This window comes from Lysinibacillus sp. NPDC097214 (genome assembly GCF_050277945.1).
GTDB lineage: Bacteria > Bacillota > Bacilli > Bacillales_A > Planococcaceae > Lysinibacillus > Lysinibacillus xylanilyticus_B.
This window is the reverse complement of record NZ_JBNNSS010000005.1, coordinates 1-115343: the sequence shown is the minus strand read 5'-3', so window position 1 is coordinate 115343 and position 115343 is coordinate 1. Positions and strand designations below refer to the sequence as shown.

101 protein-coding genes, 4 pseudogenes and 2 riboswitches (1 of these 107 running past the window's edge) are annotated in these 115343 nt (G+C 36.8%); of the genes and pseudogenes, 26 read left to right on the top strand and 79 right to left on the bottom strand.

All coding sequences use genetic code 11. From position 1 onward, the window contains the following. The 6 genes from gcvPB to ACQKMI_RS13065 all read right to left on the bottom strand — a co-directional run. Nucleotides 1-306, bottom strand: the 5' end (the start) of a protein-coding gene (gcvPB, locus tag ACQKMI_RS13090) for an aminomethyl-transferring glycine dehydrogenase subunit GcvPB (protein ID WP_427489522.1). The gene continues 1272 nt to the left of window position 1, outside the view; only the first 306 of its 1578 coding nucleotides appear in the window; the start codon lies at nt 304-306; its stop codon lies off the left edge, out of view. Between the two features lie 23 nt (nt 307-329). Next, nucleotides 330-1718: an aminomethyl-transferring glycine dehydrogenase subunit GcvPA gene (gene gcvPA, locus ACQKMI_RS13085; protein WP_427489520.1), complete on the bottom strand. Its 1389-nt coding sequence runs from the start codon at nt 1716-1718 to the stop codon at nt 330-332. 23 nt (nt 1719-1741) lie between these two features. Then, nucleotides 1742-2515 carry an SDR family NAD(P)-dependent oxidoreductase gene (locus ACQKMI_RS13080; RefSeq protein ID WP_427489518.1) on the bottom strand — a complete coding sequence of 258 codons (774 nt, stop codon included), beginning with the start codon at nt 2513-2515 and terminating at the stop codon, nt 1742-1744. A gap of 451 nt (nt 2516-2966) precedes the next feature. Beyond that, entirely contained in the window at nt 2967-4352 is a 1386-nt protein-coding gene (locus ACQKMI_RS13075) for a sigma-54 interaction domain-containing protein (protein WP_427489516.1), read from the bottom strand. A gap of 525 nt (nt 4353-4877) precedes the next feature. Then, nucleotides 4878-5108 carry an acyl-phosphate glycerol 3-phosphate acyltransferase gene (locus ACQKMI_RS13070; protein ID WP_349661459.1) on the bottom strand — a complete coding sequence of 77 codons (231 nt, stop codon included), beginning with the start codon at nt 5106-5108 and terminating at the stop codon, nt 4878-4880. 243 nt (nt 5109-5351) lie between these two features. Then, the gene (locus ACQKMI_RS13065) at nt 5352-6782 is read right to left on the bottom strand and encodes a DHA2 family efflux MFS transporter permease subunit (protein ID WP_427489514.1); all 1431 of its coding nucleotides are present in this window, start codon (nt 6780-6782) and stop codon (nt 5352-5354) included. 169 nt (nt 6783-6951) lie between these two features. On the opposite strand from ACQKMI_RS13065, the gene ACQKMI_RS13060 reads away from it, so the two are divergent. Next, entirely contained in the window at nt 6952-7485 is a 534-nt protein-coding gene (locus ACQKMI_RS13060; RefSeq protein WP_427489512.1) for a TetR/AcrR family transcriptional regulator, read from the top strand. 696 nt (nt 7486-8181) lie between these two features. Here the strand turns inward: ACQKMI_RS13060 and rnz are convergent. From rnz to ACQKMI_RS12970, 18 genes are all read right to left on the bottom strand, one after another. After that, nucleotides 8182-9114 carry a ribonuclease Z gene (gene rnz / locus ACQKMI_RS13055; protein ID WP_427489510.1) on the bottom strand — a complete coding sequence of 311 codons (933 nt, stop codon included), beginning with the start codon at nt 9112-9114 and terminating at the stop codon, nt 8182-8184. Nucleotides 9115-9211: 97 nt separating this feature from the next. Then, nucleotides 9212-10048: a class I SAM-dependent methyltransferase gene (locus ACQKMI_RS13050; protein WP_427489508.1), complete on the bottom strand. Its 837-nt coding sequence runs from the start codon at nt 10046-10048 to the stop codon at nt 9212-9214. Then, the gene (locus tag ACQKMI_RS13045) at nt 10045-11544 is read right to left on the bottom strand and encodes a cobyric acid synthase (protein WP_427489506.1); all 1500 of its coding nucleotides are present in this window, start codon (nt 11542-11544) and stop codon (nt 10045-10047) included. Before ACQKMI_RS13045 ends, ACQKMI_RS13050 begins: the two co-directional genes overlap by 4 nt. Nucleotides 11545-11992: 448 nt before the next feature. Further along, entirely contained in the window at nt 11993-12529 is a 537-nt protein-coding gene (locus tag ACQKMI_RS13040; RefSeq protein WP_427489504.1) for a cob(I)yrinic acid a,c-diamide adenosyltransferase, read from the bottom strand. Between the two features lie 14 nt (nt 12530-12543). After that, nucleotides 12544-13104, bottom strand: a complete 561-nt coding sequence (locus ACQKMI_RS13035) for a nitroreductase family protein (RefSeq protein WP_427489502.1) — start codon at nt 13102-13104, stop codon at nt 12544-12546. A gap of 39 nt (nt 13105-13143) precedes the next feature. Beyond that, nucleotides 13144-13911, bottom strand: coding sequence for a uroporphyrinogen-III C-methyltransferase (gene cobA / locus ACQKMI_RS13030; RefSeq protein ID WP_427489500.1), 768 nt, complete (start codon nt 13909-13911; stop codon nt 13144-13146). After that, nucleotides 13908-14546 carry a precorrin-2 dehydrogenase/sirohydrochlorin ferrochelatase family protein gene (locus ACQKMI_RS13025; RefSeq protein WP_427416891.1) on the bottom strand — a complete coding sequence of 213 codons (639 nt, stop codon included), beginning with the start codon at nt 14544-14546 and terminating at the stop codon, nt 13908-13910. The genes cobA and ACQKMI_RS13025 overlap by 4 nt, the downstream gene beginning before the upstream one ends. Beyond that, nucleotides 14539-15906, bottom strand: a complete 1368-nt coding sequence (locus ACQKMI_RS13020) for a cobyrinate a,c-diamide synthase (protein WP_427489498.1) — start codon at nt 15904-15906, stop codon at nt 14539-14541. Before ACQKMI_RS13020 ends, ACQKMI_RS13025 begins: the two co-directional genes overlap by 8 nt. Before the next feature lie 11 nt (nt 15907-15917). After that, complete coding sequence (locus ACQKMI_RS13015) at nt 15918-17039, bottom strand: cobalt-precorrin 5A hydrolase (protein WP_427489496.1); 1122 nt, start codon at nt 17037-17039, stop codon at nt 15918-15920. Then, nucleotides 17032-17817 (bottom strand): precorrin-4 C(11)-methyltransferase, encoded by a 786-nt coding sequence (gene cobM, locus ACQKMI_RS13010; protein ID WP_249073757.1) that lies wholly within the window; start codon nt 17815-17817, stop codon nt 17032-17034. Before cobM ends, ACQKMI_RS13015 begins: the two co-directional genes overlap by 8 nt. Next, nucleotides 17817-18524, bottom strand: coding sequence for a precorrin-2 C(20)-methyltransferase (gene cobI, locus ACQKMI_RS13005; protein WP_323646877.1), 708 nt, complete (start codon nt 18522-18524; stop codon nt 17817-17819). Before cobI ends, cobM begins: the two co-directional genes overlap by 1 nt. Next, the gene (cbiE, locus tag ACQKMI_RS13000) at nt 18517-19737 is read right to left on the bottom strand and encodes a precorrin-6y C5,15-methyltransferase (decarboxylating) subunit CbiE (protein WP_427489494.1); all 1221 of its coding nucleotides are present in this window, start codon (nt 19735-19737) and stop codon (nt 18517-18519) included. The genes cobI and cbiE overlap by 8 nt, the downstream gene beginning before the upstream one ends. Continuing rightward, nucleotides 19694-20827, bottom strand: coding sequence for a cobalt-precorrin-5B (C(1))-methyltransferase (locus ACQKMI_RS12995; protein WP_427489492.1), 1134 nt, complete (start codon nt 20825-20827; stop codon nt 19694-19696). Before ACQKMI_RS12995 ends, cbiE begins: the two co-directional genes overlap by 44 nt. After that, on the bottom strand, nt 20827-21486 hold the full coding sequence (locus ACQKMI_RS12990) for a precorrin-8X methylmutase (protein WP_427489490.1): 660 nt from the start codon (nt 21484-21486) through the stop codon (nt 20827-20829). Before ACQKMI_RS12990 ends, ACQKMI_RS12995 begins: the two co-directional genes overlap by 1 nt. 12 nt (nt 21487-21498) lie before the next feature. After that, nucleotides 21499-22260, bottom strand: coding sequence for a precorrin-6A reductase (gene cobK / locus ACQKMI_RS12985; protein WP_427489488.1), 762 nt, complete (start codon nt 22258-22260; stop codon nt 21499-21501). Further along, nucleotides 22257-23159 carry a sirohydrochlorin chelatase gene (locus ACQKMI_RS12980; RefSeq protein WP_427489486.1) on the bottom strand — a complete coding sequence of 301 codons (903 nt, stop codon included), beginning with the start codon at nt 23157-23159 and terminating at the stop codon, nt 22257-22259. The genes cobK and ACQKMI_RS12980 overlap by 4 nt, the downstream gene beginning before the upstream one ends. 14 nt (nt 23160-23173) lie before the next feature. Then, nucleotides 23174-24844, bottom strand: a complete 1671-nt coding sequence (gene cobJ / locus ACQKMI_RS12975; protein WP_427489484.1) for a precorrin-3B C(17)-methyltransferase — start codon at nt 24842-24844, stop codon at nt 23174-23176. A gap of 4 nt (nt 24845-24848) precedes the next feature. Further along, complete coding sequence (locus tag ACQKMI_RS12970; protein ID WP_323646886.1) at nt 24849-25220, bottom strand: (2Fe-2S) ferredoxin domain-containing protein; 372 nt, start codon at nt 25218-25220, stop codon at nt 24849-24851. A gap of 136 nt (nt 25221-25356) precedes the next feature. Then, a riboswitch (cobalamin riboswitch) is annotated at nt 25357-25540 on the bottom strand. 422 nt (nt 25541-25962) lie between these two features. Next, a riboswitch (cobalamin riboswitch) is annotated at nt 25963-26147 on the top strand. A gap of 321 nt (nt 26148-26468) precedes the next feature. Here ACQKMI_RS12970 and ACQKMI_RS12965 point away from each other — a divergent pair. From ACQKMI_RS12965 to ACQKMI_RS12940, 6 genes are all read left to right on the top strand, one after another. Next, nucleotides 26469-27215, top strand: coding sequence for an energy-coupling factor ABC transporter permease (locus ACQKMI_RS12965; RefSeq protein ID WP_427489482.1), 747 nt, complete (start codon nt 26469-26471; stop codon nt 27213-27215). Nucleotide 27216: 1 nt separating this feature from the next. Further along, nucleotides 27217-27489: an energy-coupling factor ABC transporter substrate-binding protein gene (locus tag ACQKMI_RS12960; RefSeq protein ID WP_427489480.1), complete on the top strand. Its 273-nt coding sequence runs from the start codon at nt 27217-27219 to the stop codon at nt 27487-27489. 3 nt (nt 27490-27492) lie between these two features. Beyond that, on the top strand, nt 27493-28263 hold the full coding sequence (gene cbiQ, locus ACQKMI_RS12955) for a cobalt ECF transporter T component CbiQ (RefSeq protein WP_427489478.1): 771 nt from the start codon (nt 27493-27495) through the stop codon (nt 28261-28263). Next, on the top strand, nt 28263-29099 hold the full coding sequence (locus tag ACQKMI_RS12950; RefSeq protein WP_427489476.1) for an energy-coupling factor ABC transporter ATP-binding protein: 837 nt from the start codon (nt 28263-28265) through the stop codon (nt 29097-29099). Before cbiQ ends, ACQKMI_RS12950 begins: the two co-directional genes overlap by 1 nt. A gap of 231 nt (nt 29100-29330) precedes the next feature. Continuing rightward, the gene (locus ACQKMI_RS12945) at nt 29331-32816 is read left to right on the top strand and encodes a S8 family peptidase (RefSeq protein ID WP_427489474.1); all 3486 of its coding nucleotides are present in this window, start codon (nt 29331-29333) and stop codon (nt 32814-32816) included. 447 nt (nt 32817-33263) lie between these two features. Then, nucleotides 33264-33854: a histidine phosphatase family protein gene (locus ACQKMI_RS12940; protein ID WP_427489472.1), complete on the top strand. Its 591-nt coding sequence runs from the start codon at nt 33264-33266 to the stop codon at nt 33852-33854. Between the two features lie 425 nt (nt 33855-34279). Here the strand turns inward: ACQKMI_RS12940 and ACQKMI_RS12935 are convergent, their stop codons facing one another. From ACQKMI_RS12935 to ACQKMI_RS12915, 5 genes are all read right to left on the bottom strand, one after another. Further along, entirely contained in the window at nt 34280-34726 is a 447-nt protein-coding gene (locus ACQKMI_RS12935; protein WP_427489470.1) for a YfmQ family protein, read from the bottom strand. Nucleotides 34727-34952: 226 nt separating this feature from the next. Further along, nucleotides 34953-36383, bottom strand: a complete 1431-nt coding sequence (locus tag ACQKMI_RS12930; protein WP_427489468.1) for a PLP-dependent aminotransferase family protein — start codon at nt 36381-36383, stop codon at nt 34953-34955. Nucleotides 36384-36608: 225 nt separating this feature from the next. After that, nucleotides 36609-37067 carry a HAMP domain-containing protein gene (locus ACQKMI_RS12925; RefSeq protein WP_427489466.1) on the bottom strand — a complete coding sequence of 153 codons (459 nt, stop codon included), beginning with the start codon at nt 37065-37067 and terminating at the stop codon, nt 36609-36611. 86 nt (nt 37068-37153) lie between these two features. Further along, nucleotides 37154-37453, bottom strand: coding sequence for a hypothetical protein (locus ACQKMI_RS12920; RefSeq protein WP_427489464.1), 300 nt, complete (start codon nt 37451-37453; stop codon nt 37154-37156). A gap of 401 nt (nt 37454-37854) precedes the next feature. After that, complete coding sequence (locus ACQKMI_RS12915) at nt 37855-38019, bottom strand: hypothetical protein (protein ID WP_323646905.1); 165 nt, start codon at nt 38017-38019, stop codon at nt 37855-37857. Between the two features lie 152 nt (nt 38020-38171). Between ACQKMI_RS12915 and ACQKMI_RS12910 the strand changes: the two genes are divergently transcribed. Then, entirely contained in the window at nt 38172-38516 is a 345-nt protein-coding gene (locus ACQKMI_RS12910) for a helix-turn-helix transcriptional regulator (protein ID WP_323646907.1), read from the top strand. Nucleotides 38517-39214: 698 nt separating this feature from the next. Here ACQKMI_RS12910 and ACQKMI_RS12905 read toward each other — a convergent pair. The 5 genes from ACQKMI_RS12905 to ACQKMI_RS12885 form a co-directional block, all read right to left on the bottom strand. Then, nucleotides 39215-41611, bottom strand: coding sequence for an EAL domain-containing protein (locus tag ACQKMI_RS12905; protein ID WP_427489462.1), 2397 nt, complete (start codon nt 41609-41611; stop codon nt 39215-39217). 12 nt (nt 41612-41623) lie between these two features. After that, the gene (locus ACQKMI_RS12900) at nt 41624-42802 is read right to left on the bottom strand and encodes a beta-ketoacyl synthase N-terminal-like domain-containing protein (protein ID WP_427489460.1); all 1179 of its coding nucleotides are present in this window, start codon (nt 42800-42802) and stop codon (nt 41624-41626) included. Nucleotides 42803-43354: 552 nt separating this feature from the next. After that, the gene (locus ACQKMI_RS12895) at nt 43355-44146 is read right to left on the bottom strand and encodes a putative hydro-lyase (RefSeq protein ID WP_427489458.1); all 792 of its coding nucleotides are present in this window, start codon (nt 44144-44146) and stop codon (nt 43355-43357) included. Between the two features lie 316 nt (nt 44147-44462). Continuing rightward, the gene (locus ACQKMI_RS12890; RefSeq protein ID WP_427490101.1) at nt 44463-45680 is read right to left on the bottom strand and encodes an NRAMP family divalent metal transporter; all 1218 of its coding nucleotides are present in this window, start codon (nt 45678-45680) and stop codon (nt 44463-44465) included. Nucleotides 45681-45720: 40 nt separating this feature from the next. Beyond that, nucleotides 45721-46485, bottom strand: coding sequence for a LamB/YcsF family protein (locus ACQKMI_RS12885; protein ID WP_427489456.1), 765 nt, complete (start codon nt 46483-46485; stop codon nt 45721-45723). Nucleotides 46486-46761: 276 nt separating this feature from the next. Between ACQKMI_RS12885 and pxpB the strand changes: the two genes are divergently transcribed. Both pxpB and ACQKMI_RS12875 read left to right on the top strand, forming a co-directional pair. Continuing rightward, the gene (gene pxpB, locus ACQKMI_RS12880) at nt 46762-47502 is read left to right on the top strand and encodes a 5-oxoprolinase subunit PxpB (RefSeq protein WP_427489454.1); all 741 of its coding nucleotides are present in this window, start codon (nt 46762-46764) and stop codon (nt 47500-47502) included. Further along, complete coding sequence (locus ACQKMI_RS12875; protein ID WP_427489452.1) at nt 47493-48482, top strand: biotin-dependent carboxyltransferase family protein; 990 nt, start codon at nt 47493-47495, stop codon at nt 48480-48482. Before pxpB ends, ACQKMI_RS12875 begins: the two co-directional genes overlap by 10 nt. Nucleotides 48483-48989: 507 nt before the next feature. Here the strand turns inward: ACQKMI_RS12875 and ACQKMI_RS12870 are convergent. From ACQKMI_RS12870 to ACQKMI_RS12845, 6 genes are all read right to left on the bottom strand, one after another. Continuing rightward, nucleotides 48990-49748 carry an IclR family transcriptional regulator gene (locus tag ACQKMI_RS12870; RefSeq protein ID WP_427489450.1) on the bottom strand — a complete coding sequence of 253 codons (759 nt, stop codon included), beginning with the start codon at nt 49746-49748 and terminating at the stop codon, nt 48990-48992. Nucleotides 49749-50060: 312 nt separating this feature from the next. Next, nucleotides 50061-51332, bottom strand: a complete 1272-nt coding sequence (locus ACQKMI_RS12865; RefSeq protein WP_427489448.1) for an MFS transporter — start codon at nt 51330-51332, stop codon at nt 50061-50063. A gap of 291 nt (nt 51333-51623) precedes the next feature. Further along, nucleotides 51624-52259: a hypothetical protein gene (locus tag ACQKMI_RS12860; RefSeq protein WP_427489446.1), complete on the bottom strand. Its 636-nt coding sequence runs from the start codon at nt 52257-52259 to the stop codon at nt 51624-51626. A 75-nt stretch (nt 52260-52334) separates the two neighbouring features. After that, on the bottom strand, nt 52335-52841 hold the full coding sequence (locus ACQKMI_RS12855) for a PadR family transcriptional regulator (RefSeq protein ID WP_427489444.1): 507 nt from the start codon (nt 52839-52841) through the stop codon (nt 52335-52337). A 6-nt stretch (nt 52842-52847) separates the two neighbouring features. Then, entirely contained in the window at nt 52848-55310 is a 2463-nt protein-coding gene (locus tag ACQKMI_RS12850; RefSeq protein ID WP_427489442.1) for an ABC transporter permease, read from the bottom strand. Further along, nucleotides 55279-55998: an ABC transporter ATP-binding protein gene (locus tag ACQKMI_RS12845; RefSeq protein ID WP_427489440.1), complete on the bottom strand. Its 720-nt coding sequence runs from the start codon at nt 55996-55998 to the stop codon at nt 55279-55281. Before ACQKMI_RS12845 ends, ACQKMI_RS12850 begins: the two co-directional genes overlap by 32 nt. A 555-nt stretch (nt 55999-56553) precedes the next feature. Between ACQKMI_RS12845 and ACQKMI_RS12840 the strand changes: the two are divergent. Then, nucleotides 56554-56724: pseudogene (locus ACQKMI_RS12840) on the top strand (tyrosine-type recombinase/integrase); the annotation flags it as partial. Between the two features lie 646 nt (nt 56725-57370). On the opposite strand, the gene ACQKMI_RS12835 reads toward ACQKMI_RS12840, so the two are convergent. Beyond that, entirely contained in the window at nt 57371-57733 is a 363-nt protein-coding gene (locus ACQKMI_RS12835) for a cyclic-phosphate processing receiver domain-containing protein (protein WP_427489438.1), read from the bottom strand. Between the two features lie 758 nt (nt 57734-58491). Beyond that, nucleotides 58492-59361, bottom strand: a complete 870-nt coding sequence (locus ACQKMI_RS12830) for a LysR family transcriptional regulator (protein WP_427489436.1) — start codon at nt 59359-59361, stop codon at nt 58492-58494. Nucleotides 59362-59452: 91 nt separating this feature from the next. Between ACQKMI_RS12830 and ACQKMI_RS12825 the strand changes: the two genes are divergently transcribed. Then, nucleotides 59453-60640 carry an MFS transporter gene (locus ACQKMI_RS12825; protein ID WP_427489434.1) on the top strand — a complete coding sequence of 396 codons (1188 nt, stop codon included), beginning with the start codon at nt 59453-59455 and terminating at the stop codon, nt 60638-60640. Between the two features lie 1190 nt (nt 60641-61830). Here the strand turns inward: ACQKMI_RS12825 and ACQKMI_RS12820 are convergent. Then, on the bottom strand, nt 61831-61980 hold the full coding sequence (locus ACQKMI_RS12820) for a hypothetical protein (protein ID WP_427489432.1): 150 nt from the start codon (nt 61978-61980) through the stop codon (nt 61831-61833). Between the two features lie 420 nt (nt 61981-62400). Between ACQKMI_RS12820 and ACQKMI_RS12815 the strand changes: the two are divergent. Continuing rightward, nucleotides 62401-63017: pseudogene (locus tag ACQKMI_RS12815) on the top strand (IS3 family transposase); the annotation flags it as partial. 78 nt (nt 63018-63095) lie between these two features. On the opposite strand, the gene ald reads toward ACQKMI_RS12815, so the two are convergent. The 3 genes from ald to ACQKMI_RS12800 are packed head-to-tail and all read right to left on the bottom strand — an operon-like array spanning nt 63096 to nt 67022. Further along, nucleotides 63096-64241 carry an alanine dehydrogenase gene (gene ald / locus ACQKMI_RS12810; protein ID WP_427489430.1) on the bottom strand — a complete coding sequence of 382 codons (1146 nt, stop codon included), beginning with the start codon at nt 64239-64241 and terminating at the stop codon, nt 63096-63098. A gap of 23 nt (nt 64242-64264) precedes the next feature. Continuing rightward, on the bottom strand, nt 64265-65689 hold the full coding sequence (locus ACQKMI_RS12805) for an aldehyde dehydrogenase family protein (protein ID WP_427489428.1): 1425 nt from the start codon (nt 65687-65689) through the stop codon (nt 64265-64267). A gap of 22 nt (nt 65690-65711) precedes the next feature. Next, on the bottom strand, nt 65712-67022 hold the full coding sequence (locus tag ACQKMI_RS12800) for an aspartate aminotransferase family protein (protein ID WP_370081327.1): 1311 nt from the start codon (nt 67020-67022) through the stop codon (nt 65712-65714). 141 nt (nt 67023-67163) lie between these two features. On the opposite strand from ACQKMI_RS12800, the gene ACQKMI_RS12795 reads away from it, so the two are divergent. Then, nucleotides 67164-67319 (top strand): hypothetical protein, encoded by a 156-nt coding sequence (locus ACQKMI_RS12795; protein WP_427489426.1) that lies wholly within the window; start codon nt 67164-67166, stop codon nt 67317-67319. Between the two features lie 450 nt (nt 67320-67769). Here ACQKMI_RS12795 and ACQKMI_RS12790 read toward each other — a convergent pair whose 3' ends face one another. From ACQKMI_RS12790 to ACQKMI_RS12760, 7 genes are all read right to left on the bottom strand, one after another. Further along, the gene (locus tag ACQKMI_RS12790; protein ID WP_427489424.1) at nt 67770-69023 is read right to left on the bottom strand and encodes an ArgE/DapE family deacylase; all 1254 of its coding nucleotides are present in this window, start codon (nt 69021-69023) and stop codon (nt 67770-67772) included. Between the two features lie 76 nt (nt 69024-69099). After that, on the bottom strand, nt 69100-70488 hold the full coding sequence (locus tag ACQKMI_RS12785) for an APC family permease (protein WP_427489422.1): 1389 nt from the start codon (nt 70486-70488) through the stop codon (nt 69100-69102). A 12-nt stretch (nt 70489-70500) separates the two neighbouring features. Next, on the bottom strand, nt 70501-71871 hold the full coding sequence (locus ACQKMI_RS12780) for an APC family permease (protein WP_427489420.1): 1371 nt from the start codon (nt 71869-71871) through the stop codon (nt 70501-70503). A gap of 47 nt (nt 71872-71918) precedes the next feature. Beyond that, nucleotides 71919-73553, bottom strand: a complete 1635-nt coding sequence (locus tag ACQKMI_RS12775) for an amidohydrolase (protein ID WP_427489418.1) — start codon at nt 73551-73553, stop codon at nt 71919-71921. A 157-nt stretch (nt 73554-73710) separates the two neighbouring features. Next, on the bottom strand, nt 73711-74367 hold the full coding sequence (locus tag ACQKMI_RS12770; protein ID WP_427489416.1) for a GNAT family N-acetyltransferase: 657 nt from the start codon (nt 74365-74367) through the stop codon (nt 73711-73713). A 167-nt stretch (nt 74368-74534) separates the two neighbouring features. After that, a complete protein-coding gene (locus ACQKMI_RS12765) occupies nt 74535-75956 on the bottom strand; it encodes an NAD-dependent succinate-semialdehyde dehydrogenase (RefSeq protein ID WP_285395968.1) in 1422 nt (473 codons plus the stop codon). A gap of 61 nt (nt 75957-76017) precedes the next feature. Beyond that, on the bottom strand, nt 76018-77394 hold the full coding sequence (locus tag ACQKMI_RS12760; protein ID WP_427489413.1) for an aspartate aminotransferase family protein: 1377 nt from the start codon (nt 77392-77394) through the stop codon (nt 76018-76020). A 210-nt stretch (nt 77395-77604) separates the two neighbouring features. On the opposite strand from ACQKMI_RS12760, the gene ACQKMI_RS12755 reads away from it, so the two are divergent. Further along, nucleotides 77605-78516 carry a LysR family transcriptional regulator gene (locus ACQKMI_RS12755; protein WP_427489411.1) on the top strand — a complete coding sequence of 304 codons (912 nt, stop codon included), beginning with the start codon at nt 77605-77607 and terminating at the stop codon, nt 78514-78516. A gap of 618 nt (nt 78517-79134) precedes the next feature. Here the strand turns inward: ACQKMI_RS12755 and ACQKMI_RS12750 are convergent. The 6 genes from ACQKMI_RS12750 to ACQKMI_RS12725 form a co-directional block, all read right to left on the bottom strand. Beyond that, complete coding sequence (locus ACQKMI_RS12750; protein ID WP_427490099.1) at nt 79135-79953, bottom strand: YwqG family protein; 819 nt, start codon at nt 79951-79953, stop codon at nt 79135-79137. 83 nt (nt 79954-80036) lie between these two features. Continuing rightward, a complete protein-coding gene (locus ACQKMI_RS12745; protein WP_427489409.1) occupies nt 80037-80603 on the bottom strand; it encodes a hypothetical protein in 567 nt (188 codons plus the stop codon). 61 nt (nt 80604-80664) lie between these two features. Beyond that, nucleotides 80665-81954 (bottom strand): DUF1963 domain-containing protein, encoded by a 1290-nt coding sequence (locus ACQKMI_RS12740; RefSeq protein WP_427489407.1) that lies wholly within the window; start codon nt 81952-81954, stop codon nt 80665-80667. Between the two features lie 114 nt (nt 81955-82068). Then, a complete protein-coding gene (locus tag ACQKMI_RS12735; protein ID WP_427489405.1) occupies nt 82069-83124 on the bottom strand; it encodes an ankyrin repeat domain-containing protein in 1056 nt (351 codons plus the stop codon). A gap of 178 nt (nt 83125-83302) precedes the next feature. Then, a complete protein-coding gene (locus tag ACQKMI_RS12730; RefSeq protein WP_427489403.1) occupies nt 83303-83425 on the bottom strand; it encodes a hypothetical protein in 123 nt (40 codons plus the stop codon). Between the two features lie 49 nt (nt 83426-83474). Next, nucleotides 83475-84254: an alpha/beta fold hydrolase gene (locus ACQKMI_RS12725; protein ID WP_427489401.1), complete on the bottom strand. Its 780-nt coding sequence runs from the start codon at nt 84252-84254 to the stop codon at nt 83475-83477. A 219-nt stretch (nt 84255-84473) separates the two neighbouring features. Here ACQKMI_RS12725 and ACQKMI_RS12720 point away from each other — a divergent pair, with 219 nt between their 5' ends. Beyond that, entirely contained in the window at nt 84474-86567 is a 2094-nt protein-coding gene (locus ACQKMI_RS12720) for a hypothetical protein (RefSeq protein ID WP_427489399.1), read from the top strand. A 138-nt stretch (nt 86568-86705) separates the two neighbouring features. On the opposite strand, the gene ACQKMI_RS12715 is transcribed toward ACQKMI_RS12720, so the two are convergent. Continuing rightward, nucleotides 86706-87941 carry a DNA polymerase IV gene (locus ACQKMI_RS12715; protein WP_427489397.1) on the bottom strand — a complete coding sequence of 412 codons (1236 nt, stop codon included), beginning with the start codon at nt 87939-87941 and terminating at the stop codon, nt 86706-86708. 149 nt (nt 87942-88090) lie between these two features. After that, nucleotides 88091-89488: a PLP-dependent aminotransferase family protein gene (locus tag ACQKMI_RS12710; protein WP_427489395.1), complete on the bottom strand. Its 1398-nt coding sequence runs from the start codon at nt 89486-89488 to the stop codon at nt 88091-88093. Between the two features lie 133 nt (nt 89489-89621). On the opposite strand from ACQKMI_RS12710, the gene ACQKMI_RS12705 reads away from it, so the two are divergent. After that, entirely contained in the window at nt 89622-90788 is a 1167-nt protein-coding gene (locus ACQKMI_RS12705; RefSeq protein WP_427489393.1) for a PLP-dependent aminotransferase family protein, read from the top strand. A 520-nt stretch (nt 90789-91308) separates the two neighbouring features. On the opposite strand, the gene ACQKMI_RS12700 is transcribed toward ACQKMI_RS12705, so the two are convergent. From ACQKMI_RS12700 to ACQKMI_RS12690, 3 genes are all read right to left on the bottom strand, one after another. Continuing rightward, nucleotides 91309-92172 carry an NAD(P)-dependent oxidoreductase gene (locus tag ACQKMI_RS12700; protein ID WP_370043139.1) on the bottom strand — a complete coding sequence of 288 codons (864 nt, stop codon included), beginning with the start codon at nt 92170-92172 and terminating at the stop codon, nt 91309-91311. A 51-nt stretch (nt 92173-92223) separates the two neighbouring features. Further along, nucleotides 92224-93321, bottom strand: coding sequence for a DNA alkylation repair protein (locus ACQKMI_RS12695; RefSeq protein ID WP_427489391.1), 1098 nt, complete (start codon nt 93319-93321; stop codon nt 92224-92226). A gap of 74 nt (nt 93322-93395) precedes the next feature. Continuing rightward, nucleotides 93396-93719 carry a hypothetical protein gene (locus ACQKMI_RS12690; RefSeq protein WP_427489389.1) on the bottom strand — a complete coding sequence of 108 codons (324 nt, stop codon included), beginning with the start codon at nt 93717-93719 and terminating at the stop codon, nt 93396-93398. A 158-nt stretch (nt 93720-93877) separates the two neighbouring features. Here ACQKMI_RS12690 and ACQKMI_RS12685 point away from each other — a divergent pair, with 158 nt between their 5' ends. From ACQKMI_RS12685 to ACQKMI_RS12670, 4 genes and pseudogenes are all read left to right on the top strand, one after another. Then, nucleotides 93878-94819, top strand: a complete 942-nt coding sequence (locus tag ACQKMI_RS12685; RefSeq protein ID WP_427489387.1) for a helix-turn-helix transcriptional regulator — start codon at nt 93878-93880, stop codon at nt 94817-94819. A gap of 378 nt (nt 94820-95197) precedes the next feature. Continuing rightward, nucleotides 95198-96393, top strand: a pseudogene (locus ACQKMI_RS12680) (IS3 family transposase). A 90-nt stretch (nt 96394-96483) separates the two neighbouring features. Then, nucleotides 96484-96721, top strand: a pseudogene (locus tag ACQKMI_RS12675) (IS1595 family transposase); the annotation flags it as partial. Nucleotides 96722-97000: 279 nt separating this feature from the next. After that, on the top strand, nt 97001-97624 hold the full coding sequence (locus ACQKMI_RS12670) for a YitT family protein (RefSeq protein WP_427489385.1): 624 nt from the start codon (nt 97001-97003) through the stop codon (nt 97622-97624). 673 nt (nt 97625-98297) lie between these two features. Here ACQKMI_RS12670 and ACQKMI_RS12665 read toward each other — a convergent pair. Further along, nucleotides 98298-98852, bottom strand: coding sequence for a helix-turn-helix domain-containing protein (locus ACQKMI_RS12665; RefSeq protein ID WP_427489383.1), 555 nt, complete (start codon nt 98850-98852; stop codon nt 98298-98300). A gap of 115 nt (nt 98853-98967) precedes the next feature. On the opposite strand from ACQKMI_RS12665, the gene ACQKMI_RS12660 reads away from it, so the two are divergent. Further along, a complete protein-coding gene (locus ACQKMI_RS12660) occupies nt 98968-99555 on the top strand; it encodes a LysE family transporter (RefSeq protein WP_323646946.1) in 588 nt (195 codons plus the stop codon). An 80-nt stretch (nt 99556-99635) separates the two neighbouring features. Here ACQKMI_RS12660 and ACQKMI_RS12655 read toward each other — a convergent pair whose 3' ends face one another. From ACQKMI_RS12655 to bioD, 5 genes are all read right to left on the bottom strand, one after another. After that, nucleotides 99636-99758: a hypothetical protein gene (locus ACQKMI_RS12655; protein WP_255350007.1), complete on the bottom strand. Its 123-nt coding sequence runs from the start codon at nt 99756-99758 to the stop codon at nt 99636-99638. Between the two features lie 359 nt (nt 99759-100117). Beyond that, nucleotides 100118-101113 (bottom strand): biotin synthase BioB, encoded by a 996-nt coding sequence (gene bioB / locus ACQKMI_RS12650; protein WP_427489381.1) that lies wholly within the window; start codon nt 101111-101113, stop codon nt 100118-100120. Next, on the bottom strand, nt 101114-101704 hold the full coding sequence (locus tag ACQKMI_RS12645) for a biotin transporter BioY (RefSeq protein WP_427489379.1): 591 nt from the start codon (nt 101702-101704) through the stop codon (nt 101114-101116). Then, nucleotides 101671-103074 (bottom strand): adenosylmethionine--8-amino-7-oxononanoate transaminase, encoded by a 1404-nt coding sequence (gene bioA / locus ACQKMI_RS12640; protein ID WP_427489377.1) that lies wholly within the window; start codon nt 103072-103074, stop codon nt 101671-101673. The genes ACQKMI_RS12645 and bioA overlap by 34 nt, the downstream gene beginning before the upstream one ends. After that, nucleotides 103055-103759, bottom strand: coding sequence for a dethiobiotin synthase (gene bioD / locus ACQKMI_RS12635; protein ID WP_427489375.1), 705 nt, complete (start codon nt 103757-103759; stop codon nt 103055-103057). Before bioD ends, bioA begins: the two co-directional genes overlap by 20 nt. 458 nt (nt 103760-104217) lie before the next feature. On the opposite strand from bioD, the gene ACQKMI_RS12630 reads away from it, so the two are divergent. From ACQKMI_RS12630 to ACQKMI_RS12620, 3 genes are all read left to right on the top strand, one after another. Further along, a complete protein-coding gene (locus ACQKMI_RS12630; RefSeq protein WP_427489373.1) occupies nt 104218-104682 on the top strand; it encodes a hypothetical protein in 465 nt (154 codons plus the stop codon). A gap of 120 nt (nt 104683-104802) precedes the next feature. Next, the gene (locus ACQKMI_RS12625) at nt 104803-105501 is read left to right on the top strand and encodes an ABC transporter ATP-binding protein (RefSeq protein ID WP_427489371.1); all 699 of its coding nucleotides are present in this window, start codon (nt 104803-104805) and stop codon (nt 105499-105501) included. Beyond that, nucleotides 105494-106606: an ABC transporter permease gene (locus ACQKMI_RS12620; protein WP_427489369.1), complete on the top strand. Its 1113-nt coding sequence runs from the start codon at nt 105494-105496 to the stop codon at nt 106604-106606. Before ACQKMI_RS12625 ends, ACQKMI_RS12620 begins: the two co-directional genes overlap by 8 nt. Before the next feature lie 245 nt (nt 106607-106851). Here ACQKMI_RS12620 and ACQKMI_RS12615 read toward each other — a convergent pair whose 3' ends face one another. The 4 genes from ACQKMI_RS12615 to ACQKMI_RS12600 all read right to left on the bottom strand — a co-directional run bounded on the left by ACQKMI_RS12615 (nt 106852) and on the right by ACQKMI_RS12600 (nt 110040). After that, nucleotides 106852-107889 (bottom strand): beta-carotene 15,15'-monooxygenase, encoded by a 1038-nt coding sequence (locus tag ACQKMI_RS12615; protein WP_427489367.1) that lies wholly within the window; start codon nt 107887-107889, stop codon nt 106852-106854. 1 nt (nt 107890) lies between these two features. Then, entirely contained in the window at nt 107891-108373 is a 483-nt protein-coding gene (locus ACQKMI_RS12610; protein WP_427489365.1) for a MarR family winged helix-turn-helix transcriptional regulator, read from the bottom strand. Between the two features lie 252 nt (nt 108374-108625). Further along, on the bottom strand, nt 108626-109024 hold the full coding sequence (locus ACQKMI_RS12605; protein ID WP_427489363.1) for a hypothetical protein: 399 nt from the start codon (nt 109022-109024) through the stop codon (nt 108626-108628). A gap of 128 nt (nt 109025-109152) precedes the next feature. Then, on the bottom strand, nt 109153-110040 hold the full coding sequence (locus tag ACQKMI_RS12600) for an AraC family transcriptional regulator (RefSeq protein ID WP_427489361.1): 888 nt from the start codon (nt 110038-110040) through the stop codon (nt 109153-109155). A 110-nt stretch (nt 110041-110150) separates the two neighbouring features. Between ACQKMI_RS12600 and ACQKMI_RS12595 the strand changes: the two genes are divergently transcribed. Beyond that, nucleotides 110151-111068, top strand: coding sequence for an EamA family transporter (locus ACQKMI_RS12595; protein ID WP_427489359.1), 918 nt, complete (start codon nt 110151-110153; stop codon nt 111066-111068). A gap of 378 nt (nt 111069-111446) precedes the next feature. Here the strand turns inward: ACQKMI_RS12595 and ACQKMI_RS12590 are convergent, their stop codons facing one another. From ACQKMI_RS12590 to ACQKMI_RS12570, 5 genes are all read right to left on the bottom strand, one after another. Then, the gene (locus ACQKMI_RS12590; protein ID WP_427489357.1) at nt 111447-112205 is read right to left on the bottom strand and encodes an alpha/beta fold hydrolase; all 759 of its coding nucleotides are present in this window, start codon (nt 112203-112205) and stop codon (nt 111447-111449) included. Between the two features lie 28 nt (nt 112206-112233). Next, nucleotides 112234-112386 (bottom strand): hypothetical protein, encoded by a 153-nt coding sequence (locus ACQKMI_RS12585; RefSeq protein WP_427490135.1) that lies wholly within the window; start codon nt 112384-112386, stop codon nt 112234-112236. A 236-nt stretch (nt 112387-112622) separates the two neighbouring features. Then, on the bottom strand, nt 112623-113042 hold the full coding sequence (locus ACQKMI_RS12580; protein ID WP_427489355.1) for an N-acetyltransferase family protein: 420 nt from the start codon (nt 113040-113042) through the stop codon (nt 112623-112625). Between the two features lie 22 nt (nt 113043-113064). Beyond that, complete coding sequence (locus ACQKMI_RS12575) at nt 113065-114102, bottom strand: serine hydrolase domain-containing protein (protein WP_427489353.1); 1038 nt, start codon at nt 114100-114102, stop codon at nt 113065-113067. Nucleotides 114103-114834: 732 nt separating this feature from the next. Then, nucleotides 114835-115101 carry a hypothetical protein gene (locus tag ACQKMI_RS12570; RefSeq protein WP_427489351.1) on the bottom strand — a complete coding sequence of 89 codons (267 nt, stop codon included), beginning with the start codon at nt 115099-115101 and terminating at the stop codon, nt 114835-114837. Nucleotides 115102-115343: the final 242 nt, after the last annotated feature.

Genomic DNA, 115343 nt, shown 5'->3' with positions numbered 1-115343 from the left:
CTTCATCGTACAAGTGCCTTGCCCAATTTCCACATTAAAATCCGAACCTAATGTTTCTTGTGACAGACGAACATAATGTCGTAATACACGTGCTTGGCCGATTTCTGGTAAGTTCGGCTTACTTGCTCGCTTTATATTTTGCGGTAGTACTGAAACACCATCTCCCACTACATCTACAATTTCCTCGGAAGCTTTTGGTACTTCAACTCCAACTTCACCTGGCTGATGTAGTTCGAAAATAATAGGCTCATTCCACTTGGCTTGATGAAAATCTATATTTACAGACTGTCTTTGAATTTTTATCATGTTTGATACTCCTTTCTATCTCACTATTTCGTCACAACTTTTGATAAAACACTTACTAGTTTGTCGATATCTTCTTTCGTATGCACTTCAGTTACGCAATAAAGCGCCGACTGACCATATTGAGGAAACTCTTTCGATAGATCCTTCCCTCCGAAAATCTTGTGTTCTAATAAATGTGTATTGATTTCTTCTACAGTTAACCCTGTACCATTAAAGTCGATCATAAATTCTTTGAAAAATGGAGATGTGATTCTTGAACCTCTAATGTTCTTAATTTTATTAAGTTGCATCACTGCATACTGACTATTTTGCATAATTGCTTGACCTAAATCGTACATACCGTTTGGTCCCATTAGCGATAAATAAACACCTGCTGTAATGCCCCATAGAGCTGTTTGCGTACCAACTGATTCTTTACCGTTTTCTCTATCTGCGAAAGATGTACGGTCATACGCAATGTCACCAAAACCATACTCGCCTTCTTTTACAGTCGGAATAATACCAAATAATCGAGATGGGTATTCATTGATGAATGTTGGATCATTATGTGTCGCAATGAATCCAGATTGCCCTCCGCTAAAATTCATATGCATACCTAGTGGTTGAAGGTCTCCACATACAATATCAGCACCATATTGACTTGGGGGTGCAAGTATTCCGAGAGAAATTGGATCTACTCCTACTACCATTATGGCACCGTATTTTTTTGCAAGATTTGAAATTTCTTGGCCTTGTGATTCAATAAATCCTAGGTATGATGGATTTTCAAAATAAATCGCTGCAACATCATTCGATAATTTTTCTTCTAAATCGGCTAAATCCATTAACCCTGTGTTAAGATTAAAATTCACTTCTTCAAATGTTAATTGAGGTGTACCATAGTTTGTAATTATCTTTTTTCTCTCAGGGGACACTGTATTAGCAAGTAAGACACTGGAACGTTTAGTAATACGACTAGCCATACGAATCGATGTAGCTGCAGCCTGTGCCCAATCAAATGTTGGGACATTAACTACTTCCATGTCCACAAGTTCTGCCATTAGACTTTGGTATTCAAATAAAGCTTGGAAACGACCATGATCTTCGTAAGGTTCCCCTGCATAAGCGGTTAAAAATTCTGCTCTTTGATTCACCTCATCACATACTGCTGGTATAAAATGTTGCCAACAACCCGCTCCTAAAAAGTTAAGATATTCATTAGTACTTACATTTTTATTTAATAGCCCTTCAATATGTCGTCGTAACTCTAATTCATTCAAAGCTTTCGGGATATTCATTGTACCTTTATACTGTAATTTCTCTGGAATACAAGAATAGAGTTCTTTAATTGAATGCACACCAATTTCATCTAACATCTTTTGTTTTACTTCAGGCACCATATTTGGAATGTATGGATGAACTTTTTTACTCATATAAAATACCTCCTCTATATTTTTTATGCTAAACCGCCACCATCAACGGTTAATGTAGTTCCCGTAACCCAAGCAGATAAATCACTTGCAAGGAATAATACCCCCTTGGCAATATCTTCAGGTGTTCCCAACCTTGCCAATGGTCTATCAACTGCCGAACTACGTAAAAAACTTGTTTCCTCTATATCTAGTTGTTTTGCCTCACTACGAAGTAACGGCGTATCTGTATCTCCAGGGCAAATACAATTTACACGAATATTCGCTGATCCATGATCAATAGCCATAGCTTTTGTTAAATTTACAACCCCTGCTTTCGCAGCACAGTAAGATGCTGCTTTGTCTCCACCTTTTAATCCCCAACCAGAACCGGTATTGATAATACTGCCACCACCATTGTTTTGCATAAGTGGAATTAAATATTTAGAAAGTAGATAAACCCCTTTTAAAGAGACATTAATTACGGCATCCCAATCAGATTCATCTAAGTCCACCACTGTTTTTCTACGAATAATGCCTGCATTGTTAAAGAGCACATCGACTTTTCCATGCTTTTCTTCTATTAACTTCGCCACACTTTGGCAATCTTGTGAGTTCGTCACATCACACTTTACAAACTCAATATCTAAGCCAGCTGCTCGAAGTGTTTCTTCTGTGTCCTTTCCCTTTTGCTGATCGATATCGAGAATGATGGTTTTAGTCCCCACCTCACTCAGTAATCTAGCGGTTGCAAGACCTATTCCCGAAGCACCTCCTGTTACAACAGCAATCTTCCCACCTAATTGAAAGTAATCTAGCAAATAAATATACCCCCTTTTTCTTTCTCACTATATATAAAGCAAATATCATGCCAAGTTTAAAAAAGTGGACTTTGCGAGATTCATAAATAATAAATCCTTCATTTTTTGTCACATATGTCAATTCAAATTCCATCTTTGACAAAAACGAGAATTTTTATTTTTTTGTTATTTAAAGTTGCTATTGTAACGACATGCGGAAAAATATGTATTTCGAAGTTTTGTTACGAGAGATAACGATGGAGAATAATGGGGTTATAAAATTTAGTAAAATCTCTGTTCAAAAGCAGGAAAAGCGTTTAATTGTAAAGTGAGTTGAAACTTAATAATTGATAAATACAAATTGCTACAACGGTATCAGCTATCTATGAAAGATAAATCTGCGGTAGAAGAATAAGAGTAAACAATAAAAGGGATACTTCCGTATCCCTTTTCCCAGTTAGCGTGACTTTTTTTAATTACTTTTTAATTTTCTATAAAGAGTCCTTGTACTGATACCTAGCTCTTCTGCAACACGTTCCTTGCCCGCAGCATCATTTCCGTACTCAGATAGTTTTTGGTTTATTATTTCCATTTCCATATTTCTCAACAACTGAGGCGTTACGTGAGAATTTTGCATTCTATTATGTTCGATAATATAACTTGGTAGACTTTCTTTAGTTAATTGCAAGGAATCTTCCATTACCATACTGTACTCTAAAACATTTTCTAATTCCCGGATGTTACCAGGCCAATGATAAGCTTTCAATTCTTCTAAAAATTCATCTGAAAAATCCTTTATAAACTTACCTGTTTTATGCTGTACCTTTTCCAGTAATGTAGAAATTAAGTAATCCATTTCACCTTTTCTTTCTTTTAAAGGTGGCAAAGTTAAAGGAATAACATTTAATCGATAGTATAAATCCGCCCGAAACTCTCCCTTTTTCACCATTTCTTCTAAAGGTCTATTTGTTGCAGCAATAATTCTTACATTTACCTTTCTAGGCTCAATTGCTCCCACTCGATAAATAAGACCATTCTGTAAAACAGTTAGTAGTTTAGCTTGAAGATGCAATGGTAATTCTGTAATTTCATCAAGAAATAAGGTACCTTTATCTGCAACCTCAAAATATCCCTGTTTCCCTTTTCTCCTAGCGCCAGTAAATGCTCCTTCCTCATAGCCGAATAATTCACTTTCAAATAAAGCTTCTGGAATACTAGCACAGTTTAACTCTACAAACTTACCTTTATGTGAAATACTGTTTGAATGAATATACTTAGCTAACAAACTTTTTCCAGTCCCCGTTTCTCCAGTGATGACAATTGAAGATGAACTATTTGCAATACTATTTAGTTTGCTTTTAATAAATTGAAAATGAGGCGCATCGCCCAATGCATATTTTGTGTCAAATCCCTTTTTTGTTTCAAATAATAAATAAGATCCTTCACTATTTAGAACATTGATAACAATTTCACCTAAACGAGCTAACCAGTATTGATATTTTTTTTGTTCAGTAGATAATTTTTTTTCACCCTCATCTGTAAAACTGACAAACGTTAAATAGCCAAAATGCCGATCGTCTTTGACTAAGTTCATAAGTATTTCTACTTTGGAAGGACAATTGTTTTGAAACCTACACCCAGAACATGTTTTCATTTTTCCAGGTCTCTGCACGTATTGAATTGGCTCAGAGTAGTACTTTTGAAAAAATGGTAAATGTACTTGCACTCCTTTTCGTTTTCTATATTCATCAGTGGCTATAAAAATTTCACCTTCTGAAGTAAAATAAGCTACTTCAACTTGTAACAAGTCTCCAAATATATTAATGATAGATTGTACTAACTTTTCACCATTTAACATAACATCGTCCTCTCAGACCATTTTCTTAATAATATAAATTTAATCTAAAAAGCTTTAGTATTTATTCTTTTTTAAGAAAATTAAAATCCCAGAATTCACATGTATATCATTGAGACATTGGAATTTTATATTGATATATCCTTAACGGCATTTGCTAATGGTATCCCTAAATGAAAAGATTTATTGTATAGAATTCGCCACTTTCTATTATTTTGAGCATACAAATTTTTTAAGCCAAGCAAGATAGACGTAGCTCCACGAAACTATTCTCCATTAAATGTTAGTTATACCCAATTAATGTATGAGTTATAACGACTATATCAGACATAGCATTCACCTCTACTATATAAATTTCGCAAAAAAAAGGTTTCGTACCTTTAAAAATCGTTCAACAAATACAGACATTATAAGTTGAATATTGTCTAAATATAAAATCAAAAAAAGCATACAAAAGTTAAGTGGATGATTAATCACAAATAAAGTGTATCCATTAGCTTATCTAACGGATACACTTTTTGATTTAGCTTACATTTGTCCAGCACGAATTTTCTTAATAATGCTAAATGTCGTGTAGGCAGCGGCCGGCGCAAGCACAAAAATAAAAATAAGCCAAACCGTTAAGTTGTCCGTAGCTTTTAACGTGTCATAATTAGAGATAACAAAAAAGATAAGGCCAAATAGTAATAAATAGCTCAGCACATTTGGAAAAATAACAATTAAACGCAATAGTGCTGGTGGCATTTTTTGTTGATTCATATTAAACCACTCCCCTTTAGTCAATTATACGAAAATCTACTATTAACTGCATTGTTTTTCTCTAATATTCTAAATCTTCGTATTATATCTTTTCCTACATTGTACTTGGCCTTTTCTCACTTGATAAATCGAGACAATGTAAGTTAATTATAAAAATAAGAGCCTTGCTACATAATTGTAGTAAGGCTCTTAAAGTTGTTTAACCATTATTCAACTAAACTCAATTTATTGAAATCTATGCGTTCACAAACTATTGTTTAATCTTTTTTTAGATGGAACAAATAGAGTCAAAACAAATGCGAGTATCGCTAAGATTGTCATGAAATAATAGGCATCACTTGAGCCTAAAATGGAAGCTAGTGTACGTATACCTTGAGCCGTAGCATTTGGTGTTTCTACTAGCAGTGTTTTCGCATGGTTTGTCGTTTGTGCTGTAAAAATTGTAATGACGACAGCAGATCCAATTGCACCTGCCATTTGGCGTAATGTATTATTCACTGCTGTACCATGTGTGACAAGCGTCTTAGGTAAGGCATTCAAACCAGCTGTGTTCAATGGCATTGTGATAAAACTCAACCCTATACGTAGAAAAATGGTACGTATCATTAAAAAGCTATAGGTTGTTGTTTCTGTTAAATCAGTTACAACCCACATGGAAGGAATGACGAAAATCAAACCGATAATAAATAAAGGCTTTGCACCAAAGCGGTCATACATTTTTCCTGTCACTGGAGACATAAAGGCATTTACAAGAGCACCCGGTAATAATAATAAACCAGCGTCTAATGCCGTAAAGCCTCTTCCATTTTGTAAATATATCGGTAATAAAATCATATCCGCATACATCATCATTGTGACAATAATGTTGATGATGGACGTTAGCGTAAATACTTTATTTTTAAAAACAGATAAGTTAAGAAGAGGATCAGAAGATTTCATTTGTCGAAGACAGAATATTGCCGTAGTCATTATCCCCACTAGTATAGTAACGATAACAACTGTATCATCCCAGCCATGGCTTCCTGCATTACTAAAACCATATAAAATAAGACCAAAGCCAATTGTTGATAAAATAACACTCACTACATCTAACTTCGTGTTTGCTGTTTCCGAAACATTAATTAAATATTTCATTGCCATGAATATAACGATCACGACAAATGGGATTATCCCGATAAATAACCAACGCCATGAATAATAATCTATAACGAAACCTGCTAAAGTTGGTGCAATGGCTGGGGCGAAAATCATAGCAAGCCCAATTAACCCCATCATACTGCCTCTTTTTTCAGGGGGAAAAATAAACATTACGATACTCATTAGCAACGGCATAATAATTCCTGCTCCAACCGCTTGAATCATACGACCTATTAGTAAAGTGGTGAAGTTCGGAGCTACTGCACAAAAAATAGAGCCTACTAATAAAAACAGCATTGAACTTATAAATAATTGGCGTGTTGAAAAACGTTTCATTAAGTATGCTGTAATAGGGACTAGCACCCCGTTTACTAACATAAAACCAGTAGCTAACCACTGAACGGTTGTAGCAGAAACGGAAAACACATCCATTAAATTACTTAATGCAACGTTTAACAGCGTTTGATTTAGAGTAGATAAAAAACACCCGAAAATTAAAACTGTTAATAGTACTTTTTTATTTATTGATTCCGACATTACATTCTTCCTCTTTCTACTTGTTTTATTAACACTATGTCAATAAAATAGATAATAACACGTTTATTTTTTGATTCCTATTTACAATTTTTCAAGAAGTGTCAATTAAACAACAAAATTAAAAATACTATTAATTAAATTTGTATTTAATAGATAAAGGAGAATTAAATTGACCACACACAAAAAGCAAGACCCACGAGCTATTCGCTCTAAACGGGTATTTAAAGAAGCTGTCGTAGATATATTAATCGAAAATCCAGATATTTCGAAACTTACAGTACAAAAAATAGCCCAACGTGCAGAGCTAAATCGAGCAACTTTTTATTTACATTTTATCGATATTAATGATTTATTAAAGCAAGTAGTTTACGATATGTTCGACGACTTGTTGTCGGAAATGTCTCCTACTTTACAAATTGATAATTTAAATAATCAAGAACAATTAATTACGTTTTTAGATTACTTTTATAAGCATAGAAAAATTTTAGCTGTTCTATTTGAGCACCCTGGTTTCATTAAAAAAATGCATATGACATTAAAGGACTTGATTGTCATACAACGTAAAAGTGAAGGCGCTGATAGTACTCTATCAATGGATATTCTCGCCTCTTCAATACTTGGGATCCTCATGTGGTGGCTCAGAAATGGGGTTCAATTTAGCTCCGAATATATAGCAAATCAAATTGTTGAATTATATCGATAAAAAGGGCTCTTTCAAATAAGCTTCTGGTAGTTAGTTATATAATTGGCATGCATTTTAACAATTTCAGCTCTACTTTTAATGAAGAGACAAAAAAGCTTGTTACGGTTATGACTGTAACAAGCTTTTTATTATTTGTTGTTGCTTTCGCACAGAAAACACTTTTCTGAATAAAGATAAAAGTAGCTTTTAAATGAAGTGTCATTTAAAAGCTACTTTACGTTTTTGAATCACTTATGCCTCGGCATAAGTGCGTCCGGAATCGGCTTTGTGCCTAGGCCTGCACGAGGGCCGACACGACGTCGGTCATTTCGGTAATGCCACAGGACGTGGCGTTTTTACCGATGCAGGTCAGTTAGCCGTTATCGCATGGATGCGATGGTTTTAGGCTAACATCCCCTAAGAACTCCTTCCCGATTCCGTGACATCCGCCGGAGGCTTTGGGCCAACAGATGTCTTTTGCGCGAAAGCGTAGTGCTAACGCAGCGTCAGCAGCATGATGTTGGTCACTCAGTCGTGTGTTGTTGCTGTCGCTTCGCTTTCGCACAGATAAAACCGTGTTGCTGTCGCTTCGCTTTCGCACAGATAAAACCGTGTTGCTGCCGCTTCGCTTTCGCACAGATAAATTGCCACAGGACGTGGCGTTCTTAGACTGAGTTCCTATATTTCAGCGGATGTTCGGACACCCGCTGAAATATGTTAAATTAACATATTGTTATTCCATGTAAATACTGATTGATCAGATGTAAGGAAGGTTTGTGGGAAAATCTCCTGTGCATCTGCTAAAAATTTCGGTAAATCGTGTGGTAAAAAGCGGGCACTTAAATGGTTTAGAAGTAAATAGTTTGCTCCTGCTTGTTGTGCCACCTTAGCCGCTTCGACATTTGTAGAGTGTCCGTAGCTTGCTGCTAAATCTGTCGTAGTGCCATCAAAGGTCGCTTCATGTATAACGATATCCGCTCCACTAGCTAAGGAAACAGCCTCTGGACAGTATTTTGTATCGCCTAATATCGTGAGCGTAAAGCCTTTTTTCGGCGGAGCAACAACATCTTTTGCATAAACTTTAGTGCCGTCTGCAAGCTCAATATCTTTCCCAGCTTTTAATTGTCCTAACATAGGACCTTTTGGAACACCTAGAGCCTGTGCTTTTTCTATTAGCAGTTCACCAGGTAAATCTTTTTGTTCAACACGGTAGCCAAAGCATGGAACTACATGTCGCAATTCACTTGCACTTACTGTGAATTGTTCATCCTCATAAATAATACCTTCATAGACTTCAACAAATTGTAATGGATATGTTAAGTGCGTCTTTGACAAGGCTAAGGTTTGCTCAATCCATTGCTGTAAACCTTGCGGACCAAATATCGTTAATGGTTCATCCCCGCCTTGAAATGAACGAGAGCTTAAAAAACCAGGTAAACCAAAAATATGGTCACCATGTAAATGTGTAATGAATATTTTCGTTACTTTACGTGGCTTTAACGATGTGTGCAAAATTTGATGTTGGGTCGCCTCCCCACAATCAAAAAGCCACATTTCCCCCACTTCATCTAAAAGCTTTACCATTAGGGCACTTGTATTTCGTTCCTTTGAAGGCATTCCTGCGCCTGTTCCTAAAAAATGTAGTTGCACATATGCCACCTCACTTCTATTTCTATCGCTTTATTGTACCCTATCGTTCACAATAAAAAAAACCTTTGGTCATTAGTTTTGTCCAAAGGTTTTGTAATTATTTCGGCTCCCATGATACGAGTGCAGCGTGGAAATCATGACGATAATAATAACGCCCATTCTTTTCCTCAATAAATGGCAATAGCGACTCTTCAACATGTGCTCTATTAATAGTATCATTTAATATTTTTTTACTTTGTGTCGTAACAAGCTGCTCATAGCTTTCATATTCGTACACTCGTTCTAATGGGATGATTTTGCATTCAGCATAAATATCCATTTCATAGAGCAAATTTAAAAATTCTATATAATCTCTTCGTGGAAATTTAATATCGTAGCCATACTTTTCGTACAAAATTTCATAATGAGGTTGTATCGGCCCTGTCGTCATGCCAATTATTGCACGCTTTTTAGCTAGACGATTCATATGGTAAAGTGCGGATTTGATGTCATACATACGATAAAAGCAATTGACACCGATGACGATATCGTGTGCTTCTACCTCATCTGCAGAAAGGCCTTCCCATTTTGCATGAAGATAAGAAACATGTTGCCTATCCTCCATGCAATTTTCTAAATACCTTAGGATACTTTCTGAGCTATCTACACAAGTTAGCTTTCGCACATGATCTGCTAGTGGAAATGTATAATTGCCCCAGCCTGGACCAATTTCCAAAACCGAGTGCTCAGGTTGAATACTTTTTTTAATTTCTTGAAAAATTTTTGCAGCATAAGGATCTGTTTGTCCAGCCTTTTTACGGGCGACGGACTGTGCCCAAAACTGCTCCTCTAATTGATCATTGACCATTCTTTCAGGCATTTGGCCATGCCAATCTTTCATACCTTCCTGCCATAACGCCCCATAATCAATGGCTAACGGTCCTTTTCTTGTCATACAGGTACCTCTATATTCATGATTTCGTATATTTTTTTCATATCGAGATTTGCACGCACATGCTTTGCAAGCATATTGTATGCGTCCTCTCTACGTTCTGCGTCACTTTTTACATCACTTGGTAGAGCTGCGAGGCCCTTTTTCACGCGAATATCGTTGATGAGCTGTCGTGTAAAGGTGCGGTTATGGAATAAGCCGTGGAAATATGTTCCGACCACTAGTTCATCTGCACTTACTGCCCCATCTACGCGCCCATCTGCAAGCTGTAAAAATGGTGATACTTCATCACGCAAAATTTTTGTACGTCCTAGATGAATTTCATAACCAGTAAACGTATCCTGCCCTCTTGTTCCGGTCATTTGAACTGTCTTTTTATCGCCAACAAATACTGTTTCCATTGGCAATAAGGCTAGACCTTGCGCTGAATCGCCATTTCCTTCTACAGCATCTGGGTCTAGTAACGTTTCGCCAAGCATTTGGAAGCCACCACAAATGCCGATAATTTTTGTCCCTCGTGCACGTAAATTAGCTATCGCTTGATCGAAGCCCTGTGCCTTTAACCAAGCTAAATCATCCATTGTACTTTTTGTTCCAGGTAATATAAGTAAATCGGGCGTCCCAAGCTCATTGACATTGCCGACTAAACGGACACCAACCTCTGGCTCATCGAAAAAAGGATCAACATCTGTAAAGTTTGAAATGCGCGGCAAACGAATCATAGCCACATCCACTGCAAACTCTCCAGGCTTTGGCTTTTTAAAGCGTAATGAAGATAATGCAAGCGAGTCTTCAGCCTCTATATTGACCTCTACATACGGTACAACTCCAAGGACAGGAATCCCCGTTTCACGCTCTACCCATTCAATGCCATCATCAAGTAACTCGCGCATTCCTCTGAATTTATTAATGATCAGCCCTTTTACACGTGCACGTTCTGCATCATCAAGCAATGCGAGCGTTCCAACAATCGATGCAAATACTCCACCTCGATCGATATCAGCAACTAGCACAACCGCAGCATCTGCTAGATGAGCCATGCGCATATTGGCTATATCACGGTCTTTCAAGTTGATTTCTGCTGGGCTACCCGCACCTTCTAGAACAATGACATCATATGTATTTTGTAAAGTTCGCACTGACTTTTCAACGATTGGCATCGCTTCTTGGACGAATTGATTGCGATAACTTTTGGCGTCCATATTTAAAAAATGCTTACCATGAACAATCACTTCCGAAACCATATCCTGCTTTGGTTTTAGCAATATCGGATTCATATCCGTAGTTGCGACAACACGTGCCGCCTCTGCTTGTACACCCTGTGCTCGGCCAATTTCCCCGCCATCTTGAGTAACAAACGAATTAAGGGCCATATTTTGCGATTTAAACGGTACTACCTTTAGCCCATCATCAGAGAAAATACGGCACAGCGCAGTACAAATCATACTTTTCCCTACATCAGAAGCTGTTCCTTGAATCATGATAGATTTTGCTAGCATAGTCTTTCCCTCCTTTTATTTATAGTTGAAGCGTGGGACAGATTTACTGCGCGGGTATTCTGCTTCGCTCCGCGGGTATTTCACTCCAAAGCGCGGGTATTCTACCTCGTTCCGCGGGTATTTCACCACAAAGCGCGGGTATTCTGCTTCCTTCCGCGGGTATTTCACTCCAATGCGCGGGTATTCCTCCATCGCGAGGGGGCGCTTGCTTCGCGAGTATTCTACCTCGCTCCGCAGGTATTTCCCCACTTAGCGCGGGTATTCTGCTTCCTTCCGCGGGTATTTCCCTTCAAAGCGCGGGTATTCCTCCATCGCGAGGGGGCGCTTGCTTCGCGAGTATTCTACTTCCTTCCGCGGGTATTTCCCTTCAAAGCGCGGGTATTCTGCTTCGCTCCGCGGGTATTCCACCCCAAAGCGCGGGTATTTCACCACAAAGTGCGGGTATCAATTAGAATTCTAGACCTTTAACTGCTGGTATTCCTTCGTCATAATAGTGCTTTGTTGCATCAATTGTTGATACTAAATCGGCCATTTCCACAAGTGCTGGGTTGGCGCTACGTCCGGTTACTACTAAATGCATGGTAGTTGGGCGCTGCTGAATGGCTTCAATGACTTCGGCTATTGGGAGTACATCATCGATTGGGAATTTTGTTATTGCAAGCGCATTGTTGAGCTCGTCTAATACGAGTAAATCAATGCTGTCGTCTTGCAGGGCAGCCTTTGTTTTTTCCCATGCCTTTGCTAAAGCGGCTCGATGCTCCTCGGGTGTTTTTGTCCAAGTAAAGCCGATTCCCATTTGCTCCATTTCTACGCCAAGCTTTCGAAGAGCAATTTGCTCTCCGTATGTGCGCTCGGGTGATTTTATAAATTGCATATATCGTACATTTAGGCCACGACCAACTGCGCGCAATGTGACACCAAGGGAAGCTGTTGTTTTGCCCTTCCCTTCACCTGTATATACTAAAAATAAGCCTTTTCTAGCCATTCTTTAAGCCCCCCTTAAAGCCATGTTGTTTTTTCTTCAATTGGGCTACGTTTCTTGTCTTTAAGCTCCTGCTCTTCTGGATAGCCAATAAAGATAGTTCCTACTACTTTTTGTGATTCACTTGCGCCAATAAATGCATGCATACGCGGGTCATGAACTAGCCCTACGCCGCGTGTACGCCATACAAAGCCAAGTCCTAGCTCCTCTGCGGCAAGCCACATAGACATGATGGCGCTGCATACGGCAAAGACATTATCTGCTGTTGCATCAGCATCGTCTTCTACAATATCTGCTGTAACAACAATAGCCACAGGTGTTGTTGTTACAACCTTTAGCGAGCTTTCTACTAAATTTGGCTTTGTTGGGAATCGCTCCTGTAAATAAGCATTTGCCATTTCCTCATAGCGATTCATTGCCTCATCTTGAATAACATAAAAATGCCAAGGCTCACGCATACGGTCATTTGGAGCATAAGTGGCAGCTTGTAAAATTTGCTCGATTTTCTCTTTTTCAACAGGCTGTGTCGTGTAATTGCGAATCGCTCTTCGATTTTTTAAAGCCTCGATTACTGTCATGATGTATTTCCTCCTTATGCTCAAATATGTTTTATTCCTTTATGAGATAGCAAGCCCTTGCTCCTCAAACCATTGAATTTTCTCGCGTACATTGACGACCTCTCCAACGACAATCATGGAAGGGTTATGGTAGCCTTCTCGTTCAATAATGGTAGCTATTTCATCAAGTTGGCCTGTAATGGTACGCTGTTGATCTGTTGTTCCCCACTCAATAACGGCGACTGGAGTTGTTGCCTTACGACCATTTTCGATGAGCTTTCTAGAAATATAAGCTATATTACCCACACTCATATAAAAGGCAACTGTATCGATACCTGTTGCAAGTGCAGGCCAATTTAAAAAGTCCTGTCCTTTTTCCTCACGACCATGTCCTGTTACAAGCGCAAAGCTTGTTGCAAAATCACGGTGCGTTACCGGAATACCAGCATACGCCGGAGCTGCAATTCCTGCTGTAATACCAGGTACGATTTCATAAGCAATTCCATGTTTTTTTAAGATTTCCGCTTCCTCTGCACCGCGACCAAAAACGAATGGATCGCCACCCTTTAAACGTGTGACAATCTTGCCTTCCTCCGCTTTCTCGACTAGCAATGTATGAATCTCATCTTGAATTAAGTGATGCTTACCAGGTAATTTACCACAGTACACAAGCTCAGCATCTTTTTTCGCAAACTCTAGCAATTTTGGGTTCACAAGACGGTCATAAGCAATGACATCAGCCTTTTGAATACATTCGAGCCCATACACTGTAATGAGCTTTGGATCTCCTGGTCCGGCTCCAACTAAATACACTATTCCGTCTTTCATCGCGCTACTCCCATCAGTATTTGTTGTAAAAATGCTTCACGTCTATCAATCTCTCCATTGCGTGTCCATTCTAATAAGCTTGGTTCCAGTAATGCTTGTAAAGCGGTACGTCTTTCTGGACCTTTTTCAAACTTCGCAGCAATCATTAAACGTGCCTGTTGCAAGAAGCATACATAGTCATCGTAAACCTCATCAAATTGCTCTTCGAGATCAGCTTTGATTTTCCGAGCTAGTGCTGGACTGGCACCTGACGTTGAAACAGTCAACACTAAAGGACCACGGCGCACTGTTGCAGGCGTTATAAAGTCGCTTTCAGCCTGCGCATCAGCGCGATTGATGAGCTGCCAATGCTGAGCTGCTTCTTGTACAGCCTCATTTACTGATGTATCATTTGTTGCCGCAATAATGAGTGATGCATCATCTAAGTCACGCGGTTCAAATTCTTTTTCATGCCACGTAATTTGCCCTGATTCCGCAAGTGGTATTAATGAGTCATCAAGAGTTGGGCTTACAACGACAATATTGGCTTTAGCCGGTAGCAGTGACGCTACCTTCTGCGTTGCTACGTGCCCCCCACCAACAATTACTACGGTTTTATATTCAATATTGATGTGAATAGGAAAATAATTAGTCATGATTTTTCACCTTCTTACAAGCTGTTAACCAATTGTCAACAAGCTTTGGGTTCGATACAAAATGAAAATGGGTGTAGCCAGCTACTAAATTCCCTGCTTGGTAGCCCTCATGTTTGTTACCAAAGCGTCCCTTCGTTTCATAGGCAGGCGTATTGTGTGAGCCGCTATATTTTGAATAGTGGAATTCATGTCCCTTAGCTTCCTCATCCGTACCAATTAAAAAATTATGTTGTGTGCCGAAAATTTCTCGGTAGCCGAGAGCCGCTAGCTTTGTTTGCATCGCTACTTCTCCTGGAATAACACCAACCATGTCGTAACGGTCACCATTACTATTCGTAATAGCCTCCGTCAAATACATGAAGCCTCCACACTCAGCTAATGTAGGTAGACCTTTGGCTACTGCTTCACGAATAGACTTTTTGACATCCGAATTTTCTGCTAAAATATCTGCAAATTCTTCGGGGAAGCCCCCACCGATATACAATCCGTCTGCATCAGGCGGAACAGGCTCATTCGCAAGTGGTGAGAAAAATTGCAGCTTTGCTCCTTTTGCCCGTAGCAATTCCAAATTCTCCTCATAATAGAAGTTAAACGCTGCATCTTTAGCTACGGCAATGCAAATATTTTGCGATGGTTGTTCCACAAATAGTTGCCCTGATTCTTGTAGAATAGGAGCCTTTGTTAATGCAAGCAATTGCTCTAAATCAATCGTCTCTGCCATTAAAGAGCCTAGTTTATCAAAAAATGAATCGAGTTCTCCTCGTTCAATCGCTGGCACTAATCCTAAATGACGACTAGGAATATCAATCCCTTGCTCACGCTGCAAATAGCCGATCACAGGAATACCACACTCCTGCTCAATAGCAGCCTTCGCAATTTCATAATGGCCGACACTTCCAACTTGGTTGGCAATAACGCCAACGATATTCGGTTGATCGGACAACAATTGGAAGCCCTTCACAACGGCTGCTACACTTCGTGCCATACTTGCACAATTGACAATTAAAATAACAGGACTCTCTGTTACAACGCTAATATCTGCTGCAGATCCAGCATCCGATAGCGGACTTTTGCCATCATAAAAGCCCATCACTCCTTCAACAATGGAAACATCAGCATCTTTGCTTGCGCGCGCAACAATATCACGCACTGCTTCATGTGAAAACATCCAGCTATCGATATTGCGCGATACCCTTCCTGTAACAGCAGAATGATAAGTGGGGTCAATATAATCGGGACCACATTTAAAGCCCTGCACAATTTTGCCCTTTTCTTGTAATGCTTTCATTAGTCCAATGGTAAAGGTTGTTTTACCAACTCCACTGCCAGTACCAGCAAGTACAAAGCGATTCGTTTGCATAGGCTTCCTCCTTAAAATGTTAATCTAGCAACAGAGATAGTAGCATTGCCCGATTTTTTCTTTTCTAGCACAAGCGACTCCACCTGCGCATAACGCATTGCAGCAGGCTCACTCACCCCATATGCTCCGGTATATTTAAAAACGGTTTCCGAAGGTGATGGGAACTCAATTTCATTTAATTCCACCGGTGAATATGTAACAAACTCCCAATCATATTTCTTCGTTATTTCTAGGAAGCATTGCTCGTCCTTCTTTAAATCAATCGTGCATAGCGCTTTGACACTTTTTTTCGAAAGCTTCAGTTCTGCAAGGGTTTCATCAATAACTTGCTCAATTTCTTCCACAGATGTCCCACGATTACAGCCCATGCCAAGCACGACCGATTTTGGTCGATATATAACACCATTTTCAAGAAGCACTTCCTCCTCTTGATCAATGATGCGATCAGAAATTAGCAGTGTCGCATGTGGTTTCGCTTCAATCGCTGCATATGTTGTCGGGTAAATTTTAATTTCCTCTGGCATCGGTGTATCACGCATCCACCAGTCTCGTTCCCCTGTTTCCTGAACGATGGCGACATGCTCCTCGTTCACAACAGAGGCACTTACAGGTGTCAGTTTATCGGCACTATCCCATACCCAGCCAAAACGTGCCCCAAATAAATCAACCGGAATCGTCTTTTGCACATCTGAAGCCGTCGTAATAATTGGATTTGCTCCAAGTGCTGCAGCTACTTCATGTGTCAGCTCATTGGCGCCACCTAAATGTCCCGATAAAACGCTAATCACATTTTCACCACGATCGTCAATAACAACTACGCCTGGATCTGTCTTTTTATCCTTTAAAATCGGTGCTATCATGCGAACAACTGCACCGAGTGAAATGATTAAAATTAAGCCTTTATATTGCTTAAAAAGAGTAGGAAGCAGTAAACGTACAGTACCTGTAAACATTTGAATATGCTTTTCCGCTTCATCACCCTGCTCAAATTTGCTCATGTAATATAAGTCGCTCGCAGCAAAAGTATGCTGCAAGCGACGTCCGATTTGAACACCGTGCTTTGTAATGGCGACAACTGCATAGGGATTTCGTTGATCAACCTCTGGTAAGACGCCCTCTTGTAACTCAATCACTTGTCTTCACACCTTTTCTAAAGCCATGTGTGAAAGTAGCATCATATAATTTCGAACGGTATTGATCTTTATCATGAATAGTCGGATCTAATGCCCAGCCGGCTAAAATCATCGCATGCTTACGAATACCATTCACACGCATTGCTTCATCCAGTTCAATTAATGTTGTCCGTACGATTTTCTGATCTGGCCAAGAAGCTCGTTGAATAACAGCTACTGGTGTATCATCAGCCCAGCCAGCACTCTGTAATTCTTTTACTATTTTCTTTGTTAGCGTTGCGCTCAGGAATAATGCAATCGTACAGTGATGACTCGCTAAATCGCGTAGCTTTTCGAATTCTGGTACAGGTGTACGTCCTTCGGCACGCGTTAAAATAAGTGTTTGTGTTAAGTCAGGAATTGTTAATTCTGCCCCGATTGCCGCTGCAGAAGCGAAGACAGAGCTAACACCAGGAATGACCTCATAGCCAATGCCCTCTTTTTTTAATAGGGCCACCTGCTCCATGATCGCGCCATACATAGCGGGGTCTCCTGTATGCATACGGGCCACTACTTTACCCGCGTTAACACGATCTACCATGACCGCTACCATTTCCTCTAAATGCATACCTGCTGTACGAATAACCTCTGCATCTGGTTTTGCCTTTGCAATCAGGTCCTCACTCACTAAAGAATCTGTATACATAACAACGTCTGCTGTTTGTAGCATATGTAAACCTTTGACTGTAATTAAATCTGGATCACCAGGACCAGCGCCGACAATATATATTTTCTTCATTATTTACGCACCACCATTAACGTTAAATATTCTAAATCGACACCGTCTAGCTCACGAACATCCCAAATAATTTCCTCGTCAGATGTTACCTTTGTTACGACAGATGCCTTATCTAGTAAATCTAAATCACGTAGCACCTCAAGCATTAAATCAATAACCTTCGCTACTTTTATAAACACTACTGCATCGTGACTTTCAATCGCTTCACGCATAGCCTCATAGTCATCATGAGCAGGTACAATGGCAACACGATCATCACCATCTGCCAGCGCAATTCCAAGTCGTGATGCTGAACCGTTGAACGAAGAAATACCAGGAACTGTTTGAATTTCAACGTCAGGGTGCATGTCCTGCATAAGCTTCATCATATGGATGAACGTACTATATAATAATGGATCTCCTTCTGTTACGAATGCGACGTCTTTACCTTCTTGTAATTTTTCATACACAAGTTCAACTGATTTCGTCCATTCGCGTTCTAAAACAGCCTCATCCTTTGTCATTGGAAATACTAGGCCAAGCATGTCCTTTTCTGCTGGGTTAATGTAGACATCTACGATACGATGTGCGTAGCTTTTACTGCCTTTTAGTTTTTTCGGATACGCAATAACAGGTGATTCCTGAATGACACGGAATGCCTTAACTGTAATTAACTCTGGATCGCCAGGACCTACGCCCAAGCCATATAAAATACCAAGATTACTCATGATTTTCTTCCTTTCGATGTGCAGAAATAATGTAAATCGGATTTAATGGGACAAAACGTGTCATATCTAATATTGGTTTACTGCGCGCAAGCTGTGCCTGCAATATATCAACAGCAAACCCGCAAGACTTAAACGCTTCGACAGCCTTATATAAATTTTCAATGGTTGCAGCATTCAATACAATACGGCCATTTGGCTTTAAGCGTGAACAGCATAATTGTAAAAGCTCCACCATTTCTCCTCCTGTGCCGCCGATAAAAATCGCATCCGGATCAGGGAAGTTTTCAAGTCCCGCAGGCGCTTTACTATGAATAGCTGTAATATCTACACGGAACTTTTGCTGATTTTGCAAGCAATTGTCCAAATCAGGTGCGTTTTTCTCTACTGCAAATATTTGACCTTCTGGCGCAAGCTTACCGGCCTCAATAGCCATCGAACCTGTACATGTACCAACGTCCCAAATGATGCTATCCTTTTGTAGCTGCATCGCTTGTAAACTTAAGATACGAATTTCTTTTTTGGTTATCAGACCTTTATCAGGCTTACGCTGTGAGAATTCTTCATCATCGATACCGAGTGCATAGCGTTTCAGTACTGAAGTTTGCTGTAGAATGACTACATTTAAAGGAGAAAAATCAACCTGTTCTAATTCATCAAGTGAATACCAGCCGAATTTTTCATTTGCGCCCTGTAAATTTTCTGCCACAAATGCACGGTATTCTGTCATACCAAAATGTTTTAAATAACGTGCCAACTCATTTGGATTATTCTCTGCATCAGTTAGAAGTGCCACTTTCTTTTTACCATCAATACGCTGTGCTAAGCCTTTCATGGAGCGCCCATGAATGCTTGTGACATAAGCATCCTGCCAGCTTTCTCCCATTTTTGAAAAAGCAAGCTGAACAGAACTCATATACGGATAAACGTCAATGTCTAGTTTTTTCGCTAAATACCCACCGATTCCGTAAAATAGTGGATCACCTGACGCTAAAATAACTGTATTTCTCGTTTCTGCAGACAATCTTTCAACAAGCGTTGAAAGGCCACCTTTAATCAACATTTTTTCTCCTGTAAAGTTCGGGAAAAATGCTAGAACTCGCTCTCCACCTACCAGCACCTCACAGTCTTCAATCCACTGTACATATTGCGGTAGTAAGCTTTCTTGTCCGTTATCCCCGATCCCAATCAATTTCATCGATCGATGCAATGTCATCAGCCCTTCCTAATAATTGTCCCTGCATCGAATAGATCGATGTAGAAAGCGTTAAACCGCCCTTAATATGGTGTAATGATGAATAGCAGCAAGCCTCACATAAACGGTGGAAGAAAGCATCATAGCCACTCTCCGCCATAATTTCTCCGACTTGTGAAGCAGTGTTAGCCTCTCGTACGTTCGTAACAGTTTCTTCATCTGCACCTATATCCACTGCTAATTGAGCTAAAAAGTTAAAATCAATAGGCGCACTTTTGGAGTGCACCATCATGACACCTTGTGCAACCTTCGAGAATTTCCCCATCATCCCAACAAGCGATACTTGCCTCATACCTAGTCGTTTACAATGCTTTAATGTAAAGCCTACAAAATCGCCCATCTCTATAAACGCTTCCTCTGGCAAATTAGGGTACTGTGCCATCGCATACTTTTCACTACGTCCACCTGTCGTCACAACTAAATGCTCACAACCAGCCTCTTTCGCAACACTAATCGCTTGCACAATACTGGCCATATAGGCGGAACTCGAAAAAGGCACGACGGTTCCCCTTGTGCCTAAAATGGAGATGCCTCCAATAATACCAAGGCGCCCATTTAACGTTTTTTTAGCCATTTCCTCACCCTTAGGGACGGAAATAACAACGTTAACACCCCGTTTAATTTGAAATTCATCGAGTACGGCTTGTACAGTACTATGAATCATCTTCCGTGGCACGGGATTGATGGCTGCTTCTCCGACAGGTACTGGTAAGCCGGGCTTTGTTACGCGCCCGACACCAATTCCACCGTCCAGATGAATGCCTGGCATATCCGCCCAGCTTACTGTGCCAACAATGAGTGCTTTATGGGTTGCATCTGGGTCATCACCAGCATCTTTAATCGTTTCACAGCTTACAGCATCGTTCTGAAATGTACATTTTTCTATCGTAAAGGTTGCATCTCGCCCAATCGGTAAATGAATGGTACTTGTTTCTTGCTCTTCATTTGTAATTAAAGCGAGTAATGCAGCCTTTGTTACTGCAGTTGCACAGGATCCCGTTGTATAACCGTGACGCATGTCTTTAGGATCCTTTTTAGGCTTCCGCTCCATTATTTTTTCGCCTGTTCATCCGCTAAAAGTGAGACAGCATTCAATGCGGCAACCGTCACTGTACTACCGCCTTTACGACCAACATTTGTAATATACGGAATACCTTCTAGTTTTAATAGCTCTTCCTTTGATTCAGCAGCTGATACGAAGCCAACTGGCATACCGATAATTAAATCTGGTTTCGCTAAGCCTTCTTTAATTAAACGAATTAATTCTAGCAATGCTGTCGGTGCATTACCAATTGCATAAATGCCACCTTCATGTAATTTAGCAGCCTTTTGCGTAGAGATAATTGCACGTGTTGTGTTTTGTTTTTTCGCTTCAATCGATACGTCTTCATCTGCAATATAGCAGTGTAAATCGCCGCCATGCTTTTGGAAACGTTTTTTCCCTGAACCACTTTCGATCATTTGCACATCTGCAATGACGTGGCGACCAGCAAGGATTGATTTAATACCGGCCTCAATTGCTCCTGGTGTAATAATAACGCTACGTCCTAATTCAAAGTCAGCAGAAGCATGAATGATGCGACGAACAACTTTCCACTCATCTTCCGAGAAATTATGCTCGCCCATTTCTTCTGCAATAATTGCGAAACTGTAATCGTAAATTTTATCCGGGTCTACTGTTAATGGTTTGAAATCTGTTTTAAAATCCATCTGAATTGCCTCCTAAAGTGTGTTTTGTACAGCTTGTAGTACATCTTCAAATGTAGTATATTGCTGTCCGTATTTGATATTTGGTCTTGCAATTAAAATTGTTTCGATGTCACATGCAAGGGCAGCCTCAAGCTTTTCATCCACTGAGCCAACCTTGCCGCTTTCTTTCGTAATCATCAATGTCACATCATATTGACGAAACAATGCTTCGTTTAATTCCTTTGAAAACGGTCCCTGTATGGCAACAATATCTCTTTGTGCCACACCAAGTGCTTCACATTTTTCCATATTATCGAGTCGAGGAAGCATGCGCGCGATCACTCGTGTATTTTCTAAGCCATGTAACACCTTTGTAAAGGTCGCTAGCGTTTTACTGCCCGTCGTTAGCATGATAACACCACGTTTTTCAGCTGCTAAGTGGGCAGCCTCCTCGTAATCTTTCACAACTGTAATAAGTGAATGTGCATAATGCTCGTGGGCACGTTCATAGCGAATATACGGTACATTTGCTTGCTCTGCTGCTGCCATCGCATTTTTTGAAGCTTCTTCAGCAAATGGATGAGAGGCATCTACAACTAAACGGTATCCTTGCTCCGTAATAATCGTCGCCATTTCCTCAGCCGTTAATCGACCGACTAAATGTGGTAGCCCCACTTCTGCAAGGCTTGACGCTGCTGAATCAGTAACGACCGTTGCTGTCACAGCGTAACCTGCTGACTGTAATTCAAGTGCTAAATTCCTTGCATCGCTCGTCCCAGCTAACATGAAAATCATTTCACTGGCTCCTCTTCATGGTGATGGTCGTGGTCGTGATGATGGTGGTCATTTCCATGATCGTGGTCATGGTGGTGATGATGATGCGCATGTCCATGCACTGCCGCATATGCACGATAATTTTCTAAATCTTGCATACCTGTTGATGTGCCATTCACAGCTTGCTCAATACGCTCTAAAAGCACATTTTGTAAACGCTCATGATAGCCAAAATAGTTGGCAATTTGAATATCACAATCAGGATATTTTTCGGTAAATTGCATACACATACCATTCATTCGTTCCATTAGGATACCTGTAAATAAAAAGTAAGGTAGCATAATGATTTTCTTAGCACCAAGCTTCACACAGCGCTCAATTCCTTCTTCAACACGAGGATCTGTGACACCCATAAAGGCGCTTTCCACATATTGCACAGGGAGTTTTTCCCATAAAAGGCGTGTAATTTTATAGAAATCACCATTTGCATACGGGTCACTGCCGCCTCGTGCAATTAATAAAACGGCAGTATCCGCATGTTCTTCTTCAGCATTAAAGCCGATTTCTGCTAAACGATCTTCTAAAATAGCGAATATTTCTTCATGAATACCGATTGTTTGACCATATGTGAACGTAATATTTGGATAATGCTCACGCGCATGTTCAATTTCTGCTGGAATATGCATTTTTGAATGCCCAGCATGAAGAAGGATAATCGGAATAACATGCACCTCTGTAGCACCCTTTTTCACACAGTTCGTAATACCTTCTTCAATGTTCGGCGAGGCAAACTCTAAAAAACATGTTTCTACTAAAAAACTCTCATCAACGCGAGGTTTCATTTGCTCGATAAACGTACGCACCTCTTCATTTCCTGCTTCTAAACGGCTCCCGTGGCCGACAAATAAAATTGCTTTCATCTCATTACCCCTCACTAGTCGCCGCATGGAGCTGGCTCTACTTTTATTTTTGAAGACATATCCTGATACGTAAAATGTAAGATCTTTTTCACACGCTTGAAGTATTTAAACAAACGTTCATTTGGATGTGCATTTGCTTTATATTCTTCGATAATGTCGGTAATAAGCGGTATTAGCTGTTCTGGTTCTAATCCCTCCACAACAGGCTGAGCCGCATGTGCTGTTCGACCAACCGGCTTGGCACCAATAAAAACATCAAATTTACTTTTACGATAAACAATGCCAATATCATCAAATACCGCTCGATAACACGCCATTCCACAGCCATTAAAGCCAATATTTAATGTTTTCGGTAACGACATGCCACCAAGCTTTTCTTGAATCTCTTCCGCATATGGAATCGAATCGGTTTTTTCTCCGTAGCAGAAATCACAAGCCTTTAACGACAGTACGTCACCAATTGGTGTTAGTAAAAAGCCCACTTCACGAAGCTTTGCTGTAATTACTTCAGGCTCAGACGTTGGAATTTTCAAATGAATTTGATGGTCAGGTGTATACTCCATCGTTCCTTCTTCACCAACTACCTCAGCTAATGTCATCATTTGTTGAGGAGTAAAAAACTTATTGGCTACCCCTGGACTAACAGCTAATTCAAAAATGGATTCGATTTTTTGTTGAACAAGCTTAGGTGAACTCTTCACAGCGCTCGTTCCCTTCACCATTGCCAGAGCTGCTGTTGCCAATTCAAGTGATGATTTTTTAAGCTTTGGTTCTGGTGTTATGGCTAAACTGGGTTTTATACGATTCGCGTTGGGATCTGTTGCAAAATCATTCCGCGCTACCCCTGTTTCCTGATTCATGGCCCATGGTTCATTTTCTTCCTTCAGTCGTTGATGTGGTCGTAACGGCTGTTTTTCTTCACCAAGTGTATATTTGCGCTGATAACCACGTGGTGTGATCATTTTATTGTCGTAGAAAAATGTTGTCGAATTCCCGATAATAACGGTTGTTAACATGCCGATATCATGTTCGAGCATTTCTGCTAAAGTCGTCATCGTAATTTCCTGACGATCACGATACGCGCTTTTCACAAGACCAACCGGTGTATCTGGCGAACGATATTCTAATAAAATTCGTTGTGCCTCTACGATTTGTCTCGTACGACGTCCACTTTTTGGGTTATAAAGTGCAATCACAAAATCCGCCATCGCCGCTGCTTCTACTCGCTTTGCAATTAAATTCCAAGGAGTTAAGTGGTCACTTAAACTAATGGTACAGGCGTCATGCATAATTGGAGCACCTAGTAAACTTGCACACGAATTAATAGCAGAAATACCTGGAACAATTTCTACCTCGATACCAGTGGCTTCTGTCCAGCCAAGCTCTATTAATACCTCATACACTAATCCGGCCATTCCATAAACACCGGCATCACCGCTGGAAATAACCGATACGATACTTCCAGCCTCTGCTTGACGTACCGCTTCTTGTGCACGTGAAACTTCCTCTGTCATACCAGTGCTAATAATCGACTTTGCACTAACTAAATCCTGAATAAGCTCAACATAGGTTTTATAACCAATGATCATATGACTTTGTTGGAGTGCCTCTACAGCACGAGTCGTAATATGTTTAAAGTCTCCAGGGCCAAAGCCAACTACGAAAATCTTCCCTTTTTGCGCCATTTTGTTACCCCTCTTTCACCTTTTCAATACCTTTAATGGCTGTTGTTTGTGCTGTACGCTGTAACGAACCTTCACGTAAAGTAAAGACATGTTCATTTAGTAACGATTCATGATTTAAATCTTGTACAAGTGCTCTCCCATGCTCAGTTGTCGGAACACGGTACCAATTCCCCTGAGGATAAGCAATGACAACACAAGCATCCTTACACCTGCCGTTACAGCGAGTTCTTGTCGTATGTATTTCCTTATCAAGTTCCAGTAACTGTATTTCATCACGAATTGCCTGAGTAATGTCCTCAGCATCTTTTTTCATACAGCTACTACCATTGCATATAAAAAGATGTGTTTTCATCCCCTCTAAATTCCAAGTTGTCATAAATTTTCTCCCCTCATTTGCTTTTAGGAAAAAGAAAAACCTTCACTCTAGACGAAGAGTAAAGGTTTGTAGAAGCCAAAAAAAACGAATAAAGATATGTACTCGCTTTCGCTTCAACTTCTCCCTCCGAAAAGTTTGCATGCATCATCACATAAGCAGGTTTCCTGACTTAAGCTTCCTTTTACTTTCGCGCCTTCCTAGTTTTCACTAGTGGCATCCGCGATTTCATCAGCTATTACAGTAGCGGGGGCTGTATCGGACTCTCACCGATTTCCCTATTATCTTGAAAATATTCAAGCACTTATGGATGTTTTATATGAATTTATTGTTTTAACTTCTTTCAGCAAATCTCCCACCTATATGGTGGTGAGATGAATGCGAGTTTAAGTTATTCTTCATCAAGTGTCCAAACATCCCCTGAAAGAAGTTAAAGCCTCCGGCGGATGTCAAGAAATCGGAAAATAGTTCTTTGTGCAAGCACAAAGCCGATTCCGGACGCAATTATGCCGAGGCATAATTGATTGTGATTAAAATTTAAAAACTGTTTCTATCATAGCTTATTTTTTTAAAATTTCAATATTTCTTTCTTAAATTGTGACATTTTCATTAAATTTTTATAGAAAATATGACATTATTATTCTATTTATCTAAATTTTCGACATAGACACTCAATTTAAAATCTTTTCACAAAAAAGTATAGCATATATATGGAAATTCATGTTACACTTTGTCGTGAAATCTCACAACTTTATCTTTTTTCGGTGCGAATTGTTCATCATTTCGCTTAAAAGGGAAGCCGGTTTAAGTCCGGCGCGGTCCCGCCACTGTACTAGGGAGTTTTATAGATAATGTCACTGTCCAAAGGATGGGAAGGCCTATAAAACGTTGAACTAAAGCCAGGAGACCTGCCGAAAAATATGTGATCGTTTCAACCTACGAGGATGGGTGTGCGGCTGAGCAGATTAGAATTTTATTTGCATTTTTAAGCTATGCACTTTTCCAATTTCGGAAAAGTGTTTTTTTTCATTCAGAATAGACTCCATCTCAAGGTGGTAGATGAGTACAGATATGGTTCCAATTGGGCTAAAACACCTACTGAATGAAAAAAAGCCTCCGGCGGATGTCACGGATTTTGAAAGGAATGAATTGTGCATGCACAATTCAAAATCCGGACGCAATTACGCCAAGGCGAAATTGGTTTTGTTCGCATACTAATTCGAAAAATTTTAATGTGAGGAGGAGAGATTTTTGAAATTCTCAGGTTGGAAGCTTAGTTATTTCTTATTGGCATTTTTATTCGTGCCAGATCGTGCATTTGCGATGCATATTATGGAGGGCTTTTTGCCAATCGAATGGGCGATTTTTTGGTGGGTCGTATCGATTCCTTTTATTATTTTAGGATTACGTTCTATTCGTAAAACCATTGATGAAAATCCTGAAACAAAAATGATATTAGGACTATCGGGTGCCTTTGCCTTTGTGCTATCAGCCTTAAAAATCCCTTCTGTAACGGGTAGTTGTTCGCATCCGACAGGGGTTGGACTTGGGACAGTTCTTTTTGGACCATTAGCGATGAGTGTTATCGGGACAATCGTATTATTATTCCAATCTTTACTTTTGGCACATGGTGGGCTTACAACATTAGGAGCAAACACCTTTTCCATGGCCATTATGGGCCCTATTATCGCTTACTATGTATTTAAGGGCTCACAAAAAATGGGACTGTCGTTTTCAGTAGCAGTCTTTTTAGCAGCAATGCTTGGTGACTTAGGTACGTATATTGTCACTTCTGTACAATTAGCTCTTGCCTTCCCTTCTGAGGTCGGAGGCTTTATGGCTTCATTCACAAAGTTTGCTGGCATTTTTGCATTAACACAAATTCCTCTTGCTGTTAGTGAAGGCATTTTAACAGTGATTGTTATGAACTTCTTGAAAAAATATAATGTGAGTGAATTAAAGGCTTTACGTGTTTTCTCAGCAAAGGAGGCTCACTAACATGAAAAAAAATTTATTGCTCTTAGCAGTTGTTGTGTTGTTAGCAATCATTCCCCTCTTCATTCAAAAAGGCGCAGATTTTGAAGGTGCTGATGGTGAAGCGGAGGCAGCAATTGGTGAAATAGATGCTAGCTACGAGCCATGGTTTGAAAGTTTATGGGAGCCACCAAGTGGTGAAATTGAAAGTTTATTATTTGCACTACAAGCTGCTATTGGAGCCGGATTTATCGGCTATTTCATCGGCTTAATGCGCGGTAAACATAAAGAGGGTTAAGCGATGTTACTCATTGATAAGTATGCTTATATGAATAAACTAGCGTCTGTTCATCCGCTAGAAAAAATGACGTTATCCCTTGGGCTTCTTCTATTGTCGCTTATCATAAGAGATGAACGAATTTCACTCATTACATTTATTGTGATGAGTGCTTTTATCATTTTAGGTGCAAAAATCCCTGCTAAATATTACGCAAAATTGCTATTGCTACCTGGATTTTTTTTACTATCGAGTCTAGTATCCATTTTAATTTCTATAGCGCCAGCAACAAGTACGCTACCTTCAACTATTTGGTCATTTTCCCTTCATCATTGGACAATATTTGTTGGCAGTGCGAGCTTAGCGACAGCGCAACAGCTTTTTTTCATCGTCCTTGGTAGCATTAGCTGTTTGTACTTTTTAATTCTCACAACATCAGTCCAATCTATTTGTTACGTCTTGCGACAATGGCGACTGCCCATTTTATTCGTAGAGCTACTAGAACTAACGTATCGTTTTATTTTTATCTTTTTAGACAGTATGCAAAAAATTCATCTTGCGCAGCAGGCACGTCTAGGATACAGCTCCCCTATGCAGTGGCTTCGCTCGGTCTCAATGCTGATTGCTGCTTTATTTGTCGAGATGTTCCAACGAAGTCGTGAGCTAACCAACGCGATGGAAGCACGTGGTGGCGAAACCGTTTATTGGCAGGAAAAGGCCAGCTATAACACGAAAAATTGGTTAGGTATTGCTGCGATTTTTATACTCCTCATCATTTATGGAGGTTTTTTCTAATGACAGACTTATACTTTGAATTAACACATTTATCTTATGCGTATGCAGACGGAACGCATGCTTTAACAGACATTACCCTTCAGATTCCAAAGGGAAAAAAAGTTGCTTTACTTGGTCATAATGGAGCTGGAAAATCAACGTTATTCCAGCATTTAAATGGAATTTTGAAGCCTACAGCTGGAAGTATAACCTTTCAAGGCACAGCACTTAACTATAGTAGAAAGGCATTAAAAGACTTACGTCAACAGGTTGGTATTGTTTTTCAGGATGCAGACAACCAGCTTTTTTCTGGCACTGTTAAGCAAGATATTTCATTTGGACCTCTAAATCTTGGCTGGACAACTGAAAAAATCGAAGAAAAAATTGCGTGGGCTATCGCTCAAACCGAAGTTGAAGCATTGCTCGATAAGCCGATACATTTTTTAAGTGTTGGACAGAAAAAACGTGTCGCAATGGCAGGAGTACTTGCAATGGAACCATCCGTTTTATTATTAGATGAACCAACAGCTGGACTAGATAATTATTATAGTGCACAAGTTTTACACTATTTAGCTACGTTAGAAAACGGTGAACGAAGCATTTTACTAGCGACGCACGATATCCCATTAGCCTATGAATGGGCAGATCAAATAATCGTCATGGAAGCTGGGAGAATTATTTATAATGGGGATCCCGTTGAACTGTTCTTTCAAGAGGATTTGCTCGAAAGAGCCCATCTTGAACGCCCATGGGTCTTCGAAGTGGCCATTGCATTACAAAATAAAAAACTATTTGAGAATAATAGTAAAATACCTCGTTCTAAGGAAGATTTATACAGACTGATTGAGCAGTTATAAGACAATTTGTCCATAGTTGGAATTTATCGCGGCTAATACACTCGCCTCTCCTACTCCAATCTTACAAATCGGGTAGGAATGGCAACCGTAATTTCTACGATGGATAAAACATATGGTAAAATATAGAATGGAATATTTGAAAAATATATCCTCATTTACGAAACTTTTCTATCAGTCATTCGTAATAGTATAGATGTCACAAATAATTAATGACCCAAGGAGGGAAAACAGTTGAAGAACTGGAAGAAGAAATCTATCGCTTTAGTAGCATCTGCAGCACTAATGGTTCCTGCTACTTCTGCCTTCGCTGAGGCTCCACAAAAAACAGCAAAGAACCAAGATCTAGTGAAAGTAGCTAGCAATAAGGACCAAATATTCAAAAATCAAAAAGAATGGATTAGTAAGGATACAATTATCGTCAAACATTCAGGTCTTGATAAGAATGTACATAACAAAATTGGTGCAAAAGTGATCCGCTCTATTCCTTCATTAGGTTACGATGTTATCCAACTCAACAAAGGAACAGATTTAGAAAAAGCAGTTTCATATTATGCTACACAAAAAGGGGTTAAAAATGTATCCCCGAGCTATGTGTATCATTCCTTTGGCACAGCAGTAGATCCAAAGAAAAAGGATATGTATCATTTGAACCTACTTCAAATTGATAAAGCACTACAATTAGCGGGCAATCATGAGGTAAAAGTAGCCGTTATCGATGGTGGTGTGGATTTTAAACATCCGGATCTAAAATCTCAAGTGCTCCCACCATATAATGCTGCAGCACCTGCCAATACATCTTCTCCAGATGAACATGGAACACATGTAGCAGGAATTATTGGCGCGGCAAAAGATAATGGTATTGGGGGACACGGGATTAATCCAAAAGCCAAGCTTCTTCCGATCGATGTATTCAACGGAAAAGAAGGGGCCAGTGATTTCGCCATTGCACAAGGAATTCTTTATGCTGTTGAGCAAGGTGCCGATGTTATCAATATGAGCCTTGGTGGCTTCGGGACATCTCCACTAATAGAGGATGCAGTTCAGAAAGCCATTGATAAAGGTATTACCATTGTAGCAGCTGCTGGAAATGAATCGACAGATAATTATGCCTTCCCTGCTTCTTATGAAGGTGTTATTAGTGTAGGTTCTACGAATGATCGCAACAAACTATCGGACTATTCAAACTACGGTCCGTCGGTTGATCTAGTAGCTCCAGGTGAAGATATTTATAGCACCGTTCGTGATGAGAAAAAAGGATCATCCTTTGCAAAAATTAGTGGAACATCGATGGCATCCCCAGTTGTTGCAGGTGTGGCTTCCCTACTAAAATCAAAATATCCAAATTTAAAGCCTTATGAAATAGAAGCTATTCTCGAAATGACCGCAAAGGATTTAGGTGAGACGGGCTATGATCTTACATTTGGAAATGGCCTTGTAGATCCTGTAAAAGCATTACAGTTTGATATAAACAATCTACCTAAACAGTATTCAGAAACAAAAGAAGATCGCATAAAAAACGCAAAAGTCCTTAAAAAGGATATAGTAAATACTGAAAAAGGTTCATTCAACCAACCGGACGAAAAGAAATGGTACAAGGTTGATCTAGATGAAAATGAATATGCTCAACTGACATTAAAAGGTGCTGACAAATATGATTATGCATTTGATTTGTACTTCTACCCTGAAGGTTCTAATAAAAAAATAGAACCAATTAAAGTCAATGATGTTCGTGTAGGCAAGGAAGAAGGATACCTTTATAAAGCAGATCAGAAGGGAACCCTTCTCATTGGAGTTAAAGATTATAATGGTAGCTATAGCTTAAATGGCCAGTCTAAATATACCTTCACTGCTCAAACAACTAAAGAATTACCAATTGATTCATTAGATATGGAGCATATGGAGAATATTGAAAAATTCCCATTCAGTACAGAAGGGAAAAACTATACCCTACTTTCTGAAGATCATCTAGGTGACAAAGATTATTTTACATTTTCAGTGAATGAACCAACGACATTGAAATTTGATTTATCTGGTATTCCAGGTGTTACTGCATCCATGGAGCTTTATTTAAAAGAAGACCTACCAACAGAGATAATCGATGCTGAAGGATTAGATGAGGCATATCCAATTCGAGCATCTTATGGTACCGATAAAGGCGAAGGAGTAAACTTAGTTGTCGATGCTATGCCTAATGAAAAGTATGTCATCAGCGTCTCTAATGAAAACAGTACCAATGCCTCACTTGAAATGTTCTTTAGCGGCGGTATTGATACTGAAGCAACTGTTAGTGAATCCATCATTCCTTACACATTAAAAGGTGAAGTCGTTACCCTTCCTGAAGATGAAGACGGCCTTACATTAGAAGGAATGCTAGAAAACAACGTACAAGAGAATCTTTTACCTTTTAATGAATATAAAACAAAAAAACGTATTCAAATGAATGATTTTATGAATATATTCATGAATCCAGATGCTATGGGGCAACCGGAAAACGTTGGCCAAATTATGGAGCAAGCGATTCGTTTTGATATTGGTCAAGATCAAAAAGCATACTTCCAAACTGAAGATGATGAAGATTACTTCACATTTACAGCTAAAGAAAATGCCGTTTATGGTTTCAAGATTCAAAAAGGTATAAACCAATTACCAGCTGGTAATATATTCGAATACGATGAGGAAACAAATGAATTAATCCCAGTTTCTTCATTAACTAACGATATGGGGTTACTTAGTCTACTTCTTGGATCATCAATTGATGAAAACGAAGCGAAGACAATTGCATTGAAAAAGGATAAAACCTATGTTGTAAAAGTAATGAATCTTGGTGACCGTTCTTCTGAACCGTATACACTTAAAACAAGTAAAATGGCAGCTATTCCACAAGAGGATAATATAAATAATAATACAACAAAAACTGCTATTAAGATTCAACCTGGCACAACTTACAAAGATCATCTCATTTATCAAGATGATACAGATTTCTACTATTATAAACAATATGGCAAAGATGAAGTCATGAGCCTTCTTATTTCTTCTATTCCATATACAAAAGAACAGCTAGATCAATTACCGAAAGAACTTCAAAATGACTTGAAGTTTTCAGGCTCCATTATTGAAGATACTAATGGCAATAGAAAAATTGACCCAAAAGAAATGGCAACAGAAATACAATTTGGACAAGGTGAAGACCTCCTTCAAATACTAATGGGTCTTGGTGGGACAACAGATGTAAATACTTCTTTTAAAGCCAAACAGGGTCACGGGTATTTTATTATTCTTAACGGAAGCAATGTTGGGCAAGTATCAATCCAACCGTATACTTTAACTTTGTTTGATCATAAAAATGCTGATGAAGATGCAGATTCCAAGTTAGTTAACGGAATACCGACAAAACGAACTGTACTTACGAAAAAAGACGGTAAATGGGTAGCTAATCAATATCTAAATGCAGGTGTTGCATTTGGTGATAAAGACTATTTTGAATTTAAAAACGACAGCAAACGCGATGTGTTCTTCTCTCTTAAAACAGAAAAAGCACTAGATGGCGTCATCCGTATTATTGATGCAAAAGGAAAAACAGTAGAAACTTTAGATTTTTACGGAGCTGGAGATGCTGAAGTAGGTACAGTCACACTGGATAAAGGAACTTACTTTATTGAAGTAAGTGAATATTACGGCAAAGCTAGTTCTCAACCATATACACTTGAAATTAAATAAAATATAAACCTCCTTGGACTGAAAAATGAACGTTGTAGAACGATAGAATTTTCGGTTGAAGGTAGTGTCGAAGACTAGGCTGGGACAAGACTGGCCAAAACCTTAAAAGCGCAAGAAATCAATTTTAGAAACGTTGATTTCTCGCGCTTTTTTGATATTCTACTGTTCACTTCTCTAGTTCGTTCAATGTTGCTTGAAGTATTTCCAGCCTCTTCCCCCCTGTGTCTGAAGAAAAGAATACTCCTCCTATTCGAGCAAAAGTACACTTTAACTTGGCTTTTCATTTAAAATATTCAGCCACCTTACTCTTGCAGGATATATAATTCCATTTCTATATTAAAGTTGAAGGAAACCAGATAAAAACAAAACAAATATTACAAACAATTTATATTTTCCAAAATTTAGTTTATCATAAAGAAAAACGTATTTAAAAAGGAGAGGGGAAATTTGGAAACATATATTTATTTTATTCGACATGCTCATTCTCCATTTATTTTTGCACAAGAACGAGAACGGCCACTTTCTGAGGAAGGCATAAAATCAGCAAAAAGACTTGTAGCATCATTGAAAAAAGTACATTTTGATGCAGTATTATCAAGCCCATATACACAATCTTTACAAACATTAGAAGGATTAATTGATCAACCTTCTAAAATTATTATTGAAGAAAATTTAAGAGAAAGAACACTTAAAGGGAATTATAAATTATCAGAAGATAGAATTGAACAAGCAATGAAGGATTCTTATGAAAATTTAGATTTTCGATTGGATGGAGGAGAAAGTGTTAGAGAAGCACAGTATAGATCTTTACCGATAATATTTAAAATCATTGAAAATCAAGATTTTACAAATGTAGCTATCGGGACACATGGTAATATTATGACAAATATAATAAATTATTTTGATAATTCATATGGATATGACTTCTGGAAATCTACAGAAAAACCTGATGTTTATAAATTAACCTTTAATGGTTATCATTTAATTTCTGTTACAAAAATAAAGTTTTTAAATTCTAACGATACCTTTCTTAAATAAAAGTTGGTTTTTCCGATTTAGCTGGATCAAAGTCAATTTACCGGACACACAAAAGTTAAGTTCTGGTTTTAAGGCAACCACCATTTATGGAGTGTTCCACATCATCTAAGGATTTTCGCAAATTTGTCGCACCTCGAGCGATAAAGACTTGATCCATCCGAATATTAGTGAACATGGTTTTGTACCACTTGTAGGATTTCGGTTAACGCTGCTTCCTCAAAATCTGGTGGCAGTTCGATAGAATTTTTCTTTATCTTAATGACAATCGGAACAGCGTCTGAAGTGACGGATTCTTGAAAAGCGCACCGCCCCCCATTCAATTGAATCGGAAGATAATTCTAGTACTATATTCACTTAATTTTCAAGGTAATAAAAAAGGGATTCTACGTCAATGACCGAATCCCTAATTTTTCGAAAACCTTTTTTCAATGGTTTGCATTTGTAGTTAAAATGGTGAAATTCTGTAGATATTCAGAGCTAATACTATATGAAACAACCTTCTCCTTGTATTTCTTAACTACATCAACGTGATTGTCGTAACTAAAAACAAAGAAATTAACATCTTTTTTGCCTCTTTTTACGTTGATGATAAATGGAGTAACATTAGTCTCTGGCTGTAAAAATAATTTTTCATTACCTGGAAATATATAGTGTTTTTTTAAAAAGGAGGCTTTATTAAAATAGTCTGTAAATCTATTTTTTTCTTCCTCATCTAAATTCTTCCCGTTAAATGTTACAGTAACATCTTTTGAATCAAGTTTTTTATGAAGCTCAAATTTACTTACTCCCCATGCCACAGCTATACTGGGAGGGCTCATTAACAATTTAATAATAGATCCAATCACTAGCGTAATAATCAAACCCGTTGTCATATCATATCAACTCTTTCAATAATTTAATCATTTTATTAGCAATTACTAGATTATTTCCGACTTTGCACATTGTTTCATAAAAAATAATTAGTAATTAAGCTATATCGATGTTTTATCATCTACCTCTCCATGATAAGGGGATTTACATTGTTTATAACCATCCACTTCGATGCTTTTTTGACCATCCATTTATCTTAGAAATAAATATTTTCAACCACCCAATTGTCTATATACTATTAAGGGCTTCTGCAAACCTTTTGATTCCTTCATCGATTGAGTCTTCATCTTCCTTTGCGAAAGTAAAACGAACAAAACCATCTTTGGATCCCAGTGTAGAACCAGGAACATAAATGACGCCTCTTCTAATGGATTCTTCAAGCAATTGGGTTTCATTATAATTTTTAAGTATTTTACACCATATATGAATACCACCTTGAGGAATAGAATATTCCACCTGATCATTTAAATAAGTATCAAGGCATTTTATAATTTTATCCCTTCTTCTTTCTAATTCCTTAATCAAACTTTTTATATGAATATGAAAATTTTCTGATTCTAAAAAATCATTCGCTACCCATTGTGTATAGCTAGAATGACCGAAGTCGATTTGTTGTTTCGCATCGGATAATCTTTCAATCACCGATGTTGGACCAATAATCCACCCTATTCTTAATCCTGAGGCAACAATTTTGGACAAAGAACTAATGTATAATACGTTGCCATTCCTATCCATTGATTTAAGGGTAGAGATTTTATCTCCTGAAAAAGCTGTTAAACTATAGGGATCATCTTCTACTACTGGAATTCCAAGCTTTGAGGATATGTCTAAAATCGCTTCTTTTTTCTTTTTGTTCAATAAGTAGCCCGTTGGATTTTGAAAATATGGATTTAAAAAAATCATTTTAATTCGGTGTTTTTTATATAATGACTCCAAATCTTCCGGGTTAATTCCATCCTTATCAACAGGTAGATAATGTATTTTTATACCTATCGATTTGAAAATTGGAAGATTATAATTGTAGGAAGGATCTTCTATTGCTATTGCATCTCCAGGCTTTAACAAACATTGCACAATTAAATGTAATGCTTGCTGCGCTCCTGATGTTATAAGTATTGAAGAAGGATTAGTTTCGATTCCCCGACTATTTTTCACATGTTTTGTGATGGTATTTCTAAGGATTTCATTCCCCTGTGGATGATCGTATCCTAGGCTTCCAATAAAAGAACGTGTTGAAGTTATCTCGCTTAAAAAGCTTTTTGGAAAAAGTTCTTCTGACAATTCACCAGAAGCTAAATTTATTAATTTATGTTCAACAGCTTCTTTTCTTATTTTTTGCGTTACAGGTTGACTAGGTAAAAAAGAACCCGCCTCAATATACCTATTCCAGCTAGGAATCCGTTTTTTTGTTATACCCCATATATCTTTACTAATGGTAGTACCACTTCCTCTATTTCTTTCAATTAGTCCTATCGATTCTAATTCGTCATATGCATGAACGACAGTACTTCTGTTTAAATTTAGAGCACTAGCTAAATATCTCTCTGATGGCAATGGTTTATCTGGTGGAAATGTACCATCTGCAATTCCCTTTTCAATATATTCTGCGAGTTGTTTATAGATAGCTTTTTTCGCTTTTCTATCAGGTTTCCAATCCAATATACTCACCTCATTATTTCCTTCAAACTTGCTAAGCACCCGTTAGCATAATAGAAATGAGCTAAATCCTTCATTTTAATTAAACTATTCGATCCTTTTTAAAATTTCATCTACAGTTTCTTGTTATGATCAAAATTTCATTATTTTCCTTTACTGTGTATATTAGTGTTCCGTCATCATAATAATTTGAGGTTAAATCTTCTTTTATAATCGTATCTGAAGGTGCTACCTTCTTAACCATGCCATATACTTCATCTTTTGTATATTCATTATCATAAAGTGTGTAAGAGTACTACATATAACCATCAATAATAACGTATGGTAATAGGAGTTTTCTTCACTTTGTTGTACAGTATTATCTTGTTTTGCTACAGAACAACCTCTTAAATGCAATAAAACTTGAATCTGGCGCAACATACTTTGCAATTTTTCACTTAATATATTTGTTGCGCCTATTAATTGACCAATTTCATCTTTCGATTGAACGGTTAACGCATCATCACTTAAATCACTCTCTGCAATGCGTTGTACACGCTCGGTAATTCGTCGAACCGGTCGAGAACTTGAAGTGGCACTATATAAAGCAATACCAATCTCAACTAAGCTTACTGTAATGATTGAAATGAAATTGACTGTGTTTAAGGTGTGGTTATCTGTAATTATGTTAAGTCCAGTTTGACGCACTGTTTCTTCTCAGTTGCTTGTAAGTTCTTCAAATCCTAACTGAATATTTCTCGCTTCATCAGCTACACTCATTATATTTGCAATGGCTAAATCTTTATTTCCATCTTCATAAACAGAGAATACATTTTTAAGATATACTCCCTCCATGTTTCTGCTTTTGCAGATAACTCCGTTAATTTCTCAGACTGCTGAATTTTATGAGCCATTTCTTCATTTTCAAGTGAAGGCTGGGTATAGTCATTGAATCTGTCTTTATATTTTTGATCCCCTGTTAACATATAACCACGTGAAGCAGCAATTCGTGCAGACATTGAGTTTGCTAAATGTTGATCTAGAATTGAAAGCTCCAATTCTTTGTTCACAATTTCTTCGAGTTCTTTACTCATTTTGATATTAAAATATGTAGTATATGCCTTGCACGATAATTACTAATAGAACAGCAGTAAATCCAAATAAAATTTTTGCACGTATCGTTTTAATTTGCACGAAACGTCTCTTTTCATATGTATTTTTTATAGTCACCATAGCATTTTAAATGCACGGGACTTATATAAAACTATTATTAAACTGATACCCATAATTTCAAATATTCCTTAATTTATAGAGGGTTTTAAAAGTATGCAGTAGTCAATATTATATATATCATCATCTAATACTTTGAGACTCTGTACCGTCCAAAACGGTTCCATCTGAATTGTATATTTTTTCTGGAGAAAATAGTGGAAATAGCCTTTATTGGCAATCTAATAAATTGATATATAACTCGTAGTGGAATTACACTTATACATTATCTAGCACTCTTCTGGGTAGTTTGATCGAGATGTGCATGCTTTTTAATAGCATTTTCAGCTACAGCGGCCATTCTCACCAATGTAAGGAAATATTGCTGATTTTCTGTTGATAACTGTTTTATAATTCCAATTAGTTCATTAGTAATAGTTTCATTTTTCATAAATATCCCCTCATTATGTCTCATTTGTGATGTTTATAACCACATATTATCATAATCGAAATTATTGTCTACCGTTTTTTTCATTTGTGATAATTGAATATACAGTTTCTTTGTGATAAATTATAATTACATATAAATGAGGTGAATGTATTTTGTATAACCGAATAAAAGTAATCAGAAGTGCCTTAAAGATGAACCAAAAAGAATTTGCTCAGCACTTAGGATTAGGTCAATCAACTCTTGCTATGATTGAAGTAGGTAAACGTACATTTAGCGATAAACATATTAAAGTAATTTGTGTGACTTTTAACGTTAATGAAGAGTGGTTGCGAACAGGGGAAGGTGAAATGTTCAAATCTTCTCTCTATGAAAATGAACTAATTGAAATTTTTAATAACCTCAATCCCGAAACACAACAATATTTACTTGTTATGGCAAAAGAATTACTTTATACGCAACAAAAATTATTATCAAAGAATGAAGATGATAACTTATGAGCCAGCTTCAATTAGAAAGAAGATTGCTCCAATGTAAGAAAAAGAAACAGATATGTTATTAAAGGTGTGGCTTACTGACCCACCTTTTTTTCTATCCTCATTGAAGCTACACCTAATATGTTTAAACATGGCAAGAAAGAGATCTAGTTCGTATGGGTAAATAATGTTCTTGAGAATGTCCTTACAATGGTACGTCATAAGGGCCGCTACTGAGCGTAAAGTCTTAAATTTGACCGAAAAAAATTATTAAATCGGAATCATCATATCGATACTTTTGGATTAATACTCTTAGGCGTATGGTTTAGTAAATTCCAAGAGATACAAATCACTTACGTCTTAAAAGAACAAAAGAACACTGTTATAATCATTTTCTATCCTTTTATAACTTATTCTTTTTTAAAAGCAAAAGCGCTTCAAACCCTTGAGAATAAAGGATTTGAAGCGCTTTTCAGTTGGTTCAAACTTGTTCTTTCTGAACCTTGATACGTCTCAGGTGGGAATGAATTCCCCCTCTAAAACGTTGATACTAAAGGGTTTATTAATGTGTAGAATTTGTGTAGAATAACTATAGTTATTCTGAAACATAATTGATTAATTAAACTCCTGGTCTAATTTAAGAGCCAATTCTCTTGAAAGCCCTAATGCCTTCAAAGTAATCATTGTAAAAAAATACTTGATTTTAGTTCATAGCAAGAGAATCAGTCACTAGCTGTAATGTATTTTTCTTTGAAAGCAGTTACGGAGAGTGGATGACTTATAAAATATCCTTGAGCGTAATCACAGCCAATCTCAGTCAAGAAATGATATTCTTCATCTCCCTCTACTCCTTCAGCTATAACTTTCAAGTCAAGTTGTTTTGCTATCGCTATAATCGTTTTTACAAGCGCTTTGTTCTCAACTTCTTGATTCATCCCAATGACAAAAGATTTATCAATTTTTAAAGAATCAAGAGGATATTTATTCAGGTAACTAAGTGATGAATAGCCAGTTCCAAAATCGTCCATTGATAATCTTATACCAAGTTTCTTTAATTCATATAACTTTTCTATCATCGACTCTGCATACATCGCAATACTCTCAGTAATCTCTAATACAATGTTGGTCGCATCAATGGAAGTGTTCTCTATCGTGTTTTTCAAGCTTTCTACAAACGTTGGCTCGAATAACTGCCTCACAGATACATTAATACTAATTACTAATGGCTTGCACACTTCTTTTTGCCAAAGGACATTTTGTTCAATTGCAGTATCCAATACCCACTGACCTATTGGAATAATCATTCCTGTCTCTTCCGCGATTGGTATAAATTCATCCGGTGTAACTTTCCCCAATATTTCGTTATTCCACCTAATCAGAGATTCCATCCCTATGAGTTTATTTGTTTTCAAATCCACAATGGGCTGATAATAAAGTTCAAATTCCTTATTATCTAGTGCGGATCGTAAATTTTTTTCAATCATCATCTTCCTATAGAAATGTTGCTGCATTTCTGATGTGAATAATTGATAGTTATTTTTCCCTCTTTCTTTTACATAATACATTGCAGTATCGGCATGTTTTATTAATGCGTTAACATCATACCCATCATTTGGAAATACACTAATTCCAATGCTTGGTGTAATAAAATGATCACAACCATCGACCAAAAAACCACTTTTAAATTGTTCCAATAATTCTTTTGCAAAAGCCTCACTATTTTCTGCATTATAATGTGGAAGTAAAATAGTGAATTCGTCACCACCAAGACGATAAATATTTGCGCATTTATGTTTTTGCTTTAGTAACATTTTAATACGTCTTGATACTTCTATTAATAAGAGATCCCCGACATCATGTCCGAGCGTATCATTTATGTACTTAAAGCGATCTAAGTCAAGAAACATAATTGCATTCTGACTTGACTCCATTTTTGCCTTTTCCAGAAGGTTCGTTAAATCCTCATTGAACATTCTTCTATTCGGCAATCCTGTTAAGGCATCATGGTTTGCTTGAAATTTGATTTCATCTTCATATTGCTTTCGCTCCGTAATATCTGTTGAAACAGCAAGTATGGCTGAGCTATCATTTATTTGAATTGGTACTTTGACAGTCTGTACCCATATCTCTTCTCCTGATGCGCCTGTAATGGATTCTTCTCTAATGAATACCTTTTGCGATAATTTGTTTATATCCGTAAGATGATCAACAGTTTGTTTCTCTACTAATGAATCTTTATATACGTCATCATTAGCTTTCTCTAACTTATCTTGAATGTTCATGCCCATTAACTGAGCATATGATTGATTCATAAGTGTATAACGACCATTTTCATCTTGAGCATAAATATAGTTTGGGTTTAAATTAATGACTTGGAATAGAAACCTCTTTTGTTCAAATAGCTTTTTATTCATATTATTTACTATATCAAGATGCATCCGGCTCGAAAGAATTAATGCAGAAATAGCAAAAACCAAAATTGCAATCGAACTTGAGAACAATCCTGACGATGGAAACATATTAAAAAAGCCTATTGAATATCCAATTAACGTGAAAATATTAAAATAAACTAGAAATGAACGTTCACTCTTGGTTTGTACATCTAAACTAATTAAAAAACAAATAATCATATTAACTACGAAAAAGAGAACATAGGAATTAAAAATCCACGATAGCTCTCCGTTAACAGGATAGTAAAATATATTAGAACCAATTTGTACAAGTTCTAATCCGTTAATCCCTCTATCACTCCATCCGATTATGTATACAAGTAGGGCCATTCCATATGATAGGAGAACAGTGGTACGATTAACAAGAAAGCACCACTTTTTTTTAAAATCATCTGGGAGTATTTCTTGAACAATTGTATACCCTATATAGAGAATTGTTGGTGTTACCATGATAGAGCCAAATCGAAAAATCCTGAAAAATAGCATAATTGTCTCTTCTTTAAATAGTTGCTGTGCATACAAAAATGAAACATCTATTTGCCAAAATGAGGCCATAAGAAGAAATAGAAAAATAATTTTTGATAATTTACTTTTTTCGAATAATACTAATATCGTAATTCCAACAAAAATAGGAATACATGCCAAGAGAATTAAAAATAAAAAAAACATAAAATGAGCCTCCTATGTACGTGTCAGTAATAGACAAGCATTATTTCCGCTACCCCCATGAGTAGTAATACATACAGACTCTACAGCTTGATGCCTCGTTTCATAAACAATAGGGACGTCTTCAAATCCTTCCCCTGATGTTTTAATCGTAGGAGGGATAAAACCATACTCCATTGATAGCAGGGATGAAATGATTTGCATTGCTCCCATTGCCCCAAATGAATGTCCTAACATTCCTTTAATTGAAGTAATAGGCACTCCAGAACCAAATGTTTCCTTCAAGATAAATCGTTCGATTTGATCATTTAATTCTATACCAAGCGCCTGACTGTTTACATAGCTTGGTATAGTATCTCCAAGGGTTTCTTGAAAAACTTCAAGCATATGTCTACCAGTTATATCAGAGCTTAATAATTTTTGCCCTTCATTTCTTGAAACGACACGTTCAATCTTCCCATATATCTTCTGTTCTCGTGCTTGTGCTGATTGTTTACGCTCTAGAACGAGTACACCAGCACCCTCAGATAAAACAAAACCTCGATGCTCCGTTGAAAATGGGACACCTGCTTTTTCGATAGAGGTCTCCGTTGAGAGTACTCTTATTTTTTTAAAACCATTGATTGTCCATTGGCCTAAAGGAGCATCTGTTCCTCCTACTATACAAGCATCTACACTACCTGTTTCAAGTAGTTGTTTCCCAATCATTACTGCATCTATACTGGCTGTACATCCAGTTGTAACGGTGAATGCAGTCCCACACGTACCAATCGCTTCAGCAACAGAACCCGAGAGTGTGTGCGTATCAACAATTGAAACCCCATGAATCGGAAATTTCTTTAAATCAAAACCATCTACAGCGTATTTTTCGATTTCAAGAATTGCTCCAGCAGATGTTCCCATAACTACAGCAACTCGGTGCGGCTTGAAATAATCTAAGTTCGACATTTCAGATGCATCCATCGCAGCCGCAATAGCCATTCTAACAGAACGCGGGTATCGACGGTAATTTACTCCACTTATATCTAGAAAGTCATCTTCAATCATACCCGCAACAATGCTAGAATGAGGCTGATTATCATTTTTTAAAATGCTCTGAGTACAAATACCTTTATTTAATACATTAAAAAAACTAGATTCATCTACAACACCAGGTGCTTTAATTCCATATCCTGTAATTACTATATCGTCCAATTATTTCACCTACAAATTTCAACTTTACACCATTATATACAACAAAATCTGACTTAGTCTATATTGACAAATCTTTCGTTCTATGAAATTCATTCGAATGGTTAATTTGAAACACGCTTCATCAGAATATCATTTTAATTTAAGTAAGATTATTGTTTTCCTACTAATATTTTGTTTACATCCGTATTTTTTTATTAACTAAAACTTTACAAATAGGTATACTAAAATTTCCAGTGAACCTTATTCGAAAATTTAAATTACGAGAAGGATTAAATTAATGCATAAATTTATTATATTAAAATTACATAACTTAAACGACCACCTACACGTATTTCTTTACCCTCTAGATCCATGAATTGAACGACACCATGGCGCTTTTTCGTTTGTTTTTGTGGTGTCCCAAGTAAGTCCTTTTTTTATGAAAAAAAATCAAAGCTAGTGAAATTTTACTCGTCGTAAATTTTACCAGCTTTTTTAGATTTCAGAAATTGGTTTTGTCCCAACCTCTTGACGCTTACTTATGAAGAAAATAAATAGATGTCTTCGAGCACCTTAAAGTATGCTCAAGCTTGTTTCCTTTATATCAGTGATTAGCATATGACCCGGTGCATGGGTAATTATAATAGAAGGTTTACTTTCCATAGCTACTGCCTGAGGGGTTACGCCACAAGCCCAAAATACTGGTATTTCCCCAGGCTTAATGGACACGGCATCACCGAAATCTGGTTTTGAAATATCCATAATACCTATTTGTTCTGGACTACCAATATGAATTGGTGCACCGTGTACATTTGGAAAGCGCGAAGTAATTTGGATTGCACGAATTGCATCCTCTGGAGTCATAGGGCGCATACTGACAACAGTTGGTCCTTCAAACACACCTGCTTTTTCACACGCGATATTTGTTTTATACATTGGCACATTACAATTTTCTTGAATATGTCTTATTGGAATACCCGCTTCAAGAAGAGGTGTTTCAAATGTAAAGCTACACCCTATTAAAAAACCTACCATATCCTCTTCCCAATAATCTGTAATATCTAATACTTCTTCAGTTAAAATACCATCCCGATAAATACGATATTTCGGAATATCCTTGCGAATATCTGCATTTTTTGCAATTTTTGAAGGTATAAATGATCCAGGTTCTGTCACGTCTAATAATGGGCATGGCTTTGGATTTCGCTGACAAAATAGTAGAAAGTCAAAGGCATGCTCCTTCTTTAAAATCACTAAATTTGCTTGGGTAAACCCAATCGACATGCCAGAAGTTGGTCCAGAGATTTCTTGGTTGCGGATAAGTTTACGGATTTCATTCGGCTCTAAAGCACTATATGTTGTCATCATCAATTCACTCCTTATCAATTATGCCTTGGCGTAATTGCGTCCGGATTTTGAATTGTGCCAGCACAATTCATTCCTTTGAAAATCCGTGACATCCGCCGGAGGCTTTAGGCCAACACGATGTTGGTCACTCAGGCGTTTTCACAGGATGTGAAGTTCTTAGCCTGGGTTCCTCTATTTCAGTAGGTGTTTGGACACCCACTGAAAAGGTACAAAAATCGCATTCATCTCACCACCTATAGAGGTGGGAGTCTTCTGCTGAATAAAGATAAATTAACCATCCATGAAAGATGCTCATGGATGGTTGGTTGTTAGATTAACTAAAAATTTTTGGAAGTTGTTCAATTAATGTAATAATGCTGAGATATCCCATAAGAACAACTACAATTGCTCCAGTTACAGTTAACCAACGTGGATGCTTATATGTACCAACGATTTCTTTTTTGTGTGCTGCAACTAATATAATGCCAAGTGATAATGGTAAAACCAGTGCATTTAATGCACCTACCAAAATTAACACATTAACTGGCTTTCCAACCAAGGCAAAAGTTGTTGTTGAAATGACGATAAATGCTATAATCACCCAATTATGATATTTCTCAATGTTAGGGTGGAATGAACGAATAAATGAAACGGATGTATAAGCTGCACCTACAACAGAAGTAATCGCCGCAGCCCACATAATCATACCAAACATGCGATAACCAATATTACCCGCAGCTAGTTGGAAAACAGATGCAGGTGGATTGGCAGGATCAATGACTAAACCTTTTGAAACAACACCAAGAACCGCTAAAAATAAAGCAATACGCATTACGCCAGTAATCAAAATCCCTGTCACAGAGCTTTTTGTTACTTCTGGCAAGGATTCTTGTCCTTTGATGCCAGCGTCCAAAAGGCGGTGACCACCAGCAAAAGTAATGTAACCTCCAACTGATCCACCAACCAAAGTTACAATCGCAAACCAGCTAATTTCTTTAGGCCAAACGGTGTTCACAATCGCTTCTCCTACAGGTGGTGAAGTTTTAAAAGCAACGAATAGCATGAGTACAATCATGACACCGCCAGCAATTTGCGCAACCTTGTCCATTGCCTTTCCTGCTTCTTTATAGATAAATATAAAAATAGCAAAAAGTGCACTTACAATGGCGCCCATAATTGGATCTACGCCAAGCATTGCATTTAACCCTAATCCAGCTCCAGCAACGTTCCCAATATTGAATGCTAAACCACCTATAACAATCATAATTGCAAGGAGAACACCTAATCCAGGTAATACCTTATTGGCAATTTCTTGCCCTCGCAAGCCAGAAACAGCAATGATTCGCCAAACGTTTACCTGTGCGACAATATCTAGAATTAATGAAATTAAAATGACAAATCCAAAGCTAGCCGCTAATTGCTGTGTAAATACTGTCGTTTGTGTTAAAAAACCTGGTCCGATAGATGAGGTAGCCATTAAAAAGGCTGCTCCTATTAACACACTTTTACTTGCTGTTTTCTTAACAAATTGACCTTTTTTCTCTTGCTCGATTCCTGCTTCACTAACTTCCGCTTTTTTTGTTACCATTGGATTACCCCTCCTTGATTGCACGTACTGACACTTGATGTTCTGCTAATCTTGAATGAATATATTGTGCAAATTCTACAGCATGTTCCCCATCCCCATGAATACAAATAGTATTTGCCTGTAATGGTACATCGATTTGCTGTTGTGACAGCACAATCCCCTCTTTCACCATTCTCACGACCTGATTCACAGCTTGTTCCTTATCCGTAATCAATGCATCAGGTTGTTTACGAGATGTTAAAGAACCATCCTCCTGATAGGTACGATCTGCAAACACTTCATGGGCTGTTTGAAGCCCTACTTTTTCTCCGGCTTTTGTTAATTCACTACCTGAGAGACCGAATAATACAAGTGAAGGTGAAATATCATAAATAGCTTGTGCGATTGCCTCTGCAATCGCTGGATTTTTAGCAGCCATATTATAAAGTGCTCCATGTGGCTTAACATGCTGCATCGTTTCATTGTAAATCGTTAGAAAACCTTGCAATGCTCCAACTTGATAAATAACCATATCATAGGCTTCCTGTGATGTGATGTTCATCTCACGTCGTCCAAAGCCATTTAAATCCGGTAATCCTGGATGTGCCCCGATTTTCACACCATTAGCAATGGCTAGCTTAACTGTCTCTCGCATAACTGTTGGATCTCCAGCATGGAATCCACAAGCAATATTAGCAGAGGTTACATATTTTAAGATTTCTTCTTGCTCCCCAAGTCGATAACGACCAAAACTTTCCCCTAAATCACAGTTTACATCAACTCGAAACATCTTCTTCCCCCATTTTCTTCCCACTAAAATAGTTACACTGAATACGTTTACAAACATTTTGTACCGATATTCGGAACTTAAGTTTTGAAATTTAAAAAAATCTTATCATATTTTATAATTACTGAAAAGTATAAATTTAAAATTTTGAGAAAGAATTTTTTTTTTGAAATTTTCATTTAAATTAAACTTGTTTTCGTTTATTGTTTAAATATAATATTAATAATCCGTTATTTAAAACTTACATACCGAATTACGAAACTTCAGGAGATGGTTTTTATGATGAATTTAAAAGAGAATGTACAGATAAAACCTTTGAGTGATTCTGCACTAGTCATTCATGTAGGTGAAGGAATCAGTGAGGCAATTCACAACAAAGTTAAAAATATATTGATCTTATTAGAGAGAAATCCATTTGAAGGATTCATCGAAGTTGTACCTGCCTATAATAATGTGACGGTTTATTACAATCCGATTGAAGTATACTTTTCAAATATAGGAAAAGAAGGCGAAATGCCTTACGAAAAGGTGAAAGCAACAATTCTTTCTTTATTGAATCAATCTCACATAGTTGAAACAACGAAGGAACGTGTCGTAAAAATTCCTGTAGTATATGGTGGTGAAATGGGACCAGATTTAGAATTTGTAGCCTCTTATCATGGTTTAACACCTAATGAAGTGATTAAAATTCACTCTTCTGTGGAATATCTTGTTTACATGATAGGCTTTGCTCCAGGTTTTCCGTTTATGGGAGGAATGGACAGACAAATTGCAACACCTCGTAAAGAAACTCCACGGTTATCGATTACTCCGGGATCGGTTGGAATTGCGGGAAATCAAACAGGGATTTACCCATTAGAAACTCCAGGTGGATGGCAAATCATCGGACGAACACCTTCTCGTTTGTTTCTACCTGAACAATCTCCTCCAACCTTATTGCAACCGGGTGATCGAATTCAGTTTGTACCAATTTCGTTGGAAGAATATAAGAGCGACGGGGAGATGAAAACATGGGCATAAAAGTATTACAGCCAGGTATGCTGGCAACCATTCAAGACCTAGGAAGATATGGGCTACAAAAGTTTGGTGTTATCGTCGGAGGAGCAATGGATTCGATGTCCTTACGAATTGCGAATTTACTTGTTGGAAATTCGGAAGGAGAAGGCGCTCTTGAGGTGACACTTTATGGAACATCCCTTTTATTTGAAACGGATGAACTGATCGCAATTACTGGTGGTAATTTACAACCTACAATAGACGGCAAAGAAGCACCAATGTGGAGACCACTTTTAATTCAAAAAGGATCTGTTTTAAAATTTAAAACTGCGATTAATGGTTGCAGAGCCTACGTATCGTTTAGTGGTGGAATCAAAGTGCCCAAAGTGATGAGCAGTAAAAGTACCTACATACGTGCTGGAATTGGAGGATTTCAAGGAAGAAAATTGCTGAAGAATGATGTCTTTGAATTAGATAGACGATCAGAGTTAGGAGAAGAACTTTTTAAACAATTAAAAAAAGAACCAACGTACCTTTCTTGGTCAGCTGATTACACATCCTTTGTTACATTAAAAAAAACACAAACAATCCGCTTCATAAGAGGCTCTGAATATGAGCATTTCGATGAGGAGAGTTTAAAAAAATTCCTTTCAACACCTTACACCATCACAACACACTCAGATCGAATGGGCTATCGATTAGATGGAGAGGCTATTCAATTAAAAGAGCCATTTGAATTATTATCCGAAGGGGTTACATTTGGAACGATTCAAGTGCCCTCCAATGGGCAACCTATTATTTTAATGGCAGATCGTCAAACAACTGGTGGATATCCTAAAATAGCTCAAGTGATATCTGCTGATTTACCATCATTAGCACAAATGCAAGCAAATGGTCAAGTCTATTTTAAAGAGGTCACTCTTGAAGAAGCTCAATTGGCATTAATAGATCAAGAAAGAAAACGAAATGAATTAGCATTTGGGCTCCGTTTAAAAAGGTTATAGCATATTTAGATAAAAATATTTCCTAAAAATTAGGCTCTTCACCAAACCGTGTGGTTGATTTCCGTTCCGACTGGGCGCTTTGTTGTTGCTGTCGCTACGCTTTCGCACAGATAAAACAATTGCTGCCGCTACGTTAGCACTACGCTTTCGCACAGAGCAGAGCTTCCTGGGGGCGTCCGATGAGCCGCTTGGGGCAACAGGATGTTGGTCACGAAGGCGTTATCACAGGACGTCATGCTCTTAGCCTTCGTTCCCCTACTTGCTCGCTCCAGGATCTCGGGCCAACACGATGTTGGTCACGAAGGCATTATCACAGGATGTGATGGTTTTAGCCTTCGTTCCTATATTGCTGATCTCCAAGGAGTCGCCCAGTCGTAACGAAGATCAACTAAAATACAGTGCATATATTTTAAAAAATGTCATCCACAACTTTTGGTGATGATCCATAAATTATCAACTCCAACGCAAAATGGGTAATCTCAAATGACTTTTGAGACTACCCATTTTTTAAAGCCGTTCATACCCCAATTTTTTAGAAATCTCTGCGGTAGCCTTCTTAAGTTTATCGACGAAGATTTCAACGTTTTCTCCTCGATAATTGGTTTCTAGTCCCGCAATACTCATTGCTGCAACGACTTCTCCTTTATGATCGTAAATCGGTGCTGCAACAGCAGATGTATAATTTTCTAATTCTGAATGGCTGATTGTATAACCAAGTTCTCTAGCCTGCACAATCGATTCAAAAAGCCTTTCCTTTTCTGTAATCGTTCCCATTGCAAATGATTTAAGTTCTACCGATTCGAGATATTCCTTTATGTCTGCATCCGGTAAAAAGGATAATACAGCACGAGGGCATGCTCCTGCATAAAGAGGACTTTTTCTACCAATTGCTGTGTAGAGTCGAACTTTTTGCTTCGTATCTATTTTCTCGATATAAACAGCATCGTCACCATCACGAACGATTAAATTAATCGCTTCTTTTACATCATTATGTACCTCATTCATAATTGGTTCTGCAATTTTCCGCACATCTAGCCGCGTTGATACTAGATGTCCAAATTTAAGGAAAAGAATACCTAACCTATATTTTGAATCAGTTCCCTTTTCTAAAAATTCCATTTCTTCAAAAGATTTCAACATTCGGAAAGCAGAGGTTTTGGGAATTCCTGATAACTCAATTACTTCTTGAAATGACAGTTCAGTATGATCGATAAATAAATTTAAAATATCCATTGAACGGATAACCGTTTTGTTATTATTTGTCAATTTAAGTTTTCTCCCCCTTCTATACTAGATTTAATCTAATCATAATTTTTCTTTTCTTAATTTATAATTATACCTAATATCTTACTGTTTTTATATACCCTGGCTCTTCACCAAAACGTGTGGTTGATCTCCGTTCCGACTGGGCGCTTTCCTGGGGGCGTCCAGCGTCCACTCCAATCAACTTATATACAAGATATACTTTTAACAAATGTCATCCACAACTTTGGTGATGAGTCTATACCCTGTAAATCAGGTTGATAAAGGAATAAAAAAAAACAAGAGCAGAGAATGGTTGCTTTGCTTCCATGCTCTTCACCCCTGCTTGTTATTCTTATTTACGCTCTGACGTTTTTCCTTAAATAAAATCACTCCAATTAAACCAACGATGGAGAAGATAACTGGCGTGATGAAACCATAGTAATATCCATCAAATAGATTTCCTGAAGTTGATTGAAAATGATCCAATATATATCCAAAAATGATGGGTAGCAATACAGCACTTAGAAAGCCGCCTGTATTCGCAATCCCTGAAACAATTCCTGATTCTTCTAGTTTAAAAGATTGACGTACAGCTGCAAAGGTTAATGCACTCGCCCCATATCCAAAGCCAATGATAAAGAAAATAATAATTAGAAAGAAAAAGGAAGGATGCCCATTACATAAAAGGAAAGAAAACCACCCTAATAAAACAATGATATGAACGACAATATACGGTCTTTTAATTGTTTCAAACCGACTTGAAATCCAACTAGCTAGAGGCGCTCCAATAAGTGCTCCGATAAGACCGATCATAATCAGCTGGCTGGCATCTGAACGAGTCATTTCATACATATTCATCCCATATGGCACTGCCCACGAACTGATAAACCCTACATAACCGCCGACTACCCCAAAATGGCAAAAGAATAGAGCCCACGCTTGCGGATTTGAAAATATTCTTCGTAGTAAAACTGATGTTTTTTCACGTTGCACTTCTGCTGTATCAACTACTTGCTCATCCCCCAAAATTTGTTTTGTTTTTTTTACAAGTACAAAATAAAGGAGAATTCCACATAAACATAGTAGTAGTCCTACTGAGAAAAATGTTATCCTCCAACCAAATAAAAGTATCCACGTGGAGAAAGGTACTGTCGCCAATAAGAAACCAAGACTTCCTGTCATGCCCGCCAGGCCAATTAATCGAACAAATTCCTTCGTATGAAACCATTGGGCCAAAATTAGCACCATGTTAACCCATATGGTCGAATCCCCTACCCCAGTTAGTATTCTGGCAAAAAACAGGACAAATTCATGTGTACCAAGACTATAAATAATTGTACCTAAACCTGTAAGAGTAGCACCAATAATTAGGAAAAAATTAGGCCCGAATCGATCAGCTAAAATCCCCATCGGAATTTGCAAACTCGTATATACAAAAAATTGTATACTCGTCAATAACCCAATCGTTGATGCTGTTACATTAAAATCTCGCATCAATTGGTCTGTAATCAGTCCTGGGGCGGTTCGTTGACTCGCCATTAACAAATAAATAAATAATACAGAAACAAATACAACCCATCTATATCTGCTATTTTGTTTGTCCAATGATTTCTACTCCTATTAGCTTTTACTCTATATATATGAATTACAGGTAACGTTAAAAACCTGTTTTTCAAAGTTGTTTTATGATTTGAACTTGGTTGGAAATGCTTTTAGTTCTCAATGTTCAATATAAAGCTTAAATTCTTTAATCTTATCTTGAACACTGCTGGGTAGTCTTAGCGCTGGCTTTCTATCAAATAGAAAGCCTGGCATTTCATTATTCGATATCCGCTTGCTTGTATCTAGCTATCGCAACTTAAAGCCAAATGGTTTACTTTCTCAAATAAAAGTTTTTTATTTTTTAGGAAACAATGTATAAGACCATGAGTAGATAAAATCAATGATAAAAACAATGCTCCAAATTGCTCCAATTCCAAAAGTAACCTCATTAGCATAGGGTGATTCCTTTGCTATACCTTTTTCTATCCATGACAAATCAGTTAAATACATTTTTATCTCTGTAAGGTTTTCCGTTCCCATAATCCAAAAAAACGCTTGCACTGTAACAAAAATAACCAAATGTATATAAGATGACTTACGATACTTCTTTGCAATATATTTAGGGTTATTATTTCTTTTAATAATTTTATAGTCTTTATCAGATAATAATTCAACACCACGAAACGTCCCAATTTTTCTACGCATCCAACGATCTAGCTTTATAAAATCAAATATACCAAATGTAAATGCATAAATAATAAATATAGTAATAACAATTTGAAATGTTGAAATCTCTCCTGTTTGCTGATACACATACAATCCGAGTAACCCTTCAAGTATTAACATAAATAAAAATAGAAAAATGAACATAATGCTAAGTGTAGGTTTATTAAAGAAATAACGAAATATACCAAATAGGAGTAGTACCCCTATAGATAATAACTCAATAAGTATAAACAATTCCCAACTATATTCAAGAATAACTCCCAATCAAACACCTCCTTTGTTGAGAAAAAACAGTATAAGATAATTACAGCAATATGAAAAGGAAAACTTTATATAGATTTATGAACGAATTCTATTTTCAATCTGACTTATCCAGTTTAAATCTGCCTCTAAATGTAAAAGTGTGCCATTGATTAATAAATATTTATGTTCTTCATTTTGAATAAGAAATTCCGTTTTTAATTTAGTCAATTCTATAACATCTTTCATTATCATTGCTTTTTGTTGTTCTAGCATAATTTTTTCTTGCTCAAAATGGATTTTTCGAGCACAGCTCCATTTAAAATGAAAGTCGTCCTTAGTAGAATGATAAGGTACAGGTTCTAATAACCATTTTTTAAATTCATTTTCTCCAGACTTTTCTAGCTTATATAGCTTTCTTTCTTGGTCATCTATCTCTGCAGATGACACGAGTTGATCACGAATGAGACGGTCAAGAGTAGTATAAATTTGACCAGGATTAATTTTTCCTTTGATACTTAGAAGAGACTCCAATTCTACTTTTAATTCGTATCCATGATTATCCTGTTGGTATAACAATGTTAATAGTCCATACTTTACTGACATAATTGATCAACCTTCTTTAATTGAAGATAAAATATTTATTTTACTAGCAGTCATACTGGATATCCAAGAGGCAAGAAAACTTAGTAATAGACCAGCAATCAATGCAACTCCAATATTAGCAAGAGGCATATGGAAAGGTATGAAATCTCCTAAAAGCTTGGATTGACTAGTAACGTAAAGTAAAATCACACCTAATACTACACCCCCGATGACTCCTACTAAACCTATGAGTAACCCCTCACCAACTACCATCTTTCTTACTTGTTGTCTAGTAAATCCAAGTGCTCGCATTGTTCCAATCTCAGATGTTCGTTCAAATGTATTCATTAAAAGAGTATTAGCTGTGCCAATACTAGCTAAGCCAATAATTAGGAATAGCATAATTAATATTATTTCGTTCATACCAGATAACGCAGAAGTAGTTGATTTAATTTCATCTTCAATAGTTATAACTTTTGAAAGGTGTTCATTGAAATCTGTCCATAACTGATCTTGTAATTCCTCTCCGCTATATTTATCATTTAATGCTAGTAGCATATCAAAACTATTAGCCCAACCAAATTCATTATTTAAATGATCTTCATCCATAAAACCAACATATCCTGAATAATGTGAAGTATCTACAACATCAATGACTTCAAATTTTTGATTACCAGAAGGTGTATTTATGTGAATGTATTCCCCTACTTTACCACCCCATTCATCAAAAGCTCGCTTACCGAGCAGGATAGATGGTTTCTTTTGTAATTCCTCATATAACGATTCTTTTTCAATATCTTCAAATAATATAGGTCCCTTTTTACTTACGGCAAAAATAGAAAATTGTCTACTCTCATCATTCATTGTTTCCCATGTAATAGGTGTAGCTTCTGTTAGTGGAGTAACATTTGCTACAGAATCATAAGAAAATAGAGTTTCTATATCTTCACTAGACCAAGGGGCTTCCGATGTAACCCTTAGATCACCCCCAAATGTATTTCTAATATCACGTTCATACCCTTCAGGAGCAGTTTCTATAACAGAGCTTAACAATAAGATGACTGCTATTCCAATGGCAAGTATAGCAGAAGTATTGGCATTTCTATTTAATTGCTGTGTAAGGCTATGCGTAGCTAAAGTTCCTGAATAGCCAAAAAACATTTTGAAAATTGGTTTAAAGATCTTACTTATTCCTATTAACAAGAATGGAAACAGCAAAATAATACTTGCTAAAATAGCTAAATAGGAAATAAAATGATCAATAAATATAAAGGAAAGTAAGCCAACTCCTACAATACCTCTAAATAGATATTGTCTTTTCGACGATAATGTTTGAGTCGCCTCTTTTAATGTCAAGAGCACCGAAGTTTTCCCAGCATTGTAAATAGGAAATAAGGAGAAGATAATAGGAAATACAATTCCTATTACAATGGCTGTTATTGTAGGCATTTTCCAATTCAAAGTGTACACCGTATCAAATTCAAATACACTAAGCAAAGTTTGCATAAACATATCGCCAAGCCAAATCCCAATTGGAACCCCAATAGCCGTACCAATTAATGATAAAATGATTACTTCAATGAATACAAGTTTAGAAATAGAGCTTTGCAAATAACCAAAACTTTTCATTATTGCAAATTCCTTTTTTCTTTCCATAACACTTGTATAAATCATATTAAAGACAATGAATCCACTAATAAGCATAGATAAAACAGCAATTAAGTAAAAAAATGTGTAGAGACCCCCAATATCGTTACTTTGTAGATCATCTGCGACAACTGGTTGGATATATATATTTGAATTAGTAAATTCATTCTGTAAATCTTGAAAAAGTTTTTCACCATCTTCATTTGTTTGGAATCGTACATATGAAAGCTCATTATCCATACCTGTCCATTCTCTTAACAAATCAAGGGGAGCCATAATTCTAAAACTAGTTGATTCAGCACTTTCCCAATCACTAGGACTCGCAAGCAACTGTGTATACCCGACTATTGCCGAAACCTTAGCCTCTCCTAAATTGCTAAACCGAATAGTATCTCCAACACTTTTATTTAATAAATTTGCAACAGGCTCGGTTATAATTAGCCCTTCATTATCTAACTCTCCTTTTATAACTGGTAGTTTTAGTAAAGAACTATTCTGATCATTCACACCCGTAATTCGTACAGAACGTTGATTTTCCGATTTATCATCAAGATCAAAGAATACATGTTTATCAAGTGCAAGCAACGAGTCAGTAATGATTGGATTGTCTAAATGAGAGGAAACAGCCTCTTCTGAAAAGGTATGTTCATCACTTAAAAACCAATAATCAGCATTTGCTACATACATTTGTTCATAATAATTAAAAACATCATTTGTTGTTTTATCAGCAATTAACATGGAAGTTATAAAGGAAATGCCAATAATGATCCCAAGTAATGAAAAGAAAAATCTTTTTTTGCTTTCTATTATATTACGCCATGAAATTCGCCACATATTTAGCATAATCTTCATCCTTTCTAGAAATCACCTGATCGACAGTTCCATCTTTAAAAAGAATAATTCGATCTGCAAATCCAGCTGCGAAAATATCATGTGTAACCATGATTATTGTTTGATTGTAATCTCGATTAAATCTAGTCATTAACCCAAGAATGTCCTCGGCTGTATTTCTATCTAAATTACCTGTTGGCTCATCTGCCAATAATACGGCGGGGTTGCTAACTAGTGCTCTAGCTATAGCTACACGTTGCTGTTGCCCACCACTAAGCAAATTAACCTTCTTCTGCCCAAGTCCCTTTAAGCCAACAGAATCAAGTAATTCTAAAACTACTTGCTTTTTTTCCTTTGTTAAATTTCCGTCTGCATGAAGTGGAAAAGCTATATTTTCCTCCACATTTAAATTACTAAGTAATTGATAATTTTGGAAAACAAATCCAATATTCTGTCTACGAAATATTGTTCTTTTCTTTTCTGTCATCTTATTTAAATAATGTTGATTAATTATAATATCCCCTTCTGTAGGTATATCAAGACCACCTAACAATTGGAGTAATGTACTTTTTCCAGAGCCACTTGGACCCATAATAGCTACAAATTCACCTTTTTGAATTTGTAAACTAACATTTTTTAATACTTTAATTCTCTCTTGTCCTTGTAAAAATTCCTTTTTAAGATTTTCAACCTGAATCACTTTATCAAATCCCCCTAATATCTTTTATATTATTATATACTAAGTATATAATGATTCAAGATTTTATATTACATACGTTCTTAAAAAGTCTTGCTTTGCAATAAAAAAAATATTTTATAGATATATACTAAGTACTCATAGAACGGGATAAGAAAAAAGATATCTATAAATTCAGACATCTTCTGCTCGTCTACAATATGGTTCTTATTTAATCATATTTAGCTTAATCAAGCTAAAAAGTAGATGACAAAATTCCCTATCAAAATTTCTTATTGGTGGGGTTTTGGTAGGAAACTAGATTTTTAATTTAAAGATTATTGAACTCGAAACAAATTATCAATTTTACTTTCTATTATTTTGTCAAGATATTCATTAATTCCTCTTCCTTCTTCTAATAATAAGTAATGAACTTGTGTAGATTTCTCTAATCTTGAGCATCAAGGCGAAAAGCAGTTTATCTTCCCAAACAATAAAAATACTTTTTATAATAACTGCAAGTTAAACGCCTGGTTAAAATAATTCCAAACCCAACATGGTTTAAAGCTTGTTTCAGTTCACGGCTTACGCCACAGTTGTGCTTCTCGTATCTATTATCAAACGAAAGATATAAAATTCATTCAAAGTTTCTTAGGTCACACAAAAATAGCAACAACGATAGATACGTATATTCATTGCATTCCTGAATTATACAATCTATTAGATGAGCGATTTACTCATACAGCATAAATGTCGTTAGTTGAGTCTCAACCCGTGCCAAAGTACATCCGTATTTTGGCACTTTTTCTTTCTCTTTTTTAACAGGTATTCGCAATAACTAGTAGAATACCTTATTTGATTGCTATTGAGCACTCAATAATTTTGACGTATTGTGAAGTAATTAACACTTTCTATAAATGCCCATCCAACATCTAAATAATTCCCTTCCCAATCATCGTATCCATCATTCATGGTTAGATAAATATTTCGCTATGTTAGCCATCAAATTACTACAGTGACTAGAATTCTAATTCACCCTTCCTGTGCAAATCATTGTTTCTTAACATACATTTTACTAGGGCTAAATCACACATTATTGAGAACAAAATAATTAATAATTTAATTCAAAACAAAGTGGATTGAGAATATTCAAAAATCACGCTATAATTTGACTTAAAGAGAATATAAATAAGACTGTTTAGTGATGGTACACCAAACAATCTTAGCAACAAGCAGAATCGTTTCAAAGGCGATTAGCGAGCAAAAAGTAAACCACTACTCAGCTTTGGGGGCGAGGGCGGTTTATTTTTTTTTAGGTATTCGCAATAAGTAGTGGAATACCTTTTTTGATTGCTATTGAGCACGCAATATTTTTGATGAATTGTTTAGTATTACTTCATTTCGTATATTTATTTTCAGTAATAGGATAGTGATAAATTTCAATATCTGAATCAATGAAACCTCTTCGCTTTGCTCCATGCAGTGTTTGATACATATTCTCTCTACCAACAGGGTTGTCCGTATGAATATATATTTTGTTTGCCCGTAACCCTTTTTCACAAATATATTTTACTAAGTCATAACCTGTTGGCAATAGATTACCTTGTAGATCTTCTCCTAAATCGTGGTCAAGAGAAAGTGTGTCTACTTCGTGATTTTCAAGTAAGCGAATTGCTTCTTGAAACGTTCTTGCCACGACAAAACCAATAGGACAATCTCTTAAATCATCCACATAGAGATTTATTTTTTGTGTTCTCAAATTAATCACATCCTTAATGCACCGTTTGAGAATTATCAAGACCTAATTTAAAAAAAGATAGAAAAATTAAAGGGTTATATATATTAGTCATATCTAATATATATAACCTATTTTTCATTTACTAAAGCTCGTTTAGTTGAATAAGAAGGTGCAACTTTGAAATAAAGTATATCGCAAAAAAAATGGAATCATTTATAAAAGAGAAGAATCGGAATTTCCTATCTTTATAAAAAATGGACTTCGTTTTTTCTTGTGGATAAGGAGCCTATTAAGTGATAAAAAAGTTATTCCATTAAAGGGCCATTTTCTTGAGTAACACTTTAATGAAAATAATTATGGAGCAAAAAAATTGTGAAGATTTTCCCTTAAACTAAAGGGTTGTAAAGGGGGAAATCTAAATGGTTGAAAATGCTCAAACAAACAGTAATTCGGTAATTTCTTTAAACCTTGGTATTATTTAGATCCTAATACCATTTATCGGTTTTTTTTTGGTGGTTTAGGAGTTGTAGTTGCTAGAAAAGCGACAAAAGAAATTGTAGAAAAAAACCAAAGTGGTAGTAGATTAGCTACTTCCGGTTTAATTTGGTGGGAATTATCATTCAAATCTTTTTAGTACTCAGTATTCTCGTTTTCTATTCTTTAAGAATTGTAGGATATCTTATTAAACTAAAGGGCCAGTCCTGCCATGGTTTGGGCGTTCAAAGTGTTGCAAACCATGAATAGGATTGGCTTACTATGGGGAGTAGTTTAGTGTTTTATTAATAATTTCTATTTTTTGCCACATAAAGAAATTCCTTAACCGCAGGAGAGGCATTTGCAATTGATTGACAGGCAAGTGCTACTTCACGGCTGTTTTCAATATTTAGTTTGCTGATTTTTATGTTTTGCTGTGTCTTTAAAAATAATTCTGGACCTATCGTAACGCCAAGTCCTTCCTGTACCATATTAGCGATGGTTGTACAGTCGTGTACTTCAAAAAGAATAGATGGTTTAATTTGCGCTTCTGCAAATAATTCCTCAACATGTGATTGGTACATCCCTGTTGGCATAATAAAGGATTCATACATTAAATCATTCATTTCTACTATTTTTTTAGAATGAAATTGGTGATCAGGGTGATAAGCGACTACCATCTTGTCTTTAATCAAAGGAACCAAATCGAAGTTTGGGTTTGATTTTCCTTTTACTACAAATCCAATGTCAATAATGCCTGAACCTAACCATTCCGTAATCTCTTCATAGGTTCCTTCGTAAAATTTAAATTCTATTTTAGGATGCTTTTTCCGGAATTTTGCAAGTAATTTAGGCAATAAGCAGGAAGAAGCACTTGCAAAAGTGCCGATACGAATAATACCTGTTTCCAAGCTTGTCATAAGCGCAATTTCTTGATTAATGACTTCCACTCTTTTCAATATTTCTCTAATATGCGGGAGAATTTTTTGTCCTATATCTGTAAGTGTTATTCCTTTTTTTCGATCACGAATTAATAAAGAAACTCCCCATTCAGATTCTAAACTCGCAACTGCATGACTCACGGCAGATTGGGTCATATTTAATGTTTCAGCAGTTTCTGTAAAGCTTCCTAGCTCAACCACTTTTGCAATGATTTCGTAGCGCACAATAGTCATGAGTAATTACTCATCTCCTTTATTAAAAACATCAATTTTACTTATGTTAACATGGAACATAAAATAAAAACAGTAGTTCAAATATAAGGAGATGTACAAATTGAAAAATAATATGAATCAACTAATCATCATACTTTTAGCTTTAGGGGCTTTTGTAACAGGAACAGCAGAGTTTGTTGTTTCTGGAATTTTAGAACTGATTTCTTTTGAATTAGATATTTCAATTTCAATGGCTGGTCAGTTGATTACGATTTATTCTTTATCTTATGCTATTGGAGCTTTGATCTTGGTCATGCTAACGTCTAAATTGGATCGTAAAAAAGTACTTTTATATGCTATCTCTATATTTATTCTAGGGAATCTAGTTGCATTTTTTAGCTATAATTTTGTCTTTCTTATGTTATCTAGAGTCATTATGGCGATGAGTGGAGGGTTATACATTGTTGTTGCCACCAATTATGCTGCGCAAATTGCAGTTCCAGAAAAAAGAGGTAGTGCTATGGCAACAGTCATTACAGGTTTCACTGTTTCATTAGTACTTGGAGTACCTATCGGAACATTTTTAGCTGGACATTTTGATTGGCACTATATTTTCTTAATTATTGCGCTTAGCACAGTTTTTTTAATAATAGGACTTTACAAATTATTACCATCAATAAAAGGAAACCAACCGCTGCCATTTACACAACAGCTACAAATTATGAAAGATAAACGAGTCCTTACTGGTTTAATGACAACGATCTTTTGGATTTTAGGATATACGATGGTGTTCGCCTACATTGCTCCATTATTAAGTCATACTGCTGGTTTTTCTATAGAAATGACAAGTATCGCTTTATTTGTTTTAGGCACTTTTGCTTTTATTGGCTCACGCTTTGGAGGATATGCGGTAGACAGATGGGGACCTAATCGAACGATTTCATTAAGTTTATGTGTTCATATCATCTCTTTATTTGTACTAACATTTACACAGTATAGGGCAGTCGGTGTATTTGTCACACTAGCTTGTTGGGGAGTAGCAACTTGGACAACGACACCAGCAAAGCAGTTTTATCTGATTTCACTAAAACCACAATCCTCTGAAACAGTACTCAGTTTTAATACCGCCTTAATGAATGTTGGAATGATGCTAGGTTCTGCATTAGGAGGAATCATTATTCAGTATACAAATATAGTGAATTTAAGCTGGATTGGAGGATTATTCGGTATACTTGCACTTATTTTTATCAGATATTCTTTCTATTTAAATAGAAATTTTATGAAGAATCACCAATTTTAAGGATAAAAACACTCTCCAATACCAGCATTTCAAAAACTTGTTGAAGGTTTTGAAAGGGGAAATCATCACCCACCTTTGCAGTTGTGAAGGGAAAGGAAATGTATATTAGAACGAACGTACCGAATATCAAGTTCGCTGTGCATTTAACGCCTTTTGTATTGAAGAAGAGAACCATGCCGCATTTTATCCGAATGGAAAAAGATTCAGCAAGACAAATTTCCAAATGTGAATGACAAAAGCCAATTAATGTTTACAAACGAACAAAATGGTTTATTGCAGCAAACAATCCCTAGAAGATGGCTTCTGAAAATTATCGATAAATACAACTTACCTTACACACATGTCCACTCCTTTCGACATGTCCACTGCTCTTTGCTTTTCGAAGCGGATGCAAGTGTCAAAGAAGTACAGTAACGATTAGGACACACAGATGTGCAAACAACACTTAATATTTATACGCACTTATCAAAGAGTGCAAAAAACGAAACAATTAATAAATTTGTGGCGTACTTAAACTCATAAATTTGACCCAAAAGTAGCCAGATTTTTAGCCAGTTTCCTATAAAAACCCCAGAAAACTCAGTACAACTAAAAAAGAAAAAACCCTTGATTTACAAGGGTTTTGACCACTCTAGATAACTCTAGAAAATCACTGTATGGAGACGGCGGGAGTCGAACCCGCGTCCAGAAACTCCAATACTTCAGCTTCTACGCGTGTAGTTTGCCTATTTACGATTCACGTAACATTATGCCGACAAACAGGCGTTATATATATCAATTGATTACAAAATAAAAGAGAACCTACGATTCACTATAGGTTCTCTCAATAATTATTATTCCCACTAAATCGTCGCTGGTGGCTTAGAAGTAATATCATACAGCACGCTCACCAACCATTGAAATATAAGGGTTGTACGCTTTTTATCAAAACAGAAAAATCCGTTCAAATCATGTAATTCTTGTCCTCAATTGTAGCTGATGAACCCCCTGTTTACAACGTTATTATTTTGAATAATGGCTATGTCGTTTCAATGTCAAAATCAAATAGTGAGGAATGGATATCTGATGACGAGTTTTTTGTCACCGAATCTGAAATTTAGGAGAATAATAAACCCTATCATCAATTAAAAAAAGAACTTCGAATAAGAAAAACATAGGGAGATTTTAGTCTTCCTATGTTTTCATTCAAATTATTTATCTGTTTGCTCTTGCCTCTTTTTCAAATACTCCGCACGTATTTTTTCAAGTTGCTGCTTTTTATCAAATTTGGCAGGCTTGTGTTTTTCATGATACTTTGTCACAGCTGCCTTACCTTTGGTATCCAATTGATATTTCCCCACTTTGTTCACCTACTTTTCTTGTCTTTAAAGAGAATCTATTCAACAAATATACTATACCTTATTTTACTGAAGTAAACCTTATTACTTTATTAGTGTACTGCTAACCTTGCATATATCAGTAAAAACGTTAATAACTTAATGAAATAATTCATCGCCAAATGATATTCATTATACTTATCTTTACGACCTTGAATTTGCTGATTCATATTAAAATCATCAATTAACTCGCTAATTTTGACCCAAACAAAAGATTCCCTTATAGTTACTTGTCATAAATAACTAAAAGAGAGTCTTATTTTTAACATATGAATAGTTGTACGTTTATCACTGGTTGAGTGCTTAATAAATGCTTAATAAACTACGTTAGACATTGGTATGACTGTGTTTATCCCTAAAGGTTATCCACTTCGCTATAAAACATATTTTATGATTGAAAATGGTACGTCCTTAATCGAAACGGCAGCAATTTTTAAGATACCTGCCCCTTCAACAATTAGTGTTTGGAGAAAGCATTATGAAACTCAAGGATTAGATGCCCTTCAATCAAAAAAAAAGGGGTGCCCATCCATGAAAAAAGAATTCAATAAACAATCGAAACAAGCACTAGTTGAAGGCTCTACCGAAGCACTTGAAGCACGTATGAAACAACTAGAAATGGAAAATGGTAAAAAGTTGAATGCCTTAGTTCAAAACAAGGAAAAATCACCAAACAGGACAAAGCGCAAGTAGTCTATGAGTTAAGGCATAAATATCCGGTGAAAGCACTCGTAAAATTCGCTGGCATTCCACGAAGTACGTACTATGATTTAGTAAAACGTATGATTCGACCAGATCTAGATGCAGATTTAAAAGAGGAAATAAATGCGATTTATGAAGAACATGAAGGGCGTTATGGCTATCGCCGTATTCGTGACGAGCTAGCGAATCGTAGGCAAAAAGTGAATCATAAAAAAGTGCAACGTATCATGAAAGAACTGGGTTTAAAGTGTGTTGTACGTATGAAAAAATATAAATCCTATAAAGGAAACGTTGAAAAGAAGGTGAAAGCTTGGTAGATTACGTTCCCTACCAATTTTCACCTTCTTTTTATTTCAAATAACATTATTTCTCTTATTCTATTTAACTGCTAACGCCGAAGGTGAATCTGCTGCTAATTCTACTTGTAGATCCGTATATGGTAATCCATGTGCATCAGCTACCGCTTCATATACTATTTTTCCATTTACTACGTTTATCCCCTTCGCTAAAACAGGATTATCTAAAGCAGCTTGGCGGTAGCCTTTATTAGCTATTTGCAAACCGTATGGAACAGTTACATTTGACAAGCCCATTGTTGAGGTACGCGCGCAAGCACCTGGCATATTCGCAACTGCGTAATGCACAACACCGTATACTTCATAAGTAGGATTACTATGAGTAGTAATTCGATCAATTGTTTCAATAGAACCCCCTTGATCTACCGCTACATCCACTACAACAGACCCCTTTTGCATCGTTTGAATCATTTCTTTTGAAACTAATTGTGGTGCACGTGAACCTGGAATTAGCACAGCACCAATTAACAAATCTGCTGTTTTCACTGCTTCAGCGATATTGTAGGTATTTGATGCAAGTGTACGAACACGTCCTTGGAACATATCATCTATTTGACTTAAGCGTGTAATATTAACGTCTAAAATTGTTACGTTTGCACCTAATCCTACTGCCATTTTCGCAGCATTCGTCCCGACAACTCCAGCACCTACAATCACTACATTTCCAGGTGCAACACCAGGAATACCACCTAAGAGAACTCCTTTGCCTCCTTTGGAATTTTCTAAAAACTGCGCACCAATTTGTACAGACATTCGGCCTGCAACTTCACTCATTGGCGTTAACAACGGTAAGGCACCTGAATCTAATTGAATTGTTTCATAAGCAATTCCAATAACTTTACTTTCAAGCAAAGCTTTCGTTAATTCTGGCTCTGGAGCTAAATGTAGGTATGTGTAGAGAATTAGATTCTCTTTAAAATATTTGTACTCCTCCTGAATCGGCTCCTTCACTTTAATCACCATATCAACATCCCAAGCTTCCTTAGTCGATTTAGTAATTTGAGCGCCTACATCTAAATAATCTTGGTCTGTAAATCCACTACCTAGCCCTGCACTCGATTCAATTATTACTTCATGACCACCTTTTTTGTAAGCCACAACACCTGCTGGAGTAATCCCTACTCGATTTTCATTATTTTTTATTTCTTTAGGTACACCAATTATCATTATATTTCCTCCTACCTATTTTTTTATTTGTTTTGGTTTATAACTACAAGTTTCATTTCTGTCATTTCCTCAATTGCATACTTCAGCCCTTCTCTTCCCATACCACTTTCCTTTACGCCACCATATGGTAGATGATCTAAACGGAATGTAGGAATATCATTTATAATGACACCACCTACATGGAGTTTTTGCGTTGCCTGTAAAGCAACATGGATATTATCTGTATAAATACCAGCTTGCAAACCATATTTGGAGTCATTTACTTGATCAAATGCCTCTTGAATAGATGTAAACTTCATAATAGATACGATTGGTGCGAATACCTCCTGACAGGAAACCTTCTGTTCCGGTTTTACATTTAATAGTACGGTAGGTTGTAAGATATTCCCTTCAGATTTTCCACCAGTTGCAATAATTGCCCCTTGCCCCTTTGCTTCTTCAATCCAACTTAATGTTCGTTTTACATCTTGTGGACTAATTAAGGCTGAAACATCCGTTGTAGGATCTAGAGGATCACCAAGTTTCAACTCTTTTGTAGCTGCTACAAATTTATCTACAAACAAATCATACATTTTTTCGTGAACATAGATTCGTTGAACTGAAATACATACCTGCCCTTGGAATGCAAATGCACCGGAAACGACACGTGGAATTAATTTATCAATATTAACATTTTCATCGATAATAACAGCCGCATTAGAACCCAATTCAAGCGTTACTTTCTTAAGACCTGCTTGATTGCGTATGCCAATACCTACAGCGGGGCTACCTGTAAAAGAAATCTTTTTCACGCGATTATCCGTGACTAATTTGTTACCAATTAAAGAACCTGCACCAGTAACGATATTTAACGCACCCTTCGGTAATCCTGCCTCTACTAATAATTCACCAATAAAATAGGAAGTTAATGGTGTTTGACTTGCAGGTTTTAATACAACCGTGTTACCTGATGCTATTGCTGGCCCTACTTTATGAGCTACTAAATTCATTGGGAAATTAAAAGGTGTAATAGCTGCCACGATGCCTAATGGTTCACGAACCGTATAGGCAATGCGCCCGTCTCCACCAGGGGCAGCATCCACAGGAATTGTTTCTCCGTGTATTCGCTTTGCTTCTTCAGCAGCAAATTTATACGTTTGAATTGTACGCTGAACTTCAGCTTTGGCGGTTGAAATAGGCTTGGCTGCTTCTAGTGCTATTAGCTCTGCTGCTTCTTCAGCACGTGCTTCTAATAAAGAAGCTAATTTTTCAAGAATAATCGCACGCTTATACAAAGGCATATTCGCCATCGTTTTACGTGCAGCATCGGCAGCTACTAAAGCTGCTTCTACTTCCTCGACATTTGCCTTCGGTATTTCTGCGATGACCTCGCTACTATACGGAGAGCATAATTCTGTATACTCTGCTGCTTCCACCCAATCCCCATTGATAAATAAATTTTTCCTCATGATAATTACCTCTCCTTTCGTATTACAACTTATTTACCAATACCTGATTCTCTACTTCTTGAATCGCTTTTTCTAGAATATCTAATAAATCCCTTAACTCCTTTTGGCTTATTGATAATGGTGGTGAAAATACAACAATATCTTGAGCATCTAGTACAACAGAGCGACATATTAATCCCAACTTTGCTGCCTCTGTCACTATTTGCGGAGCGAGGAGTCTTCCTTCATAAGAGATTTCTATACCTGCCATTAAACCTAAACCTCTTGCATCTACAATAAATGGATACTTCGCTTGTAATACTTTTAACCCTGCTAATAGCTCTTGACCACGAATTTCTGCATTTGCTACTAAATTATCTTTCTCTATAATTTCAATGTTTTTCAACCCAACTGCACAGGCCATTGGATGACCACTATAAGTGTATCCATGCAATATAGTTCCTTCTGATAACTCAGAAAATTCTTGGTGTATTTTCTCTGAGATCATTACACCACCTAATTGTGCATATCCACTAGTAACACCTTTTGCAAAGCACATCATATCCGGTACTACATTAAAATGTTCCATTGCAAAGAACTTACCCGTCCTACCAAATCCTGTGATAACTTCATCAGTTATCATCAAAATACCGTACTCATTGCAAATTTCACGAATTTCTTTGAAATAATTATCTGGTGCAACATGCACTCCCCCTGCACCTTGTACTGGCTCGGTGATGAAAGCAGCTATTGTTTCTGGACCTTCAGTTTCAATCAAATCACGTAAAGCCTGTATGGAGAAATGATCTACGAATAGAAAATCCGGTGCATTAGAATTTGTAAAATCACGAAACCCTTTTAAACCCGTCGCACTTGTAGCACCGATTGCCACCCCGTGATAAGATCTCGATCTTGAGATAATCTTTTTTCGAGAAGTTTCCCCTTTTAATATCCAATAATGACGAGCCAATTTATAGGCGCTATCATTGGATTCGGAACCACCGGACGTAAAAAATGTAGTATTTAAATCACCAGGTGCTAATTCTGCTAACTTTTTTGCTAATAGAATAGCAGGTTCATTACTAAACGTTGCAAAACAAGAACTGAAGGCTAATTTATCCATTTGTTCCTTCGCTACTTCACCAAGTTCTGTTCTACCATGTCCGATATTTACATTCCAAAGTGAAGACATACCATCAATAACTTTTTTACCTGTAATATCATACAGATAAACACCTTTTCCTTCTGTAAAAATAAATGCCGGCCCATTTTCCGTCTTTACTGGTGAAGTAGGGTGTAGAAAATGCTTTTGGTCTAACACTTTAAGTTCTTCAACAGAATAATTTCTTTTCATAAAAATACATCCTCTCTTTTAAATGTTTTTAAACAATACACTCACAATTAATCAATTTCGCCTTGGCGTAATTGCGTCCGGATTTTGAATTGTGCTCGCACAATTCATTCCTTTCAAAATCCGTGACATCCGCCGGAGGCTTTGGGCCAACGTGATGTTGGTCACTCAGTTGTTGCCACAGGACGTGGCGTTCTTAGACTGAGTTCCTCTATTTCAGTAGGTGTTTGGACACCCACTGACAAAGTAATCAAAATCGCATTCATCTCACCACCTATAGAGGTGGGAGTCTTCTGCTGAATGAAGATAAACAATAAGCTTGCCAACTACTAAAATGTAATTTACTTACATCTTGGAAACAAATTAATTTAATTTTCAATTAATTTTGAACATTTGTTTTATCAAATAATTTTCCACACTAATAATTTCCCGATTAAAAGTTTTTTAGTGTACAAATAATCCTCACTTATTCGTTTTGTTGTACTAGCAGTGCTAGGGCTGATTATTCATAAGTGCCATCTTCTCAATATTTATTAAATGGTTTTCGATCGCCTTGTCCGAGAAGTTGCAAAGATTGTTGCATTTCTTGTGTCATTTTTAATGCTAGATTTTGTTTTAAATCTAATACCAATTGCATTACGCCTACCCCATTTTTCCATAACTTTCCTAATCATTCAGCTATCCAAGCTAGAAGCATTATGAGAGATACTATATTAGTTTGAAATAGATATTCCCAAAAGTTAACGATGATTAACTCTCGCTCCACTTAATCATATAATTTGCCAAAACATTAGTTACTTCTACTACGCTATCTAAATGAACACATTCATCTGGTCCATGCATATTTTCTCCAATTGGTCCAAAGCACAATCCTTGTTTTCCGTAATACTGAGTAAATCGTGCATCATTTCCTCCAGCTCTTCCAACCATTATTACTTTATGACCCATAACATCTTCTGCATTTTCGATGAATAATTTTACAAAAGGATTCTCAGGATCTTGGTACCATGGCTCCGTTGACCATCCAAACCACTCTATAACAGGTGGATTTTTATCCATCCACTCATCACCTAAGACAGATTTCATAATCGTGTCTTGTACTAGTTGCTTAATTTCTTCGCGAGTTTCCCCTGGGATAAAACCAATTCTTCCTTCGAGGATCGCTTCCCCTGGAACTGTCGATACCCAGTCCCCAGCTTTTAGTACACCTAAGTTTAAGTGAACGGACTGTCCAGACCCCTTTTCAAATAAATCAAACTTAACATTTTTAGCACGCCATTCACTTAATTCATCCAGCGCACTAAGGATTTTCATCATTTTTGAAATAGCATTTATGCCTTCATGCGCTAAACCAGCATGCGCTGTTCTTCCCTTTACGTACACTCGGAAATACATAATCCCCCCATGACTTATTGTCATATTCAAATTATGTGGCTCTGTCGAAATGTACCCATCTGTTACGAAGCCTTCCTCCAAACATGCTAAAGCTCCGCCTCCACCACCAGCTTCTTCTTCTATTACTGAATGCAGCTGAACATCTCCAGCAATTGGATAACCTAAATCAATTAATGTTTTCAATGCGAACCAATTTGAAATTAGTCCTGCTTTCATGTCGGCAGAGCCTCGACCGTATAACTTGTTTCCAATAATATCTCCACTCCATGGGTCCATCGTCCAGTTTGAATATGGTTCTGGAGAAACAACATCTACATGCCCATGAATCGTTAATGACTTACCATTGGAGACACCTTTATGTATTCCGATAATATTTTTTCGGTCTTCAAACGGAATACCTGAATCAATAAACGCTTCATGAGCTGAAACCTTCTCATATTTTGGTTCAATCTCATGCAAAATCAAGTTAAGTTCTTCATATTTTTTTTTCATGTATAATTGCATCTCTTGTTCATTACCAACAACGCTTTTTATACGTACGACATCTTGAATTGTTTTAAATAATTCTTCCTTATTTTCATCTATATACAGTCGAATTTTTTCTTTCAAAGCAATCACTCCTTTATTTACTTCTTGTGTCATTAAAAGAGGAAGATTATCTAAGAGATTCTCATCCTCTAAATAGTTAATTCAAGACTTTAATCTTATCTTCATTAAAAATCTCTTTATCTAATGACTCCAAGTCATCAATAGAGTCCATACTTCCAAGTTCTTTTTTAAAGAATCTTGTTATAAACAGCATGTAAATGATTCCGATTATAAGCCAAACGATTCCACCTATAAATGCATCAGCGTGTAAATGATACCAAAGAACTCCAGTAGCTAATGCTCCGAAAGAAGGCATAATTAAGTACTTAAAGGTTTCACTGCCTGATCTCCTTTTCTGACGAATATAGAAATGAACGATAACAGATAGGTTAACGAATGTGAATGCAATTAATGCCCCAAAGTTAATGACTGAAGCGATTAATTCTAAATTTGGTCCTATTGCAAATAATGATACGATTCCCGTCAAAACAATCGTAAAAACAGGCGTTCTAAATTTAGGGTGTAAGTATCCGAAAGTTTTTTTAGGAAGTACACCATTTCTGCCCATAACAAACAGCAAACGAGAAGCACTTGCATGAGATGCAAGTCCTGAAGCTACAGTAGCAGCGAAAGCTCCTGCAATGAAAAGCAGTTGGAATAACTTCCCTCCTACATATAAACCAATCTCCGGCAATGTATCATCTACATTTTCGAACACAGAAACATCCGGGAATAATGCTTGTGTAAAATAAGAAGCAATAAAGAAAATACCCCCACCGATTAAAACAGTTAGAAGGATTGCTCTAGGAACTGTTGATGTATCCTTTGCTTCTTCCGTATACATTGTTATTGCGTCGAAACCGATAAACGAGAAAGCTACTACTGTTGCCCCAGTTAAAACGGCTATTAATTTCACATTTTCATGTGATAGTGGATGAATCGTGAATAAAGTACCATTTCCCATACCGTGATAAAGTTGTACAGAAGCAAGTATTATGAAGATACTTATTAAACAAATCGTGAAAACAACGAGTATAAAGTTTAAGCTGGATGTTGATTCCATACTATAAGCATTAATTGCAGTAACTACAATGACATAAGCAAAAACCCAAATCCAAACAGGTACATTCGGAAACAGAGATTCCATATATATTCGAATAATTAATGCATTAACTAAAGGTAATAATAAATAATCTAATAACGATGCCCATCCTACGAGGAATCCTAGGTGAGACCCCATTGTTTCCCGGGTGTAAGTATAGGCTGAACCAGCAGCCGGGAATACCTGTACCATCTTTCCATAACTAATCGCTGTCAATACCATTACTAACAAGGCGACAAAATACGCCATTGGTACTACACCATTTGTTAATTTTGATACAATTCCAAACGTATCAAAGACCACTGTAGGCGTCATATATCCTAATCCCAGTGCAACAATTGACCAAACACCTAATGACCTTTTGAGCGTAGTGTTATCTGTCATTCATCCATCCCCTTACATATTTTTAGCTGCTTCATTAAACTGCGACGAATCAATCTCATCTGTTTTGAGCACTGGTGGTTTATGCTTAAGACCTTTTGTCATAAATAATAAATAAATAACACCAATCCCTAACCAAATACTACCAAGAGTAATTGAATAAACATCTAGATTCAAAAGCAAACAAGTTGTAAGTACTGCTCCGATTAATGGAAAAATCAAATAGAAGATAATCCCCTTTAAGGAGCGTTCTTTTCGCTTACCGTAATATAAAAAAACAACGGATAGATTCACAGCAGTAAATGCAAGTAGGGCGCCAAAGTTAATGAAAGACGCGACAAAGGTTAGACTTAAAAACATTGCAGATAATGATAAAAGACCAATTAATAAAATGTTGTTAACCGGGGTTCTCGTTCTTTTATTTAGTTTTCCAAAAAAATTAGGTAATTGTCCATCTCTTCCCATTGCGTATAATACACGTGCAGCACTTGCTTGAGATGCGGACGCGGAACCAAATACAACCACTGCAGTTTTTGCTAGGAATGCTGCTTGTAAGGCATTCCCGCCTACTAGGTAAGCAATTTCATAGGAAGCAGAATCAGCATCTTTAAAACTCGTATAATCTGGCCAAACATTATGTGCAAAATAAGATACGACTACAAAACATAATCCACCAATTATTGTTACTAAAGATATTGCACGCGGTATGTTTTTCTCCGGATTTTTTACTTCTTCTGAAAAAGTAGAAACTGCATCAAAACCAAGGAAAGAGAAACATAATAGTGCAGCACCAGCAACTATATACTTAAATGACTCCTCGGTATTAATAAAGGGATCAAGGTTAAATAAAATGCCAGTCCCGGTTCCAGTTACTATTGATTTAACTGATAAGATGCAAAAGACAATTAGAAATAATACCGATAAGCCTATTACAATCATGTTGATATTTGCGCTTAACTTTACACCTTTAACATTTACAAACGTCACAAGAACTACTAATGTAAGTATCCAAACATACTGTGGAACTTCAGGTATTGCAGCTGAGAAGAAAATACCAAATAGTAAAAAGTTAACCATTGGGATCAAGAGATAATCCATTAAAATTGCCCATCCTACTAAGAAACCGACATGAGAATTAATCGCTTTTTGCGCATAGGTATAGGCAGATCCCGCAATGGGGTACGCTTTTGCCATTTGACCATAACTATGAGCCGTAAACATCATCACAATTAATGCAAGTACATACGATCCAGCGACCATACCATGAGATATTTTAGAGGCTATGCCGTATGTGCTAAACACTGTAGTTAAAGCCATAAAGGCCAACCCAGTAACAACAACAGACGTTAAAGAAAGCGATCTAGACAAATTAACTGAATGTTTCATTTTTTCACTCCTCGAATTGTAATAAAAAAATCTTCCCGGTAAAATGATCAATTAACTAAAATAGTAGGATAGTAGACTGATTCACTATAAACAACTTCACCATCCATAATTGTTAACAAAACTTTCGTTTGAAGAATTTCTTTATTTTCTACTTCAAAGAGGTTTTTATCTAGTACAATAATATCTGCTAATTTTCCAACTTCTAATGTACCCAAATCTCTTTCTCTGAATGTGCTGTATGCTGAACCTTTTGTATACGCTTTCAACGCTTCTGCGAGTGTTATCTGCTCTTGACTATTCCACTCATAATCACCAGTAAAGTCTAGTCTCGTAATCGCATGGAAAATTTCTTTAAAAGGATCTAATGTTGCTATTGGATAGTCTGTACCAAGAGCAATATACTGGACTGCGTCGTATAACGTTTTACATAAATACGTATAAGGGTCTTTCTCTTTACCGACACGCAAAATATGACTTTCTTTTGGCATCAATGCTAGATGAGAAGGCTGTACAGATGGAACAACCCCCAATTCTTTAAATCTCTTAATATCTGTCGGATGAATCACTTCAATATGCTCTAGCGCATGTCGTGAATCTCGCACACCATTATCCATCCTTGCTGCTTCAAATATATCTAGAGCAAGCCTAACTGCGCCATCACCAATTGTATGGAAACGAATTTGAAATCCTTCTTTGTCCGCTTTTGTCACCCAGTTTTTGATCGTTTCTACAGGAAAAGCAGTACTCCCTCGTGTTATAGGTTTGTCTAAGTAAGGATCTAACATGTATGCGGTATGTCCAGTTACAACGCCATCAATAAACTGCTTAAGTCCTGCAAGCTGTAATTTTTCGGAGTTGTACTTTTCACGCAAGCTTATCGCTCTATCTATATCATCATTTAACTCAGGGTAAAGATGAATTCGAGTCGTAAGTTTTCCAGCTTCATCATATGCCTTATACATATCGAAACTATTTAACTTATCAAAACTACTTGCAAACAAATCATTTACTGATGTAATGCCTAATTGAGCTGATTTTTTTAAGAACTCTTCAAACAATTCTTCTTTCCGTTTATCCGGAAATGCGAGAGCAATATCCACAACTAAATTCATTGCTGTTTCAAGAAGAATTCCTGTGATTTCATTATTTTCATCTTTTTGAATCGTACCATTAGGAGGGTCTTCAGTTTCATTTGTAACTCTAGCATTTTCAAGTGCTAAACTATTAACCCACGCATAATGACCTTCTGCGTGGAAAAGAATAATCGGGCGATTGGGAACTACTTTGTCTAAAGAAAATCGTGTAGGCAAGCATTTCTCTGCCCAATTTGTATGATCCCATCCATAGCCTATAATCCACTCATCAGCATGCACGTTTTCCGAAAACTGCTTTACTAAACTAGCTACTTCTTCTTCCGAATGAGCATCCGATAAATTGATACTTGCATGCGAGAAAAGACTACCAAACATGAGATGAAGGTGCGCATCATGAAATCCTGGCATAATGAGTTGGTTGCCATAATGATATTCCTTCGTGTCTAAACCTATAAATGGTTTTATTTCCTCCATCGAACCTACCGCAATAATTTTGTTACCCTTAATCGCAATAGCTGCTGGCTTTGCTTCATTTTCCAAACCTGTAAATACTGCTTCACTCGAAATAACTTTATCAGCGATAACCATTGATAACTCCTCTCTTTACCTAAGATTTACTTCTAATGGAACTCTTATAACAATTAATTGAAAGCGCTTACATATCTAAAGAAGTTAAATAATCGCAATAAACAATAGGCATCCACTGTTCGCCTATTAAAATAGGCGAACATAACGGACAAAAGACTCATACTAATTTAAGCTTGTAAACTGGATTTTTCCATTCCAAAAGTGTTGCATATTCTAATGATTCAACATCCCCAGGTAAATAGCCTGGCATTACTTTATTTAATACGTATCCGTTTTTCAATTGGAATGTTAATACAGGATCATATATTTTCCCTTTCATTACCTCTAGTACATACTCATCTGCACTCATCTGCTCAGCATATTTATAGTAAAAAGGTATACGACCACCTACTAAGATATTTTCTAAGTTAAGTTTCTCACATATTCTTTTTCGGCCATCGTACAAATGACGTCCCAATTGTAACCCTCTAAAATCTTCGTGTACTCCAATTTCAATACCATAAAGGTTTCTACCATTAGGGTTATGATTTCGAATAAATCCTAAATCACAGATTTGAAAATATGAGTGACTATCTCCGTAATCTTCAAAATTTACAATTAGACTTAAAGCGGTTCCTACAATTTTACCGTTGTATTCTAGACAAATTTGACCTTCTGGAAACAACTCAATCTGACTTTCAAAATGCTCATATTTTAATGCCATATCAGGTCCAAAACACTTCATAGAAAGTGCGGCAACTTCAGCAAGATCCTCTTTTAAAATATTGCGGACAACTATTTCTTGTCCATTATTTTTTAAATTTACTTGAGACATAATAAATTCACCCTCTTATTTTATTGGAATTAAATTAAAATTTATTGCTTTATTAATTGTGTAGACTGTCTCCCATACATTCTTTAGAAACTATGTATGGGAGACATAGAGAATGTAGATAAGTCTACTACAATATATTTAGTTACCTAGATTAGTAACATTTTTTATTATTTTAAATAAATCGATACAAACTTCTTCTCCAAGTACTCCTCAAGTCCGTACCAACCGCCTTCTTTCCCCATTCCACTTTCCTTCATACCACCAAACGGAGCTTGTACAACCACTGGAGCTGGATCATTAATACCAACAATTCCGAACTCTAAAGCACGCATCATTCGTAAGCCTCGACCAATGTCTCGCGTATAACAATAAGCTGCAAGACCATATTCAGGATGGTTTGCTCTTTCAACTACCTCTTCTTCCGTCTTAAATGTATAAATTGGTGCAACTGGTCCAAATGTTTCTTCTGTTGTAATCTTCATATTATCGCTTGCATATTGAATAACTGTGGGCTCAAAGAAGTAACCGCTACCATTATTTAATGTAAATACATTACCACCCGCAATTACTTTACCATCATGTTTCACAGCGTCTTCTACTTGACTTTTCACTTTTTCAAGAGCCACTTTATTAATTACTGGACCGACATTTACGCCATCTTCTAATCCATTTCCTACAACTAATTTAGATACCTTTTCAGCTAACTTTCCTGAGAATTCATCAGCTACAGTTTCTGCTACGTAAATCCGGTTGGTGCTGATGCAAGTTTGACCTGAGTTAATAAACTTAGACACTAAGATACCATTAACTGCTGCGTCAATATCAGCATCCTCAAACACAATATACGGTGCGTGTCCACCAAGCTCCATTGATATTTTCTTCACTGTATCAGACGAATCACGGATAAGTTTTTTCCCCACACGCGTCGAGCCAGTAAATGTGATTTTACGAACGTCTGGGTTACTCGTCATCTCGTTTCCAATTTCTTCAGCTGGGCCAATTACCAGGTTTGCAACTCCAGCAGGTAGTCCAACTTCATGAAAGCATTCGAATACTTTTATCGCCGAAAGAGGAGTTAAGTCAGCCGGTTTTAAAACAATCGTACAACCTGCAGCAAGTGCAGGTGCAATTTTTCTTGTAATCATCGATAAAGGGAAATTCCATGGTGTAATAGCTGCACATACCCCAACAGGTTCGCGAATTACCATTAAGTGTTTATCAGCTGCAGATGCAGGAATTGTTTCCCCATAAATTCTCTTAGCTTCCTCTGCATACCATTCTAGATAGCCGATCGCACCTGCTACTTCACGAGTAGCATCTGGTAAAGGCTTACCATTTTCAAGTGTAATTGTTTCTGCTAATTCTTTTGTTTTTTCTTTCATCAATTGAACCACTTGAAACAGGTAGTTGCTGCGCTCATTTCCAGTTGTCTTACCCCAGAATTCAAATGCTCTCTTCGCACTTTCGATTGCTTCTTTAGTTTCAGTTTTACCACCTGTAGCAACAGTTCTAATTATTTCTCCTGTCGCAGGATTTGTTACATCTAATTTATTTCCTGTATCTCGCCATTCACCATTTATATAAAGCACTAGAGAACCTCCCCTTTTTTAACTATAACCACCACTACTCAACTTACTTTATAGGAATAGTTTAGTTGCGTGTATTTTTAAAAGCAGTAATCGAATCGTCTATAATTTGAATCATTTTTTCAATTTCTTCTTTGTTAATAATAAGCGGTGGCGCAATTGCTACAATTTGGTTATTGGCTCCAAGCGCTCTTAATATTAATTGGCGTTCGAAACATGCGTCAACTACCGCATTTGCTGGGAAAACAGTTGGCTCAAATAATTTTCCACTTGTTGGATCTTCGTAAAGTTCAAATGCAGCCAACAGACCAATTGCTCTGCAATTTGTTACAATACTATGTTTTTCAGCTAAGTAGTCTAAACCTTTTTTAAGTTCTTTCTCCATGTCGTTTACGTGGTCAATAATATTATCACGCTCTAGTATTTCAATATTTTTCAGACCAATCGCACAAGCAGTTGGATGGCCACTATATGTGAAACCATGTGGAATAACAGCATCAAAGTTTGCAATTGTTTCTCTAATTTCATCATTTATCATGACGCCGCCAAGTTGCGAATAACCGCTCGTAATTCCTTTTGCAATTGACATCATATCAGGGACAACATTCCAGTTGTTTACACCAAACATTTTCCCCGTACGACCAAATCCACAAATAACTTCATCTGCCATGAAAAGGATATTGTGCTCGTCACAGATTTTACGAACTGCTTCTAAGTAACCTTCTGGTGGAATATTAACTCCGCCCGCACCTTGCACAGGTTCAATAATAATTCCAGCAATCGTCTCCGCACCTTCTCTTTCAATTGTTCCACGGATAGAATCTGCATAGTTCGGGTCACTTTTATCACCTAACTCGCTGTTTAATAAGTGGGCTGTTGCACGAACAACTCCGTCTATATTTGATGATGCGAACTTGTGGTATGCTGCAAGACCAGTAGCTGTTTGCGCTCCTATTGTTACACCGTGATAAGCATTCGTTAGCGCAATAATCTTTCTTTTTTCTGATTTCCCTTTAAGCTCCCAGTAGAAACGAGCTAATTTAATTGCTGTATCATTTGATTCTGATCCACCAGAAGTGTAGAATACACTATTTAAATCTCCTGGTGCTAACTCAGCTAATTTTTCAGCAAGTAGAATGGATGGTTCATTTGAGAATCCTTTAAATGATGATGCATACGCAAGGGTAGATAATTGACTATTACCAGCATCTGCAAGTTCTTGATTCCCATGTCCTAAGTTCACGTTCCAAAGCATTGACATCCCGTCGATGTATTCCACATCATCCGTACTTGTAACTGTAACGCCTTTACCTTTAACAAAGATAATAGGCGGTCCATTGTCAATTAGAGCCTTCGGATTTGTAGCTGGATGTAGCAAGTGCTTTTTGTCCAGTTTAGCTAACTCTACAGTTTTTGATTGTTGAGTAATTTTAGTTGTCATTGATAAAACCTCCATTTATAAATTAATAATTTGCGATTGGATGGACACACTCTGGTATCAACTAACTTCAAACTGAAATACAGTTTAGATCAAATTTTTGAACTATTCTTAATTATGAAATTAGTATATCTTTACATTTTTATAATGTAAATTATAATATTTATATGACTTCCATATATTTTATGAATACTAAAAGGAGGAGTTATCAAAATGAACCTTCATCGTTTACATTGTTTTATTACAGTAGTTGAGGAAGGTAGCATTACAAAAGCTGCTACTGTACTGCAAATGACTCAACCCCCCTTAAGTATTTTAATTAGAAAATTTGAACAAGAATTAAATGTCACTTTGTTTAATCGTTTAGGAAGATCTCTTGAATTAACACCAAGTGGAGTATTTTTATATGAAAAAGGAAAAGAATTACTTGATTTATCTGAGAATACGGAGAAGAAATTAGTCGAGTTTCATGAAGGAATTAGAGGTACTGTGAAATTGGGTTGTACTACTTCAGCAAATCTATTTATTTTGCCAAATGTCTTAAAAAAAATTCAAAAGGAAACTCCTAACATAGTTACACATGTTCGCGAGGGTAATACTTCATATATTTTAGAAGAACTAAGAAGTCATAAAATAGATATTGGAATTGTCCGAACTTCAGTGAGAGCGGAGGACATCCATACTTCAACACTACTAACAGAACCTTTACTTTTAGCTCTTCCACCCAACCATCATCTATGTGAAAAAGTTTCTATTGATATTGCAGACTTGAAAAACGAACGATTTCTTTTAAATACAACATCTTATGGATCAGGTGTTGCTGATGATGTGATCGAGGCATGCCAAAAAAGTGGATTTACGCCTAATGTCGTTTACTGGGGGACAGAAACATTACCAACACTTATGATGGTAATGAAAGGCGCAGGAATTTGTTTTGTACCTAGCTGTTTCAAGCTACTTAATTCTCCTGATTTACCGGTACTTAGAACACTAGCAAATCCAGTGTTACAAACAAAACTTAATATAATTACACTTAAGGATCGTTACATGACATCAATTTCCAAACGATTTCTTGCGATTACCGAAGAGGTTGCAGAGAAAATGACAAGCATTTTCAATGATTAATGTAATTTAAGTAATGGCGTTCAAGTTAAAATATTCAGTAGATAATGCATAATAAGTCAACATAAGCATTCTCACTTTAACATCAGTTAAGATAAGAATGCTTTAAATTAGAGGCTAGGACAAAATTATCTTTGCGGGGATGAGAGATTTATCGAGACAGTTTCGAGATTTATCGAGAACTTTCCATTATTTATCGATCAACTTTATCAATTTATCACCCAACTTTCGAAAAATATCGATATATACCTTCATGCGACACTATCTGACCGCACTGATAATTTACGTCGCTTAGGACATAAGCATATTTTTAAGGCAAAATTGAAAAATTCAACATCAAAAAAGCGAGAAATCAACGTTTCTAAATTGATTTCTCGCACTTTTTAAGGTTTTGACCAGATTTGTCCTAGTCTCATTTTGTCATGAATGTCCACGACTAAAGTCTTTTTTATCTAAGGCTGAAGCCCTTCTCAAAGCTCTTGTGCTCAAGCACTAAAATTAGCAAAGTCTATTTTGTATTGTTTTATACAATATGCTCACAAGTGATGTACATTTCTTAATCTTGCAAACTATGGTCCTAAATCAATGGCTTTTGCATATAACTATAGTATAATAATTGGCTTAACTTGAATATAGGGAGCAATAGGTGTTTGTAAAATTACCTGCGAGCAGATCTTCCTTTCGAATATAGAACTGCAATTCCCCAGCGTCCCACCAGCAGAATCCCACATCCTGATCGGAGTCTAGCGCAAGTAATACTAGAATATCCTGTACTTCCTGCTTCGCTCTAACAGAATCACCTTTGAAGTGATCCGTAATCTTCTTTAACGCTGAATCCATTGAATAGTCATACTTTTTGCCTGTCAATAGATGAAGAGCTGCTTCGTATTCACAATCCCCATGCTGGGTAGATGGATAACCGAACATTGCAGCCAGATTACTTGAGTTATCTTCATTCAACTCGAAGCATAGCTCTTCATACTGATCATAATCATGCTCATCGTCTTCCACTATATCGTAATCTACATAACCATAATTGGGAAGTTCCATCGTTGATTTAGCGCTCACTCGGTATCCGGTAAAATCACCCTCAATGGCTGTCACTGCAGGCGAAGGATAACGTTTAACTTCCTCAAGCTTGCCTTCTGATAGATATATCACCTTATGCTCGATTCCATACGCAGGTTCATCCACTCCTACGAAAAAGTACAATATACCTTTTACAGGTAGCAGTGCTGCTACATCATGTGGTGCCAATTCACTTAAACGCAGCTGGGCCAGGAACGTCATGGAAGTTCCATCAGAATTTAACGGCCATTCTACGTTAGCGGGGAGATCTGGATCACCCCCTATACGGGATGAGCATATTTCATTGTATGTTTCGATCTCTTTCTTGGACAAGCGAATACCTTGACGTACAGACTCTTTCAAATAATCCATCGCATGTTCAAACTGGTATTCGTGAATAATTCGCTCAAGTTTATTTCGGTTGTTATTAATTAGCAATCTTTACACCATCCTTTTTAGTAGGTGGAACTTTCAATCGTAAAATTTGAATTGATATCAAACTCCACTGGCTCCTTCCTTTCTGTCTTTCGCAAAACAAACTCAAATGTGGGTTCATAATATGAATCTTGCAAAGTTTCTCCACCTAATATCTCTATGCTGTACCAGCCGTTTTCAACTTCAATCATTGGCCTATTGCATTGTCGATAATCATTAAGTAAAGCGTGAACTCTTTCGTTAGTAAATTGTTCTAATATTCGCCAAGTAAACAGCATAAGTATGTTGTTTTCAACTTTAAGCGAATAGCCGTCACGTCTGAATTGTAAACGGCTATCTGTTTTTAACAATTCTGGAGTATCATCAGAAAGATTAAATATGATGGTATAGGGATAGTTTTCAATCCCTACCATTGGAAGTATGATACCATCAAGCACAACATTATCGCCGCTCTCGTTTGTTGTAAATTCCATTGCTAAATTATCTGAATGATTGTTGGACTGTTTCCATCTTTCCAATAGTAAAATATCTCCGAGAATAAAATAGTTTATAAGATCATTCAGCACTTCGGTAAATTTGTATTTCACGTTAAACGCCTCTTTTCCTCCTTTTATCTCAAAGCAAAATTCCTTGAAGTGTGAACGTTATTCAGCTTTGCTGATATACTGTTGCTGTAATCCTGTCTTTTGGACATATAAACATATAAAAAATGCCTTCAGCATATTCATCGAAATCAGCATAATCGATTTGCCCTATATACCGCATTCTTCGTTCACAACAAGGACAAAATGGATACTCCGAATCTTGGACCCAGCTTGGATGGCCACCAATCTGCGAATCTAATTGTGACATGGTCCAAACTGCAGCATAATACGGCGATTGCGGTTTATGTGAAAGGACTAAATTAGGTGGGGTTTCAGTACTGCTGTTTACGTCATCAATATCCGGAAGATAATCAGGTTCCTGATTATAGCGGCTCCAGACAGGCACGCCATGATTGTCCAGCTCCATGTATATCGTGCTAAAGCCCCCACATAAGTCACAAGTTATCACCTGCAGGTTCTCCATCTGCAAGTCAAGATATTGCAAGGACGGATGAGAGGTAGCTACGTCCATCAACTTCGTTAACTTCCTATTACACCATGGGCATGTTGAAAAGCTTATCCCAAGAAAACGGGCATGATGTACTTCTTTTAAATCATCATTCTGTTGGTCTGCTTGCCTGATCGCATAACATAAATGGTTAATTAGGTCATGTCGCTTTCCGTCTTGGGTAAGCTCCCATCCTCCATCAAGAGCGTAAGTTTCAGGAGTTACAAACAACTGCTCCGCCCATTTTGGCGGCTGCATTTGCCATTCCCGAAATTGCTCTATGACCACAGTATCACCAATCCAGCCGAGTATAAGGAGGAGATGATTTCGGTTGTCCTCATCCCATTTCACCCTCTCTAGAAGCTGATCTCGAATGTCTTGTGAAGCATCTTTAAAAAGAAGCGGATTATAAAACAAGCCGCGCTGTATAAGCTCACGCAAAGCATCTGATATATTATCCTCCCGGTAGCACACCAGAGATAATAGAATATCTTCTGCTTCACTTTCATTGTTAACAGCAAATAATTCCATTGCATATTTCAGCATACAGTCCGCTTCTTGGTCTGATAAAGATATGTACATCTGCTCCATGCTTAACGGATAAGGAACGTATTGGATAAGAGGGTCATACTTTCTCGGTGCATGCATCACCTTGAGAATGTCTACAAGATCTGTTAATCCATCATAGAGATTCACTGTTTTGCGGTGCTGCTCAATATAAGCTTGTTGCTTTTTTCGTTCTTGCTCCTGAAGGCAAGGCATGCAGATGCCGCCTGTTTTGGCTGCTGTACTCGGCAGAATTATTGCGCTGCAGTCTTCCGTCTTGCATGGTATGCGTTCCGCCATGTTTGATTAACCTCCTTTATTTCATCCCTCTTCTTAGCTGGTGTGTGCCTAGAAAAAAGGAATGTATAGTGCATTAAAAAACTTATTGTATACGCTGATTAAGTCGTACATAAGTTATCGCTTATAGTCGGGCTGTTCCAAAGTAATAGGATTAGGATTGCTGAGTACCCAATGCACTGCCAGTTCGCATAGTCTCACAGGTTCATTACTACCATTGCCGTTGCGAAGTTCTTTCGCTAATGTTTCGGCCTCCTGAAGTGCAGCGGGATGTAATGGCGTACCCAAGCTAAAGTAATGGTCTAAACTGTTAAGCATTTTACGATATTGATTATCCCAGTTGATACTGCCATTATCTAAAATTTCGTATGATACTTTACCAGTAATACGGATAACCTCACCCTGTATGGTTTTCGCATGTCCTTGTGAAGGAATTAATAAATTCCAGAGTTCATTATGTTGCGCCTGCCATCCCTTTGTTGATACTGCTATTGGAGAGGTGCCATCGTGAGTCTTTCGTTTCCTTACTGGAGGAACATCTAATAGCTCATATAGACGTAAAAGTGCCTCATCTGTTTGATTCAAATATTCTTTATTAAATCCTTCTCTGTGAAACTCAAAGTCATTTCCAATTCGCTTAATAGAGTCTTTCATTTCCTGCGTTTCAGTTGCTCCTGCGTTAAGCAAAATATCGACAACTTTCGACATATTGACGATATCGATGTTTCTACACATTGCCAAAGCTTTTTCTAAGGGTGTCTGTTTCATCTTATTTTCTGCGCTGATATTTGCCCCTTTGGCAATCAACATGTGTACCGCATTTGGCTTGAATGAAGCTGCGGCGGCAAATAAAGGTGTCTCGTTTTGATAATCAATAGCTTCTATATCTGCACCCAACTCAAGCAGCAATTCAGTATTACCGCACCAACTTATTGCATGATTATGTAGAGCCGTTCTTCCATAACTGTCACTAGCATTTATATCAGCACCCTGTTCCACGAGCCAGCGGACCAATTCATTCGGTATATTGAAAAAGCTCAAAGCTGTTGATTTACTGTAACCGCCACGGGCATCTAATTCGCATTGCATAAATACCTCTTTTAATGCTGGTATATCGCCTGCTTCAATTAGTTCATCGAAATTTTTCGGTAAGGTTTTTTTCTTCTTTCCCATCCGCGATTCTCTCCTTGCGTCAGATTTTTTAACTTACTTCATCACTATATTTTACTGCTTATTCATTCCTTGCAGTATTCAATTCTCTATGAATATGGTGTTATACGAAGGACTGTTACAAATTATATCTTCTAATTTCTTCTTTAGTAACTAACTCCAATAAACTTTTTGCAACTCCCTAATTTATTCCAAACTCAAGCATTTTTCTTTTTATCTGGTAAAATAGACCTGTTCCTAAATAACTTAGTAAATTATTTTCAACACCTATAATTTCAATTATCGGTTTTAAAACTGCATGCATTTAAAAATATCTCCCCTATCTTTTTTGAGAATAGGCAATAGATTCCTTTTTACACTATGCACTTATTGATAACCTCCCCTTCTGGTAACTTCCCATCCTTAATCCACTCTTCAACAAAACGGTTAAAAAACTCAGGGTTCGCTAATGAGACACCGTGACCGATATTAGATAGTACAACGCCTTGACAATTAGGATTGCTATTCACAAGATGGTGCGCAGATTTTTTCATGTTGCCCTTCTCTTTTTCACCGACAGTTACTAACATATTACATTGAGCTTTCGAAAAATCATGCGGAATAGCAAAAGACATATTTTCTTGCAATATTTTAATAAGGGTATCTAATTTCATTTTTGAACTATCTTCATAATATTGCTCAAAATATTCTTGATCTACATATAACGTTTTAGCTTGAAGCTTGGCGAAGGATTTATTTTTTATTAAGGGAAAAGTTAATTTTATCAATGGTCTAATCCATTTTTCTGCAACTGGGGATGGTGTCACTAAAGCACTGTTGATGATGGCAAAATCTATTAAATATGGCTTTATACTCACCATTTGAATAGCTATTTGTGCCCCTAATGAAAATCCCACTACTATGACACGTTTATTTTTTGCTTTTTCTTCTATTATAGTTAGAAGCTTTTTTGCACTATCTTCAATTGAAAAATCAGTGGTATTATTAGCCTCGTTATCTATTAATTCTGGTACAACGCAATGATAATCGGAAAAACATAGGACTTGTTTATCCCACATCCATCCTCCAACACCTCCCCCATGAATCAACAGTATGAGTGGCTTATGTAGATCACCGTACTCCTTATAATGCATTACCACACCTTCTTTCTTTGTTCTTGTATTTCTCGGGAAATAATTAGATTATTCCAGCATTTTTATTAACTGTATTTATTTTACTATTTATAGTGTCATATTTATAGTTTCTGCTGCATATATAATACTTGAAATACATTTTGCATTTTTTAACGTAGCATTGTGACTCTTGGGATTGAGGAAGAAAAACAAAAAATAATAAACATGGAGGTAATAAAGATGGATCAAAACAAAATGAACGAACCAAAAGAATTAGTAAAAGCCATTACCCCTTCCAGTTTAGGAGAATTTCCCCTCTCACCAATTAGTGGTTTATATGCATGGGGTGAAGAGCAAATCGGTGAGGAACTTCGCCTTGATGTAGATGGACACTACCCACAAATGGTAGCAAGCGGAACTGTTATTTCAAACCAGTCTTCTACTATTCATTGGATTGCCAAGTTAACAGCTAATGGACCAAATACTTGGACAGGCAATATTCGAAATAAATACCTAGACGAACTACAATCATTTCCGTATACAAATGTAAAAATACAAGTAACACGCGGTTCATTTCCTGAACAGCATACTGCCGAAGTCGCGTTTCTGATCGGAGGGGAGATAGATAGAACTAGCACTTTCCAGTTTCAATCTACTTACTTCCACCCTGTGGAATTTGAATACGACGCTGAAGAAGGTACAACGCCAGTCACGACCTATCAAACACACGCACATCCAGACAAACCAACATCTTTGCCGGATGAAACTTTGTCAATTTCAGAAGTTTTTAAACGCACTGGGTTTGATGTAAAAATATCAGAAGGTAATAATATTGTTTCCAAAGACTATACAGGGACTGATAAAAAGTGGAACACTCAAGAGATGCATGATGCCATGCAAGTATATTGGTCACACTTTGATAATAAGCCCCAATGGTCGATGTGGACATTCTTTGCAAATTCGGAAGCTGAAGAAGGCCACGGCCTGGGCGGTATTATGTTTGATAGCATAGGTCCGAATCATCGTCAAGGGACGGCCATTTTTAATAATTCATTTATTTCAGATCCACCTAAAGGTGACCCCTCCCCAGAAGCTTGGGTACAGCGATATCGTTTTTGGTGTGCTTGCCATGAGATGGGACATGCTTTCAATCTCCTGCACTCTTGGCAAAAACACCTAGGTCATCCTTGGGAACCGTTGGAGCGCCCTCTTACTCCAGAACCAAAGGCTCTAAGCTTTATGAATTATCCTTTCAAATTTGATGGCAATCAACAGGAGTTCTTTAAAAACTTTGAGTATCGTTTTAGTGATCAAGAGCTTTTGTTTTTGCGACACGCTCCTGAGCGCTTCGTACAAATGGGTAATGCTGACTGGGCTGTAGATCATGGTTTTGAGCATCCGATCATTTCTATTCACCCTTCTTTTAATCTTGAATTGAGGGTTAACCGTAAAACATCTATATTCCAATGGTTAGAGCCTGCAGTTATTGAAATCAAATTAACAAATACTTCGAATCAACCTCAGTCAATCAATAAACATATATTGTCCGATTTATATGGAATGACTGTATTGGTTAAAAAAGATGGAAAACAAGGACGTCGATTACTACCTCATGTTCAATATTTATGGAACAAAGAGAATAAGGTAATAATGCCTGGTGAATCATTATACGAAACTATTTTCGCGTCCGTAGGGAAAAATGGCTGGTTAATTGATGACCCAGGATTTTATAACATTCAAGTAGCTATGCAAATAAACGGCCATAACATCGTATCTAACAGCTTAAGGCTACGAGTTTTACCACCTACCGGATACGATCAGGAATTCCTTGCTCAAGACTTTTTCTCTGAAGAAGTCGGCCGTGTTCTTGCATTCGATGGCAGTCGTTATCTTGACAAAGGAAACGATATCCTTCGTGAGATAACTGAAAAACTTCCTGACCATGCTGTTGCTCTTCACGCGCATATCGCTCTTGCTAAACCATTGGCGTTCGATTACCAATTCCTTGACTTCACAGGAGACTCAGATACAAGAGGTAAAATCAAAATAATACCTGCCCAACCTGATGAGGCGCGTAAACAGTTTACTTCTGCGTTAACAGAGCACAAACAGGTAGCTGCTAAAACACTTTCCAATATAGACTACCATGAATATATGGGAACATTCAGTGAATTCCTAAGTAACCAAGAAGAAAACAAGGAAGCCGCACAGGTACAGAATGTCCTTTATCAAACGCTGTCTGAACGGAATGTTCTAGATAGTGTATTACAAAAAATCAAAAATCGCCGTGAAAACTATGAACAAAAGGAAAATGAACATTTTACGAACATATAATATTTCCACCTAAATAAGCAGCTTTCAGCCTAAATACAAATAGAAAACCGTTATTTCGAAAAAGATTGATCGAAATGACGGTTTTCTGCTTTATTTTAAAGTTTGTTTATTTCTTATTGAACAAAAATTCGTTTCTTTCTACTTATGTTCGTCCCAAAAGTCCTTACTAAAACTCGTATTCGCTTGATATTTCCCTACTGGTTTGGCAATATCTGACCCCCGTAAAATCGTTCCTTTTCCAAACTTTTGCTCGATTTGATCAACAAGTTTAATAATTGGTTCATCTTTTATATGCTCTTCAAAATTAAATAACGTTAGCTGCTGTGTCGTTTCTTTAATATCACTGACATTCGATATGGTAACTCCTAGTAAACGTACAGGTTCTTCATCCCAATGCTTGTTAAATAGATACCACGCATGCTCAACGATATCCTCTTTTGAATGAATCGCGTTATTAATGGACTTACTTCGTGTACATGTTTCCCAATCAGCTGAACGAATCATGATACTTACAGTTACCCCTGCAAGTTTCTTAGCCTTTAATCTTTCCGCTACCTTTTCAGAAAGTGTTGCTATTACTTTATATAGTTCATCTCTATCTGTCGTATCATGAGAAAGTGTTGTTGAATTCCCTACACTTTTTGTATCGTATATCGCTTCTGGATCAACTGGTCTGTCATCTTCGCCATTTGCCTTTTGCTTCATACGCAGACCATTAATGCCAAAGTTTTGCTTTAATAAATATTCATCAGCTACAGCAAGTTCTCCAATTGTTTTGATACCTAACTTACCTAATTTCTCCGCTGTACTTTTACCTATCCCATGCATCTCAATGACATTCAACGGCCACAATACTGCGGGAACATCACGCTTACGGAGTATTGTAATCCCCATTGGCTTTTTCATATCACTTGCCATTTTTGCTAAAAACTTATTCGGTGCAATGCCGATTGAACAAGGGAGTTGCAATTCGTTCCAGATTCGATCTTGCATATTTTGTACGTGCTGCACTACATGCTGACCTTCAACTATAGGAAGTTGCAAATATCCTTCATCGATTGAAACTGGTTGGAGAATGTCGCTATATTCCTTTAACAAATTAAAAAAAGACTTGGACGCAGCTCTATATCGTTCGAAATTAGGAGGTAGTACAATTAGCTCTGGGCACTTTCGACGCGCCTCTCCGACATTCATAGTCGTATAAACACCACTTGCTCTTGCTTCGTAGCTACAAGTAATAATAATACCTCTACGCTCTTTAGGATTACCTGCGATTGCTACTGGTTTCCCTTTTAATGAGGCATCGTAAATTTGTTCAACAGAGGCATAAAAGCAATTAAGGTCAATATGTAAAATGATTCTTCCTTTATTCATATTTTGTCACCTCATTTACTTTGGCTTACCCTTTAGACTGAGATTATGCATCCGTTCAATGACGCATAAAACTATTCATATCTATGCCCTTTATGCGCTATCGTATCGCCACTTTTCTTTACATAGCTTTATTATAAACCTTCATTACATTAATCAACAAATGTATAATCCCCATCACTTTCTAGTAAATCCCTCAAAATAATAAGTGCTTGTTCAAGCTGATTTTCAGGTGCAGTGATGGCCAAACGAACTGCATTAACCAGCTTCGCATTTCCTACGGCAAAACGTTCAGCTGCATACACTTGCACACCAGCTTTTGCTGCTAGCAATTCAAACTGAACGCTGGTGAATTTTTCGGGAAGTATAAGCCATCTAAAAATACATTCTTCTTCTCCAAAAATGTTATATTCCCCTAAATATTGATCGACAAGGGCATTTTGTTGCTTGGCATACAACCGGTGCTTCTCTAAAATGGTTTGCGCAACGCCATCATGAATCATCCTTGCTGTAAGCTCCACCATCATTAAAGACACTGAAATATTTATGTTATACAATGTTTCCATTATTTTTTTTCGCAGTGCTGGCGGTGTAACGATATAGGATAGTCGTAAGCCCGGTGAGATGGTTTTTGATACACTGGCAATATAAATGACCTTTTCTGGTGCATAAGAGGCTATTGGTGCAAGTGGTTTCTCTTTAAGAAAACTATAGATCGCATCCTCAATAACAATTAAGTCTTTCTGCCTCGCAACTTCCGCTATCATTTTTCTTGTTTCCATCGACATTGTATGGGTAGTTGGATTATGAAAATCAGGAATAACATAAAGACCTTTTATATGTTCATTTTTACAAGCGTATAATAGCCCATCTCTTGTCATTTCCCCGTTTCTTTGTTGGATTGCTACTAGTTGGATACCAAGCATATTTGCTGCTGTTTTTATACCTGCATAAGTAATGGGATCAGTACCAATTCGATCTCCTGGCTGAAACAATGCCGCTAACGTGCCAACAATGGCATTTTGTCCCCCCGCCCCAAGCAATACAGGTTGATCCGTCTGAAAGTTGACCTTTTCCAAAAGTTTCATTGCGGCTTCCGTTTGCCACGCATTTCCTTCTGGTCGTCCGTACTGAAATAATTTGCTAAAATTAGGGTCATTCATCATCTTTTTCATATAACGTGTAATATCCTCATTCGCATGATTTTCTGGTAGCACAGAGCCCATTTCGATCATCTGAGAAGAATTACTTGTCGGTAATAAAATTTTATTGGTCGCTGCATCTGATGAAACGAATGTTCCACTTCCGATAGAAGCGTAAATAAGCCCCTTCTGCCCACAAAGTTTAAAAGCTCTTGTTATCGTGCTTAAATTAACATCTAAAAAATCAGCTAGCTCACGCTGAGGAGGTAGCTTCGTGCCTGGCGATAATTTTCCATCCTTTATATCTTGTTCCAGCTGTTCAGCTATTGCTATATATAATGGAGCCGAACTTTTGCTAATATTCGGCTTCCAACTCATCGGATATTCTTCGAACGAATTAACTGGCATATTCTAAGCTAAGCTCCTTCTCTCTCAATTTTTGCATACAATATTTAATTGTCTTGCATACAATGATAATATTGTATGCATATGATGACAATGATATAATTTTTAAAAAATCAGAAAAAAGGGACGATAAATTATGGAATTTTCAGAAAAGATACTCAATACCCCATCCTCATTCATCCGAAATATTTTGAAAGTAACTGAATCAGAGGATGTCATCTCGTTTGCAGGGGGGCTTCCAAACCCAATCTCCTTCCCAGTTGAAGCGTTAAAGGCATCTGCGAACAAGGCTATTTCGGAAAACGGTAGTCGTCTATTCCAATACTCAGGAACACAAGGTTATGCGCCTTTACGTGAGTACATTGCTGAAAAATATCGACGAGTACACGGACTAGATGTCCATGCTGACGATGTATTTATTACTACTGGATCACAGCAGGCTCTTGAACTAATTGGGAAAGTGCTTATTAACAAAGGCGATGGTATCGTCATCGAGGAGCCTGGTTACTTAGGTGCTATTCAAGCCTTCACATTAAGTGAGCCAACCTTCTATGGTGTAACACTCGAAAATGATGGATTAAACTTAGAAGAATTAGAGAATGCACTACAACAACCAAATGTAAAATTCGTGTATACAGTGCCAAATTTCCAAAACCCAACAGGTCTTACGTATTCTAAAGAAAAACGTCAGCAAATTTGCGAAATTATGTCAAAATATGAAAATGTAGCGTTAATTGAGGATGATCCGTATGGAGAATTACGCTTCCAAGGTGAACCACTACCATACATCGGTGCTGGTAAATTAGAAAATAGTATTTTGCTAGGTTCTTTCTCTAAAACAGTCACTCCAGGAATGCGTCTTGGCTTTATCATCACAAAAAACAAAGAATTATTGCAGCATATCGAAACTGCGAAGCAAGCAACTGACCTACACACAAATATTTTCTCTCAATATGTCATTTATGATTATCTAGCAAACAATGACTATATGGAGCACGTTCAGAAAATTATAGCGTTATATAAAAATCAAGCAGATGCTATGCTAAATGCAATAGAGGAGTTTTTCCCAGCACATGTGGACTACACACGACCAGAGGGTGGCATGTTCATTTGGGCTACAATGAACAATGGAACTTCGTCAGTAGATGTCTTCGAAAAAGCGATGGAGCAAAAAGTTGCCTTCGTACCTGGCGATCCATTCTACACATCTAAAACGGGTGTAAATACAATGCGCCTAAATTATACAAATGCAACACCAGAAGTCATCCGAGAAGGTATTAAACGCTTAGGTAGCATTTTATAAAAGTCGTTTTAAAACAAACAAAGTTATTAAAAAGAGATGGTGTGAAATTTTTACACCATCTTTTCTTATTTCTCATCATAGTAAAAGGTTGAAGAAGAACGAGTTTAAATTTGATGAACATCCACTATTTCAAACCCTTGATTTTATTCTTTTCCCAATAATTCTCTACTTCTGGGATACAATTCAAGACTTCATTTGCAATACCATCAAAAATACTTTCATCAGCACTAGGGGCATCATACCTAAACCACCATTCGCAAGTGTTCGATAGCTTCCTTCTCCATTCAGGCATGTACTACTTTTACTTTAAATCCAGTTGAATATACTTTATTTGTTCTGCTCATAGAAAAATCCCCTCCAAATAGGATATGTAATTGACTATAATTATAGTTTTTTTTACATTGTCTACTTAAAGGGGATAATACCAACCATCAGGAGTGATCTTTAACATATTTTATAGTAGTAGGCTACTTCGTTTCACAAAAATCATTCTACATTTAGATTTACCCACCTAAATACTCTATCTCATTACTTTAATCAAAGCAGCAAGCTCTTCATTTCCGTAGCCTGCATCCAAAGCCCTCTTGAAAAGGCCTTGGGCAAACATCGGAAATTCATTGTTAATTTTAGCTTCTTGAGCTTGTACCATGAAAAGTTCAACTGTAGTCATGCACATATTTATAGAACTCTGTGGGTTATCGTAGGTTTCTGTTTGAATTACTTCACTCTCATACTTAATAACCTCCCCAACAACTTGTGAAACATGGGCAATCATGGAACCGAAATCATCTATGCGTAGTCCATCTGATTCAAGGATTCGTGCCGCATGGAAAAATCCTAAATATGAACCAAACAAGTATGAAAGAAAGGCTAAGTCTGTAGAAGATGCAGCACTAACTTGCTCTCCAAGATAAGGAACATTCCCAGCTAAGCATTTTAAAATTTGTTCACTCTGTTTATAGGCTATTAAGGAACCTGAAGTGAAAATTGTTGCCTCTGAATTACCCATTTGAAGTGGTGAAGCTGCTATTGCTCCATCAAGATATTCTACATTATTTTCTTGAGCCCATAATTCATTGTCACGTGCTTGCTGAGGGCTACCTGTACTCAACTCGATAAGTACTCGACCTGAAAGAGCCTGTTTGACCTCTTTTGTATCCAAAATACTAATGGAAGCTTTATAATCGGACAAACAAATAATGGACACCTCACTTGCACTTATGGCACTAGCGACACTGGTAGCTAGGATTGCCCCATCTTCTAGTAGAGATTCTGCTTTTTCTATGGATCGATTCCACACGGTCACTTGATAGCCTTTTTTTAGCAATACCCGTGCTAATGTTGCCCCCATTGATCCCAAGCCGATTACTGTTACATTATTCATTTATTGTACCTCCATATCCTATTATCATTTTCTGTATGATTCTTACTTTTTTTATAAGAGTTCTGCGGTATTACTGACATAAAATTGTGTTGCAGCTAGCTCTTTTCCATTTATTATGACTGCTAGCTTATGTTTACCTGGATAATGCTTACGGGTTGTCAAATCTTTAAAATGGTGGCTCCGTATATATCGACGGCCTTCTTTTTCGAATTTGCGTTCCGTCACTTTAAATAATTTTCTAGAAGTCGTTCCATTCGCTTTGACAAAATCAATCGCATATTCCACACGGAGCTTCTGCGATTCAGAGGAGTTAGTCTGAACGGAAAATGAAAAAATAAGCGTTTGCCCAATTTCCAAACTATCCTCTTCTAGGGATAATTCAGTAACTGACACATCTGGAGAGATTTCAAAACCAAGCAAGAAAAGTACTTCTGAATCTCCCTTTCTTAGTAAACCACGACATCCATGTTTAATAATCCAATCTGTAATGGAATTCGCTCCATACCAGCCATGAGCGAGATCTTTCACTAAATCCGGATGATCTTTGGAAATATCGTTCAAATTGTTAGCCACACTTTTCTGTACATACACAGAAGTATCCTGTTTAAGCTGGTTTAAAATCGGTAAAATGGGTGATGGATTCAATTTGAATGCTTCCAACACAGGCGCCCAAGGTAATCTTGGCCGACACCCCTCGCTGGCTAACCGTCTGATATGATGATTGGGATGGCTCGCCCACTTCAACATTTGATCCATCATCCTTTCAGGATCTTTTAATATGAAAGACCGAACAGCAAACTCTGAACTGGAGAATTGTGTAAATATCTCTAATGCATGAATGGAATCATGCCAATCATCTAGTCCATTCACTTCCACAAAATCTGGAAAGAATAAGTATTCCACTCCAATACATTTAGGTGCAATTCGAGTCAAAATAGATAACGCATCACTATAGTACGTAGGTAAGGTCATTCGTAAAGAAGCACTTATATGTCTGATACGCTGTTTGAATTGTTCCTTTTCCCAATGATCGTCGTAGATTAAACTCATAAACTTATTTGAATCAAAAGCAGGATATTCAAGTTTTACAATATGCGTAAATTTGTTGAAGAAATCCGGTGTGTATTTGCCCGCAAATGTATCAGCCATGTTCCATCTCCCTTCTGTTAGGTATCAGTTCCACCCTGATTGAGCGATGGCACTTAACTGACCTTCACAAACCTCTACAAGTTCAAATTAGTCGGGATCAGATGTCTTAGCGTAATCTCCCGTGAATCAATCATCGACACAAAATTTTGAAACTCTGGTATAGACTTGAGTTGCTCCATCGCTGCCAATGCCTTTTCCATATCACACCAATATATGATGTCCGTCCATTGACTTTCGTCTAGTGTATGTAGCAATGTGCGCCCCTCAAATCCTGATATTTCAAATTTTAAGACCTTGGTAAGTGCGGCAGCTGCCTGACAAAAACGATGCTTGCTAGTCCCCTCCTTCAGCTCAAATAAAACAATTTCCATTACATATTTTTGATTTTCTGGTTCCATTTTTCAGTCACCTTTCATCCTCTTATTGGTGAAGTCAACGTATTTCTAGTCTAGATTCTCGTAGCTTCAAAAATATTGACTTCTAGTTTTAATATACGGGATAATAGTGACAACTATTGGCACTATTAATAATTTTTTTAATAGAGGAGGACTATTTTATGCACAAAGCGCAAAGACTTATTCAGCTCATAATGAAGGTCAATGAACGTAAGAAATTTACCATTAAGGAGATGGCGGAAGAATGCGGTGTTTCACGCCGAACGATGATTCGCGATTTAATGGAGCTGAGTGAACTGGGTGTGCCGCTTTATTCCGAAACTGGACCCAGCGGTGGTTATCGTGTTTTGCGTGAAAAAGTGTTACCGCCAATCAGCTTTACAGAACATGAGGCAATCGCATTGTTTTTTGCTTGCCAATCGTTACGTAATTACAAAGCACTCCCCTTCAAAAACGAAGTGAATACAGCATTAGATAAATTTTTCCACTATTTGTCGAGTGAACTAAAGAAAAAGATTGAAAGTATGCAACAACGACTTATATTTTGGGTGCCTCCACATGAGTTAAATGTTCCGTTCTTAAAGGAACTACTTGAAGCTGCACTGGAGCAACATGTCGTCACTATCCTGTATGAAGCTTCTACTAGCAAAAGTAGAGTAATTCAACCTCTCGGAATTTATACGATGAATGGGTTATGGTACTGCCAGGCCTATTGTTTCTTAGCAGAGGATTATCGAGTGTTTCGTGTAGATAGAGTGAAGGATTTTTCTTTAGACGCAGACCAAAGTTTGAAATTGAACATGACGAATGAGCACATAAAGTCGTGGATAATGCCAACAAATGAGGATAATATGTTAGACCTTGAGGTAGATTTAACACCAGAGGGAGTAAGACGATGTCAATCAGAAGTATGGTTATCCCAGTGGCTTAAACTGCGAGAGGATGGATTTGGTACGATTCGTACAAAAGTGAACACTTCGTTTACACCATGGATCGTCCATTTTTTCCTGGGCTTAGGCATGGAGGCCAACGTAAAACATCCCCAGGTAGTGCGGGAACAAATAAAAAGCAAGTTACAGGAACTAATCAAACAATACGAATGAAGGCAACTTGGGGACCGTTTTTCAGTTACTTAATTTAGTACTCTATTGGTCTTTTTTATATTGAGGGGGTTCATGACCATTTATTGACTGCTTCAATGTGTTGTCATGTGAGGCATGTAGGGTGGCTTTGTGATGATTTAGGAATCATAAGAATAGGACTTGCATACATGAAATTCAATCATAAACGAAAGTCCTATTCTTATTAAACTAAAGCCCCCGTTAGCCATCCATGAAGTGCAAAAATCAACACTACACCACAGAAAATGAAAGATTATTACGTTCTTTCATGGGGGTTAAATAAGAAAAAAAGAGTGTGCTAACTGCAGGTATTTTTTATATACTAGACTTTCAAGATTAAAGAACGAACTAGAGGCTACTATGAGTAAAATTTTATTTTCACCAAAACAGGTACTACAACTTCAAAAAAATCCAAACGTACAACAGGTTAGCGAACGACGATTACCTATACATATACATTTAAGAGTCAATTTATTGATGAATACTTCGCAGGGAAAACACCGAGACAAATTTTTAAGGAATATGGCTTTGATGAAGAGATAATCGGGATCAAACGTATTGAACAATCAGCATTTCGTTGGCGTAAAGCATATGAAAAGAACGGCTTAATTGGCTTAACGGATACCCGCAAATCTGGATCAGGTAGACCGATTAAACGCGAATTAACAGCGGCAGAAGTCATTGAAAGACAAGTTGCACGCATTCAACTATTGGAGGTGCAAGTAGATTTACTAAAAAAGCTCGAAGCGACAGAAAGGAGGCTGCTAAACGACAGCCAAAAACTAAGCACAAATAAGGTCTTTCAACTCATCTCAGATACGCTCACTCAGTTTCCATTTAAACGGATGGTGACGAATTTTTGTGACCTCTTAAAGGTTTCTCGCTCAGGCTATTATAGCTATTTACAGGCGAGTGATGAGCCGTAAAAAAATCCAGCGTATTATGCGCAAGTACTGGATTGTCTGCCCTCATCGTAAACCGAATTCATATAAACAAATGGCGAAAGCAACGAAGGAACATCGTGCTGTGCCAAATAAATTAAATCGTGAATTTAAGCAAGGTATCCCTGGGAAAGTATTATTAACAGACATCAGCTATGTGCCATATATCGGAAAGTGTATGGCTTATTTGTCGACGATAAAAAATGCCTCGACGAACGAAATTTTAGCGTACCATGTCTCAGACCGAATCATGCTCGAAATCGCTACGGAAACGATTGAAAAATTGATCCGTAATAAGCGCGTTCATCTTCATCAAGAGGTCTTTATCCATTCAGATCAAGGGGTTCACTATACAAGTCCACGCTATCAAACGCTCTTAAAAAACATGGCTTAGGTCAATCGATGTCACGCCGAGGAAACTGTTGGGACAATGCGCCACAGGAATCGTTTTTCGGTCATTTTAAAGACGAAGTAGACTTTAGCTCCTTGAAGATACTTGAGGAACTAAAAGCGAAAATCAATCACTACATGGTCTATTACAATAATTATCGTTATCAATGGAATCTAAAAAGGATGGCTCCTGTGCAATACAGAAACCATCTCTTAGCTGCTTAATCTCTTTTTTAGTTTGTCCTTGACTTGGGTACCACATTAGATCTTCAAGTAAAGCCCCCCTTTAGTTGAATAACATGACTGGCGTTTTTTAAACGACTTTATTATAAATTAAACAACTATATTATCTATGTACAGAAGCTGCGGATTGACCGTTTTAAAGGTGTGGCTACAAAAATCTCGACAACTATCTTACGTGGTTCTTGGTCGTAGACAGTCGAAGCAATGAAAGCACGAAACATAATAATAAGAATTCTTACTTACATCGTTCGTATTTGAAATGACGGATACTTATGATAGTTTACGATTATCGGAATTTCAAACAGTTTAATCGAAATAGTTAATTTTTCTTTATCTTTGCACCAGAATCACACAATACCCTCCTATCAATCCAATCCTTTTATAATCATCCTGAATATTTTTTTCTTGGTTGCTATCCGTTGGAGATAGTGACTTAAAAATTTAGCATCTTGATCTGTAATGAACATTTTCTAATCATAAATATTTCTAATTATAACTATCACTAATCTATATTTCACTTAATGATTGAACTAATATAATGTAAAACAAAAGAGAAATACTGTGATACATACAAGGAGATGTAGTAGTTATGTCGCAACATTTATTTAAAGCAATCATTCTTGCATTTGCCTCTGCCATTCAAGGAGCAGCTATGTCTATTTTCTTATTTCCTCATTACATTCCATCTGGTGGTGCTGCCGGTATAGGTGTGTTATTAAATTACATGTGGGATGTGCCATATGCAACGAGCATTTGGTTATTAAATGCGGTGATGGTAATTGCAGCCTTCAAGTGGCTTGGAACAAGCAACGCAGTGTGGACAATGTTTTGTGTCGGCGCAGCTGCCTTCACTATTCATTCACTTTCTCCACACATTCATCATCCAATTGGAAATGTATGGGTCGATTTAGTAATTGGAGCCTTTTTATTCGGTTTTAGTGTGGGAATTTTATTTAAAATGGGGGCTTCTTCAGGAGGAATGGATATTTTAGCTCTTATTATATCATCTTTTATAAAGCGACCTCCCGGAAGCATATTATTTTGGATTAATAGTTTGATATTACTTGTTGCCGGTATCGTAATCGATTGGAAAGTGATCATGTATGCCCTGATTTGCCAATGGTTTGGAACAAGGCTGATTGATATCATCGGAAAGGGAAACGTTCCTATACCTGTACTAAAGAAATATTCTGGTGCAAAAACTTTAAGATAATTGCAAGTAATCTCTAAATCTTTGACATCCTTATACGATTATCAAAACGCAAACCCTGTAGGATAGTCAATGGTGTAGCCCTGGAATAAAGTTTGATTAAATTAACTTAATAAACCTTGATAAAAGAGCAAATAGAAAAGCGTATTTTGAAAAAAGTTTGATCAAAACACGCTTTTTTTCTCAATTGAATTGACTGTCTATTCCACTAAACTGCACAGTTAGTTCAATAAGAAAAAGGAGCTGCCTTTGCAACTCAATAATCTTTAAGTAAAGCCCCATTAGTAGAATAAGTAAATTCTCCTTTTGGTTACAGAGTAGGTCAGTACTTTTGCTTTAGTCTTCGTCTATGATGTAAGACAAAGAAACGTTATTCCAAAGCCAATCTCGGAAAAATTCCTCTACTGCTTTTTTTATCGCTTTATCGTCCATTTCTTACTATACCTAATTCTTGTAAAGTGACGGCTTCTTTCACTTGTTTTGTAGACTGAAAAAGTAACGTTTTTACTCATTAATTAATCCTCGTGTTTTCCTCATAATTTAGTTCTATTATTACTAATTATCGTACCTCTTATTGAACTAAACTGCCCCGTTCATTGAAGAGCAACAATCTTTACGAAAACAGCCTTAAATAAAGTTCATCTTCGCCCAATGGAGACACATTCCAGTTATAAATTTAGTTTGGATAATAGATAGTCATACTTAATCGTGTTAACGTTTCACCAGGATTCATGTAGATGTGTGGACGATCTGCTTTAAATCTAATGGAGTCACCACTCTTTAAGTGAAATTTGTCTTCATTGACACAAATCACTAGTTCCCCATCAAAAACGGTGATAAATTCCTCTGTACCATCTTTATGAGCCTCAGCGCTTAATGTCCCTTCTCTTTCAATTTCCACCGTGTATATTTCAAAGCGGCTATCCTCTTGAAAAGGAAAATATGGATACACTCTATACCTTCCATCGTCCTCAAATAACATTTGAACATCTTCTCTAACAATAATCTCGGTATCAGGCTGAGGATTATTAATCAGAGTAGTAAAGGAAACTTTTAACCCATTCGCGATTTTCCAAATAGTTGTAAGAGTTGGACTGGACTCTCCTCTTTCAATTTGTCCTATCATCGTTTTACTTACTCCGCACAATTGAGAAACTTTCTCCAAACTTAATTTTTCTTTCTCTCGAATCATTTTTAAATTTCTTGCAAAAATAAGATGAATTTCTTCCATTACATATCACCTCTTCGAAATGTACAATATAACGACCATTATGTATAATAAAAAGACGGACGTTATATTGTCTATTTCAGACATTATAACAAACAAATTCAAAGGGGGTCCACAAATGCCTTTAGTTTCCTTTTTAGTATTTGTAATAATTACTAGCTTTACCCCAGGTCCTAACAATATCATGGCAATGGCATTTGCAAACAAACATGGATTAGCAAGAACGCTTCAATTTTGTTTAGGTGTTGGGGTTGGCTTTTTAACGATTACTGGCTTAAGTTGTTTATTTAATAGGGTCCTTACAAATATTATGCCAATGATCGAATTTCCTTTGACCATTCTTGGTGTAGGCTATATGTTATATTTGGCTTTTAAAATACTAACGAGCAAAGAGAATAATAGTGATAAAGAAGAGGAAAACAAACGAAACTTATTTATAGTAGGCGTCTTCTTACAATTCGTGAACCCTAAAGGTATTTTGTTTGGCATTACAGTAGTAGCCACCTATATTCTTCCCTATTATTCTTCCTATGTCAGCTACTTGCTTTTTTCTTTATTTTTAGGGATGGTCGGTATAATGAGTACATTCAGTTGGGCCCTATTTGGCTCAGCTTTTCAAAAAATTTTACTACAGTATCGTCAATCGTTTAATATCGTGATGGCTCTTTTATTAGTATACAGTGCGATTTCAATTCTCGTTCATTAACACGATAATCAGCATAACGAAAAAGCACCCCTCTTCGTGCGCTATAGCGTCGAAAAGGGGTGCTTCGTTCAAATCTGAAATTATTTTGTATATGTTAAAACTGCATTTTTCTTAAATTTAGCTAAAGCTTGTGTTGCCTCATCTTTGTTTGTATACTCAAAAATTCGAACGTCCTTTTTATCAAATACTGTAATAACCCACATAATAAAATCTCCCTTCCAATTTGTTTTTGTAATATAACAACCACCGAAAACTGTGATACTTTTTTCAAACTGTTTTATAACAATTTCTTACTTGATTCTTATTTTACGCCAATTTTTTTAAAAATAAAGTATTATGTGAAGCCCTTCACAAACTGTTCAATTTCAAAACGCTTTCATTGAACAATTTGTGAAAACCGGATTTTTCAAGGCATAAAAACAATCTTCATACCGCTGCGCCGCATTCCCTTTACATTCAATACAAAAAGCCGTATGTACGCCTTTTCCACGACGCACATACGACTTTCCCATTTTGATGATAATTAAGTAGTAGTAGATTTTATTTCATAAGGTTTTAATATTTAGCAGAATGCTGCTTCTTGCTTCTCTGATAACTCAATTTCAAAGCCTAAATCCTCAAGCATACGATAATCACTGTTTGCTTCCTGTCCTTCAGTTGTTAAGTAATCCCCAACAAAGATACTGTTTGCTGCATATAAGCCTATTGGCTGAAGTGACCCAAGATTGACTTCTCGACCACCAGAAATGCGAATTTCCTTTGTTGGATTCATATAACGGAATAACGCTAAAACTTTTAAGCAATAACGTGGATTTAATTCTTTAGTCCCTTCTAGTTTCGTGCCATCAATCGCATTTAAGAAGTTGACCGGAATGGAATCCGCATCTAATTGATGAAGAGCACGTGCAATATTCACGACATCCTCTTTTGTTTCCTTCATACCAATAATGGCCCCTGAGCAAGGTGAAATTCCATGCTTTTTCGCGATTTCAACCGTATTCACACGATCTTCATACGTATGGGACGTAGTAATATAGGAGTGATGTCGTTCGGATGTATTTAAGTTATGGTTGTAACGATCCACCCCCGCTTCTTTTAATTGCTGTGCCTGTTCTTCTTTTAATAAGCCAAGACAAGCACAAACTTTTAAGCCATACTTCTCTTTAATTTCCGTAACAGCTTCACTAACTACATTGACATCCTTTCGAGTTGGCCCTCGACCACTTGCCACGATGCAATAAGTGCCAATTTTATTGTCAAATGCACGTTTGGCCCCCGCTAAAATTTCCTCTTTCGTAATGAATGGATATTTTTCAATCGGTGCTGTTGATTTAGAGGACTGAGAACAATAGCCACAATCCTCTGGGCAATAACCGCTCTTAGCATTCATAATCATATTTAATTTTACTTTTTTCCCATAGTAGTGCTTACGAATAGCAAAGGCACCGTCCATCACCTTCAATAGCTCATCATCTTCACTATGTAAAATGGCAAGAGCCTCCTCATTGCTTAGGATTTTTCCTGCAATAACTTCCTCTGCTAACTGTATCCAATTCATCTAGACATTCTCCCTCTCTATTTGATAAATTTTAAAAGTTCTTGCTGAATGAAATACTTTGTAAAGACGCTCGGCCAAAAATGCAGAAGCTATCGCTAAGCAAAAATCAGCCACAATGCTGTTTAAAAAGCCAACTACGAAAATATGTGACCAGCTCGTTTTCACGTGTAACCAGAAATTCAAAGATACATATAAATACGGAACCGCCACCCCATAAATAATAATAAGCCCGACAATATTTGCACCGATAAAATGTTTTTTCGTTGGCGTATCCACTCTTTCAATCATGAAACCAATTACTAAGGCAGCCAGTGCAAAGCCAATCAGGAAGCCAAACGTTGGTTGCAATACATAGGTGATACCCCCACCTTGTGTAAAAACAGGCAAACCAACTAAACCAACCCCTATATAGACAAGCTGACTTTGTAATCCATTACGACTACCGAGCAAGCTACCTGCTAAAATAACAAAAACAATTTGTAATGTAAAGGGCACTACTGGTAGCGGTATTTTAATAAATGCCCCGATTGCGGTTAAAGCGGCAAACATCGCTATCATCACAAGTGACAATGTTGATTGTCGTTTGAACAACTTACTCCCTCCCGCTCCTCAAAAAATTGCATGATTGTCTCTTTAGTTGTATCAATCATAAAATCCATTTCATCATCAGATATAATGTATGGAGGCATGAAATATAAGATATTGCCAAGAGGACGAATCAGTAAGCCCTTTGTTAAGGCACGTTTATATATTTGGTAGCCGATACGTTCCTCACTTGGAAGCGGCTCCTTTGTTTCACGATTAGCGACTAATTCAATCGCACCAACTAGTCCTACCTGTCGATATTCACCGGCAAACGGCAATTCTTCAAATGCCTTCATTGCTAGCTTTCGCATACGTTCACCTTTGTTTTGAATCATATCGATAACACGTTCCTCTTCAAACATTGTCAAAACTTCTAGGGCTACACGACAAGCAAGTGTATTTCCCGAATAGCTATGGGAGTGTAAAAAAGCTTTCATTGTACCGTAATCATCATAAAAAGCGTTGTATACATCATCAGTCGTTAAAACTGCGGATAGTGGCAAATAGCCACCGGTTAAACCTTTTGATAGGCACATAAAATCTGGCGCAATACCCGCTTGCTCACAAGCAAATAATGTACCTGTACGTCCAAACCCTACTGCAATTTCATCTGCGATAAAATGAACATCGTATTTTGTACAAAGTGCTCGTAATCGCTTCAAATATATTGGAGGATACATTTTCATGCCAGCTGCTGCTTGAATGAGTGGCTCAATAATAACAGCTGTAATTTCTTCATGATGCTGACTAAGCTCCTCTTCAACAAATTGAATACATTGAGCTTGACAGCTTTCAGGATTCTCTCCGAAAGGACATCGGAAGCAATCTGGCCCTTGTGCACGAACGGTATCCAATAACAGTGGCTGATACACTTCGTTATATAGCCCTACCCCACCAACAGATAAAGCACCGAGTGTTTCACCATGATAAGCATCCGTTAAAGCTAAAAAGCGTTTTTTCGTTGTTTTTCCCGTCTGCATATGATATTGAAAACTCATTTTGAGAGCCACTTCTATTGCTGACGAGCCGTTGTCTGCAAAAAATACTTTACTCAAACCGTCTGGCGTTAAGGCGACTAATTTTTCTGCCACCTTAATGGCAGGTTCATGTGAAAAATTCGCAAAAATCGTATGTTCTAATGTAAACGCTTGATCGCTTAACGCTTGACTTATACGTGGATTTGCATGTCCAAATAAATTTACCCACCAAGAGGATACGGCGTCTAAATAGCGATTATTATGTTCATCATAAAGCCATACACCTTGTCCTTTTTTAATAACAACAGGTGGAAATTGCTCATAGTCCTTCATTTGTGAGCATGGATGCCATACATGCTGTAAATCTCTCGTCTGCAATTCAGTTAATGATTGTTTCATATTTGACCAACCTTTCAAACAAAGATGTGTGTGAAATCGAGTAGTCAACTATCTGTGAAATATCACTAAGCTTTGGGATCGTCGCATATGGCAAATTATGACGTTGTAAAATCATTTTCACATTATCTTGTTCCATCTGACTACCTGTATCTCCATTAAATACAAGGCCAAGAACCTCAACATTACGAGCATGTAATGCCTCAAGTGTTAGTAATGTATGGTTAATTGTTCCTAGTGTTGTCCGTGTGACAAGAACTACAGGAAGCTTACTTTGAACGATTACATCAAGCAGTGTATGTTCTCCATATGGATCTATTGGGACAAAAAGTCCCCCTGCTCCTTCACAAATCACGGCATCGTATGCTTGCTGTAACAACTGAATTTGCTGTAATAAATACGCCACATTAATTTGCTGTCCCTCCAGTTGTGCAGCAAAATGTGGTGATGCAGCTTCCTTAAACGAATAGCCATTTAAATTTCCTTGCTTTAGGCTTTGTAATGAATACTTTTCATACATTGCTGTATCGTAGTAATAGCAGTGCCCATTCTCACATACTTCTCCAGTTTGAACGGGCTTATAAGGTGTGACTTGTAGACCATACTTTTGTAATTCACGCATCAGCAATGTAGTGATAACTGTTTTACCGACATCTGTATCTGTCCCAACAACCCAAAAATGTTGCATCGTTAACCTCCCCCTCTTTAAGTTAACCATTTACATTTTTTAAGTTAACACATTTATTTTTATTTTGTAAATGCTATTTCCATATTTCTTCAAAAACAACCCATTTCTTTGCGGAAAATAGAGAATTTTGCGATAACTCAATAGTTTTTTTCTTCAACAAAAAGCACTAGATTTTTAACTTGAGGTAAAAACTAGTGTTGGCAAATTTATATTTTCACAAATTAATTAATACGTAGGTTGATTTTTGATACGACTAGGCGCTTTCCTAGGGGGCGTCAGGGCAATCAAATCTACCTAAATTCATACCAACCCTTCATTAATTTTTTAACCTTGCATTTTAGCTGGATTTTTTTTAATATCCAGAGATTTTTATCACTCCATTAATTTTCAAAGTATTATCAAAATTTTAAAGGATTTTACTCTTTGTTCGTAGTATTTAACTAAACGGGGGTGGCTGTATGTTTGGTATTTTTAAAGAATCAGAGAAAGTTATAGATACTTATGAGCATGTTAGTTTTATTTTAAAATCCTTGCTCACATACGAGCTAAAAGACTTACCTATTCGCTATGAATTTTGGTATCGAATAGCTATTCGTCAAGAAGAATTGCGAACATTAAATACCGAACATCGAGCAAAGATCACAATGACTACAGCAGTAGGACGCTTTCATCAAACACAATACGAGGGAACGAAACAAAAGTTAGCAAAACTTGAACGTCTCGCAGATATGTATAAATCGTTTTGTATTGAGGACGAACGGGAGGCATTAAATCATCGACTTCTTTTTCATAAAGAAGCAATTTCCGAGCTATATGAGCATGTCCAAAATAAGGAACTATATATGTATTGTGATGCTGTACAGCAACAATTTTGGGATGCAGTGAGTGAAGACTTATTAAATGCAGTTGCTCACCTAGATTAAATAGGTGAGCAATTGTAAGGGTCAACTAGCATCTCATATGTTATTTTCCCCAAAAAGCAATATGTAAAAAATTGAAACATTTTCCTCTTCTATTCGTAAATAAATTAGGAGAGGAAGTGAATGACAATAGATATTAATATACATAAAGGTGGCTATGTAGAAGACGAAGCCATTATTTCAAACATTCAATTTCAAGTAAATAGCGGTGAGCTCGTTGGATTAATCGGGTCCAATGGGGCTGGCAAAAGCACAACCTTGCAGGCAATGATGGGTGTCCTACCAATTTTGGATGGTCAGGTGACGATAGGAACTTACGGCTACGTACCTGAAAGACCAATTTTGTATGAGTATTTTACATTGTGGGAGCATATAGATTTCTATTTGCGGGTAGCTGGTAAAGAGAATTCTTTAACAAATCGTGCAAAAGAATTACTGGAAATTTTTCAATTGGGCCATAAGCTACACGATTATCCAACAACGTTTTCCAAAGGTATGCAACAAAAAGTAATGCTTATTTTAGCATTTCTTGACAAACACTCTACCTATATTTTAGATGAACCATTTATGGGGCTGGATCCACAGGCAATGCGTAAGCTTTTAACGATTTTAGAAGAATTAAAAGCGCAAGGTGCCGCCATTTTAATGAGTACACATGCACTTGATACGGCAGAAAAAATATGTGATCGTTTTATCTTGATTGATCATGGTCGAATTTTACAGCAAGGCACACTCGCATCGTTACGCTTAGCGGTGAAACAAGACAAAGCATCTCTTCTTGATATTTTCGACACACTGCTTGAGGAAAATCGCCATGACTAATTTAGTGCAGCACCGAAGAAAATTAGAGCGCTCCCAAAATGTTAAGCTACTGGCAAGCGTTATCGATTGGACAGTCGCCTTATATGTTGTTGTACCAGCTCTAGTCATTGGCTTTTTCCTTTATAAAGACTTTATCTTAAATATAAGCACATCTTGGGTCATACATATACCGCTAGTTTTGTTTATTGTACCGCTATTTATTATTACACGTATTAAAACTATTCGTACTTATTTGCAGCGAGCCGATCGTCTTTTTTTAATTCAAAACCGAAAACAAATGATACGCTTAAAACAATCTGGTCTTTATTGGACATTAAGTAAGCACCTAATTTTACTTAGTTCTGGCCTTACTCTATTAGCGCCCACCTTAATAATCGTTCATCATGTAACGGTATTGGAATTACTTTCTTTACTACTGCTACTATTTACGACTAATTTTATGAAGGTACTTTTACAATTTAAACTTCGTAAATGGCAGCAACTAGTAAGTAACATTTTTTTGTGTATTCTCGGTACAGTTTGCTTTTTGTATATACCTATTAGTATTACTTCACTTATTTATCTAATTCTTCTTTTCTATTGCACAAGCTATTATAATAAACATTATGTCTATAGCACTAAATTTTTTGATCAACAAGTGGAGCTCGATCAAGCAGCATTTTATAAATGGCAAAGTCTTTTATTCCAGATTGCTCCTGAGCTTCGAAGTGAGCTAGTACCGACATTAAAAAAGCCTCGCTTACTATGGAAAAATTCAAAGCGTATGTTTCGACGTTCCGACTATTTTATAGAGGAGCTAGTATGCAAAACGATGCTCCGCCAAAAACAATATCGCTTAGGCTATCTTCGTTTTTTATTGAGTGGTATTGGGCTCATCATTATTGTGCCAGCATGGGCGAAAATGATCATGCTTGGAATTCTTTATTTTACTTTACGGTCATTGATGCAATCGGTAATCCAGCACATTTTAGAGCACAAAATTTGGGCAATCTTTCAAGTATCCAATGAACAAATTCATGCAGCTAGCAGGCGATTAATTAAGGGATTTGTAGATTTGCCGTTATTGTGTATCCTTATTATTTTTATTATTAGTCTTGTAAATTAAGGCTCATAACGTGAGGTTGATTTCCGTTCCGACTGAGCGCTTTCCTGGGGGCGTCCGATGAGCCGCTTCACTCGCTTTGCTCGCTCCAGGGTCTCATCTGTGACGCTGATCCCCAAGGAGTCGCCCAGTCTCCACTCCAATCAACTTTTATATATATGGTATGTGTTTTAACAAATATCATCCTCTATTTTTTGATTGTCCAAATGAAACAGGTGCGAGCTTAGTTTGCTAACACCTGTTGTTTATTATCTATTATCTTCCATTCCTTGTAGAAGCATTTTTCTAAATTCCTGTACTTGGTCAGCTTTAATGGCTACATTGTTATAACGTTTTTTTAGCCCCAGCATAAAAGTCACTTCCACAGGCTCCTTCATTTTCAAAATAAACTGTGGATATGCCGCTTCAAAATCACGAGCTATAAAATCAATTGTATCTTTGGCTAATTTTCCTTCCAATTGTTCCTTATCCTCAATAAGCTCTTCAATTTGATCGAATCGAATTTCTGCTCGTTTCATCAATCCTAATGACAAATACAATTTATCAGATGTTACATGAACAGGATTTAAACGAATGGCCTGCATATCGGCTACAAAAAATAAGACAGAGTATACATTTAAAATAAGCAATAGAATAGAAAGAACAAGTGATTTCTCATGTAGCCACCAATGAATCCCTATTGTTTCAATGGCGATTCCATGGATTAGCATGATGATAAAGGCAATATAGCTCGAATTTTTATGCAAGGTTAAGCCAGAGTGCTCTTTTCTCTTCCAGCTTGCTAAAGCGTAGTAAAACACTAAAAAGTCTGTGCAAAGCATTTGGATAATAAGATGCTTCGGTGCATGATTTTCAACTGCTTTTGGAAATGAAAACAAATCTGGTAAAGTAGTAGATCGTACATCCGCCAGAATTCTTGGCATGTAGCGAACAAGAGTTGCGACTAGTAAAATTTCTAATAGAATAAGTGTACCTTCAATGGCAAACCCAGCCCATGTCACCGCAACAAATGGCTGTAGATGTTCTATAGGAATAATAAAACGGGCTGCAATACAACCAGCAGCTGCTAAAAGTACCGCTTGTTTTATAGAAAACTTTCGTTTATAGAGCAAAAATAAAGCAGGTATAATTAAGACTAAATCAATTAATGAGCCCATAACAACGCCATTTGTTTCAAGTGGTAAAATGGATGCGCCAAGCCCAGTGTTATAAAGCGTGTAATTGCTGGCAAGTACGACTAACAAAAATGCTAGCCATATATTTTGCTTTTTCTTTAATGCAATCATGCTAAATCTCTCCCTTATCATTTATTTCTTGTATAACGCCTTCCTTTAATACAATTTGGTTTAACTTCTGAACAACCTCTTTTAATTGCACGATCTCACTTAACTCAAGCTTCGAATAATATCTCGAGATAATAAATCGTTTTATTTCGTCTTCTCTTTCAAAATACGTAATGCCTGAAGTATCAAGACTCACAAATATTTCACGTCTATTTTCCGGATTAATGCTCCGAGATACATAGTGCTGTTCTTCAAGCTTACTAACTAACTGTCCGACGGCACTAGAAGTTATATTCATATAACTTGCAATTTGTCCTATCGTCACTTTCCTATTTTTGTTAATAAAATCTAATAAAATTATTTGTTTCGGAGATAGTTCATCACTCATTAAATTTTGATGTAACTTTATGAAATGACTATCCATCGAATAAATAGCTTCATTTATTTCCTCCACAAGCTTATAAATAAGTTCTTCATCCTTCGCCATAACTCATTCAATCCTTTAAGTAAAGTTAATAGTAAAGTTACCTTTACTATTAACTTTACTTTATTTTATATGGTTATTATTGTCAACCACCTCAGCGATAAAGTGCGGGAGCTAATCTTTTAATTTTCAATAATTTTTCACATTTCTTAACAAACTAGCGGCAAATGCTTATTTCAGCGTTTCAAAAATCAAATTACGACATTAAGAATGGCAAAATAAAAGACCTCCAAAATAAGAAGTCTTTAGCCGTCCTTATTTTTCCATAATATCTAATTGTTTGTAATGGTTCTCTACAATTGGATAAATATCTGGATTTGAGTCGTAATAGGTATTGTCTAGCTCAGTTAGCGTAAATTTAAATTCTTTATCGCCATCAAAAAGAACAATACCATAGAGCCAGCCTGTTCGTTCTTCTTGATTTTCTTGTGGAGTAAATTTTATATCTTTAATCAAATTTAGCAATTCACCAATTTGTTCTTGCTTTGTGATCGCTTTAGAATAACCAGTTGAACCATCTTGAATGATCACTTTATCTACTTTTTCAATTTTTGCATCCCTATAAAATTCTTCTAGTGTTTGCGTTTTTGCAATAGAACAAGCAGAAAGTAAAAATAGAATGCCGAATAAAATCTGGAACATCGATTTTTTCATTGAGCCACCTCCAAGTTTATTCTATTCACTATTATTCAATTACAAATAAGCAGACACCCCTATTTCATTAGATAAAGATGAAGTGATCCATTGCATGCGCAGGTATTCGATTCTTTGCCACTTCAAAGCTATCCTTTATCAAAAAACTGTTTACGATAAACATGTGGGGAGTATCCTGTATATGTCTTAAATTTTTCAATATAGTAACTTACTGTACTAAAGCCTGTAGTTGTAGCAATTGTAGTGATGGATTGTTCACTATCACGTAATAGTTCCATACTTTTGCGAAGTCGATAGTGTAGTAAATATGTAAATGGTGTGATGCCGACCATTTTTTTAAAAAAGCGACTACATTCTGCACGGCTTAAAAAAACGTGTGCAGCTAGATTTTCTAAAGATATCTTTTCCTGATAATGAGCATGTAAATAATCAAGCATATCCTTCGCTCGTTCATGCTGGACAATAATTGCTGGATCCAGTATTTCTTCTGTTAGCATTGATTGTGACAAAATAGTTTCCCAAATGACTAAAAGCTCTCTCCATACCTTTAGCTCATAAAAAACGGCATGCTCTTGTAGTAATTTTGCTACGATGTCTACTTTTTGCGCCAATTGGCCAGAAAGCTTTACATAAGGCAGTCTATTGTTCGTTATATACGGTAGTACATATTTTGTGGCAAAAATACTGTCCTTATGTCCGCCTAATAGCAACGGGTCCACGTTAATACATAAGATTGTAGCCCTCTCTACTTGAAAAGGCTTAGCTTCATGTAAACTTGATGCATTGACAAATAGTCCCTCCCCTACCTCAAGTACAAAAACATCTGCTCCTACACGATATTCCACACGACCACTTTTCACATAGACAAATTGAATTTCCTTATGCCAATGTAACGGTAAAAAATCCAAACTATCTAATCGCAAAACCGTCTCATATAGTGCCACTGGAAATTCCTTCGTCCCATGTAACGTTAGTTCTTGTAAATCCTTCGCAATTTTAATATGTGTTAACGTCACTACTTAGACCTCCTCAATATATTGATATTTTTCACCGTATAAATCGATATTTATTCTGCTTAATATTTTATATTATTGTTTTATATTGATAGTTTAGGAGATATTTTAAGATGAATCAATTAGAACAGAAAAATCGTACGCTTGGTTTTATACTTGTAATTCTAGGAGCAAGTTTTTGGGGTATTGGTGGTACCGTCGCTCAAAAGCTTTTTCAGCAGGAACATATAGAGGTTGGCTGGCTCGTTTCCAGTCGTCTTCTTTTAGCTGGCCTATTGCTCATTACTGCCTATAAAATTACACATCGTAAAGAGTCTATTTTTGTGATGTGGCGGACAAAGCAAAATGCCTTTAGACAAATTTTATTTAGTTTAGTAGGAATGCTAGCAGTTCAGTATACTTATATGATGTCGATTGCTATAGGTAACTCGGCGGTTGCGACTTTATTGCAATATTTATCACCGCTTTTTATCATGGCCTATTATTTAATAACGAAGCACAGTCAATTGACAAGACAGGATGGAATCGCTGTAACTTTGACACTTGTTGGTACTTTTTTATTACTAACAAATGGCTCGTTGTCTACACTTTCTGTTCCGGCAACAGCCGTATTTTGGGGGATATTATCTGGTCTTTCGGCTGCTTTTTATACGTTATATGCCGTTCCACTCTTACAGCAGTTTCACTCATTGTTAGTTGTAGGCTGGTCAATGCTTATTGGTGGGATTGTGATGAGCTTTTTCCATCAACCTTGGCAAATTGACATGTCAAACTGGGCATTGTCAACAATCGCATATTTTCTGTTTATCGTTATTTTCGGGACAATGCTAGCATTTTGGTTTTATATTGCCAGTTTGCATTATTTATCGCCTAAAGAGACTAGTTTACTTGGTAGTCTGGAGCCTCTAACAGCTGTTATAACAAGTGTGTTTTGGCTTAAAATTGCCTTTGGAGGTTTTCAATTTATTGGGACAATACTTATTCTCTGCATGATATTATATCTTACAGTTTTTCAGAGAAAGCAATCATAGGAAGGTTTAAATAAGTTTGGATTTATTAGTCGCAATTCCCTACCCAATAGACTATACCGAGACTTTAATCAATGCGATTTTTCACCATAAATACAGGAAAAATAAAAAAGTACGATCTTTTGGTTATATAAGGTTATAGGAATAGAGGATAATTAGTCTATTAGGCTAGGGTAGTAAACATTGTTACATAGACCATAAAAAAGAGACAGCAATCGCTGTCTCTTACTAAACAAACGCCCCCGTTAAATGAATAAGGGTATATGAAATTATTAGATTATTTATTGGGGTACAATTTCCTCATCTGCTCACTTTAACGAAGTTGGTATTATTCCTCCTCAATTCTTTTCAAATCCGCCATAAATTTCAACCGTATATCGTTCACTTTCCCATCCCCTTTAACATTAATAAAATCTCTTCTATCACAATATCAGGCTCATCATGATGTATATAATGTCCACTACGATTAGCAATCCGGAACTTACTTGACGTTGACAGCCATTGGAATTCTGCTTGTAGACTTTGTTCAATTTCTAATATTTCTTGAGAGGGCCATCCATCTTCAACATTATCGGGTAAACCTCTTGTAATAATTGAGAGAGGGATATCACTTTGTCTTGAATGATCAACAATTTGCTTATAACTCTGTATTTTATCAATATTCTCACTATTCAACATAGGATTCTCGAAATATTCCCTATTTCCTGCAAGTAAATTTTCTGGTAGAGCCTTTTCATAGGCAAGCTCTTTATATTCCGGTGCAGCGTCAACCAAAACCAAACCACAGATATCCAGCGGATAAAGACTGGTATACAATCTGGCGACCAACCCACCAAAGGAATGTCCTACCAATATATAGGGCTTCTCTACGTCAAGCGCTTGCAACAATTCGGAGAGCTCCTCGACAAGATCACAGCAAGTTCGCGGGACTGCTACGTCTTGACTCCTGTCAATACCCGCTCTGTCATAGGACAAGGTTGACGTTTCATCCGATATTCGGTCTTGGACCTTTTTCCATGTTTCATGGCTATCGCCTAACCCTGCAATAAAGATTACGCTTGGTGTATTTTTACGTTGATATTTATTGAATAGTATACGCCTATTATAGAAATCGATTATCTTTTTATGTTGTATAGTCACTTTTAATCACCCAATTAAATTATATGCTTTACATTATTATTTCCACAATAAAAAAATATGGCTGTCCTTTATCTAAAAAAGCCTGAACTTCACTCTCTCCTTTAGCTACATCTATACCCACAACTGGGTTTATTCTTTCTCCTCCTCTTACGTATTTACCAGTAACCCCTATTTCCTCCAAGTAGTATTATAGCTTCGCTTGTTATACGAGATCTAAGTCCCAACCAGCCTCAAACATATTTCTACTAGTAGGGGATGGACAGTTTAGCTGACGGGATCATTGTCCCACGCACCCGTACGTCCTACCCTGGCTACTGATATATTAATTCCTATAAAAATAAGGTCCACCAGTAAAAAAAACTGGTTGACCTTATAATACGAAGCACCCGTTACTTTAAGTGAAGAAGTTCACAAAACTTAATTAGGGTTACTAAAAACCCAGATATTGAACTCGTCACTCTGTTCTTGTAAATTCCAACCTGTTTTATAATAATATTCATTAAAATCGGAATCAGTCGGACATAGTGCAACAATAGGTAAATCATTTATCGTTTTAAACATCTTTTTTAACAACCCTTGACCACGATAAATCTCGCTTATCGCAAATTGATACAAAGAAATTTTGTTTTGTGTTTTTTTTCGGTAAAACCGAAATGCCCCCACTACTTGACCTTCTACTGTTGCCACTATCATTTGATTTCTTCTTATGGCTGCTTTAACTCCAAGAGGACATAAAAACTCTTCAGAATAGACAGCACTGTTATTGCGTTCTAAATTTTCATTGAAGAACGATACAACTTCAGATATATGAGCTGGATTTGCTAAGGCTATCTGCATATTTCTCCTCCCTCAACACTTTTTAAGATAAAAGAGATTTATATATTTCTCCTATAATACCTTCCATTTGATGAACACCTAATTCTGCATTCGTCATTATGACCGCACCTTTCTCTAAATACGGAAACGCTACCATCATACATTGAAAACCCACTCCCCAACCAAGTGATGTAATTTCTATTTCTTTTTCTGAGCCTTCAAGAAACACACCTAATCCAGTCCAACTTTTACCTCTTTGTGAGGTTATCATTTCTTTTGCTAAACTTTCCGAAATACCAACCTTGCTTTCTCCCTTTACAGCATTCATTAACTCAAGAACTAATTCAGCTAAATTAAGAGAAGTTGTCCATAATCCAGAAGCCGCTGGATAGGGATATATAGGATATTTCCCATCTACTAATTTACCGTTTTTGTTGTGACCACAAGAAAAATTTTGTCTATCCACTTCCAACATTGGTGTATTGAATTGGCTATTTGCCATTCCTAATGGTTCAAATATTTGCTCATTCATAACTTTATGAAACGGTTTTTCAGTACCATCTTCTATCAGTTGCTGAATGATACAATAACCCGCATCCGAATAATGGAATTCACTTTCTGGTTCACACTTGACGTCAATAGGAGTTTTACAATATGGAGTTTGCCCCTCTAATAATTCAACCATCGAAGGAATCCCTATTTTCGAGTTCAGTTCATAATAACTACCTTCAGGGTCTTTAATTCCAGATTGATGACTTAGTAAGTTCCTTAATGTCACTTTTTTATTTTTAGTAAAATCATTTTCTGGTACTTTCCACGATACAAGACTTTCATTCACATCATCATCTAAATCAAGAAGTCCTTCCTCTACTAGCTTCATAGCAAGTATTCCTGTTAAGAACTTGCTAATTGAACACGCACTAAAAATAGAATTTTCATTCACTTTTCTATCGCTTTCCACTTCTAATAAGCCGTAATTTTCTGTTCCACTAATTTCACCACCCTCAAGCAATGTGATACTTAGACCTTGTACATTATAATGTTTCATTCGTTCTTCAATGTGGATGCGCTCTAATTTCACAATTATCCCCCTTGCCAGTATAATCAGATAAATTATAACACGAACGTACGGTCCCTTATATCTATTTGTAAAATAAATTTATATTCAACTAACCTGCTCCGCAAGTACAATAAGGAAAAAGAGCTGTCTAAAACAGCTCTTTGATCTTCAAGGAAAGCACCCCGTTACTTTAATAATGATTATTCTAATCTGAAAGAAAAATTGAAATATCAATGCCTGGAAGTCTTTTTAGTCCGGTTTAAATAGAATGTAAAACAGGAGATAGATAAAATAGTTTATTTATAAAAAAACGACTTCTATAATAGGAGTCGTTTTGATTATTGGCTCTTTTCTTAAAGATTGTTGCTTTCTTGACCGAAGAAAGATCTAATGGCTGTATTTAACGGAACTGAAAACTAATATAAATATGCCATTAAGAGAGAATAATAAGACGTTGATGATGATCGGTATTGGTATGATATTTCAGCCGTTACTTCTTTTATATCTGCAATTCGACTTTTTAATTACTTCTTTTAGATAGAGACCTTGTTCTAGTGTCTTAAATAAGGTTTTTTGGTCTGCATTCTTTATTTCCATAACCACTTCATAAACATATCTCTACAATATCAAACGCTTCCTTGAACCTGCATTATATTCGACATTTATCAAATTCGTATAAGCAACAATCTATACGAAAACAACCTAAGTATTAAATGTTAGGTTAAATATGGACCAACTACAATTAGTAATACATTATTTAAGCAACGTTTGAAGACTTATTAACAAAGGGGCGTACACAATTAGTGGGATAAGCAAAATTACTGCACCAATTTTTTTATTCCCCTTTTGTAATAATAAAAGAGAAGTCAAGTAAAATAATGGATAAATAATAAAAGTAATTATTAATACACCATCAACTAATTGATACAGTTTTACTGTAAATACATTTATGAATGGGATTGAAATCCATTCTAGTACGCAAAACGCAATAACCAATATCCACAACCATTTAAGTGTCATCACTAATCACCCCTAAATTTTTGATTGGTCAAAAAAGTAAAAACTCTTTTTCCACTTTATCATCAATTACATTTCAATTTCTTGTATTGATTTTACCGAATATATCCAATCCTTGTCTAACGAACCTGCACCGTTAGTTCAATAAGTAAAAAAGAGCTGCATATGCAACTCAATGATCTTCAAGTAAAGCCTCCGTTAGTTGAACAAGAAAAGTGAAGCTTATTCAACAATCGCGCCCGATC

Bases quoted from the DNA above. Each gene is read 5' to 3' on its own strand.
- gcvPA (WP_427489520.1), bottom strand. From the start codon at position 1,718: ATGAGTAAAAAAGTTCATCCATACATTCCAAATATGGTGCCTGAAGTA.
- ACQKMI_RS13075 (WP_427489516.1), bottom strand. From the start codon at position 4,352: ATGTTAAATGGTGAAAAGTTAGTACAATCTATCATTAATATATTTGGA.
- ACQKMI_RS13070 (WP_349661459.1), bottom strand. From the start codon at position 5,108: ATGAATCAACAAAAAATGCCACCAGCACTATTGCGTTTAATTGTTATT.
- ACQKMI_RS13065 (WP_427489514.1), bottom strand. From the start codon at position 6,782: ATGTCGGAATCAATAAATAAAAAAGTACTATTAACAGTTTTAATTTTC.
- ACQKMI_RS13050 (WP_427489508.1), bottom strand. From the start codon at position 10,048: ATGACAAGAAAAGGACCGTTAGCCATTGATTATGGGGCGTTATGGCAG.
- ACQKMI_RS13045 (WP_427489506.1), bottom strand. From the start codon at position 11,544: ATGCTAGCAAAATCTATCATGATTCAAGGAACAGCTTCTGATGTAGGG.
- ACQKMI_RS13040 (WP_427489504.1), bottom strand. From the start codon at position 12,529: ATGGCTAGAAAAGGCTTATTTTTAGTATATACAGGTGAAGGGAAGGGC.
- ACQKMI_RS13035 (WP_427489502.1), bottom strand. From the start codon at position 13,104: ATGACAGTAATCGAGGCTTTAAAAAATCGAAGAGCGATTCGCAATTAC.
- cobA (WP_427489500.1), bottom strand. From the start codon at position 13,911: ATGAAAGACGGAATAGTGTATTTAGTTGGAGCCGGACCAGGAGATCCA.
- ACQKMI_RS13025 (WP_427416891.1), bottom strand. From the start codon at position 14,546: ATGACTAATTATTTTCCTATTCACATCAATATTGAATATAAAACCGTA.
- ACQKMI_RS13020 (WP_427489498.1), bottom strand. From the start codon at position 15,906: ATGCAAACGAATCGCTTTGTACTTGCTGGTACTGGCAGTGGAGTTGGT.
- cobM (WP_249073757.1), bottom strand. From the start codon at position 17,817: ATGAAGAAAATATATATTGTCGGCGCTGGTCCTGGTGATCCAGATTTA.
- cobI (WP_323646877.1), bottom strand. From the start codon at position 18,524: ATGAGTAATCTTGGTATTTTATATGGCTTGGGCGTAGGTCCTGGCGAT.
- cbiE (WP_427489494.1), bottom strand. From the start codon at position 19,737: ATGACATTGCATCGATCGATGAAATTGATTGGGATCGGGGATAACGGA.
- ACQKMI_RS12995 (WP_427489492.1), bottom strand. From the start codon at position 20,827: ATGGAGCGGAAGCCTAAAAAGGATCCTAAAGACATGCGTCACGGTTAT.
- ACQKMI_RS12990 (WP_427489490.1), bottom strand. From the start codon at position 21,486: ATGGATTTTAAAACAGATTTCAAACCATTAACAGTAGACCCGGATAAA.
- cobK (WP_427489488.1), bottom strand. From the start codon at position 22,260: ATGATTTTCATGTTAGCTGGGACGAGCGATGCAAGGAATTTAGCACTT.
- ACQKMI_RS12980 (WP_427489486.1), bottom strand. From the start codon at position 23,159: ATGAAAGCAATTTTATTTGTCGGCCACGGGAGCCGTTTAGAAGCAGGA.
- cobJ (WP_427489484.1), bottom strand. From the start codon at position 24,844: ATGGCGCAAAAAGGGAAGATTTTCGTAGTTGGCTTTGGCCCTGGAGAC.
- ACQKMI_RS12970 (WP_323646886.1), bottom strand. From the start codon at position 25,220: ATGACAACTTGGAATTTAGAGGGGATGAAAACACATCTTTTTATATGC.
- ACQKMI_RS12960 (WP_427489480.1), top strand. From the start codon at position 27,217: ATGAAAAAAAATTTATTGCTCTTAGCAGTTGTTGTGTTGTTAGCAATC.
- cbiQ (WP_427489478.1), top strand. From the start codon at position 27,493: ATGTTACTCATTGATAAGTATGCTTATATGAATAAACTAGCGTCTGTT.
- ACQKMI_RS12950 (WP_427489476.1), top strand. From the start codon at position 28,263: ATGACAGACTTATACTTTGAATTAACACATTTATCTTATGCGTATGCA.
- ACQKMI_RS12935 (WP_427489470.1), bottom strand. From the start codon at position 34,726: ATGACAACGGGTTTGATTATTACGCTAGTGATTGGATCTATTATTAAA.
- ACQKMI_RS12920 (WP_427489464.1), bottom strand. From the start codon at position 37,453: ATGAGTAAAGAACTCGAAGAAATTGTGAACAAAGAATTGGAGCTTTCA.
- ACQKMI_RS12915 (WP_323646905.1), bottom strand. From the start codon at position 38,019: ATGAAAAATGAAACTATTACTAATGAACTAATTGGAATTATAAAACAG.
- ACQKMI_RS12905 (WP_427489462.1), bottom strand. From the start codon at position 41,611: ATGTTTTTTTTATTTTTAATTCTCTTGGCATGTATTCCTATTTTTGTT.
- ACQKMI_RS12895 (WP_427489458.1), bottom strand. From the start codon at position 44,146: ATGACAACATATAGTGCTTTAGAGCCGAATGAAATCCGTAAACTTATC.
- ACQKMI_RS12885 (WP_427489456.1), bottom strand. From the start codon at position 46,485: ATGTTTCGAGTTGATGTAAACTGTGATTTAGGGGAAAGTTTTGGTCGT.
- pxpB (WP_427489454.1), top strand. From the start codon at position 46,762: ATGATGAATTTAAAAGAGAATGTACAGATAAAACCTTTGAGTGATTCT.
- ACQKMI_RS12875 (WP_427489452.1), top strand. From the start codon at position 47,493: ATGGGCATAAAAGTATTACAGCCAGGTATGCTGGCAACCATTCAAGAC.
- ACQKMI_RS12855 (WP_427489444.1), bottom strand. From the start codon at position 52,841: ATGTCAGTAAAGTATGGACTATTAACATTGTTATACCAACAGGATAAT.
- ACQKMI_RS12850 (WP_427489442.1), bottom strand. From the start codon at position 55,310: ATGCTAAATATGTGGCGAATTTCATGGCGTAATATAATAGAAAGCAAA.
- ACQKMI_RS12830 (WP_427489436.1), bottom strand. From the start codon at position 59,361: ATGACTATTGTGCGCTACGAAATCATTGCAAAAGTGGTTGAGCTAGGA.
- ACQKMI_RS12825 (WP_427489434.1), top strand. From the start codon at position 59,453: ATGTACAAATTGAAAAATAATATGAATCAACTAATCATCATACTTTTA.
- ald (WP_427489430.1), bottom strand. From the start codon at position 64,241: ATGATAATTGGTGTACCTAAAGAAATAAAAAATAATGAAAATCGAGTA.
- ACQKMI_RS12805 (WP_427489428.1), bottom strand. From the start codon at position 65,689: ATGAGGAAAAATTTATTTATCAATGGGGATTGGGTGGAAGCAGCAGAG.
- ACQKMI_RS12800 (WP_370081327.1), bottom strand. From the start codon at position 67,022: ATGAAAAGAAATTATTCTGTTGAAGAACTTAAAGTGTTAGACCAAAAG.
- ACQKMI_RS12785 (WP_427489422.1), bottom strand. From the start codon at position 70,488: ATGACAGATAACACTACGCTCAAAAGGTCATTAGGTGTTTGGTCAATT.
- ACQKMI_RS12780 (WP_427489420.1), bottom strand. From the start codon at position 71,871: ATGAAACATTCAGTTAATTTGTCTAGATCGCTTTCTTTAACGTCTGTT.
- ACQKMI_RS12775 (WP_427489418.1), bottom strand. From the start codon at position 73,553: ATGGTTATCGCTGATAAAGTTATTTCGAGTGAAGCAGTATTTACAGGT.
- ACQKMI_RS12770 (WP_427489416.1), bottom strand. From the start codon at position 74,367: ATGTCTCAAGTAAATTTAAAAAATAATGGACAAGAAATAGTTGTCCGC.
- ACQKMI_RS12760 (WP_427489413.1), bottom strand. From the start codon at position 77,394: ATGACAACTAAAATTACTCAACAATCAAAAACTGTAGAGTTAGCTAAA.
- ACQKMI_RS12755 (WP_427489411.1), top strand. From the start codon at position 77,605: ATGAACCTTCATCGTTTACATTGTTTTATTACAGTAGTTGAGGAAGGT.
- ACQKMI_RS12750 (WP_427490099.1), bottom strand. From the start codon at position 79,953: ATGGATTATTTGAAAGAGTCTGTACGTCAAGGTATTCGCTTGTCCAAG.
- ACQKMI_RS12740 (WP_427489407.1), bottom strand. From the start codon at position 81,954: ATGGCGGAACGCATACCATGCAAGACGGAAGACTGCAGCGCAATAATT.
- ACQKMI_RS12735 (WP_427489405.1), bottom strand. From the start codon at position 83,124: ATGGGAAAGAAGAAAAAAACCTTACCGAAAAATTTCGATGAACTAATT.
- ACQKMI_RS12730 (WP_427489403.1), bottom strand. From the start codon at position 83,425: ATGCATGCAGTTTTAAAACCGATAATTGAAATTATAGGTGTTGAAAAT.
- ACQKMI_RS12725 (WP_427489401.1), bottom strand. From the start codon at position 84,254: ATGCATTATAAGGAGTACGGTGATCTACATAAGCCACTCATACTGTTG.
- ACQKMI_RS12720 (WP_427489399.1), top strand. From the start codon at position 84,474: ATGGATCAAAACAAAATGAACGAACCAAAAGAATTAGTAAAAGCCATT.
- ACQKMI_RS12715 (WP_427489397.1), bottom strand. From the start codon at position 87,941: ATGAATAAAGGAAGAATCATTTTACATATTGACCTTAATTGCTTTTAT.
- ACQKMI_RS12710 (WP_427489395.1), bottom strand. From the start codon at position 89,488: ATGCCAGTTAATTCGTTCGAAGAATATCCGATGAGTTGGAAGCCGAAT.
- ACQKMI_RS12705 (WP_427489393.1), top strand. From the start codon at position 89,622: ATGGAATTTTCAGAAAAGATACTCAATACCCCATCCTCATTCATCCGA.
- ACQKMI_RS12700 (WP_370043139.1), bottom strand. From the start codon at position 92,172: ATGAATAATGTAACAGTAATCGGCTTGGGATCAATGGGGGCAACATTA.
- ACQKMI_RS12695 (WP_427489391.1), bottom strand. From the start codon at position 93,321: ATGGCTGATACATTTGCGGGCAAATACACACCGGATTTCTTCAACAAA.
- ACQKMI_RS12690 (WP_427489389.1), bottom strand. From the start codon at position 93,719: ATGGAACCAGAAAATCAAAAATATGTAATGGAAATTGTTTTATTTGAG.
- ACQKMI_RS12685 (WP_427489387.1), top strand. From the start codon at position 93,878: ATGCACAAAGCGCAAAGACTTATTCAGCTCATAATGAAGGTCAATGAA.
- ACQKMI_RS12670 (WP_427489385.1), top strand. From the start codon at position 97,001: ATGTCGCAACATTTATTTAAAGCAATCATTCTTGCATTTGCCTCTGCC.
- ACQKMI_RS12665 (WP_427489383.1), bottom strand. From the start codon at position 98,852: ATGGAAGAAATTCATCTTATTTTTGCAAGAAATTTAAAAATGATTCGA.
- ACQKMI_RS12660 (WP_323646946.1), top strand. From the start codon at position 98,968: ATGCCTTTAGTTTCCTTTTTAGTATTTGTAATAATTACTAGCTTTACC.
- ACQKMI_RS12655 (WP_255350007.1), bottom strand. From the start codon at position 99,758: ATGTGGGTTATTACAGTATTTGATAAAAAGGACGTTCGAATTTTTGAG.
- bioB (WP_427489381.1), bottom strand. From the start codon at position 101,113: ATGAATTGGATACAGTTAGCAGAGGAAGTTATTGCAGGAAAAATCCTA.
- bioA (WP_427489377.1), bottom strand. From the start codon at position 103,074: ATGAAACAATCATTAACTGAATTGCAGACGAGAGATTTACAGCATGTA.
- bioD (WP_427489375.1), bottom strand. From the start codon at position 103,759: ATGCAACATTTTTGGGTTGTTGGGACAGATACAGATGTCGGTAAAACA.
- ACQKMI_RS12630 (WP_427489373.1), top strand. From the start codon at position 104,218: ATGTTTGGTATTTTTAAAGAATCAGAGAAAGTTATAGATACTTATGAG.
- ACQKMI_RS12625 (WP_427489371.1), top strand. From the start codon at position 104,803: ATGACAATAGATATTAATATACATAAAGGTGGCTATGTAGAAGACGAA.
- ACQKMI_RS12620 (WP_427489369.1), top strand. From the start codon at position 105,494: ATGACTAATTTAGTGCAGCACCGAAGAAAATTAGAGCGCTCCCAAAAT.
- ACQKMI_RS12615 (WP_427489367.1), bottom strand. From the start codon at position 107,889: ATGATTGCATTAAAGAAAAAGCAAAATATATGGCTAGCATTTTTGTTA.
- ACQKMI_RS12610 (WP_427489365.1), bottom strand. From the start codon at position 108,373: ATGGCGAAGGATGAAGAACTTATTTATAAGCTTGTGGAGGAAATAAAT.
- ACQKMI_RS12605 (WP_427489363.1), bottom strand. From the start codon at position 109,024: ATGAAAAAATCGATGTTCCAGATTTTATTCGGCATTCTATTTTTACTT.
- ACQKMI_RS12595 (WP_427489359.1), top strand. From the start codon at position 110,151: ATGAATCAATTAGAACAGAAAAATCGTACGCTTGGTTTTATACTTGTA.
- ACQKMI_RS12580 (WP_427489355.1), bottom strand. From the start codon at position 113,042: ATGCAGATAGCCTTAGCAAATCCAGCTCATATATCTGAAGTTGTATCG.
- ACQKMI_RS12570 (WP_427489351.1), bottom strand. From the start codon at position 115,101: ATGACACTTAAATGGTTGTGGATATTGGTTATTGCGTTTTGCGTACTA.